The sequence below is a fragment of the Pseudonocardia sp. GCM10023141 genome (assembly GCF_042653605.1).
The window spans coordinates 109,453-220,498 of sequence record NZ_JBHSIR010000026.1; the positions used below are offsets into that span (position 1 = coordinate 109,453).

The window sequence follows — 111,046 nt, forward strand, 5'->3', positions numbered from 1 at the left end:
CGCTGGTGGTCGTGACGACCGACGGCCAATCGGTCTACGTGGACCCGGCCGCAGGCGTGGACGGTGCCGCGGCCCGGCACGCCGTGGAGACGGCCGTGACCGGGCGGCCCGGCGTGATCGTGCAGTACGCCGCGGACGTGCGTTCCGAGGTGGAGACGGCGATCCTGACGATGCGGCTGATCGGGCTCGCGCTCGTCGGGATGACGATGCTGGTGGCGGTGGTGGGGGTCGCGGTCACGCTGATGCTCTCGGTCACCGAGCGCACCCGCGAGACGGGGCTGCTGCGCGCCGTCGGGCTCTCCCGGCCGGGGGTGCGGGCGATGGTGGCGTGGGAGGCCGCGCTGAGCGGGCTGGGCGCCGCGGCGGTCGGCGCCGTGCTCGGCGCGGGGTACGGCGTCATGGGCACCCGGGTGCTCGGTGTCGGCGACGGCTTCGACGTCGCGGCATTGCCGTCGCTCGGCGGGCTGGTGCTGGGTGTCGTGCTGCTGGCGGTACTGGCGGCAGCGGTCCCGGCGGCACGGGCCGGCCGCGTCCCCCCGATCCGGGCACTGCAGGACTAGCCGGACCTGACGCACATCGTGAGGGGCCGGCGCACACCGTTGACGGTGTGCGCGAGCCCCTGGCGGTGTGCGTCAGCTGCCTTGACGGTCAGGCCCCACAGGGTTCGGTCTGGCCGGGCTTCGTGGACCGGCCGCAGTAGGTGTCGCCGTCGGACGGCGGCGTGCCGGGCGGGGGTTCAAGCCGGCCCAGCGGCGTCACCACCAGCCGGCCGCCGGCGTCGACGATGGCCGTGGCCTGCTCGCCCGCGAGCGGGAAGTACGGATCCAGCTGGGTGTGGTCGGCGGCGGAGAGCTGCATCACCGCGTCGTTGTCCCCGAGGTAGGAGACCCGGACGTAGGTGATCAGCACGGTGTCGGGTCCCGTGCCCGGCACCACCTTCAGATCCGACTGGAACGCGCAGTCCGGCGACGTGCCACACGGGGTGTAGGTGCGTTGCGTGGCGTGGCCCGTGCCGTCGGCCCTGATCACGAACGCCGTGACGTGCCGCGTCCAGTTGTCGACGAACGCCGCCGGGACACCCGCGGGCGCCTGCGCCTTCGAGGTGACCGGGGCGACGACCGTGGTCGACACCGCGGCACCGGTTGTCGGCACCGTCGTGGCGGTCGGATCGACCGGGCCGCCGTGCCCGGCGATGCCGCTGCCGCATCCGGCGACCGTTGCGGCGAGCACCACCGCACAGCACACCCGCATGACGGTTCGCACGGGGCGCCCTCAGATGTTGGTGCTGTTGGGGATGAGCGAGGGCTGCAGGTAGTTGTAGGACCGCGAGCGGCGCTTGTTGCGGGCCACGATCTCCTCCTCGACGGCGCCCAGCTCGGTACGGAACCGGCGCGCCGGGGCCGCCACCGCGCTGGACCGGAAGTCGTCACCGTAGTCACCGAGCACGGTGTGGTGCACCGATCCGAGGAAGTTCATCACGCAGGACTGCTGCACGGCGACGTCCAACGGTGGCAGGTTCGCCAGCCAGTCCCGCTCGGTGTGGCCCATGCCCTTGGGCTCCTCGGTGAACCCGGCGAGCGGGTTGGCCGGCAGGAACGCCATGTGGTCCTTCTGCGCGAAGTTGACCGCGGCGTGCTGCGGTCCGGCCGTCCAGACGACCATCGTGAGGATCTCGACGAGGTCCTGGCGATCGCCGATCTGGCCGGGGGTGGCACCGAAGTCGCGGATCTGCCCGCCGTCGGCCGCACCGACCTCCGCGGCCCATGACTGCAGCTCGTGGTCGGTGAGCACGTCGACGTCGGAGCGGTAGTAACCGCCGACGAAGTCGGTGACCCAGCTGTGGATGGCGTTCCAGATCAGCATGCCGTCATCGCGGTAGGGGTGGTGCGGCAGCAGGCTGACGCTGTCGGTGCGGGTGGCCGCGAGCCGCGTGGGCAGGTAGTTGTCGCGGAACGAGTGCTGGCTGCGGTGCTTGGCGAGCCAGGGGTAGGTGCTCTTCAGGTCGGAGCCGATCAGGTACTCCACCGCCCGGCCGGGCTGGATCAGCAGCTCCACCGCGAGCTTGTTGATCGACATCGTGCCTTCGAAGTGGCGCCGCAGCAGCACGGCGACCGGATGGTTGACCGCGAGGTTGCGCACGGCTGCGATGAGCACCGGCTCGCTCATCAGGTGCGTGAACCCCAGGTGGGTGAGCACCTCGTGGTAGGTGTTGTGGGCGGCGAGCACGCAGTTGCGCGCCAGCCGCCACGAGTAGCCGTCGGCGGGCGAGTAGATGTCGCGGCCTGCGGGGTCCTGCCCGCACTGGATGGCGAACGGCCGCAGCGGCCCGCCGCCGCGCGGCACGCAGAACGCGGCCATCGGGGCGTACATGAACTTCGGCGACTGCGGATGGGTGCCGTTGTCGAGCTCCGACATGTCGACGTAGTCGACCCAGTACACGCGCCCGGCCGCGAGGGCCTGGTCGAGATCCTCACCGAGGTGCCGGGACGTGATCGGGAACTTCGCGGGCACGTGATCCATCCGCACGAGTCGCGTGGGGTCGGGTCCGGCCACCATCATCTCGGCGAAGTACTCGTCGGACTCGAAGTCCGCCGTGGCCGGAGGCTGCTCGTGCAGGGCGAACACGTCCTGGAACGCCTTGATCGTCTTGTCCGGGTGATCACCGGTGACGCCGCCGGGCAGGGGCATGAAGTACTCGACGATGCCACCCATGTCGCCGTCCCGGACGAGCTTGGCCAGCCGGTGCGGTGCCAGCGGCTGCACGTCGTTGACGAAGTTCCACCTGCCATGGCGCTTGAGCCGCAGCAGGTTCAGCCGCGTCTCCTCCTGCTTGGCGAGCGCCTTGACCTGCCAGCCCAGCACCGGCTCATCGGCATCGCCCATGGCCGCGGACACCGGGAACCCGAAGTCCATGTTGTACCGGTACTCGCCGCGCAGTTCGGCGAGCTGCTCGCCGCGCTCACCGCGGGGATCGTTCTGGGAGATCAGGTATTCCGGCACGGCGGGCTCCCTCGGCTGGGCCGCCGGAGCGGCCGTTCAGGCACGAACGGCCGCTCCCCAGGGACCGCCCCGCCGGCCACCGTTCTCGATCAACTCTACGCAGCGGGATTGCCGCTTCACTACTTCTGCAGCGCCCAGATGTCGCACCCGTCATCGGTGGCGGAGCGCACCTGCTGCGCGTTGGTGTCGAGCCAGTCCGCGAGCTCGCTCCCGGCCGGCACGAGCAGCGGTGCGTAGACGACGAAGTACTTCGCACCCTGCTTCGTGTAGGACTCGAGGTAGGACGGCTGGTGCTGGTCGGCGGCCAGGCTCCAGCCCTTCCGGTCGGCCAGGTAGAAGATCGTCGGTTCCTGGAAGTTGTTGGCCGTGCCCCGGTCTACGGCGTTGCTGGTGGTGCTGATCACCACGAGGTCGGACGGTGTCGAGACCTGCGCCAGCTCCGCGGAGCACACCCCGTACACGCCGCTGTGGTCCTGGAACGACTGCACAAAAATGATCATGCTCTGGGCGAAGAGCAACGCGACGGTGACGACGGCGAGCCCGCCTCGGACCAGTCCGGGCACCCGACCGTGCAGCCACTGCGCGATGCCCGCGACCCCGATACCCACCAGTATCGCGGCGAACGGGAGCGAGAAGATGTGGTACTGCGGTCCCAGTTCCGAGCTGTAGCGGGCCACCGCGAAGTAGAAGACGATCAGCGCCGGGAACCCGGCAGCGAGGATCACCGGACCGCGACCGCGCCATGCCAGCCAGGCACCCACCGCGGCCAGCGGGACGCCAACGATGCCGTAGACGAGCGTGGCCTCGATGGACACGTTGCCGGTGTAGAACAGCGACGACGTCCAGATGGCGAGGTTGCCGAACTTGCTGTCGCCTCCGGAGATCACCCCGAACGTGTTGCCGTACTGCACGTAGAGCTCATGGGCATGCCACAGCCACAGAGCGGGCGCGATCAGGGCGACGGCCCCGGCGACGTAGAGCGACGGCCTGCGCAGCCGCGGTCGCGCGGAGATCAGCAGCCAGATCAGCAGGATCAGGAAGACGTGCAGCGACGTCGGCTTGGCCAGCGCCGCGATCGACGCGGCCACCGCGGTGGCCACCAGCCAGATCCCGCGGTCGTCGGTGAGCCACTTGTGGAAGAACAGCAGCGTCAGCAGGTAGAAGGCGAGCACCGTCGGGTCAGGCATGAAGGCGTTGCCGTACGTCATCACCATGGGCGAGACCACGAACGCGATGAGCGCCCAGCGGGCCGCCGCACCCGGCAGCAGCCGCCGTGCCAGCACCCAGAACGTGCCCGTCCCGATGGCCATGAACGCGAGTGACACCAGCCGGCCGACCCACGCGTGCTCCCCGAACACGTGGTACAGCACCGCGGACAGCCACGGCAGCAGTTGCAGCTCGGACTCGACGTAACCCGGACCCGCGCCACCCCAGTCGATCTGCGGGTCGAACAGGTGCATGCCGCCGACGAAGAAGTTGTGCGCGATCGACGCCGTGTCGGCTGGGCGCCAGATGTCGCCGAGGAACTCCATCGGGAGGAAGGCGCGCACCACCGAGAGCACCGCGACGATCCCGACGACGACCAGCGCGAAGCGGCCCAGCCGATCGCCACGCAGCGGCATCGAGGGCTCCATCGGTGGCGGACCCACCTTCTCCAGGGTGCCCGTTCCGGGGCCGTCCGAACTCAACATCAACAACACGCTCCAGCACAGAGGACGAAAGCGCTCCACACACGAGCGCTCACGCGTGACAGGGGACCTCGGGGCGGTGTGACCACCCACCAGCGAACCTCTCGACGATCGAGAGACCTCGTTCGGTCTACGTCCGCATCACGCAGAGGACGTGGGGGGCCGGCCCGATGTCGCTGATGACGGGCAACACCGGGAGGAGCACGACATCACCAGCAGCCGTGCGGTCCACGGAGGTGGCGATGTCCAGACCCGGCTCCGCAACGGGCGCAGGCGCGATGCCGATGTGCTGCGGGGGCGAGTCGCAGTCGGCGTCGCGGTCGGAGGTGCTGTCACCGGCGGCGCTCACCGCCACCCCGTCCGGGTGCTCGACGGTGGCGGTCGATGCGAGGTGGTGCCCACCGGACGCGGACCCCTCGAGGCAGCAGCAGACCGCGAAGACCGAGAACAGCAGCGCGGAGATCACGACGACCGCCCACGTCGCCCGACCCGGCAGCTGCCGGGTGCGGCGCAGTGCGGCTGTCATCCCGCCGGCTCCTTCGATCTCGTGTCCTCCCACGCTCGGCCGAAGCAATCGTCCGAGTACGGATCGACCATAGGACGGGCCCGCTGAACGGACGCTGAGGATCGGCCGCCCTGTGATCGAGGGGGCCCGTAGACTCCCGGTATGGGCGTCCCCGGACGCGACGCGGTGACGGCATCGGTCGCCGAGCTGGTCGGCATGCTCTCGCTCGCCGCCGATCTCGGGCTCGGCCAGCCGATGGAGCACCTCACCCGGTCCAGCCTGATCGCGGTCCGCCTCGCCGAGCGGATGCAGCTGACCGCGTCCGACCGGGAGACCGTGTACTACCTGGCACTGCTGGCGTGGATCGGCTGCACCGCCGACTCCCACGAGAGCGCCGAGCGCTTCGGCGACGACATCACACTGCGGGCCGGGATGTACGACGTGGAGATCGGCAGCCCACCGATGCTGCGCTACCTCGTGCGCCGGGCCGGCACCCACGGGTCGGTGCTGCACCGGGCCCGCACCGTCGCCGGACTGGTGGGCACGACCGGACGCACGGTGCAGGCGTCACTGGTGGCGCACTGCCAGGTCACGGGGTTGCTGGCCACGCGACTCGGCCTCGGCGCCCGGCTGCTGCACTGCCTGGCGCAGACGTTCACGCGGTGGGATGGACGCGGTACGCCCGCCGGGGTGCGGGGCACCGACATCGATGTCGCGACGCGGGTCGTGCACGTCGCCGACCTCGCAGAGGTGCACCACCGCCGCGGCGGGACGGCCGCCGCACTGGAGGTGATCCGGCGCCGCAGCGGCACCGCGCTGGACCCAGCGGTCGTCGCCGCGTTCGACCGCCACGGAGCCGCGGTGCTCGAGAGCCTGCCGGTGGAGTCCAGCTGGCCGGAGCTGATCGCCGCCGATCCCGCGGCGCAGACGTTGACCGGGCCGGCGCTCGATGCCGGGCTCGAGGCGCTGGCCGACTTCGTCGATCTCAAGTCACCCTGGTTCGCAGGCCACTCCCGCGGCGTCGCCGATCTGGCGGCTGCCGCCGCTGCGCACGTCGGGCTGCCGGCGGCCGAGGTGCTCGTGGTCCGCCGCGCCGGGCTGCTGCACGACCTCGGTCGCGCCGGTGTCCCCAACACGATCTGGGACAAGGCGGCTGCGCTGACGGCCGTGGAGCGGGAGCGGGTCGAGCTGCACGCCTACTACACCGACCGGATGCTGCGGCGCGTCCCGACACTGGGCGATGCGGCGTCGATCGCGGCGCTCGCGTACGAACGACTCGACGGCTCGGGGTACCACCGCGGGCTCGGCGCGGCCGCACTCCCGGCGACCGCCCGGCTGCTCGCCGCTGCCGACTGCTACCACGCGATGACCGAGCCGCGCCCGCACCGCGATGCCCATGCGCCCGCCGCGGCCGCGGCCGAGCTGCGGTCCCAGGCCAGGGCCGGGCGGCTGGAGCCGGCGGCCGTCGAGGCCGTGCTGGGCTGCGCGGGGCACCGGACGCGGCGCGCGGCAGGTGGACCGGCCGGTCTCACGGTCCGCGAGGTCGAGGTGCTGGTGCTGCTGGCCAGGGCCGCGTCCACCCGCCAGATCGCGACCCGGCTCGGCATCGCGCCGAAGACCGCAGGCAACCACATCGAGCGCATCTACCTCAAGATCGGCGCGAGCACGCGTGCCGCGGCGGCGCTGTTCGCGATGCAGCACGGCCTGCTCCGGAGCCTGGAGCCGCTCGAGACATGAGGAGAACTCCTCACGACACGGCCACCCGGCGTTCCTAGCGTGGGTTCACCCCGGCCACCAGGGCCGGTGGGTGCACCTGGAGGAACCGTGAACGGCAAAGCAGTCATCAACCTGGCGACCGGCCTGGAGGACCCCGAGCGCGTGACGGTGGCGTTCCTGACCGGCGTCGCCGCAGCCGAACAGGGCCGTCCGACGGTGATGTTCCTCAGCAAGGAGGCCGTGCGGCTGGTGGTGCCGGGCGCGGCGGTGGCCACGGCATGTGAGGGCTGCCCACCGCTGGCCGACCTGCTGGAGCGCTACCGGAAGGCGGGCGGGCGCTACTTCGCCTGCCCCATCTGCGTCAACGCCAAGAAGCTCGACGCCGGCGCGCTCGTCGACGGCGCCGAGGTGGCCGGCACGGTGCCGCTGTGGGAGTGGATCGGTGACGAGGGTGCCACCACCTTCAGCTTCTGACCGGGCCTCTGACACACCGAAATGCGCGCGACGGCCGTCCGGAACCGGGCTACCGTCTCGCACCATGCGAAACGCTGCGATCACGACGACGCCGGAGAACATCCCGGCCATGTGAGCGCGCGCCAGCGAAGCCCCGGGGTGACCGACCCCGGGGCTTTGTCATGGGTCGTTCCCCGGCACCACTGAAGGGAACACCGATGAACAGCAGCAACGACCTCGGCGCACCGATCGGGCACAGCAGCCTCGGTCGCGAGCTCGACCTCTTCGGCTCCGACCCGCTCATCGGCGCCGGACTGCCCTACTGGCTGCCCGCTGGAGCCGCGATCCGGTCGAGTGTCGAGGACTACGTGCGCGGACTCGAACACCGTGCCGGCTACTCCCGCGTCTACTCCCCCGTGCTGGCCAAGCGGGGCCTCTTCGAGATCTCCGGGCACCTGGAGCACTACCGCGAGGACATGTTCGCCCCCATCCCGGACGGCGAGGCCGAGCTCATCCTGCGCCCCAGCCTCTGCCCCGGGCACGCCCTGATCTACCGGTCCCGGTCCCGCAGCCATCGCGACCTGCCGTTGCGGCTGGCCGAGCTCGGACCGATGTTCCGCCACGAGCCGTCCGGCGTGCTGCTGGGGCTGAGCCGGGTGCGATCGCCCCAGCTCAACGACGCCCACATCTTCGCCCGGCCCGACCAGGTGGCCGCCGAGGTCGACGCCGTGCTCGACCTCATCGAGCGCGCCTACCGCGACCTGGGCATCAGCGGTCACCGCTACCGCCTCTCGCTGCGCGGCGAGTCCGACAAGTACGTCGACGACGCCGCCATGTGGGACCGGGGCGAGCAGGCGCTGGCCGCCGTGCTGGACCGGCGCGGCCTCGAGTACGAGTCCGCGTCGGGTGAGGGCGCCTTCTACGGACCCAAGATCGACGTGCAGATCGTGGACCCGGCCGGGCGCGAGTCCACCCTGTCGACCGTCCAGCTCGACTACTTCCAACCGCGCCGCTTCGACCTGGCCTACCTCGACGCCGAGCAGCACCGGAAGCAGCCGGTGATGATCCATCGCAGCATCGTCGGCAGCATGGAACGCCTCGTCGCCCACCTCATCGACATCCACCAGGGCGCCTTCCCGGCGTGGCTCGCACCGGTCCAGGTCGTGGTGATGCCGATCGGCGACGATCAGCTCCCGGCCGCCGGAGCCCTGCTCGACCGGCTGCTCGATGCCGACCTGCGCGCCGAGATCGCGGGACCGGACCGCGGCTCGCTCGGCGCCCGGATCCGATCCCATCGCCGCGTGCCGTACCTGGCCGTGATCGGCGGCAGGGAGGCCGCCGACGGGCTGGTCTCGCTGCGGTCACGCGGCAGCGGGGAGCACGAGCCACTTCCGGTGGCCGTCGCCGTCGACCGGGTCGTGCACACCGTCCGGTCCCGCGCCCGGATGTCTCCAGCATCCGGGTGATGTCGGTATCGTCGGGCACCGAGACGATGTGGGGAGTCGCCATGGTCCGGCTGAACCGGGCGCAGCAGCAGCAACGCACCCGGGCCGCGGTGCGCGCCGCGGCCCACGCGGAGTTCGCCGAGCACGGCTACACCGAGGCCCGGGTCGACCGGATCGCCGAGCGCGCCGAGCTGACCCGAGGTGCGGTCTACTCGAACTTCCCGAGCAAGCGGGCCCTCTACCTGGCCGTGCTGCTCGACATCGTGGAACGGGACGGACCCGAGCAGCGCGCAGCGGAACAGGCGCCGGCGGGGGTGACGGAGCCGGCGGCCGCACTGGGTGCGTTCGCGCGGGTCTGGCTGGAACGGCTGCCCCTGTTCGGCGACACCCCCGCACACGGGCACCTGCAACTGCGCTCGCTGACCGGCGTCCTCGACGACGAACCGGCCCGCACGGCGCTCGCGCAGCTCACCCGGCTGGAGTCGCTGCTGTTCGCGCTCGCGCTCGAGTCCTGCGCGCGCACGCGCAGCCGGGTGGAACGCCGGGTGCGGCTGGCCGAGCTCGTGCTGACGCTGCTCGACGGCGTGGGCCACCTCGCCGAGTCCGCAGCAGCCTTCGGCGATCCCTTCGACGTGGCGGCCGCGTGCGAGCACCTGGACGGTCTCGATCTCCCCGACATCTGGGACCCGCCGTACCTGCCGTTCGTCACGCCCGCCGAACCGTGCCGCGACGCCTGGACCCCGCCACCGGACGTGTCGGACCAGATCAGCGGGCGTCCGATCGGTCTCGGCAGCGACGGGGTGCTCGCCGTGCTCGGCACCCAGCGGCTGGCGGCCGCCGAGGAGGCCGTGCGGGCCGCGCGCCCCGGCGACCGCGTCACGGTGGTCGTGGTCACCGCCGATCACGCCGAGGTCGGACGGCTCGTGCGGCTGCGCCTCACCGACATCGCGGGCAGCCTGCGTCGGGTGTTCGCCCCGATCGACCAGCCGCGCCTGCGCGTCGTCGTCGATGACGGCGGGTTGATCGCCGCCGCCGCGGACGTCCCGGACCCCGACGACGCGACGGAGGCTGCGGTCCGCATCAAGGACGGTGCGATCATCGCCAGGGCCCAGGGCCGCGGTGCCGCCCACGCGGCGGCCACCGCAGCGGCGGGTGGCGGTACTCAGGCAGGAACCTGACCACCGGCTCGGCCGTCAGGCCGGCGCTGCGGCGAGCCGGCCCGGCCGCGGAACGCGGACAGCACGGCGGCAAGCGCCATCACGCCCATCATGGTGAAGAAGGCGGTGCTGAGACCGTCGGTGAACGCGACGGCGAGCGGCCCGTCCAGGGTGGTGCTGCCGACGAAGATGGCGAACGCCGTGCTGCGCGGAACGGAGTCGGCCGCCACCAGGATGGCGGTGGTGAACGAGAACACCATGCCGATGCTGGCGAACGTCCTGAGCACGCCGGACGCGATCCCGAGCCGGCCCGGCGGCGACGCCTTCATCACCGCGGAGCTGTTGGCCGGGTAGAAGAGGCTGCCGCCGATCATGATCACCACGTTGCCGATGGCGGGCAGCCACAGGCTGCTGGTGGTGGTCATCAGGGCGAAGACGACGAGCGCGACGGCCGAGACGGCCAGCCCGGCGGTGGCCGGGAGCACCGGCCCCCACCGGTCGGCGAGGCGCCCCGCGAACGGGCCCACCGCGGCACCGACCACGTAGCCGGGCAGCATCAGCAACGACGCGTCGATCGGACTGAGCCCGCGCGGCCCCTGCAGGTACATGATCACCAGGAACAGCACGGCGAAGCTGGCCAGGCCCTGCAGCAGCGAGGCCAGCAGCGAGGGTGTCACCGCGGGGATGCGGAACAGGGAGAGGTCGAGCGTCGGCTCGGCCTGGCGCCGCTCGATGAGCACGAACGCCACGAGCATTGCCGCGCCGCCGAGCAGGAAGGCGAGCTGGGTGCCACCCCACGGCTGCGCGGCCAGCCCCGTCATCGCCCACAGCACTCCGAACAGGCCCAGCCCCAACGTGATCATGCCGACCGGGTCGAGCCGCCTGCGGACCCGCTCGCCACGGTCGCGCAGCACCCGCACCGCGAGCACCAGCGCGAGCGCGCCGATCGGCAGGTTGATCCAGAAGATCCACCGCCACGAGACGTAGGTGACGATCACCCCGCCGAGCAGCACGCCGAGCACCGATCCCACCGACCAACCGAACGCGTTGAACCCGTACGCGCGGCCGCGCTCGGCAGGCGGGTACAGCTCGGAGATGATCGCGCCGCTGTTGGCGGCGATCAGGGCCGCACCGACCCCCTCGACGATGCGGAAGGCGATGATGGCCGCCGCGTTCCAGGCCAGCGCGCACAGCAGCGACCCGATCACGAAGACCAGGAACCCGGCCTGGTACATCCGGACCCTGCCGTACATGTCGCCGAGCCTGCCCACCTGGGTGGCGAGCACGGTCACGACCAGCAGGTAGCTCACGACCACCCAGGTGACGGACGACAGCGACATGGCCAGGTCGTCCTGGATCGCGGGGAGCGCGAGCACCACGATCGTGCCGTCGACCGCCGAGATGAGCACCCCGATCATCACGACGAACATGCCCAGACCGCGCCGCGCCGCGACTCCCGGCGCGGCGGCCCCCTCGAGCGCCATCGCGACGCTCAGTCCTTGCCGGGAGCCTGCAGGCTCCACAGCCGCCCGTCGGGATCGCGGACGGTCATCTCCCGCGTCCCGTAGTGGGTGTCCTCGAACGGCGTGACCACCTCGACGCCGGGACCGGCACGGAACGCGTCGGCGTCGGCGACCTTCAGGACGATCTGCGACTGCGGCTCCTGGGTCTCGGGGACCTCGGAGAGCACGAGGTAGGGGCCGCTGCCGTTGCGGAGCAGGCCCGAGCCGTCGTCGGTCGAGAACTCCACCTCGTATCCCATTGACTGGAAGAACTTCGCGGACCGGCCCCAGTTGTGGGTCGTCAGGAAGACGGCCTCGATCCCTGCTGTCGACATCTCAGTTCCCCTTCTCCAGCGATGACTCGTCCTGCCCGTGGGTGTCGTCGAGGTAGGCCCGCAGCGCCGCGGCGACCAGCGCCGAGAGGGACAGGCCCTCCTCGATGGCGTGGTGCTTGAGCTGCTTGATCAGCCCCACCGGCAGGTACACGTTGAACTGTTTGACGTCCTCGTCAGGCACTTTAGGATGCTAGCATTCTAATCAGCTAGCGTCGAGAAGGGCAGGCACGAGCCCCGCCACATCCGCGGGGATCGCTACGGAGCGAGCACCTCGCCGGCCTCGGCGATGTCGGCCACCGAGGGTGTCGCCCCACTCCGCAGGAGCTCGGCGGCCGCCGCCACGATCGCGGCGCGCGTGCGCCGTCGCTGGCGAAACCGGCCCGTCTCGTCCTCCGGTCTCATCCTTCGCTGCCGACGGCCTCGCTCGCCGCGTTCCGGGCCGCCCACCTGGGCGCGGAGTTCCGTCGCGTCGTCACCCTCCCCGGACTCGAGGAGTTCCCGAGCAGCCCTGACCTCTACGAGGTCGTGGTCAGCGCGATCCATGATCAGTCACGCACGATCAGGTCACGAGGCGCGCCCGCATCCGACGCGACGGCCTGCAACGCGTCGTGATCATCACCGGCGCTGGGCGAGGTTGTCGACGAGCAGGCCGAGGGTGAAGTCGAACCGCTCATGCCCCGTACCGGAGGTCAACTCGGCCGCATAGCGTCTGATCTGGGGGAACCGGTCGGCGGGCAGCGCGGTGAGCCGGCTGATCAACTCGTCGCGGCCGATGACTCGGTCGTCATCCTCCTGGCCCGGCCGCTGGGTGACCAGCGACCTCTCCAGCGCGTATGCGCTGACGTAGAGCCAGAGCGCGTCGATCGCCCAGGCCGCCGTCTGCGGTTCGATGCCACCGGCGAGGACGATGGCCAGCATGCCTTCGTTGACGCGCAGCACGTCGAGGTGGGTGGAGACCATGGCGAGCGCGGCGCGGGAGATGCCGGGATAGGCCAGGAACCGATCGCGGATCTGGGCGCACACGTCGACGATCTGCGCGCGCCATGTTGCGGGATCGGGCTCGGGCAGGACGAGCTGGGCGCAGAGCCATCCGACGATCAGCTCATCGATGTCGGCCTTGTTGACGACGTGCGCGTACAGCGAGGCAGGCCCGGTGTCGAGCGCACCGGCGACGCTGCGCATCGTCAGAGCGTCGTAGCCCGAGGAGGCCACGACCTCGAGCGCGGCGTCGATGATCCGGTCGACGGTGATCGGCGGCTTGCGGCGCGCCTGCCGCGGGGCAGCGGTGGCCGGCTGGGCGTGCCGGGCGGCGCGACGTTGCCTCGGATCAACAGCCATGCCGACGAGAGTACCCAGTGACGAACGACGTTCCAGAACGAGAACTTAGTTCGCGAACCGGATCCCGGATTCGTGGAGACTTCGCCGATGAGTTCCGCATCGGATCTCGGTCTCCCTGTCGACGGTTTCGACGAGCAGGCGAGGACGAGCGACATGACTACATCGACCAGGATCGGCGACACGGCGGGGACGGGCCAGTACGCCGAGGTCAACGGCCTGAACATGTACTTCGAGACGCACGGGAGCGGGCGGCCGATGATCCTGCTGCACGGCGGCCTGGGATCGGGTGAGATGTTCGGACCGAACCTGGACCTGTTCGCCAAGGACCACCAGGTGATCCTTCCCGACCTGCAGGGACACGGACGCACCGCCGACATCGACCGCCCCCTCGACGTCCGGCTGATGGCCGACGACATCGGCGCGCTGATCGAGCACCTCGGGCTGGACCGGCCCGACGTCGTGGGCTTCTCACTCGGCGGCGGCGTCGCCCTGCAGACCGCGGTGCGACACCCGGCGGCCGTCCGCAGGCTGGTCGCGGTGTCGGCCAACACCCGGTCGGACGCCATCTACCCGGAGATGCGCGCCCAGCAGGGCCAGGTGAACGCGGCAGCGGCCGAGTTCATGAAGCAGACCCCGATGTACGAGCTCTACCAGCGCGTGGCGCCGCACCCGGAGAACTTCGGGAAGCTGCTGGACAAGGCAGGCGAGTCGATGGCGCAGGACTTCGACTTCGACGACGACGTCCGCGGCCTCCAGGTCCCCACGCTGATCATGGCCGCCGATGCCGACATGGCACCGCCGAGCCACTACGTCGAGGTCTTCGGTCTGCTCGACGGCGGCCTCCGCGACGGTGGCTGGACCGGTGACGGCCGCCCGAAGGGTGGCCACGCGCTCTCGATCCTGCCCGGGACCACCCACTACGACATCGTGGACTCACCGCTGTTCCCCGCGACCGCGATCGCGTTCCTCGACGCCGAGTAGGTACCGGGTGCCGTCGCCCCCGAACGTCGAGCGGCCCGAAAACGGGTGGCGGGGCAGGGGGCCCGCGCTGATACCTTGCGGGCGATCGCGACCCGGCCGGTGGAGGTGAGACCCATGCTCGTTGAACGCACGTGGGTGCTCCCCTCTCCGTCACGATCGGGCGATTGACTCGAAGGTCGCCAGGAGCGCCTCCCACCAGGCACTCCTGAGAGGCGAAACCTATGGAATCCGTGCAGTTCAGCGCGGGCGCACCCCCCACCGTCGGCAGGCACGCGGTGATCACCCGGGTGGACGACCTGCGGTGGCGGGCGGCGGCGGACGGCGTGGCGATCGGCCACGGCGAGGCCGCCCGTCGGCCCGACGGGCGGGTCTTCCTCAGCATCGACACGTGGCACGGACCGGTCTTCGACCGGCTCGTGACCGCGATGCTGGCAGACCTGCCGAGCCCGCTGTACACGTTGGTCGACGAGGCCGACCACGATCTGACGGCCCGCTGGGCGCGGGCCGGGCTCACGGTCCGGCGCCGGGAACGCGAGTACCTCCTCGCCACCGACCCGACGGCCACCGGGCTCGACACCACCGCGGCGCCGCGGGGGGTGACGATCCTGGGCCTCGGAGCGGCGCGGGAGCCCGCGCTGCGCGAGGTGTACGAGGCGGTCCGCGCGGAGGTCGATGCTCGGGCAGGTTGGGACTCGATGCCCGCCGAGGTACTGGTTCGGCCGCACGGGGCTCCGCTGGACCCGTCGAAGTACGTGGTGGCCGAGGCCGCCGATCGGTACGTGGGGCTGGTCCGGGTCGTGGCGCGCCGCCGGCACGCGCGGATCGGATTGGTCGCGGTCCGAGAGGATCGACGCGGCCGCGGCATCGCCCGGGCGATGCTGGCCGAGGTGCTGGGTGCGCTGCACCGCGGCGGGGTCGAGACGGCGTCGGCAGAGGTGGACGAGCGCAACACCGCCGCGTCGGCGCTGTTCGAGGGCATCGGCGCGCAGCACGTGAGCAGCGCTGTGGAAATGATGCGTGGCGCATGACGAAGACAGCAGGAGCCATCGAGGTCGAGGGCACGGTCGTCGACTGCCTGCCCAACGCCACCTTCAGGGTGGAGCTCGAGAACGGGCACAAGGTGCTCGCGCACATCAGCGGGAAGATCCGGAAGCACTACATCAAGATCGTGCTTCTCGACCGGGTGCTCGTCGAGCTCAGCCCGTACGACCTGGACCGGGGCCGGATCCTGTTCCGGTACCGGACGTAGTGGCCTGACCGGGTGCGGTACCGGCGGCCGGGCGGCTGCCGGTACCGCTCGTTCCCCGGGCGCCCAGCACGGTGCCCCCCTGTGGCACCCTCCGGGAGCAGGCTTCGAAGCGCGTGACCGAAGGGATCGATGCAGGGATGACGGGATGACGGCAGGGCGACAGATACCCACCCAGGACGACGTGCGTGGGTACTTCGACACGCTGTCGAACTGGGGACGGTGGGGCGACGACGACGAGCTCGGCACGCTGAACCACATCACCGACGACGTTCGGCTGGCCGCGGCGCGGGTCGTGCGCCACGGCAGGAGCGTGTCGTGCGCGTGGGAGATCGCCGTGCCCGGCGACATGGAGCGGTCGACGACGACCTGCCCGTGCGCCGCCGACATGCCGGGCGCCGAGAACATGCCGGGGCCCTTCCACGCCGACCGGCAGTGGGGCTTCTCGTCCGAGAAGCTCGGCATCTCGTTCCACGGCAACACGATCACCCACGTCGACTCGCCGTGCCACATCTTCTGGGACGGCACGATGTACAACGGGCGCTCGCATTCCCTGGTCGACCCCGAAACGGGATCGGCGTGGGCGGCCGTCACGGCAGCGGCGAACGGGATCACCACCCGTGGTGTCCTGCTGGACATCGCGAAGGTCCGCGATGTGCCGTGGCTGGAACCAGGACAGGGCGTGTTTCCCGAGGATCTCGAGGAGGCCGAGCGTCGACAGGGCGTTCGGGTGCGCTCCGGTGATGCGGTACTCCTGCGCACCGGCTACGGCCGCTTCCGGCACGAGTCAGGTGCGGCGTACAGCGTCACGCAGGCCGGCTGGCACGCGTCCTGCCTGCCGTGGCTGCACGAGCGGGGGGTCGCCCTGATCGGCGCCGACACCCCCCAGGACGTCCAGCCGTCGGGGTTCGCGGACCTGTTGATGCCGGTTCACGCCGTGAGCCTCGTCGCGATGGGTCTGTGGCTGCTCGACAACTGCGATCTGGAGGCCTGCGCCGCGGCGGCTGCCGAGCTCGACCAGTGGGACTTCCACCTCACCGTTGCACCGATCCGCCTCGCCGGCACGTCCGGGAGCCCGGTCAACCCGATCGCCACCTTCTGAGCGCCGGACCCCGAGGCGCTATTCGTGCTCGGGACCCAGCAGCCCATCGAGCACGAGCCCGAACACGCGGACGAGCCGGTCGTCGGCGGACTCCTCCGGCGTGGCACCCGAGCTGGGCACTGGTCGACACCGGTTTCGTCGGCCACGCCGACCAGACCTGCGACTGGGCCCGAGCACAAGCGGGTGGGCGCATCGAGATGGTCGTCAACACCCACTGGCACGCCGACCACGTCGGCGGCAACGCCGCCCTGCAGGCCACCGTCGACCAGGCCCTCGACGACCAGCAGCGCCTGCAGCTGGGCGAGGCCGAGTGGCAGGTCGTGGCCACCCCCGGCCACACCCCTGGTCAGCTGTGCCTGTGGCAGCCCGACGAACGGCTCCTCGCCGTCGGGGACGCCCTGTCGGACTACGACGTCGGCCGGGTCGCCACCGCCACCGCCGTCGCCTCCCTGGAACGCCTCGACGCGCTGCATCCACGGGTGCTGATCCCCGCACACGGGCCGATCCCCGCCGACCACGTCGGCGCACTCGCCCAAGCCCGCCGCCGCGCCCAACGGCTGGTCGATGACCCCGACGGCGCCGTCTGGTACGGCGCCCGCCGCATCTTCGCCTACGCCCTGATGATCCGCGGCGGAATCCCTGTCGACGCCGTCGAGGACTACCTCCTCGACCGCGCGTGGCTCACCGACGCAGCCCGCCTGCTCCGCCGCTCCGCACCCGAACTGGTCGCCGAACTCGTCGACACCATGCGGCGCAGCGGCGCCGTCGTCGAGCCGGACCGGCGGCTGCACGCCGCCGCCGAGCACGCCCCGGTCGAGGCGGCCACGCTCGACCTGCCATGGCCCCGGGACCGGCCATCGACCGAAGGGAACTCGCCACGATGAGCTGGACCATCGACCGCCACGGCCGCACCGCCGTGGTCACCATGACCACCAACCCGGTCAACGCCCGGAACCGCACGTCTTCACCGACCTCCACGACGCCTTCGACAGGCTCGAGTCCGACCATCCCCGGCAGCCCCATCGTCCTGACGGGGCACCGCCGACGCTTCTCCGCGGGCCTCGACCTCGACGAACACTTCCGGCTGTTCGCAGGCCCGCGCGAGCCCGTCGCCGACTGGTTCAGCGACTACCGTCGCCGCGGTCAACGGGCACGCGTTCGCCGGCGGCCTGATCACCTCAGCGGTCTGCGACCGCCGCATCGCCGTCGCCACCAAACGCGCCGCACAGGCGCCGCGCTGCGCGACATCGCCGACCTGGCCGACCCGCTGGACCAGGAACTCCCCACCTGGATGACGTCCGCGGACGCCCAGCACGCCCACCGCCGCTACTGGAAGCAGCTAAAGGCACCGAGCCCGACTGGTAGCCGCCAAGAGCGCCCGCCCGACCTCCGGCGACGCACCCTCACCCGCCAACCGCAACGACGCCGGATGGGGTCCGAGGCGAAGCCCTCGGACGCACACACTCAGCCCCCGACCCCCGACCCCGGCGGATGGGGGTCCGGGGGGCACCCCGGCCGGGGTTGTGGGGGCTCGGCCCCCACAAAAGGACGATGACCGATGCCGGTCGATGCATTCCGTCGACACAGCTCGGCCATCGGTCGAGTGCGCCCGAAGGGATTCGAACCCCTAACCTTCTGATTCGTAGTCAGCAAGTTGGCACCCACATGGCCGGGTTGCTGGGTACTGCTGCGGACCCGGGGTACGGAAACGGGCATCACCGGCAGGCCCGCACAGCAGTTCGTGGATCAGTTCGTGGATCGAGATCGACTCTATCCAGGGAACGTGCCCAGCATCGACCGGCCAAAGCCGCGAGGCGTCTACGTCCGTGCCGGGCTGGCCCGGCAACGGCGTTCGTGTCCCGAGGCGTGTTCTACCGTGTCTACGCGGATGGATTTATGCGACGGCGGGGGCAGATCGTCAGCCGGCGTACCGACGGCCCCGGCGCCGATGACGTCGCCCGGCAGCAGAGTGGTGCCGCACGAGGCATAGGCGATGAGGTCAGGGAAGGGCCAATACAGCGACGACCAGTTGCCGCTGATGTATTGCGTGCCGTTCACGCTTGCGGTCATCGACAGGTCGAACCTGTCGCCTGGCGCGTGGGGTGCGAGCTCGTCCACCCGGTGCGCCGCCCGTCCGGGGCGAGTAGCCAGCCCATCGTTTACGGAGTCAGTTCTCCCTGCCGACGAGGCGAAGGACAGGTCGCTGGTCGGCGTCGCCGAGCAAGTCACGCACCTGCGCGGGGCTGAGCCTCAGCGCCTCGGCGAGAACGGGCACCCCGGCGCCGTGGTCACCCGCGAGGTCCGCTGCCTTCTTCAGCAACGACGGCATTTCCCCCGGAAACGCGCTTGTCGGGTCGGCCAGCGGGTCGTCGGTCATGGCCAGGCGCTGGTAGGCACGCCTGGCCGAAGACTCGGTAGTGCGCCCACGCTCGACCATCCGCCGGACAAGGGACTTCGGTGAGACGCCCCACGTCCGCCCGATCCGGTCCAGGGCCGCCAGGTCGAGCCGCTGCGGCAGTGCCGCATCCATGGCGGCTGCAGGCGTCAGGAACGCGGCGGCGAACTCGTCGGCCTCCTTCTCGACCGCGGCGCTGTGCTCACCGGAGTCGCCGTGCAACAACAGATGTCCGATCTCGTGCGCGGTCGAGAACCTGTGCCTGAAGACGTTCTCACTGCGGCGGGGCGTAGTGATGATGACCGGACGGTCGACGATCACGACAGAGAAGGCGTCGACAGCCTCGATCTCGCGAAGGGGGCGCACTGCGACAACGATGCCGCGGGACTCGGCCGTGGCCACCAGGTGCCTGACCGGACCGTCGGGCAGTCCCCAGTGCCTGCGGAGCGCGGCGGCGGCCTCGGGCGGCGTCGCGCCGGCGGGGAGGACAGGGAGATCCACCTCCGGCAGCTTGACGTACCGCTCGAGCGTGAAGGTCAGCTCCCACACCAGCGACGCCGTGGCCAGTGCCTTCTGGCGGTCGCTGACGCGGGCCGAGCGAAGGCTGCGGAAGTGCGCGTTCACCGTGTCGATGCGCGCGAGTGGCCGGCCGACGCCGAAGAATCCCGGGCGGACATTCAAGGCCGTCGCCAGCCGGTCCAGCACCTCGGGCCGCGGGGAGTTCACGCCCGCCTCGTACTGTCCGATCGCCGCGGCCGAGACACCGACCTCACCAGCCAGGTCGGTCTTGCTCATGCCGAGGCGAGCTCGGGCCTGGGTCAGCCGTGCCGGCTCGAACCGCCCGCTCCCACCGACCGGGAGCTCGAACAGACCTGGGCCGTCCTCAGGCATCCGGCCCGGGGCCTTCCTTCACGCGCGGCTCGACCTTCGGCGAGACAGGCACACCGCTGTCGAACGACGCGACACCCGATGTGTCGCCGTCGGCGACCGGCTCCGGCACCCAGATGGCCTCCCGCCCGCGCAGCTCGACCTTGCCTCCACCGTCGAGTACGGCGACGGCCCACTCGATCGACTGCAGCTGCCGCGGCACCGACTCGACCATGACGAGCACCAGAGGCATGTTGTCCCCGACCTCCTTCAGCACAGGGCCCAGCTCGCCCTCCCCCGGGGCGTCGTCAGTCGCCTCCTGCTCCTCCACCAGGCTCGGTTCCCACAGCACCGGGTCGAGCGGCGGGGTTGTGAACCCGTTCTTGCGGGTCGGGCTCGACGCGAACTCGCTCACCGCGTCCGGGTGGTTCGGGACTCGCCAGACATACACCATGCAGTCGTTGACGACCGGGATCTCATGGCCGCCGGGAGCCAACTTGCAGGACCGGAAGCCCCGTTCCCGCAGGGCGTCGCACATGTCGTCCAACAGGTCTCGCCATTGGGTACCGAAGCCCATCGCATACCGGGACGCGGAGAGCAGGTGCGCCTCAGCCGCACGATCGTGCCGCGCCCGTACGATCTTGACGATCAGGTCGCGGAGCACGGGGGCCTGAGCGCCGAGAGCGTCGGCGGGCGAATCCAGAACCACGGGTGAACCTCCTGAAGCCCGTCCGAGTCGCCTGCCGGCGTCACGTGACTTTAGTATGGCACGCGATTCGCGCGCCTCCGCTTCAGGCGTGCCCTTGCGGGCGGGACTCGTGCGCTACCGATCTTGCTTCACGGTCCGTGCGTTCCTGGAGTACTCGATCACCACGTAGCGCCACCTGGCGTACCGACCCTTGGGCGCCCTCACCCACGACTCGGCCCCGTTGGACTTCGCGCCGAACACGGGTGCTCGTTCAAAGGTCTTCGTCGGTGAACGCCTCGCGTAGTGCCAGGCCGAGGAGCTCGGTCACGGGCGGGGTGACGGCGTTGCCGCACTGGCGGGCCTGGATGCGTTTGTTGCCGAGCACGACGTAGTCGGGGCCGGTATGCCATCCCGAGTCCGATCTCGGCCGGCTCCGGCATCCGCAGGGTGCAGTCGTCGATGTCGAACCCGTCCGGCCCGCCCAGCAGCGCGTCACCGCGCCCGCGATCTGCGCCGACAACGGCGTGCCGAGCGAGCGGACCCGGCCGGTGTCATAGGCGAACAGCTGCTCATCGGTCCACTCGAGGACGGATTGGTGCCGGCGCAACCGAACGTCGAGTGCTGGTGTTCCGCATCGTGCGGGCTGAGTATCTCGACCGAGGGGCTGTGAGATGAGCGAGAACGACACGGGCATCACCGACTCGATGTTCGGAAAACGCGAGACGGGAGGACCGTTCACCTGTCACTGCCGCGTGGGAATTCGTCAACGCAACAACGGAATCAGCGTCTCACCGGTCCGACGCGGCGGCAGTCCCCGGGAAGCGTTGACTCATTTCATGCGTGCCTTTCAAACAGTAGAGCGGAGACTGGATCCGCTCGCACATCTTCATTGGCGGCTGAGTCTTCATCGCGACGCTCGTCTCTATCAATTATGCGACGATTCGAACACTTTCACCGATCGCGGCCAGTCGCGCGAGCGGGCGATCTCAGCGTCTCCCGTGTGGTCACGCCGATGAGCGGTAACCGTATGGAGTCCGGATGGTCAGATGACTTATTCGGCATGTCGAACCAACCCATACTCGAACAACTCGCCGAGTTGTCCGCCATTCCACCCATTCCCAATACGTCGTGGCGAGGCGCGACACTGGTCCTGTTTGCAGCCAACCCGATCGGAATCACGACGGGATACCTTCAGGTCGTCAAGGACATCTCCTGGCAGGTTCCCGACGCCGCAATGCTACGCCTGGCGATCGACCTGCTGCAGCACCGGCATGACGGCACGACTCCGCACTCCGGTCACCCTCTTTAAGTATCGAGAGTTCGCGCTGACCGGATCGGTTCCACCCCTAGGAGATTTAGAAGCCCTCACCGGAGCCGCACGACCACAATGTTGACGCAGCGTGGGGTCGGAACTCATCGACGGTGAGCCGTGACGTCAGTCGCCCCGAAGCCGTGTATGACCTCGAGGGCTGCGCGCGTCACGATGCCGATTCGGTCGAACCTGTGACCGTAGGCGACATAGGATACTATTTCGGCATCAATGAGGGCCCCGACTGGGCCGAGTAGAGGTAGCCGGGTTCTTGCGGCGGCGGCAAGTTCGCCGTCGGAGTGGAGGTCGTTGTCGAGGCGACTCCAACGCCGTGCGCGTAAGGGTGTTGGGTAGGGCGATATTGGCTGTGTGGGCAGTATGCGTGCGCCGGCGGGAAGAGTCATGATCTGCTCGACGACGCGCATGATCAGGCTGCTGAAATCCAGGTGCTCTTGAGGGCGGTCCAGCTGCTGAGAATCTCGTCGTGGACGAGATAGGCGATCGCTTCCGGGTAGGCCAGCATCACCCGATGTGCGGCTGCGAGTACGACCCGGTGGGCCGTCGTGGTGTCGAGTGTCCATCCCGGAAGGCGATCGATGTTCATCTGCTCCTCCAGGCCGCAGCTGTGCGTGGCTCGCATCGGTGAGGCGCGCCGCCGCGGTGACGATGTGAAGTTCGGGGCTCAAATGGCGTGTGGGAGCCGACGAGGTTGTCCACCGGCCGCCTCGAGGTCCAGCAGTGCCTGCTTGGCCGCCAGGCCGCCGGCGTAGCCGGTCAGCTTGCCGTTGGCGCCGAGCACCCGGTGGCAGGGCACGAGGATCAACACGGGGTTTCGTGCCATGGCGACGCCGACGCGGCGAGGCCCGTCGGCGGTGAGCCCGACCTGTTTCGCGAGTGCCCCGTAGGTGGTGGTCTCGCCGTACTCGATGGCGCGCACGGCGTCGAGGACGGTGCGATGTTCGGCGTCGAGACGGTTCAGGTCGACCGGGACCGTGAACCGGGTGAGAGTTCCCTCGAAGTAGGCGTCGAGCTCGAACTTGCCGTGGACGGTCTTCATCCACGCCGCCTGGAACGACATGTGATCGTCGGGGTTCGAGAGAGGGCGCCGTGACCGGAAGCGCAGGTGTGTGACGCCGTTCTCCGTCGCGGTGATGGTCACGGGGCCGATGGGGGTGGGGTGCGTGGTCGTCCAGCTCATCGTCGAGTGCATCGCTGGCAGCTCCTGTGAGCGTGGGTTGAGGACAGAGGTCGAACCCCGCCTGGAGGGCATCGGTTGCACGCGAGGCTGCAGCGATCGGTGCCGATCGGTGCCGGTGGGGTGGCGATGGGCTGTGGCGGTGGCCGGCTCAGCAGCGCTGTCCCGGTCATCGGGCTGTCGGGCGGGTTCCGCCCAGGCACAGAGGTGTATCGGCTGGGCGTACGGGGCAGCTCACGCGGATGAGCGACCCGGCCCAGCTCGTGCGGGTTCCGGGGAACACCCTGCCGAACAGCTCCGCCAGCGCGTGCGTCTGGGTGGTCAGCTCGGCACGCAGGTCGTCGAGGCCGTTCTCGGCCGCGACCGCGCCCAGCGCAGCCAGTAACGCTGCGCCGATCCCGTGGCGCTGCCAACGATCAACCACCGTGCCAGGACAGGCCCGAGTGGTTCATCGAACGCGAACGCGCGAATCCGAGACGGGATCTGATCCCCAGGTGCGCCGCGATTCGATAGAGCAGGCAGTGGTCGGGGAAGGTCCCCGCGTCGTTCTCGGGAAGCCCGGAGGTGGGGCACGTTGACTCCTGTCGCGCGCGTGATGGATGGGGACCGGCGCGAGACATCCGGGTCGCTGGACCGGCAAGCGCCCACAGAGAACACCGACCGGCCCAGTGCCGTTGCGCCTGGCTTTCCACCGAACGTTCGGACGGCCTCAGATCCACATCGCAACCGGTGCTGGCTTGTGGCGGCCTGTCGGTGTTCCATGCCGAGGCTTCTTGAAGCGGATCACGTAGCCACCCAGCAACGCAGCCACCAAGCCACCGCTGCGATGAGACGACGTGGCCTGTTGGTCATCGCTTCTGGCGTAGCGTGGCGCCCGGATGCAACCGCAGCCCACCGATCGGTGTTCTTACTGGCATGAACGACAGCCGCCCCGAGGGGCTCGTGACGGGGATCGTCTGTGACCCCACCGAGCAGCGGCTGCGCCACGCCTTGATCAACGATCTCGACGCGGGTTTCGCGGACATGATGCACCAGTACGGCGCCGTCCTGTACTCGGTGGCTCGCGGCCTCACGGTGAACCCTGCCGATGCCGAGGATCTGGTCGCGGAGTCGTTCTTGCGGGCCTATCGGGCGCTCGCCGGCTACGGAGAGGACCGGATCGCGGCGCTGACGCTGCGGCCGTGGCTGGTCACGATCCTGCGCAACATCGCCCGCAACGCCGCCCGCGACGCCAGCAGGCGGCCCGCTGGGCCACCTCGCCATGACCCGACCGAACGCGACCTCGCTCCGGGCGCAACAGCCCCCACCGATCCCGCCGGGCAAGCCGAACAGCGCGAGGTCCAACACAGCCTGGCGGCGCTACTGGCACAGCTGCCGGAGGTCGAACGGACTGCCGTGCTGTTGCGCCACGCCTTGGACATGCCGATAACCGAGATCGCACAGATCCTGAAAGTGAAGGATGGAACGGCGAAGTCCCATATTTCCCGAGGACTACAACACCTACGCGTCCTGGTCACCGACACGGCCTTCGTGAGCTCAACCCTGCTCCTCGTCAGCGATGACACCGCCAGGGCTGATGCCGATCACGAGGACATCCCTGGCGGGCATCAGGTGCTGACGGTGGGGAGGAGACGTCGATGACAACCGACAGCAGCAAGGGCACGACGAACGGCACACCGACCGACACCCTGCTCACGACCCTGCTCGGCGGGCTCGTCGCCGCGCCACCGGCAGGACTTACCGACTCGCTGATGGACGACGTGTTCGCCCGCTGGGTCACCGCATCGAGCGACATCGGCACGGTCTGCGTGGCGTTCACCCCAGCCGGGGTGCAGTTCCTCCGGCCGGGTGCCGACGAGGATCAGCGAGCGGAGTTCACCCGGACCTACCGATCACGATTCGGGCGACCGTTGATCGCCGCCGCGAAGCCACCAGCCGGAGTGCTCCCCGCGTTGCGGGGACGACCGACCCGCACGTTGCAGCTCGATCTCTCCGCGCTCAGCGCCTTCGAGCGGGCGGTCCTGACGGTGACGCGGCGGATCCCGGCCGGACAGGCGCGGCCCTACAGCTGGGTTGCCCGAGAGGCCGGCAATGCTGGTGCGGTCCGCGCCGTCGGATCGGTACTGGCGCGCAACCCGCTGCCATTGATCATCCCTTGCCATCGCGTCGTGCGCGCCGATGGCACCCTCGGTCAGTACCTCTTCGGTTCCGACTGCAAGGAGCAGCTGCTGCGGTTCGAAGGGGCCAACCTCGACGAGGTCAGCGACCTGGCCCAGCACGGTGTGCACTACCTGGCCAGCGCCACCACGAAAATCGTGTGCTTCCCCACCTGCCGCGACGCCCGCCGCATCAGCCTGCGTCACCGACACGGGTTCAGCACCCTGTCCGCAGCTCTCGCGGCCGGATACCGACCCTGCCAGCACTGCCGACCAGCTGCGGCAGCGTGAGCACGGCAGCACGGGGCGATGGTCGCCGAGCCACCGATGCCGAGCCGTCGGTGACGTCGGTGACGTCGAGGCGCCGATGACGCTGGAGCTGCGTCCCCACGACCGTCGCGTGGTCGCCGATGGTGTCGTCCACATCCCTGGCTGGCTCGGGATCGCCCAACAGCGCTTCCTCGCCTACTCCCCATACGAAGCCGTCATCAGCTACTACAGCGACAATGCGTGCCTCGGTTCGCGTCGCGACACCGGCCAGCGTGCGCCGGAACCTGTCGTGCATGTCTCGCTCGGTGCTCCCAGCGTGGTCCGCCTGCGCGACCCCTCGCCGACGTGGGCGGCCGGGGTTCGACCTCACGCTGCGCTCCGGTGACCTGATCGTCGTCAGTGACAGCTATCGCCACGCGCAGCTCGAAGTACGCACGATTCTCGTCGATGAACGCTGTCCACTCGTGAATGTCGGCCTCGGGCGGAGCCGCATCGACATCACCCTGTGGGTCACGAGGTTCGCCGAGTCAACCTTTGATACCTGCAGCGCCGACTGACGTTCGGACCGTTAACCGCGTGCACCTCGCGACACCTGCGCCGCGCACTGGTCGCAATCAACATCCATTGCTCCACGCGGACTCGCTGCCCAGCGCTGCAACCGCCGGCGCAAGGTTGGTGTTCTGATGTCGTGGATTCCACGACCGGCCGATCCATCGGGAGCTCCCCACCGCGGCGACGCCGTGGTCGAACGTTCGCCCCGACCCGAATCACCTGTCGATCCGCAGGAACAAATGCCCGCCCATTCGGCGGGCGGGCATCGGTACCGGAGCAACCACGACGGGTTGCCCACCACATTTGAGAGGAACTCTTCATGTCCACTGAAGACAACAAGACGATCGTGGGCCGCTGGTTCACCGAGTTCTGGGGCAAGGAGTTCAACCCGGCGATCATCGACGAGCTCGCCGCCCCCGACATCAGGTTCGAGTACTCGCTGCACGCACCCTGCCAGGGGCGCGAGCAGGTGCGGGCCTTCGCGACGACGTTCCGCGCCGCGTTCCCGGACCTGAACTTCTGGGGCACCGCGGATCTGATCGCCGAGGGCGACTATGTGGTCGGACAATGGGAAGGCGGCGGCACCCAGACCGGCGATGCCTTCGACGACATGCCGGTGGGCTCACTGCCCGCAGCAACCGGCAGGGAAATGCACTTCACCGGCATCACGATCCTGAAGGTCGAGAACGGCCTCATCACCGAAGAACGCGGACTCGACGACGGCGTCACAGTCCTCCAGCAGCTCGCTCTCATCAAGCCCGCCACCGACTGATCTCCCGCTGGCCTGACCACCAGGCCAGCACCCGCCTGTCCGGCATCAACGCTACCTGCATCAACCCCGTTCTGTCTCAACGCTGTCCGCCGCCCGACGAGCCGATATGGCTGCTCGGGCGGCGGGCCAGCCACCGGAGGACTGCATGAGCTCACTCGAGGACGTCTACGCCGGCCTGACCCGGGCTGCCGATGCGCTCGGCGTCACGAGCGTCGCGGCCGGGCCCGACGACGCCGACAGCCACAGCACGGAATTCGAGCGCACGGCCCTCCACCGGCTCGCTCTCGCCGGGGCTGTCTCCGGCGCAGCCGAAGCGTTGATCATGGTTCAGACGTCGGCGCTGATCAACCGCGACGACGCCACCCCGGCCACCGATCATGGATACGACGATGTCGAACTGGCAGCCCTCGTTGATCGCGTGGCCTTCCGCGCAGCCGGCATGACCGGCAGCGACGCCGCCACCACGCACGGCCTGTGGCTCCTCTGGTGGATCCGACGCCTGCAGATCCACAACGGTGAGTTGCGCCGCTGGAACACCGCCCACGACCTACGGGTCGTGGAAGGCCTTCTCTGCGCGCTGCACGACCTGCTGTCCGGATTCGTCCACGGCGATCAGGGGAACATCATCGGACAACGGAAATGTCGGACCACAGCCCACGGGCACCTCGCTTCCGCTTTGGAGACCTTCCGACAACGCACGTCAGAGACCAATCTCTGACCCATGCGCAACTTGAATACCAGTCTGACCTCGCGAGAAATCGAGCCGAACATGCGCGGTTCTCATGGCGAGCCTCACAGGCTGGACCCAGGACGCTTCGGTCCTGCCACGCGATGGCGACGTCGTTACGCGGCATACCGATACCTCAATCTAATCCCTGTTCGGGGACCTCGCCATGACGGAGCGCGAATGTCGAGCACACCGAGTCATCATTCGACGTGGACGAAATGCGGATATATCGCCGCACCGTTGCCGACAGTATGGCAGCTTCTCAAGGAGATCGACGCGTGGCCGAAATGGAATGGAGATGTCGTAGCGGTCGCCATCGATCAGCCAGTAGCGGCTCGCTCATTGTTCTCAGTCACGAGCTCAACCGGTAGTTGGCGCGGACGCATCCTCGCCGTGATCGACAATGAACAACTGTTCTGGGGCAATGTTACCGACGAGGGCGCCCGCTGGCTGCAGAACTGGGAACTCAACGAGACCATGACCGGTACTCAAATCACCGTCATCACCACCGTCCTCGGCCAGAGTCCTCCCAGCTGCTGCCAGCTCTCCGGCAACCTGCAGCGCACCAGTCTGCGCTGGCTCGAGCAGCTCAAGATCGCCGCCGAACGATCGACGCTCAACCGGTAACCCGCGCGCCGGTCAACGGAGTAGACGCCACGGTCGGCACAACACGCCGTCGCCTACGGGCACGACACGCAGCCAACCGCCGACGTGATACCAGGTGCCGGCGCCGTTGACCCCCACACCCCGAAGCCCCTCGGTAGCAGCGAATCCTGCCAAGCGAGGCAGGATCGGGTCATCCAGTCCAGGAAAGGCAACGGTTCGATCGGCCCGCCACCGGTCCCGCTCCGCCAAGCGCGGCCCGATCCCCGACCAGCCAGCCGCGAAGCCGGCCACCACCCATGTATCGGCACCGCTGCTGAGGCGCCGAGCCTGCCGCAGCCAGATGCGGCGACTTCCGGCCAGGACACCACCTCGCCAACGACGCCCCCACCATGAAGCCATGCCTGCACGAACCGTCTTGATCACAGGCATCAGTGCGCCGATTGTCGTGGCTGCCGCAGCGTCGGCTGACCCCACCCATGCCGCATAGTGGCGGAGCGTCGTCGCCGTGGCCGAGCCGGCCGGCAACGGTCCTGAGATCCAGGCCGGCTGTGAGCAGCTCGGTCGCCGAGTAGTGCCGGAGTTCCTTGAGGACGGTGCGGATCCCTAGCTTGGCCACCAGCCTCCCGTAACGGCGAGTCAGTGACGCGGGGTCACGCGGCCGGCTGAAGTCGGGTTCGGCGGATAAGAGCCACGTGTCGCCGGTCAACGGAACACCGAGCAGCGCAAGCTGCTGGATGCACGCCACCTGACGCTGCCGGAGCAGCTCGACGGTCGGGAGATCGATGGAAACCCGACGCACCTGGTGGGTCTTCGTGTCCTTGAGCACCATGCCGTCAGCCGTCCGCACGTAGTTGCGCCGCCTCCCGGACGAACAAACCGAGCGGGACACGTCACCGAACTTCGGGACGATGTAGAGGCGGATCTGAGCGTCGTAGGTCATCCGAGTCGTCTGGTCGATCTCGTGTTGCGCCATCCACCGCTCCAGCAGCGCTCCTACGGTCGCGCGAGTGCGGGCGACCTTCAGGTCGTTCGCGTCGGACAGGAGCTTCGTACGGAGCTTCTCCGCCGCCTTCATGGCGTCACGCTCAGCGCGTGCTTTTCCTGGGATCTCGATCGGCACGCTGTCAGTGAGGATGATCCGCTCGCCCGTGCTCGGGTCCTCGCCGGCCGACACCCGGACCTGCACGTCGTCACGCATACGGCGGATGTTGCCGCGCGATCGTGGCTTCGCCGGCTCCGACGGCGGTCATGAGGGCGGACGCTAGCAACGTTCGTGGATCGGACCGTGGATCGTGATCGACTACGCGGGCCTGAAAAAGATCTAGCCCTGACCGTTGTCGCTGGTCAGGGCTAGATCGATCTTGTGCGCCCGAAGGGATTCGAACCCCTAACCTTCTGATCCGTAGTCAGATGCTCTATCCGTTGAGCTACGGGCGCTTGCGGTGTTCAGTTGTCGTACTCCGGTGCAGCCGATCGTACCCGGCCACGCCAGCGCGGAGGCTCCGGGATTTGAACCCGGGATGGGGGGTAACCCCAAACCGCATTAGCAGTGCGGCGCCATAGACCAGACTAGGCGAAGCCTCCCGGGACCTCTCGGCCTCCAGCGACCCCAAGATTACACAACCCTGTCGAGGGCTTTCACCGCCCCCCACCGGTGAGGGTGATGAAGGGGTCGAGTGACTCCGGGTTCTGCAGCGCGTCGCGGCTCACGGCCTTGTCAGGGGCCACGCCCGCCAGGATCTTCTTGACGGGGACCTCGCACTTCTTGCCGCTCAGGGTGCGGGGCACGGCGTCGATCAGGATGAACCGGTCGGGCACGTGGCGGGGTGACAGCTCGGTGCGCAGCGCCCGGCGCAGTGCCGGTTCGAGCTCTTCGAGTGACGCGCCGGGGGCGAGCACCAGGAAGCACAGCAGCGCGCCCTCGTCCTTGGCTCCCAGCTCGGTGGTGTCGATCACGAGCGAGTCGGCGACGCCGTCGGCCGCCTCCACCACCGCGTAGAAGTCGGCGGTGCCCATGCGGACCCCGCCGCGGTTGAGGGTGGAGTCGCTGCGGCCGTAGATCACGTAGGAGTTGCGCGGGGTGCGGCGCACCCAGTCGCCGTGGCGCCACCGGCCGGGGAAGTCCTCGAAGTAGGCCGCCCGCAGCCGTGACCCGTCGGGGTCGTTCCAGAACGACACCGGCATCGACGGCATCGGCTGCGTGATCACGAGCTCGCCGACCTCGTCGACGACCTCCTTGCCCGACTCGTCGAACGCGACGACGGCAGCGCCCAGCGCCGCGCACGAGATCTCGCCCAGCCACACCGGCACGGTGGGGGCGGAGCCGACGAATCCCGCGCACACGTCGGTGCCGCCCGACATCGACGAGATCTGGATGGTCTCGCCGACGGCGTCGGCGACCCAGCGGAAGCCGTCCTCCGACAGCGGTGCACCGGTCGAGCCGATGACGCGCAGGCTGGACAGGTCGAACTCGTCGCGTGGGCGCAGCCCGGCCTTGAGGCTCGCCTGGATGAACGGCGCGGACACGCCGAAGGACCGGATCCGGTGCCGCTCGGCCAGCTTCCAGAGCGCGCCGAGGTCGGGGTGGCCGGGGTTGCCGTCGTACAGGGCGATGGTGGCGCCGACGAGCAGGCCGCCGATGAGGAAGTTCCACATCATCCAGCCGGTGGTGGTGAACCAGAAGAACCGCTCGCCGGGCTCCAGTTCCATCTGCAGCCGCAGCGCCTTGACGTGCTCCAGGACGATCCCGCCGTGCCCGTGCACGATGCCCTTGGGCAGCCCTGTCGTACCCGACGAGTACAGCACCCACAGCGGGTGGTCGAAGGGCACCGGCTCGAACGCCAACGGTTCGCGTACCTCGGTGAACTCGGCCCACGGCACGGTCCCTTCGAGGGTGGCCGCCTCGTCAAGGTACGGCACGAGCACGGTGGCCCGTAGCGTCGGCAGCTGGCCCTGCAGCGCGGTGATGGTGGGCCGGATGTCGTAGCGCTTGCCACCGTAGACGTAGCCGTCGACGGCGAGCAGCACCGTGGGCTCGATCTGGGCGAAGCGGTCGTGCACGGCGCGCGCACCGAAGTCCGGCGAGCAGGACGACCAGATCGCGCCGAGGCTGGCGGCCGCGAGGAACGTCACGAGCGTCTCGACGGAGTTCGGGGCGAGTGCGACGACCCGGTCACCGCGGCCGACGCCGGCCCGCACCAGTCCGGCGCGGGCGCGGCCGGCGAGATCACGCAGCTCGGCGTGGGTGACGATGCGCTCGAGCCCGTCCTCACGGTTGAACAGCACGGCGACGTCGTCGTCCTGGCGGCCCGGCGCGGCGGTGAGCGCGTGTTCGGCGTAGTTCAGCGTGGCGCCGGGGAACCACTCGGTGCCGGGCATCTCCCGCGATCCCAGCACCGCGCGGAACGGGGTGTGGAACCGCACGCCCGTGAACTCCGCGACGGCCGACCAGAACCCCTCGAGGTCGCTGACCGACCACGCGTGCAGCGCGTCGTAGTCGGGTGCGTCGACGCCGCGGTGCTCGCGCACCCACGCCGTGAAGTCGGCCAGCGGTCCGGTGCGACCGGGTGCGGGGGCCCAGAGGACCTCGGGAGCCGACTCATCGACGAGTGGTGACGCAGCCATGCGCGTCAGCATGCAAGCCGCCGCCGACGGGCGCCAGCGGTGAGGCGCAGCTCACGCGCGGGTGTCAGCGCAGGTGCGAGTCGAACCAGTTGAGGGTGCGCTGCCAGGCGTCGGCGGCGGAGTCGAGGTCGTCGTCGAAGCGGTGGCCCGAGTGCGGGTACACCACGACGTCCGATGCCACCTCCGACAGGGCGGCGGCCTCCCGCAGCTGCCCGATCTCCGGGCTGGTCTCGCCGTCGGCCGTCTCGCCGTAGACACCCAGCCACGGGCAGGTCAGCCCCGACGCGGCGGCGATGAGCGACGGGAGGCCCGATGACATCGGTGTGCCGCCGGTGCCGGCGACCGTGACCGCGGCGCCCAGCGTGCGTTTCGCCGCCACCAGCAGCGCCACCGAGCCGCCGAGGTCGAACCCGATGACGCCCATCCGGTCGGCTTCGATGTCGTGCCCGGCGAGCCACCCGAACGCCGTGTCCGTGTCGGCCATCACCTCGTCGCGATCGAGGCGGTCGACCTGGGCCTGCACCTGCTGCGCGTCGTCGCCGTCGAGCTCGTCGGCGCCGTCGCGGTGGTAGAGGTGGGGAGCGACGGCGAGCCAGCCGTCCCCGGCGAGACCGTGCACGAGACCGCGAACGGCGTCGGTGACGCCTCGCGCCTCGTGCAGCACCACGATCCCCCCGCGGATCGAGCCGACCGGTTCGGCGACGGTCAGTCGCAGCGCGCTGCCGTCGACCAGTGGGACGGTCTCCGTGCGGATGTCGGTCATGCGCAACAGACTCGCACGGGAACGTGGTCGGGACAGGATCGGCATGCATAGGGTGAGGCGCATGACGCTGATCCGCGCCGACCTCGACGCCCTGCCCGCGTACGCCCCCGGCCGCGTGGTCCCCGGAGCGATCAAGCTGGCCAGCAACGAGGTGGCGCTGCCGCCGCCCGCCGCCGTTCTCGCCGCCATCACCGAGGCCGCGCTCGGCAGCAACCGCTATCCCGACCAGGGCGTCGCCGACCTGGCCACCCGGCTGGGCCTGCAGCACGGCGTGGACCCGGCGCGCATCGTCACCGGCTGCGGATCGGTGAGCATCTGCCAGCAGCTCATCCAGGCCACCTGCTTCGAGCCCACCGACGAGGTGGTGTTCGCCTGGCGCTCCTTCGAGGCCTACCCCATCGTCACGCAGATCGCCGGGGCCACGGTCGTCAAGGTGCCGCTGGACGCCGAGTTCCGCCACGATCTCGACGCGATGGCCGCCGCTGTCACACCCAACACGCGGCTCGTCATCCTCTGCAGCCCGAACAACCCCATCGGCACCGCGCTGAGCCGCACCGAGGTGGAGCGCTTCCTCACCACCGTCGGCCCGGACGTGCTCGTGGCGCTCGACGAGGCCTACCACGAGTTCCTCACCGACCCCGACGCCGTCGACGGCATGGATCTCCTCGACGCCCACCCGAACCTCGTGGTGCTGCGCACCTTCTCCAAGGCGTGGCGGCTCGCCTCGCTGCGCGTCGGGTACGCGGTGGCGACGCCCGCGGTGGCCGAGGCGCTGCGCAAGGTCCGCACGCCCTTCAGCGTCAGCACGGTGGCGCAGGCCGCCGCCGTCGCCGCACTCGATTGCGCCGAGGAGCTGCTGGCCACCTGCGTCGAGGTGGCGAGCGAGCGGGTCCGGGTGCGCGACGCGCTGCTCGAGGCCGGCTACACCGTGCCGCCGACGCAGGCCAACTTCGTCTGGCTGGCACTCGGCGACCGCACCAATGCCTTCTCGGAGCACTGCCTCGACCACAAGGTGGTGGTGCGCCCGTTCCACCCGGAGGGCGCCCGGGTCACCGTCTCGACGCCGGAGGAGAACGACGCGTTCATCGCCGCGGCGCGCAGTTTCGCCCGGTAGGGGCGCGCCACGCACACCCCGGGGGCGGTTCAATGCCGTATGACCTATCCGTCACCGGGCTACAGCGGAGCTGTCATCCCACTGCCCGAAGAACGCAACTGGGCCGTCGCCGCCCACATCGGCAGCATCATCACGGCCTGGTTCGCGCTGGGGTTGATCGCACCCCTGATCGTCATGCTCGTGAAGGGCCCAGAGTCGGTCTACATCAGGCGGCACGCGGTGGAGTCGCTGAACTTCCAGATCAACGCGCTGGTCTGGACGGTGATCTTCAGCCTGCTGCTGTTCCTGCTCATCGGATTCGTCCTGCTGCCGCTCTACGGCGCGTTCTACCTGGTCTGCGTGATCCTCGGGACGATCCGGGCCGCGCAGGGGCAGGATTTCCGCTATCCGCTGACCGTGCGGGTCGTCACCTGAGCGTCGCGAACGACGAAGGCGATGCATGAACGAGGCCCGGCCCCGGAGATCCGGGACCGGGCCTTGTCGTCAGTGGCGACCGTCAGGTCAGCTTCTGACCCCGCGCCGACCCCAGATCCCGGCGACAGCGATCACGCCGATGACGGCGACGACCACCTGCAGGATGAGCTCGATCCAGTCGATGCCCGGCGTGTTGTTGACGTGGATCAGCTTCGCGATGAACGTGCCGATGAACGCAGCCACGATGCCGACGACGATCGTGAGCCAGATCGGGATGTTCTGCTTTCCGGGCGCCAGCAGCCTGCCGACGATGCCCAGGATCGCACCGATGACGATGGCCGAGATGATGCCGCCTACTGTCATTATCAACTCCCGACGTGTGTGGTCGCACCACAACGCGACCTTGTGGGGACTGAGTAGCACGCTGTGACCTGGGCCGCACGCCATGACAGGCCTTGACACCCGAAGAGTTATCGGACAGACGTCCCCCGTTCAGCCGAACGAGCGAAAACGGCCGAGAAACCTCAGGCCTCGAGGACGTAGCCCTCGCCGCGCACGGTGCGGATCCGCTCCGGACCGATCTTGCGGCGCAGGTAGGAGATGTAGACCTGCACGAGGTTGGCCGACGCCGGCTCGGACCACACGTCCTTGGCGAGGCGATCGGGAGCCACGACCTCGCCCGCGGTCGCGAGCAGCGCCAGCAGCAGCGCGTACTCGGTGGGCGAGAGCGACACCTGCCGGCCGTCGACGGAGACCTCGCCGAACTCCGTGTCGACCATCAACTCGCCCTGGCGCAGCACCGTGTTCTCCACGGGTGCACCGAGCCGCAGGCGCAGTCGGATGCGGGCCGCGAGCTCGTCGACGGCGAACGGGCGCAGGAGGTAGTCGTCGCGGTCGCCGCGCAACAGCCCCAGCAGGCCGGCCCGCCGTTCCCGCGGCGTGACGGCGATGACCGACACGTTCGGCGCCTCGGACTGGACGGCAGCGAGCACGGCGGACTGATCGGGCCCGGGCAGCTCGACGTCGAGCACCAGGAGGGCGGGACCTCGGGCGCGTACGGCGTCGAGGACACCGATGCCATCGCTCACGGGGCTCACGGAGACCCCCTCGGCGCGAAGGCTGCGCAGGACGGAAGCCGACGCGGCCGTAGGAGGCAGCGCCAGCAGGACATGATCATTCGGGGGCACGGACGCACGTGGGGCCGGAACGAGTTCCGGTGCGGACGAGGACGCACCCCCCGGGGGAGCAGCAGGGAGCATCGCGGGCAACCCTCTCGCATGCGCGATGCGATAACAATCCTCTAACGGGACGACTTCACCCGGTCGAGTGGTGTCGTTTCACAGAGAGCTGAGAGTCTCGCTGGGCCGAACGGAGTACAAAACGGGTCCTTCAGGGCCGATCGAGTGCGTTCTGGCGCGCGTGAGCGACCTGTGGGCGCCCACGAGCAACCTGAGTTCTCAGGTTCGGTGATCACGGGGTGTCACCTTCCCTAGTCTCTTGGCCTATGCGACGGAATTCCTCCGCTGCGATGGATCGCCCGGAATCCCCGACCGAGCTGATCGCACGTATCTCAGCGGAGCACGACTCCCAGTTCGAGGCCACGGGACGGCACCGGCTCCCCGCTGCCGTCGTCACCAGAGATGCTCCAACCAAGCAGCGCACGTCGGTCAGGCGGCTCGCACCGCTGGCCGTCGGAGCTGCCGTGATGCTGGTGGCCACCGTGGTGATCACGGTCGTGAAGCCCACCGACGACGTCGTCGCATCCCCCGAGCTCAGCACCGCGCTCGCGCACAACACCCCGGCGACGACGGAGCCGCCGACCACGTCCGCGACCCCGCCGCCGCCCACCAGCGCTCCCCCGGTCGCCACCAGCGCGCCCAAGCCGGTCGTGCCGCCGAAGGTCAACGCGAACGCCCCCGCCGCCCCACCCAAGCCCGCCGCACCACCTGTGGGCGGCAGCGGCGGCAACGGCACCCAGGCCGCCACCGCCAAGGGCTGGACGCTCGTCGACAGCGACGAGTTCAACGGCTCGTCCCTCAGCGGCAAGTGGGGTCCCTACGACGGCGCGGGCCACAACGGCAACGGCAGGCGCACCCGGGATTCGATCTCCGTCGGCGGCGGGCTGTTGACGATCAACGGCGACGCCGGCGGCAACACCGGCGGCATGGCCTGGAACGACAACCAGACCTACGGCAAGTGGGAGGTCCGCGCCAAGTTCCCGAAGGGCGACGGCAACTACCACCCCGTGCTCCTGCTGTGGCCGCAGGACGGGTGGCCGCCGGAGGTCGACTTCGCCGAGACCACCAGCGATTCGAGCGACGTCGGGTTCTACCTGCACTACAGCTCCAGCAACCAGCAGGTGAGCGCCTCGAAGCAGCTCGACCTCACCCAGTGGCACAACTACGCCGTGGAGTGGGTCGACGGCCGGGTCACCGGCTACATCGACGGGGTGCAGTGGTTCCAGAGCACCGACGGCAAGACCGTTCCGAGCCAGCCCATGCACCTCGCGATCCAGCTGGACAACTTCGGCGGGGTCAAGCAGCAGACGCAGATGCTGGTCGACTACGTCCGGATCTACAAGTAGGCCGGCACCCCCCAACGACTCCCCCTCCGGTAGTCCCCCGTCCCGCCCGGCGCTCCCCACCGGGCGGGACGGGTCGTTTCCGGGACGGCTCAGGCCAGCAGCGGCACCAGCCGGTCCGCGTGCTCACGCAGGAGCCGCACGAGCTCGTCGTTGGGCTCGGCGACCCGCGCCGCCGGTCCGCAGAGCGCCAGCCCGGCCACCAGCGTCCCGGAGGCCGGATCGCGCACCGCGACGGCGAGGCAACCCCGGTCGGGCCGCACCTCACCGCACTGGCGGGCCAGTCCCGTGCGCTCGACGACCAGCAGGTGCCCGTCGAGCGCGGCGGGATCGGTGACGGTGTGCTCGGTCAGTGGTCGCAGGTCCCTTGCGACCGCTCGCCATTCGGGCTGGTCGGCCAGCAGCAGCCGGCCCAGCGCCGACGCGTGCGGGTTGCGGGCGAGCAGCACGTCCTCGCTGGGCGGGTGGTCTGGATCGCGGTCGACGAGCATCACCTGGCCGGTGCGGAACGAGGCCAGGTGCACTCCCCAGCGCACCATCCCGCGCAGGTGCTCGACCACCGCTCGCGCGGCGGCGGGCGGGGTGGCGACCACGGGCAGGGCGAGCCGCGCGGCCCGGCGGCCGAGCGCGAACCCGCGCAGGTCCGGCAGCCGCACCAGGTACTCCTCGCCGACCAGCAGGTTCAGCAGCCGGTACGTGGTGGCCTGCGGGAGCTTCAGCGCCGCCGAGATCTCCTTCGCCGTGACGCCGGGCCCCGCCGCCACCACCTCCTCGATCACCGCCAGCGCGCTGCGCACGGCGCGTGGCTGGCGGCCCGACAGCGGGATCGGGTCGAGAGAGGTCACGACGCGCCGTCCAGGACGTCCGCCGCGACCGTCTCGTCGTAGACGCCGATGGCGGCCAGCCGCTCGGGCCTGCGGATGCGCAGCCACGTCCACCAGGCGAGGCCGGCCACGGCGATGACGCCCATCACGATCGGGATCACGCCACCCCACGCCGAGGCGACGAACGCGACGAGCGCCACCAGCAGCACCGGCACCAGCACGGCGGCGACGATCACCGGCAACGGGGTGAGCTCGCCGATGCGCCGCAGGAACAGCGGCGCGGCGAGGCTGACGAGCAGGTAGGCGACGAGGTAGCCGACGGTCGCCACGGTCAGGACCGTCGCGAGCACGTCCGCGCCGGGGATCCCGGCGGCGATGAGCGCGACCGGCACGGCCGTGATGATCGGGAGCACCGCGGCGATCGCGACGTGCGGGATGCGCCTCGTGCGGTGGGTGACGCCCAACGCGGCAGGCGCGATCCCATCGCGCGCCATCGAGAACACGACCCGCACCAGCGCGTTGAGCGTGGCCAGCGTGCAGGCCGTGAACGACATCGTGATGCCGATGTCGAGCACCACCGCCAGCCACGGCTGCCCGATGGCGATGGCCAGTGCCGGCACGGGCTCCGACCCCGCGGCCCACGCGTTGCTCACCTGCTGCGTGTAGGTGGCGAACAGCAGCAGCACGCCGGCGCCGGAGGCCGTCCACATCACGACGCGCGGGATCGTGCGGAACGGCCTGCGCGCCTCCACCCCGAGCGCGGTGGCGGCCTCGAACCCGATGAACGCGCTCAGCGCGGGAAGGACACCGGCGGCGATCCCGAGCAGGTGCGGCTCCGGCAGCGCGACCGGCTGGGCGGCGGGCGGCGCCTCCGTCACGGCACTGGCGCCCAGCAGCACGACGAACACCACCACCATCAGGCTGATCGAGAGCGCCTCGACGAGCAGCACCACGCGCGCCGAGAGCCGAACCCTGGCCAGCACCCCGGCCGTCGCGAGCAGGCCCAGCACGACCACTGCCACGAGCAGGGTCGGGCGCGAACCCGCCGCGGTCAGGCCGATCCGGGCGAGCAGGGCCCCCAGGTAGGTGGCGGCCCCGGTGAGTGCGCCCATCGCGAGCACGCCGTACCCCACCAGCAGGGCGACGCCGGAGGTGAAGGCGGCCGCCGGGCCCAACCCCTTCGCCGTGAGGCTGTAGAGCGAGCCCGCCACCGCCATCCGCCGCGTGAACTGGCCGACAGAGCTGCCGATCAGCAGCGACACGACGGTCGCGACCACGAACGACCACAGGGTGCCGCTGCCCGCGGTGCTGGCCGCGATCACCGGTGCCGCCGCCATCGCCGCGGCGGGCGCCGCACTGGAGACCGACTGGGCCAGTACCTCGGCCGGGCCGAGGTTGCGCCGGTCCAGGCCGTGCACCGGCGAGCGGTGCCGGAGCCCGGCGAGCCCGGTCTGCCGCATCAACGGGTCCTCTCCATCGCAGGTCAGCGAGCCTAAGCGGCGCACGCTAACGTGGCGATACGGCGGATGCCGAGCCGGTGCATCTCGAATGAGAAAACCCCGCCCGCCGATTCCCGCGTTGTGAGAGCCGTCACGTGCGCCTTCGCGCGCCGCCGCACCACGCGTTGACGCTGCCGCCGCAGGCGGGCGACCGTCGCCCCTGCTCACGCCCCATTCCCCCGTTACGGGAGGTCCGCATGACCGACCGCACGCACACGCTGAGCGGTTCGCTCGGCGTCGGTTCCATCGTCTTCATGGTGGTCGCGGCCGCGGCCCCGCTCACCGTCATCGCCGGCACCGTGCCGCTGGGCATCGCGATCGGCAACGGCGCCGCCTTCCCCGCCACGTTCGCCCTCTGCGCCGCCGTGCTGATGCTGTTCGCCGTCGGGTTCTGCGCGATGAGCCCACACGTCCCCAACGCCGGGGCGTTCTACACCTACGTCGAACGCGGGCTGGGCCGGATCGCGGGTCTCGGCACGGCGTTCCTCGCCCTGGCGACCTACACGGCCGTCCAGCTCGCCGTGTACGGCTACATCGGCGCCGTCATCGACGGGCTCGTGCAGCACTACGGCGGCCCGGCCCTGCCGTGGTGGCTGTGGTCGGTGCTCGTGCTGGCCGTCGTCGCGGTGCTCGGCTATCGCCGCATCGAGCTCTCGAGCCGCGTGCTCGGGGTGCTGCTGGTGTGCGAGGTCGCGATCGTCCTCGTCTTCGACGTCGTCGTCGCCGGGAGCGGCGGTGCCGAGGGTCCGTCGACGGCGCTGCTCGTGCCGTCCCAGATCGGGTCGGGCTCGCTCGGCATCGCGCTGATGTTCGCCGTGGCCAGCTTCATCGGGTTCGAGGCCACCGCGGTGTTCCGCGACGAGGCGCGCGACCCCGGCCGGACGATCCCGCGGGCCACCTACCTCGCGCTGCTGCTCATCGGTGCCTTCTACACGCTGTCGGGCTGGGCCGTCGTGACGGCGTGGGGCGACGCGGGCGCGGTCACGGCGGCCGGCGCCGACCCGGGCGGGATGCTGCTGACCACCATCGCCAACTACCTCGGCGCCGCCGGTGGTGACATCGCGCAGGTGCTGCTGGTGACCAGCATGTTCGCCGCGATCCTGTCGTTCCACAACGTGCTGTCGCGCTACATCTTCGCGCTCGGCGGCAGCGGTGCGCTTCCCGCGGCCTGCGGGCGCAGCCACGTGCGCCACGGCTCCCCGCACATCGGGTCGTTCGCGCAGTCGGTGAGCGCGCTGGTGCTCATCGCGGTGTTCGCGCTCGCCGGGATGGACCCCGTCGCGCAGGTCTTCGCCTGGATGGCCGGCACCGCGACGCTCGGGGTGCTGGCGCTGATGGCGCTGACCTGCCTGGCGGTCGTCGTGTTCTTCCGCCGCTCCCGGGTCGATGCGCGCCCGTGGCAGACGCAGATCGCGCCGGGACTCGGGCTCGTCGGGCTGCTGGTGTTCCTCTGGCTGACGATCACGAACTTCCCGACACTGATCGGTGGCTCCACCGGGCTCGCGATCGGCATCGGCGCCGTGCTCGTCGTCTTCTTCGTCGCCGGCGCGCTGTGGGCGCGCCTGCGCCGCGACGCCGTCGTCCCCGTGCCGCCCGCCGCCACTACCGCAGCCTGAGCTTCGAGGAGGAGCACCCATGACCATCGCCGAGGCCCGACCGGGCATCGCCGTCGAGCACCCGCTCGGCATGACCACCGCAGCCGAGGTCGACGCCGTGCGCGCCGCGCTCGTGACGGCCGGACTGCTCACCGAGACCGTCCGGTTCGCGTTCTTCGCCCCGGAGGAGCCCGTCAAGTCCGCGGTGCTCGAGCACCACGACGGTGACGCGGTCGACCGCCGCTTCCGGGCCGTGCTGCTGGACCTCGCGAGCGGCCGCTCGTGGGACACCGTCGTGTCCGCCACCAGCGGCGACGTCGTGTCGTCCCGCGAGCTGGACCCGCCGGTCGACGGCCAGCCGCCGATCATCGACACCGAGTTCGAGCTGATCGAGGACATCCTCAACGCCGAGCCGGCGTGGCTCGCGGCGCTGGAGAAGCGGGGTATCGCACCGGCGTCGGTGCGGGCCGTGCCGCTGTCGGCAGGTGTCTACGACTACCCCGGGGAGGCCGGCCGTCGCATCGTCCGCGCGTTCGGCTTCCAGCAGGACCACGAGCGCGACCACCCGTGGGCGCACCCGATCGACGGGCTCGTCGCCTACGTCGACCTGACGGCGCGCAGCGTCGACCGGGTGATCGACGAGGCCGTCCTGCCGGTGCCGTCGACCTCGGGCAACTTCGACGACCCGGAGTTCGTCGGGCCGGCGCGGGAGACGCTGCGCCCGATCGAGATCACGCAGCCGGAAGGCCCGTCGTTCTCCGTGGAGGGCAACCGGATCCGGTGGGAGAAGTGGGACCTGCGCGTCGGGTTCAACGAGCGTGAGGGCCTGACCCTGCACCAGATCAGCTTCGACGGGCGGCCGATCGTCTACCGGGCGTCGGTGGCGGAGATGGTGGTGCCCTACGCCGACCCGTCGCCGGTGCGGTTCTGGCAGAACTACTTCGACTGCGGCGAGTACATGTTCGCCCGCTACGCCGACTCGCTGCAGCTGGGCTGCGACTGCCTCGGTGAGATCCACTACCTCGACGCGGTGATCGCCGACGATCTGGGCAACCCGAAGACGATCACCAACGCGATCTGCATGCACGAGGAGGACCACGGCATCCTGTGGAAGCACTCGGACATGTTCACCGGCAGCGCCGAGACCCGGCGGCAGCGGCGGATGGTGTTCTCGTTCTTCACGCCGATCGGCAACTACGACTACGGCTTCTACTGGTACCTCTACCTCGACGGCACCATCCAACTCGAGGTCAAGGCCACCGGCATCGTGTTCACGGCGGCCTACCCCGCAGGCGGCAACGACTACTCCACCGAGGTCGCGCCCGGCCTGGGCGCGCCGTACCACCAGCACCTGTTCTCCGCGCGGCTGGACATGACCGTCGACGGCGTCCGCAACGCGGTGGAGGAGGTGGAGGCCGAGCGCGTGCCGATCGGCCCGGACAACCCGTACGGCAACGCGTTCCGCCAGCGCCGTACGCGCCTGACCAGCGAGTCACAGGCGCAACGCAGCGCCGACGGCTCCATCACGCGGGCCTGGCACATCGTCAACCCCGAGAAGCAGAACGCGATGGGCCAGAACGTGGGCTACGTCCTGCTGCCGGAGAACAAGGCCACGATGCTGGCCGACGACGCCTCGTCGATCCACGCGCGCGCCACGTTCGCCACCAAGCACCTGTGGGTCACGCGCTACGACGCCGCCGAGCGCTACCCGGCCGGTGACTTCGTCAACCAGAACGCCGGCGGGGCGGGCCTGCCCGCCTGGGTGGCGGCCGACCGTCCGCTCGACGGGGAGGACGTCGTCGTCTGGCACACGTTCGGCACCACGCACTTCCCGCGTCCGGAGGACTGGCCGGTGATGCCGGTGGACTACACGGGCTTCACCCTCAAGCCGGCGGGCTTCTTCGACCGCAACCCCGCGCTCGACGTGCCGGGGGCGGCGAAGAGCTGCCACTGAGCCGGTGACCGGACTTGCAGGAAAGCCACTTTGCCGCAACGTCGTTGCGGGAAAGTGGCTTTCCTGCAACCGGTGTGACGCGGCTCATATCCGGCGTACCGTGAGGGGTGCCCGGGCGGGCCGTGATCCGTACCGGGCACGGGGAGTTCGCCATGTTCACGGCCATCCTGGATATCGCACTCGGCCTGATCGGTGTCGGGGGCGTGTGGTTCGCCTCTGGGTTCAAGGTCGTCCGGCAGTACGAGCGCGGCGTCGTGTTCCGCTTCGGCAGGGTGCAGGAGGTCGTGCGCGAGCCGGGCCTCGTCCGCATCAACTCGGGCATCGACAAGATCCGCAAGGTCAACATGCAGATCGTGACGATGCCCGTGCCCGCGCAGGACGGCATCACGCGCGACAACGTCACCGTGCGGGTCGACGCGGTCGTCTACTTCAAGGTGATCGACCCGGTGCGGGCGATCGTCGACGTCGAGAACTACACGTCCGCGATCGGCCAGGTCGCCCAGACGTCGCTGCGCTCGATCATCGGCAAGAGCGACCTCGACGACCTGCTGTCCAACCGCGAGCGTCTCAACGAGGGCCTGGAGCTGCTGATCGACAGTCCCGCGCTGGGTTGGGGCGTGCACATCGACCGCGTCGAGATCAAGGACGTGGCGCTGCCGGAGTCGATGAAGCGGTCGATGTCACGGCAGGCCGAGGCCGAGCGGGAACGGCGGGCCCGCGTGATCAGCGCCGATGGCGAGCTGCAGGCGTCGGAGAAGCTCACGATGGCCGCCGCGGCCATGGAGCAGCACCCGGCCGCGATGCAGCTGCGGCTGCTGGAGACGGTGGTGCAGGTGGCGTCGGAGAAGAACTCCACGCTCATCCTGCCGTTCCCGGTGGAGCTGCTGCGGTTCCTGGAGGCAGCCACCGACCGGGCCAAGCAGGACACGGCCCCACCTGCTCCCGCGCCGGTACCGGTCCCGGCTCCCATGCCGTCGCCCGAGAACGGGCAGGCGCACCCGTTTCCCCAGGTCGGCTGACCCAGAACCGGAAGTAGATCGTCCGCAATCGGCTCTAGCGTGGCGCCATGGCTATCGCACGCTTCCCGAGCATCGTCCTCGACTGCCCCGACGCCGGCGCCCTCGCGGAGTTCTACGGAACCCTGCTGGACTGGAAGGTCGACGCCTCCGCCGACTGGGCCGACATCCGCGCCGACAACGGCCAGTGCTTCTCCTTCCAGCAGGTGGAGCACTTCAACCGGCCCGTGTGGCCGGGCCAGGACGTGCCCCAGCAGATGCACATCGACGTGATCGTCGATGACCTGGATGCGGGCGAGGCCGCGGTACTGGAGCTCGGCGCCACCAAGCACGAGCACCAGCCCGGCACCTCGTTCCGGGTGTTCCTCGACCCGGCAGGGCACCCGTTCTGCCTGTGCGTGAGCTGATCCGTCCCGGCGCTCAGGGCCGCGGTTCTGCCGGGAACCCCGACCAGCGCAGGTCCGGCGGCAGGTGGCCCATGTCGTTGAACATCACGATCATCGGCGACAGGCCGTCGCGGTAGTCGATCACGGTCAGACCGGTGTTGGCGCTGTTGAGGCCCATCCACCGCGACGCAGGCGCGTCGAGGGCGTGACGCACCAGCCACGCCACCTGGAACGCGTGCGTCACGAGGACCTCGTGCCGGCACCCCGGATCGGCGGCACGGGCGAACCGGGCGACCAGCGCTTCGGCGAGCTGCTCGCCGGACGCCAGTTCGGCATCGGCGTAGCCGTCGAACAAGCCGGCCCAGGCCGGGGGGATCTCGGCCGGGACGTGGGGCACGTGGTCGACCAGCTCGGCGGCCTCTGCCACCGGGACGTCAGGGAGATGGCGGGCGAGTTCCCGGGCGCTCGCCGCGGCGCGCGGGAGCGGCGAGTGCCACACGGCGTCGACATGCAGCCCGGCCAGCCGCGCTCCCAGCAGGCTCGCCTGCCGGCGCCCGTGCTCGGTGAGCTCCCCGAACTCGTCGGCGTCGCCGTGGCGCACCACGTAGAGCCGTCGCGTCGCCATCGGAGCAACCTAGCCGGGTTGCCGCTCCGCGCCGCGCGCGATGCCCAGCGTCGCGAGCAGATCCTCGTGGAGCTCCATCCAGACGGTGTGGCACGACGCGATGCCGACGCCCGTCACCCACCGCGTCTCGCCCGACCGGGCACGTGCCAGTGCACCGGAGAACCGCTGGTCGTAGCCGCCGAACCGCGCCAGTCCAGCGGCCAGGGCGGCAACCAACCGCTCGAGTTCGGCGGCGAGCGCCGCGAGCTCGTGGAGCACGCGCGCATCCCACGCCGCGTCGCCGTGGTCGTTGGCCGCGAGCCGGTCGCGTTCGTCGGGCCGCAGCTGCCAGTCGGTGCAGGCCCGCACCAGGCGCGCGTTCAACGGCACGAACGCCGCGTGCGCGGCGGCGACGGCGGCCCGGACCCCGGCCCCGTCCAGCTCCTCGGCGAGCCGCCTCGTGTCCTCCACCCGGCCCCGCTCGGTGAGCGTCCACCCGCTGGTACCGGCGAACGCGACGCGGCTGACCCAGCCGAACGCCTCACCGTCCTGCAGCAGTTCGGAAGCCTCGGCCAGGCCGATCCCGGTCCGCCGGGCCACCGCGCCGTCGTCGGCCACGCCGCTCACGCGCACGGCGTGCAGCACCAGCAGATCCGGGGTCGAGTACCGCCCCGGCGGCGCGGACGGCGTCATGCGCTCGAGTCTCGGCCGCGGGTCCACCCACGTCAACGGGCCAGGTCAGCGCACCAGCTCGGCCACGGTCACCCCGGCCGCCGCCGGGACCGGGTCGTTCATCGCCATCAGTGCGGCGGGCACGCCGTCGAGCGCGATCGTGGCGCCCACCATGCGGTCGAGGTCCAGGCCCGCACCTGCGACGAACCGCAGCATCGCGGGGTACTCGTGCGCCTGCAGGCCGTGGGTGCCCACGATGCGCAGCTCGTTGCCGATCACCCGGTGCATCGGGATCGGGGGCACACCCTGGACGGGTGGCATCAGCCCGACCTGCACGTGGGTGCCGCGCTTGCGCAGCGACGACACCGACGCGGCGCAGGTGGCAGGCAACCCGACGCAGTCGAGCGACAGGTGCGCTCCCCCACCGGTGATCGCGGTGACGGCAGCGGCGGTGTCGGCCGTCACACGGCCGTCGACCGTGGCCACCGCGCCCAGCTCCCGGGCCAGCACCAGCGCCGCGGGAGCGAGGTCCACGGCCACCACCTGGGCGCCTGCCGCGGCCGCGAGCATCACGGCGGAGATCCCGGCCCCGCCGCAGCCGTGCACCGCCACCCACTGCCCGGGGCGCACGTCGCCCTGGCGCAGCACCGCACGGAACGCCGTGGCGAACCGGCAGCCCAGCGCCGCAGCCGTGACGGAGCTCAGCGCGTCCGGGATGCGCACGAGGTTGACCTCGGCGTTGTCGATCGCCACGTGCTCCGCGAACGAGCCCCAGTGCGTGGCACCGGGCTGGAACTGCCGGTCACAGATCTGCTGGTTGCCCGATGCGCATTGCTCGCAGCGGCCGCACGCGCAGACGAAGGGCACCGTGACGCGTTCACCGACGCGCCATCCCCGCACGTCCGGGCCCATCGCGGCGATCCGGCCCGCCAGCTCGTGCCCGGCCACGTGCGGCAGCCGGACGTCCGCGTCGTGCCCCTGCAGGGTGTGCCAGTCGCTGCGGCAGACGCCGGTGGCCTCGACGGTGATCACCACTCCGCCCGCGGCCGGGGCCGGGTCGGGCACCACCTGGACCGTCGGCAGCTCTCCGAACGTCTCGATCACCACAGCGCGCACGGGAGCGAGTCTCGCCTATGCGAGCAGGCGTGCCAGCCGCGCGTCCGACTCCCACAGCGCGGCGCGGTCGAACGTGGACGTGGACGCCAGCAGCTCGTCGGCTCCGGTGCGGGCGAACAGGTCGTCCAGCTGCGCCGACACCGTGGCCGCCGAGCCGGCGACCGTACGGCCGACCGCGTCCTCGACCAGGGTGCGCTGCCGGGACGAGAGCGGACGCTCGAGATCCACCGGTTCGAGCGCCGGGAACTGCCCGGTGGTGCGCGCCGCCGCGAGCGCCCAGGCCTCCGGGAGCGCGAGCTCGCGGGCCGCCGCGTCGGAGTCGGCCACGAGCACGTCCAGCGAGACGATCACGTACGGCCGCGCACCCGCGGCGAGGGCCCGGGCGCGGTAGTCGGCGAGCGCCTCGACGATCCCGGCGCCGTCGAGCACCGGCCCGCCGACGACGACGGGCAGGCCCGCAGCACCGGCCACCGCGAGGCCGCGGCCGGTGGCCAGCACGTACACCGGCACCGCGTGGTCGAGCTGCGGGCGGGCGGTGACCGCGGCCCGGCCGTCGAGGTAGGCGCGCAGCTCGGCGAGGTCGGCGGCGAACGTGTCGGGTGCATCGACGTCGCGGCGCAGCGCCGCACGCACCGGCGACGTGAAACCCAGCGAGCGCCCGACCCCGAGATCGATCCGGCCCGGGTACAGGGCCTCCAGCATCGCGAACTGCTCGGCGACGACCAGCGGCTGGTGGTTGGGCAGCATCACGCCGCCCGAGCCCACCCGGATCCGGCCGGTGCGCCCGGCGACCGCCGCGATCAGGACGGCGGGACTGCCGCTCGCGATACCCGGGACGCCATGGTGCTCGGCCACCCAGAACCGGTGGTGGCCGAGTTCCTCCGCATGGATCGCCCGCTCGACGGTGTGCTGCAGCGCGGCCGCATCCGGTTCACCGAGCCGGGTGCGGGAGCGGTCGAGCAGCGACAGTCGGACGGGCGGGATCATCGCCTGTGCAACGCGGCCCCGCCGGGCCGAATTCCGATCAGATCGGACGCTTGCTGTGGCTGCGCGGACCGCGCCCACCCGGCTTGATGTTGGCGCCGCGCGGCCCGACGTGCGACGGGTCGTTGAGCTTCGCCTTCGCGCGGCGGTCGGCGCGGTTGAGCGGCGCCTCCTCCTCGACCTCGGCGTCGTCGGCGACGGGCTGGGCCTCCAGCTCGGCGGACTCGGGCTGATCGGGTGCGGACGGAACGGGCTGGGACACGGAGACCTCCGAGATGTGGTGGCGAGCGGACGAGGGGGAACTCAGAGGTTCATCCGGTCAGCGTATCCGGGGGCCCGCGGACCCGGCTCGGCAGTTTCCCCTGTTCGGGGCGAGCGGATCAGGAGGCTCGCCGCCACGTCGCCCTCCGGGGTCGCGGCGTAGAGGTGGGGAACGTCAGCGGGCCACGCGATGTGCTCCCCCGGCCCGGCCCGCAGCGGCGCGTCCACGGGACCGGCCAGCAGCGCGCCGGAGAACACCGTGATGTGCTCGGTGACCCCCGGATGGTGCGCGGGCGAGCGCTGCGTGGCTCCGGCGGGGATCCGGATCCGGCACAGCTCGTAGGTGACCGGTCCGTCGTCGAAGACGTGCAGCACCACGGTCTCGGTCGCGGATCCGCGCACCGTCGACGGCCCGCCGCCCGCGGGGGTCCCGACGATCGCGGTGATCGGCACCCCGAGTGCGGCCGCCACCGAGTACAGGGTGTCGAGCGTGGGATTGCGGGATCCGTTCTCGAGCCCCGACAGCGTGGCCTTGCCGATCGATGCGCGCCGGGCCAGTGCCGAGAGCGAGAGGCCGCGCTCGCCGCGCAGTGCCGTGACGCGCGCCCCGACGTCGGCCGCGCCGTCGAGCATCGCCGGTCTTTCGCTCGCGCCTGCCGCCGTCATGTTGCTATCGTCGCTCCCAGATCGTTCCGTTTGCGGAACGATACGTGATGTGAGGGGACCCCTGTCGTGGGACGTGTTCTTCAGCCTGTCCTCGCCGGGGTCGTCACGGCGGTCATCGGCTTCGGCGGCGCCTTCCCGGTGGTCCTCTCCGGCCTGCGCGCCGTGGGCGCCGACGAGCACCAGGCCGCATCCGGGCTGCTGGTGGTCAGCGTCGCCTCGGGACTGGTGGCGATCGTGCTGGGCCTGCGGACGAGGATGCCGATCAGCATCGCCTGGTCGACGCCCGGCGCCGCGCTGCTGCTGTCGGCGGGTGCGCAGCCCGGCGGCTTCCCGGCAGCGGTCGGGGCGTTCCTGCTGTGCGGGGTCCTGATCGTCGTCTCCGGGCTGGTGCCGGCGCTGGCCCGGCTGGTGGCCGCGATCCCGGCCCACCTCGCGGGCGCGATGCTGGCCGGAGTGCTGCTGCCGCTGTGCATCGCGCCGGTGCATGCCGTGGCCGAGATCCCGCTGCTGGCCGCGCCCGTCGTGATCGTCTGGGCGGTGCTGGCCAGGTTCGCGCGCCGGTGGGCGGTGCCCGCCGCGCTCGTGGTGGCGGTGGTCCTGATCGCCGTCACCGGGCCGGGCCTGTCCGGCATCGACCTGGCTCCGGTGCTGGTCTGGACACCGCCGAGCTTCGACGTGGCCACGCTGGTCGGCGTCGGGCTGCCGCTGTTCCTCGTGACGATGGCGTCCCAGAACGTCACCGGCATGGCGGTGCTGGCGCAGTTCGGCTACCGGCCGAAACTCGGCCCGATCCTCGGCGCGACGGGGGTCGGCACGCTGCTCGGTGCCCCGTTCGGCGGGCACGCGGTCAACCTGGCAGCGATCAGCGCCGCGCTGGCGGCAGGCCCCGACGCCGGTCCTCCCGAGCGGCGCTGGATCGCGTCGGTCACCGCAGGCGCCGGCATGATCGTGCTCGGGCTCGGCGCCGGTGCCGCCACGGCGGTGATCCTGCTGTCGCCGCCGGTGCTGGTGTCGGCCGTCGCGGGCCTCGCGCTGCTCGGCGCGCTCACCTCATCGGTCGCTGCGGCGCTCGCCGACGAGCAGGGCCGGGAAGCCGCGATCGTCACCTTCGTCGTGACGGCGGCGGGCGTCGGGTTCCTCGGGATCGGCGGCGCGTTCTGGGGCCTGCTCGCCGGCGGCGCGATGGCGCTGCTGCACCGCAGGCGAGCACGCCCCGATGCGGATCAGCCGGCCAGCCCCCGCCTCGCGAGCAGCGGCGCGATCTCCGGGTCGCGGCCGCGGAAGGCCCGGTAGGCCGCCATCGGATCCACCGCGCCACCACGGGAGAGCAGCTCGCGGCGGAACGTGTCGCCGTTCTCCCGGCGTAGCCCGCCGTTCTCCTCGAACCACTCCACGGTGTCGGCGTCGAGCACCTCGCTCCAGATGTAGGAGTAGTAGGCGGCGCTGTAGCCGCCGCCGAAGACGTGGTTGAAGTAGGTGCTGCGGTACCGCGTGGGCGCCGAGGGCACCACCAGCCCGGCGGCGGCCAGCGCGTCGGCCTCGAACTGGAGCACGTCGTCGACGGCAGCGCCCGGCGCGAGCCGGTGCCATGCCTGGTCCAGCAACGCGGCGGCCAGGTACGACGTGGTGGCGTAGCCCTCGCCGAACGTCCGGGACTCCGCGAGGCGCTCCACGAGCTCGGCGGGCAACGGCTCGCCGGTGACGTGGTGCCTCGCGTAGTTGCGCAGGATCTCCGGGTGGTCCAGCCACATCTCGTTGACCTGCGACGGGTACTCGACGAAGTCACGCGGCACGCTCGTGCCGGAGAACCGCGGATAGGTCACATCGGAGAACAGGCCGTGCAGGGCATGGCCGAACTCGTGGAACATCGTGCGGACGTTGTCGATCGTGAGCAGCGTCGGCTCGCCGTCGGCGGGCTTGGGGATGTTGAGCGTGTTGGTGACCACGGCCTGCGTGCCGTGCAGCCGCGACTGCTCCACGAAGGACGTCATCCACGCGCCGCCGCGCTTGGAGTCGCGGGCGTAGAAGTCGGCCACGAACAGGCCGAGCTGCCCCGAATCGTCGTGAACATCGAAGATCCGCACGTCGGGGTGGTGGCGCGGGAGGTCGTGGCGCTCGGCGAACCGCAGCCCGTAGAGCAGCCCGGCGGCGTGGAAGACACCGTCGTGCAGCACGCGGTCCAGCTCGAAGTACGGGCGCAGCGCGTCGGCGTCGATCGCGAAGCGCTCGCGGCGCACCCGCTCCTCGTGGAACGCGCGGTCCCAGGCCTCGATGGTGTGCCCGGCGTCGGTGCCCAGGTCCGCAGCCTCGGCGCGGGCGTTGACGGCGGCGATCGGCGCCAGCTTGCCCAGCATCGCGTCGATCGCCTCGACGGTGCCCGCGGTGGCGTTGTCCACCACCCACGACGCGTGGTGCGGGTGGCCGAGCAGCTGGGCGCGCTCGGCGCGCAGCGTGGTGATCCGGGCGACGATGGCGCGCGTGTCGTGCTCGTTGCCGCGCGAGCCGCGGGCGACGGACGCGGCGTGCACGCGCTCGCGCAGCCCGCGATCGGTGAGGGAGGCGAGCACGGGCTGGTCCGTGGGCAGCACGAGCGTGATCAGGTGGCCACCCAGCCCGCGGGACTCGGCGGCCCGCGCCGCGGCCGACACCGCATCGGGCGCCAGGCCGTCCAACTGCGCCGGGTCGGAGACGTGCACCGCGGAGTCGTTGGCCTCCGCGAGCAGCTTGGCGCCGAAGTCGGTGGCCAGCGCCGACAGCTCGGCGTTGATGACCCGCAGCCGATCCTGCTCGACGGCGCCGAGGCGGGCGCCCGCCCGGACCGCGTCGCGGTGGTAGCGCTCCAGCAGCCGCAGCGACTCGGCGTCGAGGCCCAGCTCGGCGCGAATCGTGAAGAGCTCGTCGATGCGGGCGAACAGTGCCGGGTCGAGCGTGATCGCGTCGGCGTGCGCGGCGAGCTGCGGCGCCAGCTCCGCCTCGATCGCGCGGATGCCGGGCGTGCTGCAGGACGACACCAGCGAGTAGAAGACCGTCGCGACCCGGTTCAGCGTCTGACCGGAACGCTCGAGCGCGACGATCGTGTTCTCGAACGTCGCGGGCTGCGGGTCGGCCGTGATCGCGGCGACCTCGGCGCGCTCCTGCTCCATCCCCGCGGTGAACGCCGGCGTGAAGTGCTCCTCGGAGATCGCGTCGAAATCCGGGAACTGGAACGGCAACGGGCTCGGGGCGAGGAACGGGTTCACTGTCACCCCGGCGAGGATAGGCCGGTGACACAGGTTCGGGTGGGAGTCGGGGCGGTCGTGCGGGACGGCGATCGGCTGCTCGTGCTGCGCCGCGCCGGAGCGCACGGCGCCGGCACCTGGGGGCTGCCCGGCGGGCACCAGGAGTTCGGCGAGTCCCCCGAGCAGACGGCCGTGCGCGAGGTGGCCGAGGAGACCGGGCTGACGGTCGTCGCCACCGCCCGTCTCGGTTTCACCGACGACCCGATGCTCGCCATCGGCCGCCACTACGTGACGTTGTTCGTCGCGTGCGCGCGTCGGGGCGGGGAGGCGCGGATCATGGAACCGGAGAAGGCGACGGACCTCGCCTGGCTCACCCCCGACGAGCTGCGCGCACGGCGCGGGGAGCTGTTCGGGCCGCTGGCGCAGTACCTCGACCAGCTCGAACCGCACGTCAGCCGCTGATTTCGCCGATCCAACACGCCGATGTCGCCGTTTCAGCACGGTGATTCGCCGTCTCAGCACGTGTCGGGCCGCGAAGGTGTGTCGAGATCGCCCACTCGGCGTGTCGGAACGGCCGAATCAGCGTGTTCGAATGGCGACATCGGCGTGTCAGGATGGCGAAATCGGCGGTCTGGGCAGCGGGGTTGACCTGCACCCGGGTTCAGCAGGCAGGCTCACCGGCATGGACGTCGACGCCTACCTCGCCCGGATCGGCGCATCCCGGACCGCCACGCTCGCCGAGCTCCACGAGGCGCACGTGCGCAACGTCCCGTTCGAGGACTACGACATCCACCTGCGGGTTCCGCTGTCGCTGGACGTCGACGACCTGTACGCCAAGATCGTGCAGCGCCGTCGCGGCGGTTTCTGCTACGAGCTCAACGGGCTGTTCGCGGCGCTCCTGCGCGAGCTGGGCCACGAGGTCACGCTGGTCTCGGCCTTCACGGTCGGCGCGGACGGGGTCCGGGGCGCCGACTTCGATCACCTGCGGCTGCTGGTCGGCACGCCGTCGGGGCGGGTGCTCGTCGACGTCGGCAACGGGTCGGGGCAGTTGCGTCCCGTGCCGCTGATTCCGGGCGAGCACGGCGACGTCCAGGTCCATCGCGACGGCGAGCTGTGGTGGACGGCCGAGCGGCACTCCGACGGCCGCTGGGAGCGTGGCTGGAGCTGGACGGCGCAGCCGCGCGAGCTGGTCGACTTCACCGGCAGGTGCCACTACCAGCAGCACGACCCGGATTCGCACTTCGTCGCCCGCCGCCTCGCCTCCCTGCCCACCCCCGGCGGCCGGATCTCCCTGCTCAACGGCGCGTTCGCCGAGGTCGACGACGCCGGCCGCACGGAACGGACGCTCGACGCCGAGCAGGAGCGCGCCGTGCTGGCGCAGCGGTTCGGGATCGTGGTGGCCGGCACCTGGGAGGAACCGGCGCCGCTGCCGTCCTGAGCGGGAGCCTCAGACTCCCCGCGCGCGCAGCACGAAGCGCTGCACCTTGCCGCTCGGCGTCCTGGGCAGTGCGTCCACCACATGGACCGCGCGTGGATAGGCGTGGGCGGCGAACCGGGTCTTGACCAGCTCCGTCAGCTCGTCGACCAGCCGGACGCCCGGCTGGGCGCCCGGGCGCAGCACCACGAACGCCTCCAGCACCTCGCCGCGCAGCGCGTCCGGCATCCCGACGACCGCCGCCTCGGCGACCGCGTCGTGCTGCACCAGCACGCTCTCGACCTCGAACGGGCCGATCCGGTAGCCGGCCATGATGATCACGTCGTCGTCGCGGGAGGAGAAGTAGTACCGGCCCTCGTCGTCGACGGTGCCGGCATCCCCGGTGAGGTACCAGCGCGCGTCGTCGGTGAAGCGCTGCGCGGTGCGCCCCGGGTCGTCGACGTAGCCGGTGAACCAGCCCAGCGGGCTCCCGCCCACGTCGATCGCCACCCGGCCCGGCGTCCCCGGCGGTGCCGGTTCGGCCGTGTCGTCGCGCAGCACGGCACAGCTCCAGCCCGGCAGTGGTCGGCCCATCGACCCCGGCTGCGGCGTCTCGCGCACCGAGTCGGCCCACCCGTTGACGATCACCATGCCGTGCTCGGTCTGGCCGTAGTGATCGCGCACCTCGACGCCCAGCGCGCCCGTGGACCACGCGACGACGTCCGGGGTCAGCGGCTCCCCCGCACTCGACGCGCGCCGCAGCGCGAGGCCGGGGGGTGCCGGGGTGCCCGCGAGCGCCCGGTAGACGGTGGGCGCCGCGGCGAGGTTGGTGACGCCGTGGTGCTGCAGCAACTGCCAGGTCAGCGGCGCGGAGAAGCCCGCATGCAGCAACAGGCTGCGCCGCCCGGCGGCCAGCGGGGCGAGGATCGCGTAGTAGAGCCCGTAGGCCCAGCCGGGATCTGCCGCGTTCCAGTAGACGTCGTCCTCGGTGACGTCGAGCCCCAGTTCCAGGTAGGCGACGAACGACGCCAGCGCGCGCAGCGGCACGGGCACGCCCTTGGGGGTACCCGTGGTGCCGGAGGTGAACAGCTGCACGAGCACGCCGTCGCCGCCGACGACCGCGGCGGTCTCCCCGTCCCGTGGCGTCGAGACGGCCATCAGCGCGTCGAAGGAGTACTCGCCGCGACCCGGCTCGGCACCCACGACGACCACGCGCCACGGCGGGCTGGCCGGCATGTCCTCGCCGGGTGCGAGCTTCGCTCGCTGGTCGGAGTCGGTGATCACCAGGCGGGCGTTCGCCGCGGTCAGCCGCAGCGCCACCGCCGGGCGCGCGAACGCGGTGAAGAGCGGGACATGGACGGCGCCGCGCCGCCAGATCCCCATCAGCGCGACGACCAGCGCCACCGACTTGCCCATCAGCACGCCCACGGCGTCGCCGGGCCCGATGCCGAGGTCGGCCAGCGCCGCGGCGAAGCGCGCGGACTCGCGGCTCAGCTCGCCGTAGGTGACGTCGCGGGCGCTCATGTCGGCCTCGACGACCGTGAACGCGATCGCGTGCGCCGGGTGGCCGTCGCACAGCAGCTCGGCCGCCGAGGCATCGGACGCACCGAACCGGGCGAGCAGTTCAGCAATCCGGTCGCTCATGGGCCCATCCTGCCGTCGAGAACGCACTTATGAAGATCAACGGGGCTTTTGGATCACCACAACTTCGTTCTCGACGGTGGTGGCGGCCTTCTCGCCGATCGCCACGGCCGTTGCCGCGGGGCCACGCCGGGGGACGGTCGGCAGCACCGACACGTCGACGACGCGCAGGCCGTCGAGCCCCCGCACGCGCAGGTCCGGGTCCACGACCGGGCCCATCGCGGCGCTCCCGCACAGGTGCGCCGCCGTGGTGAGGTGGGCGGCGATCCAGCCGTCGAGCCGGCGGTCGTTGCCCAGCACGTCGCCGGGCGGGTCGACGCGCGAGCCCAACCCGGCGCGCAGCAGCTCGGCAGCAGTGCGGATGGCGTGCCGCAGCCGACGCCGGTCGTGCTCGGTGCGCAGGTAGTGGTGCTCGATCACCGGCTCTCCGGCGGCGTCCAGGGTGATGGTGCCCCGGCTGTCGGGCTGTTGCAGCAGGCACATCGCGTGCAGCGGTCCGCCCACCACGAACGGGCGGACGAACAGCAGCACCTCGGCGTCACCGGGCGGGTCGGCACCGGTGTCGAAGTTGAGCGCGGCCTGCGTGGCGGGGGCGCCGTCGTGCACGGGCGGGTCGGTGTCGGCGAACGGCACGAAGACGGCGGGGTGGTCGGAGAAGCCCTGCCCCACGCCGGGCAGCTCGTGGCGCACCGCGACGCCGGCGGCGCGCAGCCCGTCGCCGGGTCCGATCCCGGAGCGCAGCAGCAGCTCCGGCGTGCCGATCCCCCCCGCGGCGAGCACCACCTCCCCCGCCTCGACGATCTCGCCGCCCACCAGCTCGACGCCGACCGCGCGGGTCCCGTCGAGCACGATCCGGAGCACGGATGCGCCCGTCCGTACGGTCAGGCCCGGACGCTCGCCGGCGCGGTAGGCCGCGAGGTAGGCCATGGCCGCGTTCACCCGCACGCCGTCGACGCTGTTGCTCGGCACCAGCCCGGCACCGGGGGCTCCGCCCGCGTTCAGGTCCGGCTCGGCCGGGTACCCGAGCCGGGCCGCCGCCGCCAGGAAGCGCTCCGCGGCGGGGTGCAGCAGCGCACCCGAGGGTCGCTGCACCGGCACCGGACCCCCACGGCCGTGCAGCGGTCCGCACAGGTCACGGTCGTCCTCGCTGCGGATGTAGTGCGGCAGCAGGTCGGCCCATCCCCACCCGGGCATCCCCCAGCCGTCGGCGTCGGCGGGCGTGACCCGCACCCACGCCGCGCCATTGATCGCGCTCGACCCGCCCAGGCCCCGCCCGCGGGGCACGAGCTCCCAGCGGCGCGCCCGCAGCCGAGCCGGGTGTGCCCAGTTCCACGGGTGGCGCGGGTCGGTGGCGGCCAACGAGGTGACGTCGCGGATCTCCGGCGGCCAGCTCGCCCCACCGGCCTCCAGCAGCAGCACGGTGCGACCGGGAGCCTCGCTCAGCCGGCCCGCGAACGCCGAACCCGCCGTGCCGGCCCCGACCACCACCACGTCGACTGCACGCACGGCCACTGAGGCAGGATGGCAGCCGATGGACGATCTCGCGCAGGATCTCGCCGAATTCATCACCGCCGCCCCGTCGCCGTACCACGCGGTGGGCGAGGCCGTCCGCCGGCTGGAGGCGGCAGGCTTCACCGAGCAGGCCGAGGCCGGGCCCTGGACGGGCGGCTCGGGCGGGCGCTACCTCGTGCGCGACGGCACGGTGCTGGCCTGGTACGTGCCGGCGACGGCACCGACCGGCACGCCGCTGCGGGTCTTCGCCGCGCACACCGACTCACCCACGCTGCGCGTCAAGCCCGTGCCCGACGTCGGCCGCGGCGGCTGGCGGCAGGTGGCCGTCGAGGTCTACGGCGGGGCGATCTGGAACTCGTGGCTCGACCGCGACCTGGGCCTCGCCGGGCGGCTCGCGCTCTACGACGGCTCCACGGTGCTGGTCGACGTCCACCGCCCGCTGCTGCGCGTGCCGCAGCTCGCCATCCACCTCGACCGCAGCGTCAACCAGGGCCTCAAGCTCGACGCGCAGCAGCACCTCCTGCCGATCTGGGGTCTCGGCTCCCCCGCCGAGGGCGACCTGATCGAGTTCCTGGCCAGCGAGGTCGACATCGACCCCGCCGACGTGGCCGCCCACGACCTCGTCGTCCACGACGTCACCCCGCCCGCGCGGATCGGTGAGGAGCTCGAACTGCTCGCGGCGCCCCGGCTGGACAACCTCGCGTCCGTGCACGCCGGCATCTCGGCGCTGCTCGCCGCGGCGGCCACCGCCGAACTGGCGGTGATCCCCGTGTTCGTCGGGTTCGACCACGAGGAGATCGGCAGCGGCTCGGCGACGGGAGCGGCGGGCCCGCTGCTGGAGAACCTGCTGACCAGGCTCGCCGGCGGCTTCGACGCTCGAGGTGAGGCCTTCGCCGCGTCGCGCTGCCTGTCGGTGGACGTCACCCACGCGGCCCATCCGAACTACCTGGAGCTGCACGACCCGACGCACCAGTCGCTGCCCAACGGCGGCCCGGCGCTCAAGGTCAACGCCAACCAGCGCTACGCCACCGACGCCCCGGGCGCGGCGGCCTGGCAGCGCGCCTGCCGTGACGCGGGCGTGCCGACGCAGGTGTTCGTCGGCAAGAACACCGTGCCGTGCGGCACCACCGTCGGGCCGATCATGGCCACGCGGCTGGGCATCCGCACCGTCGACGTCGGGATCCCGGTGCTGTCGATGCACTCGGCCCGCGAGCTGTGCGGGGTGGCCGATCCCGGGATGCTGATGGCGGCGGCCACGGCGTTCCTGACCGACCCGGTCTGAGGGAGCGCCCCGCCACCCGCGTTGCAGGAAAGCCACTTTCCCGCAACGTCGTTGCGGGAAAGTGGCTTTCCTGCAATCTCGACGCGGGGGCCTGCAGCACGCCGGCGGCTGCGAGGGATCCACGGCGGGAGAACCGGTCGGCCAGCTGGACACGGCGCCGCGCACGGTGACCGTGCCGGACGACCTCGCCGCGGCGCTGGCCGCCGACCCGCGGGCGAAGGCGGCGTTCGACGCGCTGACCTACAGCAACCAGCGAGCGCATGTGCTCGCGGTGGAGGGTGCGAAGGCTGCGGCGACCCGCGCCCGTCGCGTCGAGAAGGTGATCGCCACGGTGCTGCCGGGCTCCTGACGCCACCGGCGTCCAGGTCGTGGCGGGTTCAGGTTCCGGCTCGCAGCAGTTGCCGCACGCAGTGCGCCACGAGCCGTTCCCGGGGCACGACGAGCGTGCCGTCGAGGTGGGCGATGAACAGGTGCGTGAGCGCCCCGACCTGCCCGATGGCCGCCATCGCCCGTTCGGGCTCGTCGACCCCGGCCGGCAGTTGCGCCTTGACCAGCGCGGCGAACCCGGGCACCAGCTCGATCCCGCGGCCGAACAACGAGGCGTCGGTCATCGGGGCGAGCAGCAGCACCCGGCCCTTGCGCGGATCGTCGAGGATGAGGTCGACGAACGCCGTGACGGCGGCTTCCGCCAGCGCGCGCCGGTCGGGGGCGGCGGTGACCGCATCGACGAGCACCTGATGGGCCTGCGCCGCCACGTCGTCGTAGACGGCCATCACGAGCGCGTCCCGGTCGGCGAAGCTCTCGTAGAAGTAGCGCTCGGTGAGCTTGGCCCGCCGGCACACGGAGCGGACGCCGATGACCTCGCCATCGGCGCCCCCGAGCAGGTCGATCCCGGCGTCGAGCAGCCTGCGACGGCGCTCGTCCCGGCGATCGCTCAGGGTCCGGCCGGCCCAGGTGCGAGGTTCCGCCGTCACGTCTCGGGCCACCTCCAGCTGACAACGATCGTGGTCAGCTTACCGGCGCGGGTCCGATGGCGCGGAGAGCCGGCACCGATCGATGCGTCCCCCGACGCACTCACCCAGCAGCGCCGGCCCGCCGCCCGTCGGGTTCCTGCCTAACAGAACCCGCGCGTTCGCGCCGGACGTGGGACCGGGCCAGGTTGACCACGACCGTTGTCACTCCTAAACTGACAACGGTCGTGGTCAGCACAGCAACAGAATGGGGCCGAGAGTGACCCAGGCGCAGTCGACCCATGTCGAGACGGATCCCCAACCCTTGGGCCCCGACTCGCTGACCTGGAAGTACTTCGGCGACTGGCGTGGACTGCTGATCGCGCTGTGGGCCGGGTCCATGCAGAACATGCATCCCGAGCTCGGCGCCGGCGTCGAGGAGCACTCGAAGTTCTTCACCGAGCGGTGGCAGCGGCTGTTCCGCTCGCTCTACCCGATCGGCGGCGTGCTCTACGACGGCCCGCGCGCCCGGCAGACCGCGCTCGAGATCCGTGGCTACCACGACCGGATCAAGGGCGTCGACAAGCAGGGTCGCCGCTACCACGCGCTCAACCCCGACACGTTCTACTGGGCGCACGCCACGTTCTTCGTCAGCACGCTGCTGATCGCCGAGAACTTCATGGGCGGTCTCACCGAGTACCAGCGACGTCGGCTGTTCGACGAGCACGTCCAGTGGTACCGGATGTACGGGATGAGCATGCGGCCGGTCCCGGCGACCTGGGAGGACTTCCAGGCCTACTGGGCCCGCATGTGCTCCGACGTGCTCGAGGACAACAAGGCCACCCGCGACGTCCTCGACGTGAGTGACCTGCCCAAGCCCGTCGCCGTGCCGTGGCTGCCCGACCCGGTCTGGAACCTCGTGCGCGGTGCGATCGGCCGCAACTTCGTGTGGCTGACAGTCGGGATGTACGACCAGGCGATCCGCGACAAGCTCGGCTACCGCTGGACGGCCCGCGACGCGCGCCTGCACCGGATCGTCGGGCGCACCGTCAACGCCGCGTTCTCACTCGTCCCGCACGACCGGCGCTACCACCCCCGGGCCCGCGCGGGCTGGAAGCGGGTGCGCGGTGACGTCCCCGCTGATGCCCCGCTCGTGCACACCCCGAACCGGAACCTGCCGCCGCTCGAGGAGCGCGCGAACCCTGCGCACTACGTGCCCTGACCTCGCCGAGCGTCTCAAAGTGTCACCTCGACGCCGCCGGAAACGTGCTGTGATCCGGCGAGCAGCGAGAGAGGCGACTGATGATCCACGAAGCGGACCTGTTCGTCATGGCGGAGGACACGCTGGTCGAAGTGCTCAGCCGGGTCCGCACCGAGCAGCAGTGGGACATCGTGATCCCGGCGATGTTCGACGTTCCCGACGCCGACCGGCCGCGCACGATCCGCCAGTTGGTGGCGCACTACGCGTTCGACGACTCCTGGGTGCCGGACATGCTCGCGGGCGCCACGATGGACGACATCGGCCGCGACTTCTTCGACGGCGACCTGCTGGGCTCCGACCCCCAGATGGCGATCGTGCGGATCTCCGACGCCGCCTGCGCCGCGGCCCGCAAGGTCACCGATCCCGACGCCGTGGTGCACTGCAGCTTCGGCGACGTCACCACCAGCGAGTACTTCATGCAGATCAACATCGTGCGCTGCTTCCTCGCCCACGACGTGGCGTTCCACCTCGGTTCGACGGCCTGCCCGTTGCCCGAGGAGCTGGCCCGGCCGATGTGGGAGGCCACGGCACCGGTTGCCGACCGATGGCGCTCGTTGGGGATCTTCCGCGAACCGCTGCCGATCCCGGACGACGCGTCGTGGCGCGACCGGTTCCTGCGTGCGGCAGGGCGAGACCCGCACCCCGTCTTCCACTGAGCACGCCCAACCCGGGGGCGGGAACGCTCAGGAACGCGGCAGGCGGATGCGCGTCAGCACGCCGCGGTGGTCGGTGCCGGGAACCTCGAGGATCTCGAAGCGGGTGGTGACGGCTCCGGCCGGCACCAGTACATGATCGATCTGGATGCCGAACCGCCTCGGGAACGCGACGGGGAACGTGCCGTCGAGCCCGCGGCCGGTACCGGCGGCGGCGCTGCGCGTCGGACCCATGGCCTCGCGCATCAGCGCGTGGTCGAGGGTGGCGTTGAAGTCTCCCGCCACGATCGGAGCGTCCGGTTCGTGGCACCAGTGGGCGAGCTGTTCCATGTCGGCACGCCATTGGCGCGTGTGGTTCGGCCCGACCGGCGCCTCCGGATGCACCGCGATGAAGCTGCGACTGCCGAGGATCCCACCGGTGGCGCGCACGTAGCGCCGCCGCATCTCCGGCCCGGTCCGGACGTCGAGGTCGCCTGCGCTCTCCGCCGCCAGCATCGTGACCGACGCGACGTCGGAGGTACCCGGTTCCGTCGACACCCACGCCCGGTACCCCATGCCCGCCACCAGCGGCAACAGCTTGTCGCGGTAGTCCGGCCCGGCCTCGGGCAGCGCGACGAGGTCGGGACGCTCCCGCTCCAGCAGCGTGGCCACCGCACCGGTGTCGGCACGTCCGACGAGCACGTTGAGGGCGAGCACGGTGATCTCCCGGCCGGGCCCGTCGGAATCCGCAGGCGCGACGGCGCGACGCGGCAGCACCCGTCCGATGACCGACGGCGCAGCCGCGAGCGCCACCGCACCGAGCGCGGCCGCGACGGGCCGGGCTCCCCGTCGGGTGGCGAGCAGCGCGGCGCCCGCCCCGAGCGCCAGCGTGGCGTGCGGACGCCAGGCCACGACGTCGACGAACGGGAAGCGGTGGTCGATGCGGAGCCGGTCGGGCAGCACGACCGCCGCAGCGGCAGCGGTCAGCGCGAGACCGGAAACCGTGTGCCGGAACGTCACGTTGCGAGCCTTCCTCTGCGAGCGGGTGGCCGGAGCGTCCACCGGGCAACGGGCAGCGGCGCGCCAGGGTTCCGACGGGTGGCGCCGCGCGATCAGGTGTGCGGCAGGTCACCGAACGGACCGTCGCGCATCCGTTGATGGATGGACCGCGCCCGATTTGGGGCAGAAGTGTGGATCGTCCGACACGACGGCAGTCCGGCGTGGCACGATCTCCCCCGTGACCAGCCGACCCCCCGAGGCGGACCGCCTGCGCGACCTCGCGCGGCTGCGACGGGTCCGCGACCGGATCGATCGCGAGTACGCGCAGCCGCTGGACGTCGAGGCGCTCGCGCGCGGCGCGCACATGTCGGCAGGGCACCTCAGCCGCGAGTTCCGGCTCGCCTACGGCGAATCCCCGTACAGCTACCTGATGACGCGGCGCATCGAGCGCGCGATGGCGCTGCTGCGCCGCGGCGACCTGAGCGTCACGGAGGTCTGCTTCGCCGTCGGCTGCTCCTCGCTGGGCACGTTCAGCACCCGCTTCACCGAGCTCGTGGGGGTGCCGCCGAGCACGTACCGGCGCAACGCGGCGGAGGGCACGCCGGGAATCCCCTCGTGCGTCGAGAAGCAGGTGACCAGACCGATCAGGAATCGAGAAGCACCCGCCATCGCACCGCCCCTAGCGTGACCGCCATGGACATCACCGTCGAAGCGACGTTCCTCCCGCACCTCGACCCGGAGGCCTCGCTGGCGTTCTACCGCGACGTGCTCGGCTTCGAGGTCCGGCTCGACGTCGGCTACGACGGCATGCGCTGGATCACGGTCGGCCCCACCGACAAGCCGAGCACCGCCATCGTCCTGCACCCGCCCGCCGCCGACCCCGGCATCACCGATGACGAGCGCCGCATCATCACCGAGATGATGGCCAAGGGCACTTACGCGTCCCTGCTGCTGTCCACCCGGGATCTCGACGACACGTTCGACCGGATCCAGTCCGGGGATGCCGAGGTCGTCCAGGAGCCCACCGAGCAACCGTACGGGGTGCGGGACTGCGCCTTCCGGGATCCCGCCGGCAACCTGATCCGCATCCAGGAACTGCGCTGAGCCTGCGGCGATCGCCACCCTGACCTGCACGGCGCCCGCGCCCGACCCGGGGAGACACTATGAGCATGGTCACGAGCACGGACTCCCGCACAGCGGTGCCGCACGACGCCGACAGCCACGACCTGATCCGCGTCCACGGCGCGCGGGTGAACAACCTCAAGGACGTGAGCGTCGAGATCCCGAAGCGCCGGCTGACGGTGTTCACCGGCGTCTCGGGCTCGGGCAAGAGCTCGCTGGTGTTCCACACGATCGCCGCGGAGTCGCAGCGGATGATCAACGAGACCTACAGCGCCTTCGTGCAGGGCTTCATGCCCACGCTCGCGCGGCCCGACGTCGACGTGCTCGACGGGCTCACCACCGCGATCATCGTCGACCAGCAGCGGATGGGCGCCGACCCGCGTTCCACCGTCGGCACCGCCACCGACGCCAACGCGATGCTGCGCATCCTGTTCAGCCGGCTCGGGCAGCCCCACATCGGCTCGGCACAGGCGTTCTCGTTCAACGTCGCCTCGATCAGCGGCGCCGGCGCCGTCACGATCGAACGTGCGGGACAGAAGGTGAAGGAGCGGCGCAGCTTCAGCATCACCGGCGGCATGTGTCCGCGGTGCGAGGGGCGCGGCTCGGTCAACGACCTCAACCTCGCCGCGATCTACGACGGGACGAAGTCGCTCAACGAGGGGGCGATCACGATCCCCGGCATCAGCATGGAGGGCTGGTACGGGCGCATCTTCCGGGGCAGCGGGTTCTTCGACCCGGACAAGCCGATCAACAAGTACACGAAGAGGGAACTGAACGACCTCCTCCACAAGGAGGCCACGAAGATCAAGGTCGAGGGCATCAACCTGACCTACCTCGGGCTGATCCCGCAGATCCAGAAGTCCTTCCTGTCCAAGGACATCGACTCGCTGCAGCCGCACATCCGGGCGTTCGTCGAGCGCGCGGCCACCTTCACCACCTGCCCCGAGTGCGACGGCACGCGGCTGTCCGCGGAGGCCCGCTCGTCCAAGATCGAGGGCATCAACATCGCCGACGCCTGCGCGATGCAGATCAGCGACCTCGCCACCTGGGTGCGCGGCCTCGACGAGCCGTCGGTGACACCGCTGCTCACCACGCTGCGCCACACCCTCGACTCGTTCGTCGAGATCGGACTGGGCTACCTCTCCCTCGACCGGCCGTCCGGCACGCTGTCGGGCGGCGAGGCGCAGCGCACCAAGATGATCCGCCACCTCGGATCGTCACTCACCGACGTCACGTACGTCTTCGACGAGCCGACCGTCGGCCTGCACCCCCACGACATCGCGCGGATGAACAACCTGCTGCTGCAACTGCGCGACAAGGGCAACACCGTGCTGGTCGTCGAGCACAAGCCGGAGGCGATCGCCATCGCCGACCACATCGTCGACCTCGGCCCCGGCGCCGGCTCGGCGGGCGGCACGATCTGCTTCGAGGGCACCGTCGAGGACCTGCGGTCCAGCGACACGCTGACCGGCCAACACCTCGACGACCGCGCCGCGGTCAAGCCGTCGGTGCGCACACCGTCGGGGGCCATCGAGGTGCGCGGCGCCGACTCCCACAACCTGCAGGGCGTCGACGTCGACATCCCGCTCGGCGTGCTCGTCGTGGTGACCGGCGTGGCCGGGTCGGGCAAGAGCTCGCTGATCCACGGCTCCGTCGCAGGCCGCGAGGGGGTGGTCGCGATCGACCAGGGCGCGATCCGCGGCTCGCGCCGGAGCAACCCGGCCACCTACACCGGGCTGCTCGAGCCGATCCGCAAGGCGTTCGCGAAGGCCAACGGCGTCAAGCCGGCACTGTTCAGCGCCAACTCCGAGGGCGCCTGCCCCAACTGCAACGGCAACGGGGTCATCTACACCGACCTCGCGATGATGGCGGGCGTCGCCACCACCTGCGAGGTGTGCGAGGGCAAGCGGTTCGACGCGGCGGTACTGGAGTACCACTTCGGCGGCCGCGACATCAGCGAGGTGCTCCGGCTGTCGGTGGCCGAGGCCGAGGCGTTCTTCGGCGACGGCGACGCGAAGACACCGGCTGCCCACAAGATCCTCGACCGGCTCGTCGACGTCGGCCTGGGCTACCTCACCATCGGGCAGCCGCTCACCACGCTGTCGGGCGGCGAGCGCCAGCGGCTCAAGCTGGCCACGCACATGGGCGAGAAGGGCGACGTCCTCGTCCTCGACGAGCCCACCAGCGGGTTGCACCTCGCCGACGTGGAACAGCTGCTCGGGCTGCTCGACCGGCTCGTCGACTCCGGCAAGTCGGTGATCGTGATCGAGCACCACCAGGCCGTCATGGCGCACGCCGACTGGATCATCGACCTCGGCCCCGGTGCGGGGCACGACGGCGGCCGGATCGTCTTCGAGGGCACCCCGGCCGACCTCGTCGCCGCACGCTCCACCCTCACCGGGGAGCACCTGGCGGCCTACGTCGGGAGCTGAGGGTCCGGACCACATCAGCACGGGCCCGTCCCGGGATCGCCGTGGGCGGCTCGCCGAGCGCGAACGCGAACGAGTGGCGTTCGACGCCGGCGAGGTGCACGGTCATGTCGCGCGGCGTCCATCCGCTCGGCACCACGCTGGTGCGTGCGTGGGAGTCGGACAGGCCGTCGAGCACGGCGAGCACCGACTCCCGCTGGGCAGCCAGGAAGCGCAGCAATGCGGCCGCGTCCCGCACTCAGCGGTTGCCCGCTTCGGCCGGGTCGCTCGTGCAGTGCAGCCGGACCATGTACTGGGCCTTGTCCAGCGACCAGTTGGTCGCGCTGGAGTCCAGCGGCCCGCTCTTCGTGCCCCTGATCAGGTTCGTGTGCACGCCGGTCGGATCCGGCGTCAGATCCCACCCGGTGATCGAGACGCCGATCCTCCACATCCGGTCGGGGTAGTAGGGGCTCTCGAAGATCTCGAGGCCAGGGGGAAGCGTCGTGAAGTCGGGGGCGTACTTCTCCTTGGTCAGGTAGGGGTGGTCCGCCGGGCACGTGTAGCTGGGCACGGTCTCGCTGGCCCACGGGGCCAGGGTGCGCCACGCGCCGTCGACGGTGATCGTGGAATCGCTGCTCGTCGAGGCCGGGCTCGCTTGCGCCGCGGTCGCACCGACCACGCCGGCGACGGCGACACCGACGGCGACGAGTGCGCTGCGGCGGATCCAGCGGCGGCTGCTGCCGGTGCGGGGCTGGTTGTCGTTGGTCATGGCTTCTCCTGATGTCCGGTCCGGTGACCCCCGCCCCGGGTGGGACGGGCTTCCGGTGTGGGACAAATCTCGCGGATTACGGGCCCCGGAGCCGTCGGTCGATCGGGCCCCGGCCTGGACGACAGGAGCTCGTCGATCGGCCGACACCCGGGGTCCACCGATCGGTCGGGTCGCGAGCGAGCGCTCCGCAGCCACGGCCCGGCCGGCTCCGCGTCAGTGAGCGGCCCCGGGCCCGCGGCGCCAACGCAGCAGCCACGGCGCCGATGCCGTGACGTTGGCGCGGTGGCGAACAGGTTGGCGCGGTGCCGGGTCGAGGGGCAGGAGGGCGTCCCTACTGACGTTGAACGTCAGCAGGGCGTCCCTCCAGAGATGTGGGCCGTCGCACGGCCGGCCGAACTCATGCAGAGATGCGGATCTCGATCGGCGTCACGAGGGGATGGACGAAGGAGGCGGGCACCTCGTCGTCCTCGAAGAAGAGCTCGAGGGCCTCGCGCAAGTTCGCCAGAGCCTCGTCAACGGTCTCACCCTGGCTGGCCACCTCGACCTCCAGGCAGCGCGCGACGTACCACTCACCGTCCTTCACCACGGCGGCAGTCAGTGTGCGGGCTGTGTCCACGGGACCAAACTACGTCGGTCGGTCTCTGCTTGGGCCTGTTCTACATGACCTGTGGCCCGCCGCAGTGACACTGCTACTCGCTCTGGGTGCCCGTAGCCGTCCCGCCTCCCGATCAGCGTGCCGCAGTGGAACGCTTGGGCGACGATGGATGACGACTACGACATCCGGTGCCACAGCTGCCCGGACGGCTGCACGACTGCCCTCGTCGAAGGGGGCGATTCCGATCTGGTTGACGAACTCGCCGTCGATCATGGTGATGCCGACGCCGTTCACTCCGCGAAACGGGGTCGGACCGTGGAACAGCCGGTCCGCGACGCGACGGTTGGTTTCCGAGATGTCCGCCCATGTCCGCCTCGATCTGCGGACCGTGAGCAGGTCAGCGTCCTCGACACGACCGACCAGGATCCGGCGATGCCGATCGATGTCGGCAGTGAACCGCACGACGAGCTGGGCACCTTCGAAGTGGACGCCGCCGTAGTCGGGCTGGCCCTCGCCGTAGGCGACGACGATCCCAAGGTCGCCCACATGCTGCTGCACACGCTCACTATGGCAAAGGTGAGCAGCAGTTCCGGTCCGAACCTCGATGCGCCCCGCCTAGGGTCGAGCCATGGGGCCGGACTGGTACTGCAACGAGGCCATTCCCGGCACGGTGAAGGTGGAGGTGGAGGTGCTCGCCCAGACCGAGAACACGCTTGCGTTCCGCCCACCTCTGCTCGGCTTCGGAACCGATCACATCATCGTGATCCCCACCCAGCACGTCCCGTCGTTGCTCGACCTACCCGACGACCTGGCCGGTGAGCTCTTGACCACCCTCAAGAAGGTCGCCGCATGGGCCGTTGATCAGTACGGCGGTTGCCAGGTACTCACCACGTTGGGGAACGAGCAACACAACAAGCACCTGCACTGGCATGTCGCGGTTGGTGACGGGGTCGCTCGGTTCGTCCCCGGCGGCTGACGTGGAGCAGGTCAGCGCGTGCCCCGACCGGCAGCACTGGGAGCGCGTGCCCGTTCGCCCGGCGTTCTGCCTGGTCAGATAGCGGAAGCGGAGGGATTTGAACCCCCGGACCGTTTCGGGTCTCTCGCTTTCAAGGCGAGTGCATTAGGCCGCTCTGCCACGCTTCCGCGTCGAAGAATAGTCGCTGCTCCCCCGCTCGCGGCGAGGCGGTTGGGCGGCCCGTCACCGGTACGGGTGACGGGCCCGCCCGGCCCGGTCGACCTGCGCCGACGGCATGTGGTGGGATCACGCCGAGCTCGCAGCAGGAGGCACCATGCGTTTCGACGAGAACGCCGATCTCGACACCTCGCACATCGACGATCAGCGCGGTGGCGGGGGCGGCGGTGGGGGCGGTGCCTTCGGCGGGCGGGTCGCCGTCGGCGGGGGTGGGCTCGGCATCGTCGGGCTGATCCTCTACTTCCTGCTCAGCCAGCTGGGTGGGGGCGGCGACGGCGGGGGTGGGCTGTCCCTGCCGGGCGGGCTAGCCGGGCTGAGCAGTGGCAGCACGGCCGACACGTCGGCGATCGCGTCCAGCTGCAAGACGGGTGCGCAGGCCAACACGCAGCTCGACTGCGAGGTCGTGGCCGACATCAACTCGATCGACGGCTACTGGACCGACGCGTTCGCCCGCTCCGGGCAGACCTACGTCGCGCCGCGCACCAACTTCTTCAACGGGTCGGTCAACACCGCCTGCGGTGCGGCGACGTCCGACACCGGACCGTTCTACTGCCCGGGCGACAACGAGGTCTACATCGACCTCAGCTTCTTCCAGGAGCTGCAGACCCGGTTCGGCGCCAAGGGCGGGCCGTTCGCGCGCGCCTACGTCATCGCGCACGAGTACGGGCACAACGTGCAGTTCCTGCTCAAGACGTCCAACCGGGTGCAGGCCGGCGACACCGGTCCGACGTCGGGCTCGGTGCGGCTGGAGCTGCAGGCCGACTGCTACGCGGGCGTGTGGGGCAACCACGCGACCACCACCCCCACCGCCTCGGGCCGCCCGCTCATCACCGGCGTCACCCAGGACGACGTGAAGGCCGCCCTCGACACCGCCTCGCGCATCGGCGACGACTTCATCCAGACCAACCTCGGCGGCGGCCGCGTCGACCAGAGCCAGTTCACGCACGGCACCTCGGCCCAGCGCGAGAAGTGGTTCACCACCGGCTACACCACCGGTGACCCGTCGAAGTGCGACACCTTCGCCCGCAACGTGAACCTCGGCTAGCCGCCCACCCCGGCTCCCAGCAGCCCCCGGCACCCCGCCAGGCTCGCCACCTGCAACGTCCACTCCGGACGGACCAGGTCGGCGGACTCCAGCAGCAGCCGCACCAGGTCTGCGGGCTCGCCGCGGCGCACCACGGTCTGCGTACCGTCGGGGCGGTAGCCCAGCCGTCGCGACACCGCGAGCGACGCCGGGTTGTCCGCGAAGGCGTCCGACCGGGCGCGCCGGGCGCCCAGGTGGTCGAACGCGAGCTGGAGCACCGCCGCCCGCATCTCGGTGCCGAACCCGCGCCGCTGGTGCGCCAGGCCCAACCACGAGCCGCTGCCGACCTCGCGCGTGACGGCGAAGTCCTTCGCCATCAGCTCCTGCATCCCGATCACCCGTCCCTCGAAGCGGACGAGGAAGTGCACGCCCCAGTCCTCCGGCGCCAGCGCGGCCCGCCTGGACCAGAAGTACTGCAGGATGCCGCGACCCAGGTACGCCGGATCGGCGTCGGTCCACGAGACGGTGAACGGCATCAGTCCCGGCTCGTGCACGCCCCCGTAGGCCACCTCGACGAGTTCGCGCAGGCCCTCGTCGTCGTCGGGGCGCAGTTCGAGACGCGGGGTGCGCAGCACGAGATCACGCAGCGGCCACTGCTCCGGATGGGTCATGGCAGGCAAGGGTGCCGCATCGCGCCAGCGCCTTCGAGCGAATAGCGTCCACCCCATGTACGCGATCACGGTGCGCGAGCCCGGAGGCCCCGACGTCCTGCAGTGGACCGAGGTCCCGGACCCCGTCGCAGGCCAGGGCCAGGTTGTCATCGACATCGCCGCGAGCGCGGTGAACCGCGCGGATCTCCTGCAGCGCCAGGGTTTCTACCCGCCGCCGCCGGGTGCATCGGAGATCATCGGGCTGGAGTGCTCGGGCCGGATCGCCGAGATCGGCGAGGGTGTCACCGGCTGGAGCGTCGGCGACGAGGTGTGCGCACTGCTCGCAGGGGGCGGGTACGCCGAGAAGGTGGCGGTGCCGGCGGCACAGGTGCTGCCGCTGCCGCCGGGCGTCGATCTCGTCAGCGCGGGCGGGCTGCCCGAGGTGGTCTGCACGGTGTGGTCCAACGTCGTGCAGGGCGGCCGGCTCACCGCGGGCGAGACGTTCCTCGTGCAGGGCGGCACCAGCGGCATCGGCACGCACGCCATCCAGCTCGCCAAGGCGCTCGGAGCACGGGTCGCCGCCACGGCCGGGGCCCCCGACCGGCTGGAGCGCTGCCGCGAGCTGGGCGCCGACATCGTCATCGACTACCACGACGACATCGCGGCCGAGCTGCACAAGGCCACCGACGGGCACGGCGCCGACGTCATCCTCGACAACATGGGCGCCGCCGGGTTCGCCGCCAACGTCGCGGCCATGGCGATGGACGGCCGGCTGATGATCATCGGCATGCAGGGCGGGGTGAAGACCGAGCTGAACCTCGGCGCGCTGATGGGCAAGCGCGGCTCCGTCACGGCGATGGGCCTGCGGGCCCGTCCCGTCGAGGGCCCCAACGGCAAGGGTGTGGTGATCGCAGGCGTTCGTGAGCACGTCTGGCCGCTGTTCGCCGACGGCAGCATCCGGCCGGTCGTGCACGACCGGATCCCGATGGAGGAGGCTGCGCGCGCCCACACGCAGCTCGACGGCGGCGGTGTCGTCGGGAAGCTGCTGCTGGTGGCGCCCGGCGGGCGCGGCTGACCCTCGCAGCGCCCCCGCAGAGCCGCTTCAGCCGAGCTCGGCGAGCGCCGCGACGAGCGCCCGGGTCTCGGCGCGAGTGGTGTAGGGCGCGAGCCCGATCCGCACGGCGCCGCCGACCTCCGCGGTGCCGAGGTGGGCGAGCACGCCCTGGTCACCGGGATCGGCGATCGCGCAGATGCCCCGGTGTGCCAGGTGCTCGACGACGTCGTGCGCCTTCACCGGGTGCGTCAGCGACAGCAGCGGGATGCGCTGCTCGGGCGAACCGAGCACCGTGACCTCGGTGCCACCGAGTCCGACGAGCAGGTCGTGGAGCAGGTCCGACTGGTAGGACTGGCACTCCGCCAGCGATGTGCGCAGCCGCTCGCGACGGGACGGCGCCTGCCCCGGGTCCGGCTCGACGAGGTCGGAGAGGTGCTCGATCGACGCCACCAGCGCGGCGAGCTGGGGTGCGGACTGCGGGCCGAGCTCCAGCCGGAGCGGCCCCCGGGCCAACGGGTCCAGCGAGCAGGACGGCAGCCGGTCCAGCAGCGCAGGCGTCCGGAAGACGAGCGCACCGACCTCGGGGCCGCCCCAGGCAGCGGCGTCGAGCGCGACGACGTCGGCGCCCAGCTCGTCGAGGTCGATCGGCTCGAACGCCGCGGCGGCGGTGAGGTCGACCACCAGCAGCGTGCCGTTCGCCTGCGTCCGATCGGCGATCGCGGGGATCTCCGGGCACGTTCCCACCTGCGCCGACGCGGCCGTCAGCGCGACGACCCTCGTCGTGCGCGTGAGCAGCCGGTCGAACTGCCACAGCGGCATCTCGCACGACTCGATGTCGATCTCGGCCCAGCGCAGGCCGACGCCGTGGCGATGGGCGTTGCGCACCCAAGGCGTGACGTTGGCGTCGTCATCGAGCCGGGAGACGACGATCTCGTCGCCGAGCATCCACGTCTCGCCCAGCGCGTCGGCCAGCCGGCGCAGCAGGACCGCTGAGCCCGGGCCGAGGACGACACCGCGCGGATCGGCCCCGACGAGGTCGGCGATCGCCTCCCGCGCGCCGTCCTCGACCAGCGCCGCGTGCCGGGAGGCCGCGAACGGTGCCCCCGGCACGGCCCTGGGCAATCGGAACGCACAGCTGAAGGCCGAGACCACCTGTTCGGAGGGCTGCATCCCGGAGGCCGGGTCGAGGTGCACCCAACCGTCACCAAGAGCTGGAATGAGCCCGCGTACCCGCGCGACGTCGTACGCCATCCCGATACGGTAACGATGCCACCTAATCGATCAGTGACGAGGCGGCCACGCAGCGTGGTCACCAGGGATATGAGGATCATGACCCAGCCATCGGATCAGGACAACGGAGACCAGCACGTCATGGTCATCGGGCCGGACGGTCAGCCGGTCGGCATGACCTCGGTGCCGCGTTCGGACGACCACGACGGGGAGGGGCAGGGCATCGGATCGATGGTCGAGCAACCCGCCAAGGTCATGCGGATCGGCACGATGATCAAGCAGCTGCTCGAGGAGGTGCGCGCCGCACCTCTCGACGAGGCCAGCCGCGCGCGGCTCAAGGAGATCCACGAGAACTCGATCAAGGAGCTGGAGGAGGGCCTCGCGCCGGAGCTGCGCGACGAGCTCAACCGGCTCAGCCTGCCCTTCACCGAGGACGCCATCCCGTCCGACGCGGAGCTGCGGATCGCGCAGGCGCAGCTCGTCGGCTGGCTCGAGGGGCTCTTCCACGGCATCCAGACCGCCCTGTTCGCCCAGCAGATGGCGGCGCGCGCCCAGCTGGAGCAGATGCGCAAGGGTCTGCCGCCCGGCATGTCGGCCCAGCCGGGTGCCGAGGGCGGAATCGGGCGCGGCACCGGGCAGTACCTGTAGTGGCAGCAGCGGTGCAGGGTGGCTGCCGCGGCATCCGCCCTGCACCGCCCACAGCCGCGGATCGGCCCGCCGGTACCCTCGCCGAGTGGCCCCGACGATGACCACCGGCGACGACCGGGCCGAGGACGTGACCCCAGCGCGTCCTGTCATCGCCGACGACGGCGACTCACGAAGCTGGCGTCGCGCGTTCGGCGATCTCTCCCAGGGCTGGAAGCAACGGCCGCTGTGGGGCTATCTCGGCTGGCAGGACATCAAGCAGCGCTACCGCCGCTCGGTGCTCGGCCCGCTGTGGATCAGCATCAGCATGGGTGTCATCGCCACGGCGATGGGCATCCTCTACGGCGCCCTGTTCAACGAGGACATCAAGACCTTCCTGCCCTACGTCGCCACCGGGCTGCTGATCTGGAAGTTCATCGAGGGCAGCATCCTCGAGGGCAGCGAGGTCTTCATCGCCAACGAGGGGCTCATCAAGTTCCTCCCGGCGCCGCTGAGCCTGCACGTCTACCGGCTGGCCTGGCGCCAGACACTGTTCTTCCTGCACAACATGGTCATCTGGGTCGCCCTGGTGATCATCTTCCCGCAGCCACTGAGCTGGACGGTCCTGCTGGCCATCCCCGCCTTCCTGCTGCTGGTGCTCAACGGCGCCTGGATCTCGGTGCTGGCCGGCATCATCGCCACCCGGTTCCGCGACATCCCGCCGATCATCGCGAGCCTCACCCAGCTGCTGTTCTTCATGACGCCGATCGTCTGGCAGTACGACACGCTGCTGAAGAACCCGGCCATCGCCGAGCGGGCGCGGCTCGCCGAGCTCAACCCGGTGCTGCACTACGTCGAGCTCCTGCGCCAGCCGCTGCTGGGCAAGCCGATCGTCTGGCACCACTGGATCGTCGTCGGCGCCATCACGATCGTCGGCTGTGCGGTGGCGCTGGTCGCACTGCGCAACTACCGCTCCCGCGTCGCGTACTGGGTCTGAGGCAGCCATGGTCAGCATCGACATCGACCGCGCCGCGGTGGATTTCCCCATCTTCGACGCCAAGACGCGTTCGCTGAAGAAGGCCGTGCTCGGCCGCGCGGGCGGCCGCATCGGCACCGACTCCAAGGTGCCGATCATCGAGGCACTGCACGACATCACGCTGTCGCTGCGCAAGGGCGATCGCGTCGCGCTCGTCGGTCACAACGGGGCCGGCAAGTCCACACTGCTGCGGCTGATGTCGGGCATCTACGAGCCCACCCGGGGCCGGGCGTCGATCATCGGCAAGGTCGCGCCGGTGTTCGACCTCGCCGTCGGGATGGATCCGGAGATCTCCGGGCTGGAGAACATCCTCATCCGCGGCCTGTTCCTCGGCATGACCCGCAAGCAGATGGACGCCCGGGTCGACGACATCGCGGCGTTCACCGAGCTCGGCGACTACCTGTCGATGCCGCTGCGCACCTACTCCACCGGCATGCGGGTGCGCCTCGCACTCGGTGTCGTCACGAGCGTCGACCCCGAGATCCTGCTGCTCGACGAGGGCATCGGCGCCGTCGACGCGGAGTTCCTCGCCAAGGCCCGCGACCGCCTCAAGGAACTCGTGGAGCGCTCCGGCATCCTCGTGTTCGCTTCGCACTCCGACGAGTTCCTCGCCGACCTGTGCGACACCGCGATCTGGATGGAGCACGGCCAGATCCGCGAGCACGGGCCGCTGCGCGAGGTCCTGCACCACTACAAGGGACGAGACGTGCTGGCCGAGATCGAAGCCCGGTGAACGATCACCGGGAACCGCTTGCTCCGGATTCGGTCGTCGCGGTGGTCGTCACGCGCCACCGCACGGAGATGCTCGTGGACTCGCTGGCCGCGCTGGCCAAGCAGACCCACCCCATCGCGCACCTGATCGTCGTCGACAACGGGCCGGATCAGTCGGCCCGCGAGGTGGTGGAGTCCTGCGGGCTCCCGGCCACCTGGCTGCCGTCGTGGACGAACCTCGGTGGCGCGGGCGGCTTCGCGCTGGGCATGCTGCACGCGCTCGCCATGGGGGCCGACTGGATCTGGCTCGGCGACGACGACGGCCACGCCGCCGACGACACGGTGCTGGCCACGCTCGTCGACGTGGCGCAGCGGCGCGGCCTGGCCGCGGTGTCGCCCACCGTCGCCGACCGCGACGACCCCGACCGCCTCGCGTTCCCCGTCCGGCGCGGGCTCACGTGGCACCGCTCCCGGGCGGCGCTGGCCGCCGACATCGAGCACGGTGCCGACGACGAGCTGCTGCCCGGCATCGCGGCGCTGTTCAACGGCGCGCTGTTCCGGGCCACCACCCTCAACGTGGTCGGCGTGCCGGACCTGCGGCTGTTCGTGCGCGGTGACGAGGTCGAGATGCACCGCAGGCTGGTGCGGTCCGGGCTGACGTTCGGCACGTCCCTGCGCGCGGCCTACCTGCACCCGGCAGGCGGCGACGACGACAAGCCGATGCTCGGTGGCCGGCTGCACGCGCAGGATCCCGACGACCCGATCAAGCGCTACTACACCTACCGCAACCGCGGCTACCTCGTGTCCCAGCCGGGCATGCGCCGCGTCGGGATGCTCGAGCTGCCCCGGTTCGCGTGGTACTTCCTGATCACCAAGCGCAGCCCGCGGGAGTTCCTGCGGTGGCTGCACCTGCTGCGTGAGGGGCGCCGGGAGCACTTCAACCGGCCGGGCGGGGCGAGCTAGCTCGGGCTGGTGTCCCGGAAGACCACGGTGCGCAGCATCACGAAGTTGATGACGGTGGCGGTGCCCTGCGCGATCAGCCAGGCCAGGCTGGTGCGCAGGGACATCTCCGGCAGCACGGCCAGCATCAGCGCATTCATGCCGACGTTGATGGCGAACGTGGTGCCGTAGAGGAGCACGAAACCGGCGAACCGGCTGTTGCCGCTCGCGTTGGCGAACGTGAAGCGGCGGTTGAGCAGGTACGCCGTGGTGGTGCCGAGGATGAAGCTGACGGCCTTGGCCGCGGTCGGCCAGAGGCCCAGCGCCAGCAGGCCGTGGTAGACGCCGAAGTCGACCAGCGCCGACAGCGCACCGATCGCCACGAACCGGCTCAGCTGAGCGACGAGGCCCATCTCAGCAGGGGCCGTGCTGGTGTCGGACACGGCTGCAGCGTATCGGGGTCGCGTCCGGGCCCGGCACACCGGCAGGATCGGGGCGGTGACCACCGTCGACGCCAGTCCTGGAGTGCGCACGCTCGCCGACGACTTCGTGCAGCGCCTCACCGACCTCGACCCGTTCCTCGCGACCGTGCTGGGCACCCATCCCGGCGATGATCGCCTGCCCGATCTGTCTCCCGACGGCCAGCAGGCCGTCGACGAACTCCAGCGATCCGTGCTCGTCGAGCTCGACACCACACCCGTCCGCGACGACGACGACCGGCGCTGCGCCCGGCTGCTGCGCGAGCGCTGCGACGCGGAGCTCGCCTGGTCCGGCGCGGGCGAGCACCTGCAGCTGGTCCGCAACATCTTCTCGCCGCCGCACCGGGTGCGGCAGATGTTCCAGCTGATGCCGACCGCCACCGTCGAGGACTGGGCGGTGCTGGCGCGCCGGCTCGCGCGCTCCCCGGAAGCGTTCGACGGTTACCGCGCCTCGCTCGCCGAAGGTTCCCGCCGCGGCCTGCACGCCGCGCCGCGACAGGCCGAGTCGATGGTGGGTCAGCTCCGGGCGTGGCTGGACGGCTCGGGCAGCTGGTTCCACTCGCTCGTCGCGGGTGCCGATGTGCCCGACACCCTGCGCGTCGAGCTCGGGTCGGCCGCGGACGCGGCCGCCGCCTCCGTCGCGCGGCTGTGCGACTGGCTGGGCACCGACTACCTCGCCGCAGCGCAGGGCACCCCGGACGGCGTCGGCATCGACCGCTACCGGATCGGGGCCCGCGTCTACACCGGCTCGAACGTCGACACGGCCGAGGCCTACGCCTGGGCGTGGGAGGAGCTGCGCGGCATCGAGGCCGAGATCCGGCGCGAGGCCGACGTCGTGCTGCCCGGATCCGGCCCGGCTGCGGCCATGCGCCACCTCGACGAGCACGGGCCGGCCGTCGAGGGCGTGGAACAGGTGCGCCGGTGGCTGCAGGAGATGATGGACACGGCCATCAGCGACCTGTCCGGCACGCACTTCGACATCGAGGGCCCGGTGCGCAGGGTCGAGGCGATGATCGCGCCGCCCGGCAGCGCCGCGGCGCCGTACTACACGGAGCCTTCGCTGGACTTCTCCCGGCCGGGCCGCACCTGGCTGCCGACCATGGGCGCGGAGCGGTTCCCGCTGTGGGACCTGATCAGCACCTGGTACCACGAGGGTGTCCCCGGCCACCACCTGCAGATCGCGCAGTGGACGTACCTGGCGAGCAGGCTCTCGACCTACCAGATGACGGTCGGCGGGGTGGCGGCCAACGCGGAGGGCTGGGCGCTCTACGCCGAGCGGTTGATGGACGAGCTGGGGTACCTGACGCTGCCCGGGGCGCGGATCGGCTACCTCGACGCGCAGCGGATGCGCGCCGTGCGGGTGGTGATCGACATCGGCATGCACCTGGGGCTGAAGGTGCCCGCCGACTCGCCGCTGCACGCCGGGGAGACCTGGACGCCGGCGGTGGCGCGGGCGTTCTTCGGCGCGCACTCCGGGCGGTCCGCGGCGTTCCTGGACAGCGAGATCGTGCGCTACCTCGGCTGGCCGGGCCAGGCCATCAGCTACAAGCTCGGCGAACGGGCCTGGCTCGCGGGGCGGGCCGCCGCGCAGAAGGCCCGCGGGGCCGCGTTCGACCTGAAGGCCTGGCACGCCGCGGCACTGTCGCAGGGCAGCCTCGGGCTCGACGACCTGGAGGACGAGCTGGGGAAGCTGTAGGGCCCCTCCCCGCTCCTCCACATCGCAGCATGGTGGCCATCCTGCGATCCAACGCTGGGAAAGCCACCATGCTGCGATCCGGCGGCTACAGCGAACCGTGCAGGAGGCGGGGCGCCGTCAGAAGTGCCGGCTCCCGAACCGGTAGCGCCGCCGCACCGTCACCGAGCCCATGCCCGCGCGGCCGTGCACGACGAAGTGGGGTGCGCCCGGTACCGGCCCGGCCGGAACCTTGCACCGGACCGTGCCCATGACCGCCGCCATGCCGTCGACGTCGGCGGTGGCGTTGTCGGGCAGGATCAGCCGCACCGAGCCGGCACCGACCTCCAGCTCGAGCTCGACGACGGGGTGCGGGTTGTCGGCGTCGCAGAAGTCGAGCACCACCGACCCGACCCCGCTCAGCACCCGCAACCGGGGCGGCACCTTCCACGCCCCCGACCGCCGCAGGCTCGACATCCCCGCTCGCAGCACCACGGGCGGGCCCGAGGGCGTGGACGCCACCGGCGCCTGGGCCTGGTCCTGCGGCAGGTCGGCCAGTGGCGGCACCAGGTCGGACTCGAAGCGCGCCGCGTAGACGACGGTGATTCGTTCCTCCAGCTCCGACACCGTGATCCGGCCTTCCGACAGTGCCGTGTGGAGTCGCTGCGCAGCCCGCTCCCGGTCGGCGTCGGAGATCCGGATGGCGGGTCGTTCCGGGTGCTGCGCAGTCACGCGTCCGAGGATAGTGATGGGGCGTGCAAGCAGCACTTTTCAGTCCGGAACGGCCACCCCCATCGAACGCGCGGTTCCGGCGATCTGACGCATCGCGGCCTCGACATCGGCCGTGTTGAGGTCGGGCAGCTTGCGCACGGCGATGGCCCGCAGCTGCTCGCGGGTGAGCGTGCCGGCGCTCTCGTGGCCCGGGCGCGACGAGCCCTTCCCGGCCAGCTCCCGCCGGATCAGGAACGACGTCGGCGGCGTCCGGAGCTCCAGGGTGAACGAGCGGTCCTCGAACACGGTGATGACGACCGGCACGATCTCGCCGCGCTGCGCAGCGCTCATCTCGTCGTAGCGGCGCTTGACGTCCATGAGGTTCACACCGGTCTGGCCGAGCATCTTGCCCAGCTCCATGACGGGCGCGGCACCGGCTGTGAGCTGCAGCGTCGCCTGGTGGGTTCGTCTCTTCGGAGGCATGGTCACCACCGTGGGCGTTCCAGCGGGTGGAGGCTCAAACCGGTTTTCGCGTGAGCGGTAGCCTGGCTCGCGATGTCACCTTCCGCGTCAAGTTCCAGCCTGCGGGGGTTCGGCCGCACCGCCCCCACCCGGGCCAGCGTGCTGCTCCCCCGCTCCGCCGACGACGTCGTGGCCGCGATCGCGGCCGCCGGGCCGCGCGGGGTGATCGCCCGCGGCCTGGGCAGCTCCTACGGCGACCCCGCCCAGAACGCAGGCGGCACCGTGCTCGACATGACGGGCCTCGCCACCATCCACGGCATCGACCCGGGCACGGGGATCGTCGTGCTGGACGGTGGCGTCAGCCTGGACACGTTGATGCGTGCCGCGCTGCCGCACGGGCTCTGGGTCCCGGTGCTGCCGGGCACGCGGCAGGTCACGATCGGTGGCGCGATCGGCGCCGACGTCCACGGCAAGAACCACCACACCAACGGCAGCTTCGGCAACCACGTGCTCGCGATGGACGTGGCGCTCGCCGACGGCACGGTCCGGACGCTGACGCCGGATGGTCCCGACGCGGAGCTGTTCTGGGCCACCGTCGGCGGTATGGGCCTGACCGGCATCATCCTGCGCGCGAGCGTGCAGCTGCAGCGCACCGAGTCGGCGTACTTCGTGGTCGACACCGACCGCACCGCCGACCTCGACGAGCTGCTCGTGCACCTCACCGACGGCTCCGACGACACGTACGGGTACTCCGCCGCCTGGTTCGACACCACGTCCACGGGCGCGGCGCTGGGCCGGGCCGTGCTCACGCGGGGCTCGCTCGCCAAGGCCGACGAGCTGCCGCCGAAGCTGCGTGCGGAGCCGCTGAAGTTCGACGCACCGCAGCTACTGACGTTCCCGGACGTCTTCCCCAACGGTCTGGCCAACCGGTTCACGCTGCGCGCTTTCAGCGAGCTCTGGTACCGCAAGGCACCGAAGCGCCAGCGCGGTTCCGTGCAGAACATCACGGCCTTCTACCAGGTGCTCGACGTGTTCGGCGGCTGGAACCGGATCTACGGATCGCGCGGGTTCCTGCAGTACCAGTTCGTGGTGCCGATGGGCGAGGAAGCGGCGCTGCGGCGGATCGTCGAGAAGATCGCGCGCTCGCCGTTCGCGTCCGGGCTCAACGTCTTCAAGCGGTTCGGGGCCGGCAACGCCGCCCCGCTGTCGTTCCCGATGCCCGGCTGGACGATCACCGTCGACTTCCCGATCACGGCCGGGCTGAGCCGCTTCTGCATCGAGCTCGACGAGCTGGTGCTCGGCGCGGGCGGCCGGCTGTACCTGGCGAAGGAGTCCCGGGCCACCGGCGAGACCTTCCGCCGCGGCTACCCGCGCTACGACGAGTGGCGCAAGGTGCGCGACTCCGTCGACCCCACCGGGGTCTTCACATCCGACATGGCCAGAAGGCTGGAGCTGAACTCGTGATTGACGCCGTGGGCAACCCCCAGAGCATCCTGCTGCTCGGGGGCACGTCCGAGATCGGCCTGGCCGTCGTCGAGGCGTTCGCGTCCGACCGTCCGCTGCGCGTGGTGCTGGGCGGCCGTGCCTCCGAGCGCTTCGACGCGGCGAAGGCCCAGCTGGAGCAGCACGGCTGCGCCGTCGAGACGTTCGAGTTCGACGCCCAGGCCTTCGACACGCATGGCGAGGCGCTGCGCAAGGCGTTCGCAGGCGGTGACATCGACGTCGCGCTCGTGGCGTTCGGGCTGCTCGGCGACAACGAGAAGGCATGGACCGACGTCGCCACGGCCGTCGAGCTGGCCCAGGTGAACTACACGGCCACCGTGTCGGTCGGGGTGATCCTCGGCGAGCTGCTGCGCGAGCAGGGCCACGGCTCGATCGTGGCGTTCTCCTCGGTGGCCGGGGAGCGCGCCCGGCGCTCCAACTTCGTCTACGGCTCCACCAAGGCCGGTATGGACGCCTTCTACTCGGGGCTCACCGAGGCGCTCCGCCCCGAGGGCGTGCACGTCACCGTCGTGCGCCCGGGCTTCGTGCACTCCCGGATGACCGAGGGCCTCAAGCCTGCTCCGCTGTCCACCACGCCGGCCGTCGTCGCCGCCATCGTGGTGGACGCCGTGCGCAACCGCCGCGAGCTCGTCTGGGCACCAGGACCGCTGCGGTACCTGTTCAGCGTGCTGCGCCACATCCCGCGCCCGATCTTCCGGAAGCTGCCGATCTGACACGCGTTCAGGCCTCGGCGACCACCGTGTCGGCGCCCGCCGCCCGCAACAGCTGTTCCAGCGAGTCCGTCGAGGCATTCCAGTCGTCGGTCTCGAGCTCGATGCGCAGCTGATCGGGTGCTGTCGTGCGGCCGTTCCACCACGTCCACGGCCGCTCGGCGGCCGCGAACCCGGCGATCCAGCTCTCGAGGCCCCGGCTCGCCGACGCCACGAACCAGTCGGGCAGCAGGCTTCGCCACTGCTCGGCGCCGGGCCGGGGCTCCGCGGGTTGGGCCAGCACGATCGCCAGCACCTCGCGGGTTCGACGCAGGATGTCCGCAGCGCCATCACCCCGCACGTCCAGGACGTGGACGGCGAAGCTCTCGGACTGCTCACCTGGCCACGGACCGGCCAGCAGCCTGCGGAGTTCGGCGTTCGAGCTCACGCCACGCAGTGTCTCGCACCGGAGGCCCCACCGTCCTCCCCCAGTGGCGGGTCGCGCCACGGGGGGAGGGCAGGGCTGTGCTCCCCAGCTCAGCTTCCTGCGTGCAGGTATCCGGCACGCACGTACTCGGCACGTTCGAGGTCGGCCATCAGGTCGGCGCGGTGCGTCGGGCGTCGGCGCTGCGCGTTGACCAGCACCGAGGCGAGGGTGGATCGGCGCTGTGCTGACACGGCGTGGCGGGGCTCGGTGAGGAGCTCCGCACGATGCGCGTGCACGGCTGCCACCGGGTCGGCTGCCGACGCGGCAGCAGTCATCGCGGCGGGGGTCATCGCGTCGGCAGCGCTGCGCGGCTCCGGCGGCGACACGGTGACCGGCGCGGAGCGGTGGAAGCGCGGCAGGTGGACCTGCCGCAGTGCGGTCTGCGCGGGCTCCTCGACCATGCGGTGGAGCACTGCGGCCACACCGATCGTCGAGAGGAGCACGGCCAGGCCGAGCAGGTGGGCCATCATCGTGTGCGTGCCGAACCAGGCGAAGCGGCGCAGTGCCCACCAGTACATCTCGAACATCGGGATGTGGACGAGGTAGAGGCTGTAGGACAGCCGGCCACCGGCCACGGCCCAGGGCATCGAGAGCAGCATCGCCGGCCCGCGGTCGGCGAGGGCGAGAGCGCCCACGAGCAGCGGGAACAGCAGGATGACGACCCCGCCACGCCCCTCTCCCGCGAACTCACCGAGCACGAGCCCGGCAGCGATCAGCAGCGGGATCGCCACGGCGGCAACGGAGGCGCGTCTGCGCAGGTCCGACGTCCACCGCAGCTTGCGGACGGCCAGCTGGACCAGCACGCCGGCCCCGAACCCGCACAGGATGCGGATCAGCCAGCTCCACTCGTAGTACGGGTTGCCGGTGCTCAGGTACGACCAGGCGATCGGCGCCATGAGCGCAACGGCACCCAGCAGCAGCACGCCGACCGGCAGCCTGCGGAGCCGGAAGAACAGCAGCGCCGCAACCGGGAACAGCAGGTACGCCAGCCATTCGGCGCTGATCGACCAGGTGGCGCCGACCCAGGACGCGCCGTCGAAGAACGGCTTGTCCCACAGCTGCACCATGAACAACTGCTCGACCCAGGCCTTGACGCTGAACTCGGGCTGGACGGACTGGAAGGCCACGTTCTTCTCGGAACCCAGCAGCAGCCGGGCGACCAGCCACATCCCGAACAGGTTGAAGACCACTGCGTAGGCGGGCCAGATGCGCGCGGCCCGGGCCCAGACGAAGCGGGCGGCGGCGCGTACCCGCAGCGCCGGGCCGAGCCGGTCGAGATAGGTGTGGGCGATGACGAACCCGCTCAGCACGAAGAACAGGTCGACACCGAGGGCACCGGAGGTGACCAGCGGCCCCAGAGCGCTGGTCACCTCGGCAACCCACGGCAACGGCGTGAAGTGGAAGTGGAACAGCACCACCCACGCCGCAGCGACGATCCGCAACCCGGTGAGACCCCGGAACTCGCCGGAGGTGGCGGCTTGAGTGCCGGAAGGAGTGGTCTGCGGGCGTGCGATCGTCACGATGGAGGCAACGACCGGCTCTTCACCAGCGGTGCGAGTGACACTCGGAACGTACCGGTTCGCCATGATCCGTCACGTTCTGCTCACTCGATCTTCGGCCGATCGGGGTCGAAACGGCCGTGGACCCGCCGAATGCCGCTACCGATTGGACACGGGGGGCAACTACATGCTTGTCGTTACCAGCGGTCGAGATGCAGCACGGTGTCGATCGGCTCGCGGGGCGCGGGCTTGAACGTCTCACCGGTGAAGTAGGCGGTGGGCAGCAGCACGCCCTGGCGCACGTGCGGCGGGATCCCGAGCAGCTCGGAGATCTCCTTCTCGTACTTCAGGTGCAGTGTGGTCCACGCCGAACCGAGTCCACGGGCGCGCGCGGCGAGCTGGAAGCTCCACGCCGCCGGGAGCAGTGATCCCCACAGCCCGGCCTGGTTGCTCGCCGGCAGCTCCTCCGCGGCCGTGATGCAGGCGATGACGTGCACCGGCACCCGGCCCATGTTCTCCGAGAGGTAGAGCGACGACGCACCGATGCGCGCCTGCGTCGCCTGGCGCTCCGCGGTGCCCTCGGCGTTGCGGGCCTGCCGGGTCTCCGAGTAGTAGTAGGCGTCGAACGACTCCTTGTAGTACTCGCCGATCTTCGCGCGCAGCTCGGCGTCGGTGATCACGAGCCACTGCCAGCCCTGCTGGTTGCTCCCGGTCGGGGCCTGCAGGGCCACCTCGAGCGTCTCGCGGATCAGCTCGATCGGCACCTCGCGGTCGAGGTCGAGGCGCTTGCGTACCGAGCGGGTGGTGCTGAGCAGTTCATCGGGGCTGAGCGGCAGCGTCGTCATACCTCGATCATGCCCCGCGCCCGGTGGCCGCCGGAATCGCCGCCCGTGGATCGCGCGCGGCGCGCAGGGGGCCACTCGCCCCGCCCAACCCACCGCGCCAACCGGTTGGCCACCGCGCCGACGTCCCGACATCGGCGCCGAGGCCACTGGGTTGGCGCGGTGCCGAGGGCCGGTCACCGGACGTCAGGGGGCCACCCTGCTGACGTCGCGGGAGGCCCGGCAGGTCCCCCGATCCGGTTCACTATGGTGGCGCGGTGCTCTCCCCTGCGCGGTCGGTCCCCCCGCCCGAGCCGGACGCACCGCAGGAGCCCGCCGGTCCTGGTCCGATCCGGCCCACCGCCCGCGATCCCCGCCGCTGGGTGTGGGTGCTCGGCCTGATCGCCGTGGTCGCCGCCGTGCTGTTCCCGTTCGCACCGGTGGAGCAGCCGATCGTCCGCTACAACTGGACGGCCGCGCAGGGCCCCGCCGCCATCCCCCTGATGCCGTACCAGCCGGTGGAGCTGACGGCCACGGTCGGCTGCGCGGTCGCGCTCGCGGGTGATGAGCCCGGCGGCCCGCCGAGCAGTGCCGAACGCGTCCTGCTGACCACCGTTCCACCGCGCCCGGACCCGGCCGCGCAGCCGCTGGCCGGGCTGCGGATCACCACCACGGGCACGCACCTGCACATCGCGAGCGCCGGCCTGGACCTCGGCACCGTCACGCTGCCGAACGACAGTTGCGTGGTCACGGTCCAGTCCGATCCGGCCCGCACCACCGTGCTCGTGGACGGCGCGGAGGTGCTGCACCATGACGGCGACATGCGCCCCGACGTCGCGGGCGCGTTCACCGACGAGACGGGCGGGGTGTCGCTCGCCCTCACCACCGACACGCGCTTCCAGACCACGATCTCGCCGCTCAAGCTCGCGATCGCCGCCGTCGGGGTGCTCGCGCTGCTCGGCATGCTCGTCGCGCTGCGCCGCGTCGACCGCAGGGTGACGGCCCCGGTCCGGCTGCTGCCCCGCCGCTGGTGGCGGCCCCGCCCGGTCGACGGTGCTGTCGCGCTCGTGCTCCTCGGCTGGTGGGTGATCGGCGCCGTCACGGTGGACGACGGCTACATCGCGGGCATCGTCCGCAGCCGCGGCAGCAACGGCTTCGTCGGCAACGTCTACCGATGGCTCAATGCCCCGGAAGCCCCGTTCAGCTGGTTCGACGAGCTGTACTACCTGTGGTCGCTCATCTCGCCGTCGACGCTCTGGATGCGGCTGCCGTCCACCCTGCTCGGGCTGCTGTGCTGGGGAATGCTCGCCCGGCTCGTGCTGCCCCGGCTCGGCCGCTTCACCGCAGGCCGGGCCCGGCGCGCGGCCCCGTGGCTGCTCGCCATGGCGTTCGCCACCTGGTGGGTGCCGCTGAACCTCGGGTTGCGGCCGGAGCCCTGGGTCACCGTGGGTGCGCTGGCCGTCTTCGTCGCCGTCGAGCGGGCGCTGGCCACCCGCCGGGTGGTGCCGCTGATCGTCGGGCTCCTGCTCGCGGGCGTCACGACGGCCGTGACGCCCGGCGGGCTGATGGCGTTCGTGCCGGTGTTCGCCGCGGCGCTGCCGCTGCTGCGCATGCTGCGGGCCCGCACCGACCTGAACCTCGCGGCGCTGATCGCCGCGCTGGTCGCCGCCCCCGCCGCCGCCGTGTTCCTCATGGTGTCCGACCAGAGCCTGGCCTCGATGCTGGAGGCCACCCGGGTGCGCGCGCTGATCGGCGGCGGCGCCGAGTGGTACCAGGAGTACCTGCGCTACTCGACGTTGCTGGAGTCCTCCTTCCAGGGCGCGATCGGCAGGCGGGCTGCGGTCCTGCTGACGCTGCTCGCGGCGGCAGGCGTCCTGTGGACGCTGCGCAAGGTCCGGGCCGGCATCGCCACCGGGCCGGCGCGGCGGCTCGTGCTCGGCCTGCTGCTGATGGTCGCCGTCATGACCGCGACCCCGACGAAGTGGACGCAGCACTTCGGCGACCTCGCCGGGTACGGCGCCGCCGTCCTCGCACTCGGGATGATCACCTTCGCCGCCACGCCACTGCGGGACCGGCCGCGGCGCCACGTCGCGGGGCTCGCCGCCGTCACCGGCGTCGGCGCGCTCGTGCTCGCCGGGCAGAACACCTGGCCGTATGTCTCCAACTGGTTCACCCCGACGTTCAGCACCGGGGTCGCGCGGCTCGCCGGCACGCCGGTGGCCACCATCGCCGTGGTCGCCGGCCTCGCGGTGGTGCTGGTGCTGCTCGGCCGGGCCGCCTGGCTGCGCTCCGGTGGTGCCACGGCGGTCCCCGTGCCACGGGTGGTGCCCGCTCCGGGCCCGCTCGTCGCGCTGCTGCTGATACTGGTGCTGGCGCTGCAGCTGGGCACGTTCGCCCGCATCGCGATCACCCACCGCAACACCTACACGCTGGCCTCGGACGCGGTCGCGACGCTGGGCGGCAACCCCTGCGGGCTGCAGCGAGAGCTGTCGGTCGAGACCGACCCGGCCGCGGGCCTGCTCCCGTCCCGGCCCGGTACCGGCACGCGCCTGCTGGAGCGGCCCGTCGACATCGGGAGTCGGACCCTGCCGGGAATCGCGGTGGCCGGCACGTCGGACACCGCGTGGTTCGAGCTCGATCCCGCCCAGCGCGACGGCACGCTCCCGGTGGTCGTCACCACCTCGGGCGCCACCCGCTCCGGCGATGTCCTCGCCGTCGAGTTCGGCACCGGCGACAGGGTGCTGGCGCGCACGCCGGTGACCGTGGCGGCCGCGGACCCGCGCGACGTCCGACTGATGGCGCCCGCGGGAGCCGACAGCGTCCGCCTGGCGGTGGACGCGCCGACGGCCGGACCCGGCTCGCCCGCACTGGTGTCGCTGCCCCGCGTGCCCCGGCTCACCCCGATGACCGACGTGCTGCCGCCCGGCACGCCCGCGATCCTGGACTGGCCCGTGGCGTTCGCCTTCCCGTGCCTGCAGCCGGAGCCGATCACGCTGGGCACGGCCGGGCTCGCGCAGTGGCGCGTCGCCCCTCCCCAGGAGGACCCCAGCGCCGGCATCACCTACGCGCCGGGCTTCGGGGGTCCCTTCGCCGCACCACGGCTACTGGTCACCGAGCAGCGCATGGCCACGTACCTCAGCGGTGACCCGGTGCGCGACGCCGCGCAGCTCATCCGGTGGGTGCCGGTCACGGACATGACCGAGCTGCAGCCCGTCGTCACAGTTCACAGCGTCGCCGGCACGCACGCCGACGGCCACGCCCGGGTACCCGGTCTTGATCCGCCAGGCTGACCCCGTGGCCCGCTGGTGAGCACCGTGCCCGCAGAATGGACGCAGCTCCACGAACCCGACCGGAGGACGGCCGCCTCGATGCTCCGCACACCCGACAGCACGGAAACGCCGGCCGGCCCGCCCCCTGCGGCGGAGCACGCCGGCCTGCCGACGGCGAACGGCACCGGCCCCACTCCGCTGCTCGCCCAGCGCGGCCTGTTCTTCGGACCGTCCCCGGTCGTCCCGGAGAACCTGTACTCGCGCGTCGAGATGGGTGGCGCTCGCCGCGAGCGCACCCGCGTCGAGCTGATGCCGAACTCGCGCGTCAGCACCAACAGCTACTTCGGCCGGTTCCACGCCACCTACTGGCAGCGCTGGACCACCGTCGACGAGGTGGAGGTCGAGGCGGTCGCCACCGGCACCGGCCGCATCCGGCTGATGGCTTCGGACACCAACAAGGTGTGGCGCATCGTGGCCGCGCAGGACATCCGCGACGGTGCCGGCGAGACCGTCCGGCTCCGGGGCCGCATCGACCGCTTCCTCGACGGCGGGGGGATGTGGCTGGAGATCTCCACCGAGGTCGGTGAGCTCGCCGTCGCCGACGTCCGCTGGAACGTCGTGGCGCCGCGCGCGCTGCCGCGCACCGAGGTGGTCATCTGCACCTTCAACCGCGTGGACGACTGCCTCAACACGATGCAGGCGCTCGCCGACGACCCCGAGGCGCTGCAGACCGTCGCGCGCGTGCACGTCGTCGACCAGGGCACCGAGGCGGTCGAGTCGCGCCCCTGGTTCGCAGCGACGGCCGAGGCGCTCGGATCCCGGCTGCGCTACCTGCGCCAGCCCAACCTCGGCGGGGCGGGCGGCTTCACCCGCGGGATCTTCGACGCCACCGCGGGCGATGCCGCGGGGCACGCCGACGTGCTGTTGATGGACGACGACGTGCTGCTGGAGCCGGAGATCCTCATCCGGCTCACCGCCTTCGCCGCGTGCACCACGCACCCGACGATCGTCGGTGGGCAGATGCTCAACCTGCTGCACCCCGGCCAGCTGCACATCTCCGCCGAGTACGCCGACATCGAACTGCTCAAGGTCGGCCTGCCCGTGCCGGGCGCGCTGCACGACGCCAACCTGCTGGGCGTCGACGAGCGGGAGCTGCCGATCAACCAGGAGCGGCGCGTCGACACCGAGTACAACGGCTGGTGGTCGTGCCTGATCCCGGCCGAGATCGTCCGGCGGATCGGCTACCCGCTGCCGCTGTTCTTCCAGTGGGACGACGTCGAGTTCTCCTACCGGGCCCGCGCCCACGGCTTCCCGACGGTCGCGCTGCCCGGCGCCGGTGTCTGGCACGCCGACTTCGGGTGGAAGGACTGGGACGAGTGGCACCGGTACTTCAACATGCGCAATGGGCTGATCACCGCGGCGCTGCACACCGAGTTCTCGGTCCGGCGCATCACCAAGCGGCTCGGGAAGCTGCTCGGACGGTACGTCGTCGCGATGCACTACGGCCTGGCCGTCACGCTGCTCACGGCGGTGGAGGACTTCCTCGACGGCCCCGGGATCCTCGAGGACGGCTCGGCCGACGCGGCCGCGACGATCCGCCGGATCCGCGCCGACTACCCCGAGACCGTGATGCACCCGATGGCGTCGTCGACGGAGGACTTCCGCGAGCTGCAGGTGGTGCGCGCGGCCAACAAGCCCGGCAACGAGGGCCTGACCTGGCTCAAGCGGGCCGCCTACCTGGCCACCAACCGCGCTCCGCACCGCACCGGGTTCGTCCCCGCCGGTGATGCCCATTGGTGGCACGTCTCCACGTTCGAGCGCGCCGTGGTCGCCGACATGTCCGAGCAGGGCTACCGGGTGCGCACCCGCGACCGGGCACTCGCGCTGGAGCTCACCAAGCGCGGGATGCGCACGCTGCGCCGGTTCGTGAACGAGGGCCCGGGTGTGGCCCAGCAGTACCGCGACGAGATGGGCCGCCTCACCAGCCGCGCCAACTGGGCACGGCTCTACGGCGTGGACGAGCAGCCGAAGTGAAGGTGGTCGTGCTGGGCGCGGGCGGGCAGGTCGGTGCGAGCCTGGCCGCGCTGCTGCCCGACGCCCGTGCGCTGACGCGCGCCGAGCTCGATGTCACCGATCCCGCTGCCGTCGCCGCGGCCGACTTCGGCGGCGCCGACGTGATCGTCAATGCCGCCGCGTACACGGCCGTCGACCGTGCCGAGACCCCGGCAGGCCGTGCCGAAGCCTGGCGGGCCAACGCGATCGCGCCCGGCCTGCTGGCCCGCGCTGCCGATGCCGCCGGGGCCACGCTGGTCCACTTCTCCACCGAGTACGTCCACGACGGCGCGTCGGTGGCCGCGTGGACCGAGGACGACCCGATCGCTCCGCTGAGCGCGTACGGCGCCACGAAGGCCGCCGGTGACCTGGCCGTCTCGATGGTCGAGCGGCACTACGTCGTGCGCACCACCTGGGTGGTCGGCAGCGGCGCCAACTTCGTGGCCACGATGCTGGGGCTCGCGGCGAAGGGCGTGTCGCCCACCGTGGTCGCCGACCAGATCGGGCGGCCCACGTTCGCCGACGACCTCGCGCGCGGGGTCGTCGCCCTGGTGGGCAGCGGTGCGCCGTTCGGCACCTACAACGTCACCAACACCGGCGAGCCGGCGTCCTGGGCCGACGTCGCCCGCGCCACGTTCGCACTCGCCGGCCGCTCCCCCGCCGACGTCTCCGACACCACCACGGCCGAGTACTTCGCGGGCAGGCCGGAGGCCGCGCGCCGCCCGCTCAACAGCGTGCTGAACGTGGGGAAGGCCGCCGCGGCGGGCGTCGCGCTGCCGGACTGGCACGAGAGCCTCGCCGCGTACGTCGCGTCCCGCTGACCCGCGCCGATCGCGACGGCGCCAACCCCGTGGCCACGGCGCCGATGTCGAGACGTCGGCGCGGTGGCCAACCGGTTGGCGCGGTCAGATGCCGATGACGCGGGCCCCGAGAGCGGGGTCGTCGAGGCGCAACCGCAGCGGCCCGACCTCCTCGGACCGCAGCGCGACGAACGTGTCCGGCCGCGCCGCCAGTATCCCGCGCACCGCGTTCGTCAACGTCTCTGGCGTGGGATCGGTGAGCTGGTAGCGGCCGGCGAGCGTGTTGTCCTCGTAGGTCCACGAGTCGGTCAGCGCGAAGTACCACTGCGTCGTGACCAGCGGGTCGACGTGGCGGTCCGAGGGCACGTCGAGGAAGAAGACGTGCTCGGCCGGGGTGCCTGCCGGGCGGTGCACCACCCGCTCGACGAGGTCGGCGGGTGCCTGCGGCTGGTCGAGCACCCGGAGCTGCGCTGCCCGGTTGCTGGCTCCCGGGGCCTCCGACGGCAGCCCGATGGCGGTGCGATCGGGCGCGGCGAGCCCGAAGATCTGGGTGGCGGCCAGCGCGAGGCAGGCCGCCCCGACGAACCGGCGCCCGCCCGCGACGAACCCGGACGCCGAGCGGCCCCGCAGGCGTTCGGCCACGGCGACCGCGACCGGCACCATGAGCAGCGGCAGGAGCACGACCACGAGCCCGGTCATGAACTTCACGCCGTAGTAGGTGATCGTGCCGCTGGCCCGCACCTGCATGAGCGCGAGCACCACGGCCGTGGCCGCGCCGACAAGCGGCACGAGACCCAGCGCCGCGATCCGCGCGGCGCTGCCGGAGCCGCGCCGGATCATCAGCACGCACGCGCCGAGCGTGGCCAGCACGGACACCGCGACCCAGCCGATGCCGGGCCGGACGATGCCACCGGTGAGCAGCAACGGATCGGCGGCCTGCACCCGCAGCACCACCGCGGCGATCCGCAGCAGGCCGCCGAGCACGGCCGCGACGACCAGCACCGAACCGACCGTCCGTGGCCACGACGCGCGCCACCGCGACCGCCGCAGCGGCAGCAGCACCACCAGCACCGCGGGACCGGCCAGCGCGAGCAGCAGCACCCACCCGCTGGCGACGCCGATGACGGCGCCACCCATCGCGGCGAGGTGCAACGGCGTGCAGATCCTGGCGAGCGGGACGGCGATCAGCGCCAGCACCACCACCAGCACGCAGGCGAACACGAAGTTGCCGAACCCGCCCTGGATCGCGGGCGCGCCCGGCCCGAGGTAGATGACGGCGGCGGCGAACGCCGCGACCGGCGCCACGATCGCCGGCCGTGAACGCAGCGCCGGCAGCGCGCAGAACCCGGACACCAGCACGGCGACCAGCACGATCAGCAGGAGCGCGATGGCCTGCGTGTACCCGACGAGCTCGGCCTCGATCGAGCCGACCCGCGGCCCGGCGAGCAGCTCCATGATCGACGCGACGACGGTGTGGTAGCCCTGGGGATAGGTGGCGAACTGCCACGTTCCACCGGGCGGCGGCGGCAGCGCGTCGACCGTGACGCCGTAGGTGCGGATCATGTGGACCATGCTGAAGTGGGCCGAGTGGTCCCAGCCGGTCATCAGCAGCCCGAGCGTCGGCATGGCCGAACGGCCCTGCAGCCACGGCAGGAGCACCACCGCACCGAATCCGGCGCTCCCGGGCACCAGCAGGTCAACCAGGCGCACCCGGGGCAGGAGCAGGCGCGCCCGCCCGGCCGGTCGGGCACCGGCACCCACCCAGGCGCCCAACGCCGCGGCGAGCACGGTCAGCGCGAGCGTGACCCGTCCGAGCGAGCCGACGGGCAGCGCCCACCACCAGCCGACCTGGGTCCAGCCCAGTACCAGCGCACCCCCGAGCAGTACCCGCCGCGACAGCTCGCGCGACATCGGCACGAGCAGTACCAGCAGCACGGCGACGGCCAGCCCGGCGAAACCGTCGAGCACCCCGGACAGCCGTCCGACGAACACCAGCCCACCGGCGAGCACCCCGAACAGGGCGCCGCGCACGACCCGCTCCGCGATCCGGGACGGCGGCGGCACGCGGATGCCCGGCGCCGGCCGCACCCGCACGGGCGCCGCCACTACCGCGCTCCGCCGGTCATCGTGGCTCGCAGGTCATCGTGGCTCGCAGATCATCGCGACAGCAACGCCGCGTAGTGCTCGGTGCAGTCCGACCAGGTGGGCAGCAGCCCCGCCGCCCCGGCGGCGGCCAGCGTCGGCGCCTGGGCGTCCTTCTCCGAGAGGATCGGCTCGATGCCGGCAGGCCACGGCAGCGCGAGCGCCGGGTCGAGGGGCGAGACACCCCGCTCGGCCACCGGGTTGTACGGGGTGGAGCACAGGTAGGAGACCACCGAGTCGTCCTCCAGCGCGACGAACCCGTGACCCAGCCCCTCTGCCACGTACACCGCGCGGCAGGACGCGGCGTCGAGCGCGACCACGACGTGCTCCCCGAACGTCGGCGACCCCACCCGGATGTCGACGATCACGTCGAGCACCCCGCCGCGCGGGCAGTACACGTACTTGGCCTGGCCCGGCGGGACGTCGGAGTAGTGGATGCCGCGGATCACCCCGCGCGCCGAGATGCTCTGGTTCGTCTGCGCGACGGTGAGGTCGAACCCCAGTGCCTCGCGGAACGGGGCGCCCTGGAACGGGGCGGCGAACGCGCCGCGGCTGTCGGGGAAGACGGCGGGCTCGAACGTCCAGGCCCCGGCGATGCCGAGCTCGACGGCCTTCATCGTCGTCACACCCTGCTCCCGTGCTTGAGCGGCTCCCACCACGACCGGTGCTCCGTGTACCACTCCACGGTGGCCGCCAGCCCGTCGTCGAAGCCGACCTGCGGGGCGTAGCCGAGCTCGCCGGCGATCTTGCTCCAGTCGACGCAGTAGCGCCGGTCGTGACCGAGGCGGTCGGCGACCGGTTCGATCATCGACTCGTCGGCGCCGACGGCAGCGATCAGCCGGTGCGTGAGCTCCAGGTTGGACAGCTCGGTGCCACCACCGATGTTGTAGACCTCGCCGGCGCGGCCGTTCTCGGCCACCAGTTGGATGCCCCGGCAGTGGTCGTCGACGTGCAGCCAGTCGCGGACGTTGCGCCCGTCGCCGTAGAGCGGCACCTTCTTCCCGTCGAGCAGGTTGCTGACGAACAGCGGGATGACCTTCTCGGGGAACTGGTAGGGCCCGTAGTTGTTCGAGCAGCGCGTGATGCTCACCGGGAGGCCGTGGGTGCGGTGGTAGGAGCGGGCCAGCAGGTCCGACCCCGCCTTCGACGCCGAGTAGGGCGAGTTGGGCGCGAGCGGCTCCTCCTCGGTCCAGGCCCCGCTGTCGATGGAGCCGTACACCTCGTCGGTGGACACGTGCACGAACCGGCCGACACCCGCCTCCAGCGCCGCCTGCAGCAGCACCTGCGTGCCCACGACGTTGGTGGTGACGAAGTCGCTCGCCCCCGCGATGGAGCGGTCGACGTGCGACTCGGCCGCGAAGTGCACCACCGAGTCGACGCCGGCCATCACGGCGGTGACGGCCGCGGCGTCGCGGATGTCGCCGTGGACGAAGCGCAGGCGCTCCGACTCCGCGACCGGCGCCAGGTTCGTCATCGAACCCGCGTAGGTGAGCAGGTCGAACACCACGACCTCGGCGTCGGCGAAGGCCGGGTACTTCCCCGAGAGCACCGACCGGACGTAGGCCGAGCCGATGAACCCGGCACCGCCGGTGACCAGAACCCGCACCGGGCTCTCCTTCCGATTCGGACGAGACCTAGGACGGCCGGTCGAAGACCTGCTTGTTCCAGGCCTCCCGGCTGGTGAGCTCCGGAGCGGCTTCCCGATAACGACGCCGCAGCTCGGGCCACTGCCTGCCGATCTCGCGCAGCTGCGACAGCGAGCGCCCGAACATCGCCCGGAACAGTGCCGGGTCGCGGCGGCGGAACGTGACGCCGCGACCGTCCGGTGTGGAGACGGTGGCGGAGTCCAGTCGGGACAGGATGAACCACTGCGCCTGGCGCGACGGGACGTTGCGCTGCGGCACGTCGTGGTGGGCCGGGTTCGGCGCCCGCAGGTTGTGCACGATGCTCTGCGCGAGCCCCTTGACGATCGCGACCTTGCCGGTGGGCGGATCCGGGAACGCCTGCGCCGCCAGCGCGTCGAGCTCGGAGAGCGGCACCTGCGTCGCCGAGTCCAGCGGCCGCCCGTCGTCGTACTCCGCACGCTTCTTGCGGACCTCGCCGAGCACGGTGGGCAGGTTGGCGAACAGCGCGTCGGGACCTGCGAGGAAGTCGCGCAGCGCCATCTCCTGCAGCGCGACGGCCGAGTACTCCATCAGCATGAGGTGGCGCATCGTGCGCTTGATGGTGTCGAGCAGCAGCGCCCGGGGGTTGTCGGGGCCGTGCAGGGCCGCGGCGATGTACCGGTTGCGGTAGTGGAAGTAGGCCTGCCAGTCGCTCGTGTCGTCCTTCTCCATGAACGACATGTGCCAGATCGCGATGCCCGGCACGGTGGCCGTGCGGTAGCCCTTGGCCCTGGCGCGCAGGCCGTACTCGGCGTCGTCCCACTTGATGAACAGCGGCAGCGGCATGCCGATGTCCTCGGCGACCACCCGCGGGATCATGCACATCCACCACGCGTTGTAGTCGACGTCGGTGCGGCGGTGCAGCCACGGCGTCTGGCGCAGCGTGCGGTCGGCCAGGTCGTGGTGCGGCTCGGTGCCCGGGGCGTTGCGCCACAGGAAGGCGTTGCGGTCGACGACCTCGCCCATCGTGGACAGCTGCGAGCGCGCCTGCAGCGACAGCATCTGCCCGCCGACGAGCATCGGCGTGCGGGAGAAGCGGGAGAACGCCGTGGCACGCAGGATCGAGTCGGGCTCGATCAGGATGTCGTCGTCCATGTAGAGGATCTGCTCGCACTCGGTGTTCTCGAGCGCCTCGTACATGATCCGCGCGTAGCCACCGGAGCCACCGAGGTTGGGCTGGTCGATGATGCGCAGCTTGCTGCCGAGCCGGGCCGCCGCGGCCTCGTAGCCCGGCTCGTCGCGCACCTTCTTCGTACCCTGGTCCGGCACGATCACGGCGACGACGGAGTCGAGCACCATCGGGTCGGACCCGATGGCCGTCAGCGTGGCCACGGCGTCGGACGGCCGGTTGAACGTGGGCATGCCGATCGCGACGGCCGCGCGGCCGGGAGCCGGGACCGGCGCGTACCAGCCGCCGCCGTGCAGCGTCAGCGACTCGGTGTCGGTGGTGAGGTCGAACCAGTACCAGCCACCGTCCTCGAACGGGCGCAGGTCGAGCACGACCTCCACCTGACGGCGGCCCGGACCGCTGACGACCTCGCCGTACTCGAAGATGTGCGAGCCGTCGGCCTTGGTGCGGTAGACGTCGACCCGACCGGCGCCCTCGACGTCGAGGCGCAGGCGCACCTCGACCAGCGTGCTCCAGCGACGCCAGTAGCTCGCCGCGAACGCGTTGAAGTACGCGCCGAACGAGACCTCGCTCTGCTCGCTGACCACTGCCGACGTGCGGGAGGTGGTCTGCAGCCTGCGCGCGCCGATCGCCGAGCCCGCCAGGTTGAGGACCTTCTTCACGGCCTCGCCGGGAGCCGACGGCATCGTGGTGAGCCGGATCCCGGTGCGCTCGTCCATGTAGAGGGAACGCACCGACATCGGATCGCCGGAACGCGGCAGGATCACGCGCTGCAGCAGGCTGTCGGTCCCGAGCTCGGACGGCTGCACGGGCGCCGGCTGCGACGCCGGTGCGGGAGCAGGGGTCGGGTCAGCTGTGGTGGTCAAGCGTTGTCCCTGTTTCCTCGAGGTCGCGGGCATCGCAGGCTCGGCCGAGCCCGTCACGCACGGGTGTCGAGGGTAGCCGCGCGTACCCCCCGGGTTGCCCAGTGGGTCATGACGAGGATGTTGCGCCAGGAACGAGTCGGTCGCCACAGGAGGACCGCGGTGCCGCCCGCAGCACCGCATCGGCCGCGAGCGACTGCTGCGCCCATTCGCGCAGCTTGGCCAGCGTCGCCTCGTCGTGGACGAGGTCGGTGCGCACCCAGTTGCCGCCCTCGTTGGGCGTCGGGCCGATGTAGGTGTACGCGGCGACGAAGCGCGGATCGGTCTCGAAGGCCATCTGCGGGCGGAAGCTGCCGTGGGCCTTGATGAACGTGGGCTTGATCTCGTCGAGCGTGTAGTCGCGCACCCCCGCCCAGTCCTTGGCCGCCCAGTACTGCGCGATGCGCGGCTCGGCGAGCCCGGCCCCGTCGACGAGCAGCGAGGTGCCGGTGAGCGCGGCGCCCCCGATCTCGGGTGCGAACAGCGTGCCGGAACGCAGCCCGAGTATCTGCAGGTAGCCGTTGAACTCGAAGCCCGTGTTCTGCGCGATCATGCACATCGGCGCCGTGGGCGCGGCGCGGAAGACCTTGGCGTCGACCACGAAGAGGTTCAACGAGATCGCCGCGGCCGCCACCGTCAGGAGGCCGACGACCACGCGTCCCCGCAGCCGCAGCCCGCCCAGCACCTCGATGGCCGACACGCCCACCACCAGCGCACCGAGCGCCCACGCGGGCGTCGCGAAGCGGTACTGCTCCATCCAGTCCGGCACGAGCACGCCGAACGCGGTGAGCGCCAGTCCCAGCGGCACCAGCAGGAGCAGCACGCCGTCACGCACCGGGGAGTTGCGCACCACAGCGGCCCCGACGAGCACGGCGCCGGCCAGCACGGCCAGCCAGCCCGCGTACGAGACGAGCTCGCTGACCTTCGCGAAACCCGCCACCGTCGGCAGGCCCTGTGACTTCGCGACGGCCGTGGTGGGCAGCAACTGGTGGAACGTCTCCCAGCGGAACAGGAGGTAGCAGCCGAACGGCACGGCGAACGCGACGACCGAGACCACGGCGGGCCCGATCAGAGCGAACCACCGCCGCCGCTGCACGAAGATCAGCAGGGCGATCGGGAACGCCCCCGCGTAGATGAGACCCTCCGGGCGCGTCAGGGCGGCCAGCGCGGCGAGCAGCCCGCACCAGATCGCGGGCCAGGCGGTGGCGAGCGCGCCGCGGGCGTTCGCCCGGACCAGCACCGCGGCGAGCGTCACGACGGCGAACACCAGCAGCGAGTTCTCCAGGCCCGACACGCACCAGATCACGAACGACGGGATCGCCGCGGCGATGCTGCCGGCGACCACCGTGACGATCGCGGGACGGCGCGAGATCGCCGCGGCGATGGCGTGGAAGCCGGTGAAGGCCCCCGCGACGAGCACCAGCGCGAGCGTCTTGGGGAAGGCCACGTAATCGGGCATCCCGAACCAGGCGCCGTGGTCGAACAGCCCCAGCCAGCGGCCGAGCACCAGCAGGCCTAGCCACGCCGGGTTGGAGTAGCCCTCCACGTGCGGCAGGCCGGGCATGAGCGACGGACCGGCGCCGATGGCCACCGAGCGCGCGTAGGCGAACGTGATGGCGGAGTCGTCGACGAGCCAGCGACCGTAGGCGAGCGCGTGCAGGCCGAACAGCGCGGTGGGGATCAGCACGGCCGGGATCGCCCACAGCCACCGCAGGTTCCGCCGCGGCGGCGCGGGGATCACGTCCGGAGCCGTCACGGGGGCGTCGAGGGTGTCCTGCATGGCTCGGAAGTCTGGCAGGCGGGCATCCCGCGCCCGACAGCCCACCGCGCCGGGGTCAGTCCTCCGCGCTCTCGGTGCCCGCGAGTGCCTTGCCCTCGGTGAAGTAGGGCGTGATGCGGTTGTCGAACATCGTCAGCGCGGAGCCGATGGCCATGTGCATGTCGAGGTACTTGTAGGTGCCCAGCCTGCCGCCGAACAGCACGTTGGCGTTGGCGGCCTCCTTGCGGGCCAGCTCGCGGTAGCGGGTGAGCTTGGTGCGGTTCTCGGGGGTGTTGACCGGGTAGTACGGCTCGTCGCCCGGCCCGGCGAAGCGCGAGAACTCGCGCACGATGACCGTCTTGTCCTTGGGGTAGTAGTCCCGCTCGGGGTGGAAGTGCCGGAACTCGTGGATCCGGGTGTAGGGCACGTCGGCGTCGTTGTAGTTCATGACCGAGGTGCCCTGGAAGTCACCGGTGTCGGTGAGCACTTCCTGCTCGAAGTCCAGGGTGCGCCAGGACAGGGCGCCCTCGGAGTTGTCGAAGTAGCGGTCCAGCGGACCGGTGTACACCGTGGGGGTGCCGGCCGGGATCTCCGCGCGCATGTCGAAGTAGTCGGTGTCGAGCCGCACCTCGATGTTGGGGTGATCGGCCATCTTCTCGAGCCACGCGGTGTACCCGTCGACGGGCAGGCCCTCGTACGTGTCGTTGAAGTAGCGGTTGTCGAACGTGTAGCGGACCGGCAGCCGGGTGATGATCGACGGGTCGAGCTCGGTGGGATCGGTCTGCCACTGCTTGACGTTGTAGCCGCGGATGAAGGCCTCGTAGAGCGGGCGCCCGATCAGCGAGATCGCCTTCTCTTCGAGGTTCTTCGCGTCCTTGGTGTCGAACTCGGCCGACTGCTCGGCGATCAGCGCGCGCGCCTCGTCGGGGGTGTGGGACCTGCCGAAGAACTGGTTGATCAGCGCCAGGTTCATCGGGAACGCGTAGACCTGCTCGCCTGCGCGCGCGAACACGCGGTGCTGGTAGCCGGTGAACGCGGTGAAGCGGTTGACGTACTCCCAGACCCGCTTGTTCGACGTGTGGAAGAGGTGGGCGCCGTACCGGTGGATCTCGATGCCGGTCTCCGGCTCGGCCTCGGAGTAGGCGTTGCCGCCGATGTGGGAGCGCCGCTCGACCACCAGCACGCGCTTGTCCAGCTCGGTGGCTGCGCGCTCGGCGATGGTGAGGCCGAAGAAGCCCGAGCCGACGACGACGAGGTCGAATGCGGTATCACTCACGGGCACCGAGGGTAGCGGCGCGGCTTCACGAGGCCGAAAGCCCCCGCTGGATATGCTCGCAAGCGAGTTTCCGTCGGACGACGGGACGCCCACGACTGATGCGCCACAGCAGCGCCGGGGGACGCACGACATGAGACTGCCCGACGTATCGCTCACCGATGTCACGGTGATCGGTACGTACGCAGCGGCGATCTGGGTGCCCGGTGCGGCGCTGGCCGCCGCGGCCGGCCTGCGCCGGTGGCGGCTGGCCACCACGGCCCCGCTGTTCACCTACGCGCTGGTCGGGCTCGCCGGGCCGCTGTACGCCAAGGTCGGGCTGCGCTGGTCGGCGCTGTCGTTCGCGGTCGGCGCGCTGCTGGTCACGGCCGTGGTGCTGGGGGTGCGGCTGCTCCTGCTGCGCCGCCGCCCGACCGCCGTCGAGCCCGACGACCCGGACGAGGTACCGGCGGGCGCCCGCTGGAGCAGCTACGCCTCCACCGGCGTCGGGATCGCGTTGCTGGCCGCCTTCGGGATCGGCATCGTGGCCATACTGGGCGGCATCACGTCGCTGTCAGCGCTGCCCCAGGACTGGGACGCCGTCTTCCACGCCAACGGCATCCGGCTGATCATGGACACCGGTGACGGTGGCCTGTTCGCCATGGCCAAGGTCAACTGGTACGAGAACGGCATCTCCGTCTTCTACCCCAACGCCTACCACCTGCTGGCCGCCGCAGTGGGCGAGGTCACGGGTGCCGACATCCCCACCATCCTCAACGCCCACACCGTGCTGATCCCCGGCCTGATCGGCTTCTCGCTGGCCGGGATGATCCACCGCTTCGGCGGGTCGCCCGTGCTGGCCGGTGCGGCCGCCGTGTCCGTCGCGGCCACCAGTTCCTTCTACGACCTGCTGTGGCGCGGGCCGCTGCTGCCCTTCGCCACCGGCGTGGCGCTCATCCCGATCGCCGTGATCCTGCTGCGCGACGTCTTCGACGCGCGCGGTCTGCGCACGCTGCTGCGCCCCACGCTGCTGCTGGCGCTGGGTGCCGCGGGACTGCTCTGCATCCACCCCGCCGTGCTGATCAGCGCCGTCCTGCTCGCGCTGCCCTACGTCGGGTGGCGCTGGTGCACGCAGCCGCGGACGCTCCTGCACGACCTCCCGGTGCTGGTGGTGGCGGGCGTGGCGGCGATCGTCATGGCGGTGCTCGAGATCGCCGGCACGCTGACCAGCGCGAGCAGCCTCGAGACGATCAGCTGGCCGGCCGATCTGACCGTCACCGACGCGTTCGGCACGCTGCTGCTCTACGGGCACGCCGGACCACCGCAGTGGGGGCTGGCCCTCGCACTGCTGATCGGCCTCGTCTTCTTCCGCAAGCTGGGTGCGCTGCGCTGGGTCGCGATCTCCGCCGCGATCTTCGGCTTCCTGTTCGTGATCACCGCCGCGTCGGACGCGCCGTGGGTCAAGGCGGTGACCGGGTTGTGGTGGAACGACCGGTGGCGCCTCGTCGCGCTCGCCGCGCTGCCGATGGCCGTGATCGTCGGTCACGGCGTCGACCAGTCCTACCGCGTGCTGCGCGCCGCCGGGAGCGCACTGCTGACCCGCATCCGGCTCCCCCGGTCGGCCCCCACCATGTCCGCCGTGGCGGCGGCGCTGGTGGTGCTCGCCTTCTTCGGGCTGGCGACCCGCGCGTTCTACATCGGCCAGGACCAGTTCCGGATGACGAGCAACGTCGGTGACGGCCCCGCGGTGTCGCACACGGAGCTGGCCGGAATGCGCGCCGCGGCGGCATTCGTCCCCGCGGGCGCGCGCGTGCTCAACGACCGCGGTGACGGGTCGGCGTGGATGTACGCGCTCACCGGGCTGCGACCTGTCGCCGGCCACTACGACGCTGCACGCATCGGCCCGGACGCGGTGCTGCTCGCCCAGCGGTTCCGCGACTACGACACCGATCCGGCCGTGCGCAACGCCGTCCGCGCGCTTGGCATCCAGTACGTGATGATCAACCAGGGCTTCCTGCGGATGGGCACGCACCGCCAGCCCGGACTCACCGGGCTGGACCGGGCCGACTTCCTGCACGTCGTCTACCACAACCCGGACGTCATCCTGTACGCGATCCAGGGCACCCCGGCCGACCCCGCTGGGGCGCCGCAGCGGCAGAACCCGAACGACGACCAGTCAGGTGCGGCCGGATGAATCGGATGACCAAGGTGCGCACTGCCGGAGTCGCCGCGCAGGTGGCGAGCAGCCAGATCGCCGTCGCCGCCTCCAACTACCTGGTCCTCGCACTCGCCGCCCGCGAGCTGGGCACCGGCATCGCCGCCGTCAGCTCCTACTACCTGCTCATCAACACCGTGGGCCGCGGCCTGTTCGCCGCCGTAGAGCTGGAGACCACCCGTGCCGTCGCGTCGGCCGCCGCCACCGGCGGGGACGTGCGGCAGGCCAGGGTCGACGCGCTGCGCCACACCGGGATCCTGCTCGCGGGTGCCATCGTGCTGGTCGGGGCGTCGGCGCCGCTGCTGGCCGCCGTCGTGGGCTCCAGCGGTTCGGCGATCGCGTTGCTGGCCGTCGGGTCGGTCACGATGGCGGCGTCCTACCTGGTGCGCGGGCCGCTGGCCGGCACGCAGCAGTACGGGCGCTACGCCGCCACGTTCTGGCTCGAGGCCGTGGTCGGGATCGGCACGGCGGCCGTGCTGACGCTGACCGACGTCCGGTCGGCCACGGCGTGGATCGCGGTCTTCGCACTGTCGCCGGTCGTGGGCACGCTCGTGCTCCTCCTGCGCTCCCCCCGCGTCACCGCTGCGCTGCCCACCGATGTGGGCCCGATCGCTCCGCGCAACAGCCTGCCCGAGCTGCTCTGGTCGGCGGCGCTGCTGATGGCCGGGCAGGGGGCCTGGAACCTCGCCCCGGTCATCGTCAACGCCCGGCTCGGGGAGGCCTCCGCCGCGGCAACGGGCTTCTTCGCCGTGGCGGTGATCCTGCGGGCACCCGTGCTGCTCTTCCCGTCCGTCCAGGCCCTGCTGCTGCCGGCCATCACCGCCATGGTCGACACCGGCGACACCGCCGCGGTCCGGCGCACCACCCGCAGGCTCGGGCTGTTGCTGCTGGCCGGCGGCGCGGTGTGGCTGGTGCTCGCCGTCGTGCTCGTGCCGACGCTGGCGCGCGTCGTCCTCGCCGCCACCGTCATCCCGGATCCGTGGGTGCTGCTGGCGCTCGCCGCGTCCACCGTGATCGGCGCGGCCGCCCAGATCGGGCAGACCCACCTGGTGGCCGCGCGCCGCCAGTCCGGCGTCGCACTGGCCTGGATCAGCGGCCTGCTGGTGCTGCTCGCGGTGGGGCTGGCGCTCGCCCCGCCGATGACGGCCGCCACACTGGGACAGCTCGTGGGGGCCGCCGTCGTACTCGTCGTGCTCGACCTCGCCCGCCGCCGCATCCCGACGACCGGAGCCCGCTCGTGACCCCTCCCCCCGCCACCCCCCGGCCCACCGTCGGTGTCGTCGTACTCGCGTGGAAGGACGAGCCCTACCTCGTCGAGTGCGTGAAGTCCGTGCTCACCGCGGCCGACGTCGACGTCCGGCTGGTGCTGATCGACAACGGCTGCACCCCCGACGACATCGCCGCGGTGCCCGCCGACGACCGCATCACGCTGCTGCGGCCCGGCACGAACACCGGCTTCGCCGGCGGCTGCAACCTCGGTGTGGCGGAGCTGGACACCGAGTTCGTGGCGCTCGTCAACTCCGACTGCGTGCTGCAGTCCGACACGCTGGCCCAGCTGGTGGCCGAGGCCCGGCGCCCCGAGGTCGGGCCCGTCATGGCCAGCATCCGGCTCGCCGAGCCGCCCTACCTGCTCAACAGCGCAGGCAACCCGGTGCACCTGGTCGGCCTGTCGTGGGCGGGCGAGATGAACCAGCCCGAGACTCGCACGGAGCCGTTCGACGTCACCGGCGCCAGCGGCGCGTGCGTGCTGATGCGCCGCGCGGTGTGGACCGAGCTGGGCGGCTTCGACGAGGAGTACTTCGCCTACCTCGAGGACACCGAGATGAGCCTGCGCGCGTGGGGCCGCGGCCTCGCCGCACGCTGCGTGCCCACGGCGCTGGCGCTGCACCACTACGAGTTCTCGCGCAACGCGCACAAGATGTACCTGCTGGAGCGCAACCGGCTGATGCTCGTCAGCACGCTGTGGAGCACCCGTGCGCTGGTGGTGCTGGCCCCGATGCTGCTGCTCATCGAGCTGATGCTGGCGGCCTACGCGCTGGTCAGCGGGTGGGGCCCGCAGAAGGCCAGGGGCTGGGTGTGGTTCTGGCGCAACCTGGGCCACATCCGGCAGCGGCGCCACCAGTTGCAGGCGGAGCGGACCGAGCCCGACGCCGTCTGGATGAGCCGGCTCACCACGTCGTTCGACCGGCAGGCCTTCGGACCGCTGACGCCCGTGGCGAACCTGGCGTTCCGGATCTACTGGGCCGTGGGTCGCCGGCTGATCTGACCTCCCACCCCAACCGATCACGGGCCGCCGGGGTCGTCCCGGACATGAACAGGGATGTGCGGCGGCTCGCGATCGGGTCCGGGGTCGCGGTGGCGGCGTTCGTGGCCTTCATGATCGTCGGAGCGCGGAACAGCTCGACGTCGCCCGATCGCGTCATCACGTGCGGGATCGTGCACGAGAGTGTGTCCGACGGTGACACCTGGACGACGTGGAGCACCGACCGGTGCGGGGTGCTGTACGCGCCGGAGGGGGTCGGCACGCTCTTCGACGGCGCCTACCGGAAGGCCATCGACACCCTCGACGAGGGGAAGACCTACCGGATCCGGGTGCACGACGTGCACAAGCTGCTCAGCGAGCGGACCCACGTGGTGGAGGTGGAGGCCGAGGTGCCGGTGGGGGGATGAGTGGTCGTCGGTCGCGGCGGGGTCACTGGTGTCACATGGAACCATGTGGCTGAACGACCGGGCACCCACGACCCGGCATCCAACCAGGTCAGCGCGCTACTCGGTGTCGGGCACCGTGACCGGAGCCGGCTTCGCCACACCGTCCAGCTCGGCCGGGTGCGGCTCCCCGGAGCCCACGGCCCCGGTGCGGGAGCGGCCCTCCTCCAGCGCGTCGACGCGCAACCGCAGCGAGCCGACCTCCTCGGCCAGCCGACGCGACTGCTCCTCGAGCAGCCCCACCTCACGGGAGAGTTGCAGCGACACCGCGAACAGGATGATCAGGGACGAGAAGAACAGCAGGTTGCTGGGTGTCTGGATGCCGACCACCGACGAGACCCAGCCCAGCAGCGGCGGGAAGAGCGCGACGACGAGGGTGCCGAGTGAGATGACGACCCAGATGACCGCGTACTTCTCCCGCAACCGCCGCCTGCGCAGCAGTTCGAAGACGAGTACCAGCGCCGCGATGGCGACGATCACCGAGAAGATGGTGAGGCGGGTGCTGGGCATCAGTGATCACGCCCGTCCCTGGGGAGCCGGCGGATGAGCGCCAGACCCACGGCCACGATGACCCGCAGCAGGTAGACGGCCGAGCGCAGCGGGTTGGTGCTGGCCGTGCCCGTCTCGCGGGGACGCATCACGGCGGGCACCTGCTGGATGCGCAGGCCGGCGCGGTGCGCGATGACGAGTGCCTCGACGGTGTCGCCGAGGTACTCCTCCGGGTAGTGCTCGGCGAACAGCGCCAGCGCGCGCTCGTTGACCAGCCGGAACCCTGACGTCGGATCCTTGATGGTGGTGCCGATGATGCGGCTGAGCGCTGCCGAGAGCAGGCGCATGGCCCATTTCCGCGGCCCGCGCACCGAGTAGTCGCCGCGGCCGGCGAACCGCGCCCCGATGACGACGTCGGCGTCGGTGACGGCCTGCAGGTTGGCGATCTCGCTCGGGTCGTGCTGGCCGTCGGCGTCGACCTGCACGACGTAGGAGAACCCGGAGTCACGTGCGTAGCGGTACGCGGCGCGCATCGCGCCGCCCACCCCGAGGTTGAACGGCAGCCGCATGACCTCGGCGCCGGCGCGGGCGGCCCGCTCGGCCGTGGCGTCGGTGGAGCCGTCGTCGACCACGAGGATGGTGGCCTGTGGCTGCGCCCGCCGCACCTCGTTGACGACGCGGGCGATGCTGTCCTGCTCGTTGAGGGCGGGGAGCGCGACGAGCAGGCGTCCCGAACCCGGTGCCGGCACGACGGGCTGCGTCACCGGTGCCACCCGTTGCAGGTCCTCTGTGGTCATCGGACCGGCGGCACCGTGGCGACGGTGACGAACTCGTTGTAGGTGAAGGCGCGCCCGGTGAACCGCGGGAGCGGGAACGAGAACTGCTTGACCACCTTCAGGTTCATCTCCCCGGACAGCTTCGCCAGCCGCGCCTGATCGGTGAACACCGTGTGCGTGGCGTCGGAGGCGAATCCGCGTTCCTGCGGGCAGATCAGCACGACCGTGGCACCCGGTTCCAGATAGGGCAGGTACGGCCCCATCACATCGAGCACCCCGTCTTCCGGGAGATGTTCGATGAGGTGCGCGGCCAGCATTGCGGGAAACCGTCCGCGAACATCCGGTGTTTCCGCGAGGAATTCGCCGGATGTCATCGCGGTGAGGCCGTGATCGCGGCAGGCCTGCACGGAATGTTCGTTGTGGTCGACCCCGACGCTGCCGGCAGGCAGGTTGACCAGGTTGCGGCCGATCCCGCAGCCCACGTCGAGCGTGCGACGGGTGCCGAGCAGCCTCCGGAGGTTCCACCGGTACGGGGCCTGCACGTCGAGAACGCGCTTCCAACGGGCACCGGAGAGCTGTGTGAGCCGCTCGGCGTACGCGGTGGACGCCGTCGACGGCATGTCGCCCTGGGGTTCAGCCACGTGCGGCACCCTACCGTCGGAGCCCTCGGTCACCGCGTCACCCCGCTCGGCACGTCCGGTCACTCCCTTACTCCAATTCGGTGGGAATCGGCCACGCTCATCACGTACTCGCCGTAACCGGACTTGCCCTGCGCGGCGCCGAGCGCGTGGCAGGCATCGGCGTCGATCCAGCCTTGCTGCAATGCCACCTCCTCGATGCACGCGATCCGCACGCCCTGGCGGTGCTCGAGCACCTGGACGTACTGGCCCGCCTCGAGCAGGGAGTCGTGGGTGCCGGTGTCGAGCCAGGCGAAGCCGCGGCCGAGGTCGACGAGGCGGGCCTGCCCCTTGTCGAGGTAGGCCCGGTTGACGTCGGTGATCTCCAGCTCGCCCCGGGCCGACGGCGCGAGCGAGCCTGCGATGTCGACGACCTGGTCGTCATAGAGGTAGAGCCCGGTGATCGCGCGGTTGGAGAGCGGCTTGGCCGGCTTCTCCTCGATGTCGACGAGCCGACCCGCCGCGTCGGCGACCCCGACGCCGTACCGCTCCGGATCGCGCACCGGGTAACCGAACAGCACGGCACCGTCGTCGCCGCGCGCCAGCCCGTCGATGGCCTCGCGCAACACCGCGGCGAAGCCGGGGCCGTGGAAGATGTTGTCGCCCAGCACGAGCGCGCTGTGCTCGCCCGCGATGTGCTCGGCGCCGATCAGGAACGCCTGCGCGATGCCGTTGGGCTCGGCCTGCGCCGCGTAGGACAGGGAGATGCCCAGCTCGCCGCCGTCGCCGAGCAGCCTGCGGAACATCGGCTGTTCCTCCGGCGTCGTGATGACGAGGATGTCGCGGATCCCGGCCAGCATCAGCACCGACAGCGGGTAGTAGATCATCGGCTTGTCGTAGACGGGCAGCAGCTGCTTGGAGACGGCGCGCGTGATCGGGTGCAGCCGGGTACCGGCGCCCCCGGCGAGGATGATGCCCTTCACGTCACGTGTAGACGGCGAAGGTGAGCGTGCCGATCCAGGCCAGTGCGAGCACCTGGAGCACGCGATCGCCGAGTGCGATGTCCTCCGGGGCGCCGCCACGGCCGCCGTCGACGTCGACGGAGTAGCGCAGCACCGCCACGACGAACGGCACGATCGAGATCACCGACCACACGGAGTTGTGGTGCGCGTCGCGGATCTCGAACGCCCACAGGCAGTACGTCATGATCAGCACGGTGGCCGAGAGGGCCCAGACGAACCGCAGGTAGGACGCCGAGTAGCTCTCCAGCGACTTGCGGATCTTGGCGCCGGTGCGCTCCGCGAGCATCATCTCCGCGTAGCGCTTGCCCGCCACCATGAACAGCGACCCGAACCCGGCCGAGAGCAGGAACCACTGCGAGAGCGGGATGCCGGTGGCCGCGCCACCGGCGATGGCCCGCAGCAGGAAGCCGGACGCGACCACGCAGATGTCGAGCACGGGCTGGTGCTTGAGCCCGAAGCAGTACGCGAGCTGCACCGCGATGTAGACGGCCAGCACGACGAGCAGGTTGACGCTGGCCAGCAGGCACAGCGCTAGCGAGCCGAGCAGCAGCACTGCCGCGACGACCACCGCGAGCCGGGCCGGCACGATCCCGGCCGCGATGGGCCGGTTGCGCTTCTTGGGGTGTGCGCGGTCGGCCTCGACGTCGTTGGCGTCGTTGATCAGGTAGATGCCCGACGCCGCCAGCGAGAACGCGATGAACGCGATGGCCAGGTGCAGCCCGATGGAGCCGCCGAACAGATCGCCCTTGGCGAACGGTGCGGCGAGTACGAGCACGTTCTTGACCCACTGGCGCGGGCGCATCGTCTTGAGGACGCCACGGGCGACCTTGAGCGGGCCGAGGTGCGGAGGCTGCTCCGCCTGCTGCGCGGGCACGTCGGTGCTCGTCATCGGGTTGCCTTCCGGGAGCGCCCGAACCGGCGCACGGTGAGCGCGACCGCCGCGCCGAGCGCGGAGCCGGCCAGGACATCAGTGGGGTAGTGCACGCCGAGCACGAGCCGCGACAGCGCCATCGGGGGCACGAGCGCCACCCACAGCGGCTTGCGGACCAGCCCGCCGTAGAGCACCGCCGCGGCGGTGGTGGACGTGGCGTGTGCCGACGGGAAGCTCAGCTTGCTGGGCGTGCCCACCAGCACCTCGACGCGCGGATCGGCCGGACGCGGGCGGCGCACGACGCGCTTGACGCCGATCGAGGCGCCGTGGGCCAGCGCCACCCCGGCGGTGGCGACGAGCCACTCCCGACGGCGATCACGGTCGGTCAGAGCCCCGAGCGCGCCCAGCGCGAGCCAGCCGCCTGCGTGCTCGCCGAACAGCGACATGCCGCGCGCCACGCGGACGGTGGCGGGACGGGCGACAGCGCGCTGCACGGACTGCAGCGCGCGGATCTCGGCCGTTGCCGGTGCGAGCGGCGTCGAGGTGGGGGCGGCCGTCGAGGTGCGGGTCGGGCCGGGGCGGTCGAGGAGCTCGGCCACGGTGCGGGGGCCTCCAGTGCGGCGCGGCCGGGCACGGGCCATGGCCGATCGATTGCGCTGACGGGGGTCGATGCTACGCGCGGGCACCTGTGGGCCCCCTGAGCGGTGTCCTCCGGGGCGGTGTTGCGCTAGCGCAGGAACCGCTCCAGCACCACGGCGATCCCGTCGTCGCCGTTGCTGGGCGCCACCTCGTCGGCCACCGCCAGCAGCGCCGGGTGAGCGTTGCCCATCGCGACCCCGCGCCCCGCCCAGCGCAGCATCTCGATGTCGTTGGGCATGTCGCCGAACGCGATGACGTCGGCCGCCGCCACGTCGAGCCTGCGGGCCACCTCGGCCAGCCCGGTGGCCTTGGTGACGCCGTTCGGGGAGATCTCGATGAGCCCCTTCGACGTCGAGAACGTCAGGTCGGCGGTCGTGCCGATCACCGGCGCGAGCTGGGCGAGCATCTCCTCGCTGCGCAGCCGCGGGCACCGGACCAGTAGCTTGACAGCGGGTTCCGCCAGCAGCGCGGCGCGGTCGAAGCGCTCCAGGTGGACCTGCAGCCCGGTGTCCCAGGCGTGCAGGTACTCGGCGTCGGCGATGAAGGACGGCATCGAGCCGTCGCCTGCCGGACCCGACCGCTCGACGGCGAGCCCGCAGTCGGGCAGCGTCGCCATCGCCGCTTCGGCGAGTACGGCGAGCGTGTCGGGATCCATCGTGCGGGCCCACAGCACCTCGTCGGCGACGGCGTCGTAGATCAGGGCACCGTTGGCGCACACCGCGAGCCGCACGACGCCCACCTGCTCACGGATCGGCTGGATCCAGCGCGGCGGCCGCCCCGTGACGAGCACGAAACCGGATCCGGCTGCGACGAGCCGCTCGATGGCGGCCACCGTGCGGGCGGTGACGCGGTCGGTGGGGTCGAGCAGCGTGCCGTCGACGTCGGAGGCGATCAATCGCGGTGGCTGCACGCCGCCCAGCCTACGGACGGGGTGCGCTCATCCCGGCCCCAGTTCGGCGCGCAGCCGCGCGACCCCGCCGCGGATCATGGCGCCGTAGCCGTCGTCGTGCAGCGCGGACACCGCTGCCTCCGCTCGGTCGAGGTGCCCGAGTGCCGCGGCCCTGTCACCGAGCCGCTGGTGATCGGCCGCGAGGTTCAGGTGCAGCGACGGCAGGAAGCCGCGGACCGCGAGCGTCGCGTGGTAGCGCTGCGCCCGCTCGTCGGTGAGCCCGTCGACGGCCGCGAGCGCCCGCTGGTCCCAGCGCAGCTCCTCGACCGGGTCGTCCTGGACGTCGGCCATGAAGTGGGCCAGCGACACGACGTGCAGCGGGTCGCCCGCGTCTCCGCCGATCTGCTCCCACACCTCGGCGAAGACGGCGGCGGCGCCTGCCGGGTCGCCCGCGGTCGCGCGTTCCTGCCCCTCGGCGATGCGGGCCATGACGGGATCCGGCACCGCATCGGGCGCCGTCACAGCCGCACCGGCATCAGCAGCGACACCGACCGCGCGGAGCGGATCGCGAGCGGCGCCAGCGGGCCGTCGAGCTCCAGCACCAGCTGACCGTCACCACCCGCGTCGACGGCCTCCAGCAGGAACTCCCGGTTGACACCGACGCCGTCCTCGGCGACGCCGATCCCGCCGTCGGCGTCGAGGCCCAGCACGGTGACCGCGAACTCGACGGCGTCGGGCTCGCGCGTCATGGTGCGCGCCGGTCCGGCGGCGACCGCAGCGCGCAGCGCGACCGCGTCGACGGGCACGCCGGTACGCCCGCTGGGCAGCAGCCTGCGGTAGTCGGGGAACGCGTCGGGCAGCGGCTCGCCGTCGATCCGGGCCGTTCCGACCCGCACCGAGATCGCACCGCCGTCGATGACGAGCTCGGCGGGACCGCCCGCTCCCAGCACCGCCACCACGGCGTCCACCAGCGACAACGGCACGACGGCGCGCACCGCGGGACCGTCGACGGTGATCGCGGCATCGGCAACGGCGAGCCGGTACCGGTCGGTGGCGACGACGGTGAGGATCCCGGCGCCGGGATCGACGTCGAACAGCACGGCGCCGAGCACCGGCGGATCGGCGGCGGAGCCGGCGGCGGCGAACCGGACGGCGCGCACGGCGGCGGCCAGCTCGGCGGCATCGACGGCGCAGGTGGTGGGCAGGTCGGTGGGCACGGGGTGCTCCCTCGGCTCGATCAGTGATGCGACCGTGGAGAGAGCGCGCCGGGCGTCGTCGAGACCGTGCTCGAGCCGGCGCAGGTGCGCCGCCAGCAGGGCGTCGACGGCAGCGGCGTCATGGCGGTGCGCCAGCACCTCCCGGATGCCGGCCAGCGCCATCCCGGCGCGGCGCAGCACCACCACCAGCTTGGCGACGGCCAGCTGGTCGGGCGCGTACCAGCGGTACCCGCTGTCCGGATCCACGAAGGCCGGGCTGAGCAGCCCCGCGCCGTCGTAGAAGCGCAGCGCGCTGACCGTCAGGCCGGACTCCCGCGACATCGTGCCGATCCCGCGCAGTTCCCTCTCCACGCCACCAACCTCGGGCCTCGACATGGTCGAGAGTCAACCCGTCAGACCCGCACGACTTCCAGCCCACCGACCCCGGCGAGTGGTCCGAAGTCGTCGTCCTGCGTCACGACAGCCATTCCACGGGATGCGGCCGTGGCAGCGATCCACAGATCGTTGAGGTTCACCCTGCGCCCGGTCTCCGCCAGATGCACTCGCATCCGGGCCCACATCAGCGCAGCCGCTTCGTCCACACCGATGAGTTGCACACCGGCCGTCGCACCGAGCGTCGCCATTCGCTGCGCTCGGGTATCGACATCAGCGGCGGCCAGCACACCTGCGTGCAGTTCTGCGAGGGTGACGACGGAGATCGCGACCTGCGCCGGAACGCGCGCCTCATCGAGCGGGCGCCCGCTCTCGGCAGCGATGAACACACTGGTATCGACGAGACTCGTCATGAGATCGGACCCAGATCGTCCGTCGTCTCGCCTGCCAGCCGGGCGAGGTCATGTCGAAGTCCGGCATCCGCCTGGGCGGTGCGCAGCCGTGTGAACAGCTCCGCGCCACCGACAGGCCCTTGCCCGTGGCGCTGCACCGGCACGAGTTCCGCGACCGGACGGCCGTTCACCGTGACCGTGACGCTCTCCCCGGCCTCCACCCGCCGCAATACGCCCGCGGTGTCGTTCCGCAACTCGCGAGATGCGATCTCTTGACCCATGCTACGAGTGTAGGCCAGCGGCCTACACTCGTAGCACTCGCAGGTCAGGCGATCGCGACCGCAACCACCAGCCCCAGTGCCACGTGCACCGCCGACACGACGAACGCGGCCGGGTGGACCTTCTCCGCGGTGAGCACGCCGCCGACGTCGATGCCGGCGACCCACTCCACCAGCCGGGCACCGACGACCTGGCCGATGATCCCGACCACGCCGAAGATCAGGGCGGCGAGCAGGCCCTCCAGCAGCGCACCGGACGCGGAGTAGATCGCGACCACGACGATGAACGCGGTGCTGATCATGCCGGCGGCGGTGATGATCACGGCGTTGGGCAGGCCCTGGCGCACCATCTTGTTCAGCGGCCCCGGCGTCGTGATGTCAACGGCCCAGAAGCCCAGCAGCAGGAGCAGCACGCCGAGCACGGCGTACAGCAGGATCGCGCCGACACCACGTCCGATCACGGAGAAGAAGCCCGGGTCGATCTGGGCCAGTGTCACGACAACCTCCACGGGGAGCAAAGGATCTGGGTGGTTCAGGTCTGGGGAATGCGGTGCGGCACGAACGCTGCGCCGTCGTCGGTCACGAGACCGGCGGTCTCGCGGATCCCGAGCCCGGCCGCGGTGTCACCGACGACCCAGGCGCCCAGCGCGGGACGGTATCCGTCGAACTCGGGAAGCGGGGCGAAGAGCTGGTAGACGTACCCCTCCTCGCCGTACACACCACCCGTCTGGTGCTCCATGCCGGGCGCGACGATCGAGACGTTGGCGCCTTCCCGGCCGAGCCGCGGCTTGCGGACGTACTCGGTGAGCATCCCCGGCTGGTCCAGGTAGGCGGGCAGCAGGTTGGGGTGGCCGGGGTACATCTCCCACAGCACCGCGAGGATCGCCTTGTTGGACAGGATCGACTTCCAGAGCGGTTCCAGCCACAGCG

116 protein-coding genes and 3 tRNA genes (2 of these 119 running past the window's edge) are annotated in these 111,046 nt (G+C 71.2%); 51 read left to right on the forward strand and 68 right to left on the reverse strand.

The window, feature by feature from the left end; all coding sequences use genetic code 11:
- Positions 1-560, forward strand: the 3' end of a protein-coding gene (locus tag ACFPFQ_RS14615; protein WP_379618888.1) for an FtsX-like permease family protein. Its footprint begins 1,627 nt before the window's first position; only the last 560 of its 2,187 coding nucleotides appear in the window; its start codon lies beyond the left edge, outside the window; its stop codon occupies positions 558-560.
- Between the two features lie 88 nt (positions 561-648).
- Here the strand turns inward: ACFPFQ_RS14615 and ACFPFQ_RS14620 are convergent, their stop codons facing one another.
- The 4 genes from ACFPFQ_RS14620 to ACFPFQ_RS14635 form a co-directional block, all read right to left on the reverse strand.
- Positions 649-1,263 (reverse strand): hypothetical protein, encoded by a 615-nt coding sequence (locus tag ACFPFQ_RS14620; protein ID WP_379618890.1) that lies wholly within the window; start codon positions 1,261-1,263, stop codon positions 649-651.
- A 9-nt stretch (positions 1,264-1,272) separates the two neighbouring features.
- Positions 1,273-3,000, reverse strand: coding sequence for a lipoxygenase family protein (locus ACFPFQ_RS14625; protein WP_379618892.1), 1,728 nt, complete (start codon positions 2,998-3,000; stop codon positions 1,273-1,275).
- Positions 3,001-3,119: 119 nt separating this feature from the next.
- The gene (locus ACFPFQ_RS14630; RefSeq protein ID WP_379618894.1) at positions 3,120-4,691 is read right to left on the reverse strand and encodes an ArnT family glycosyltransferase; all 1,572 of its coding nucleotides are present in this window, start codon (positions 4,689-4,691) and stop codon (positions 3,120-3,122) included.
- Positions 4,692-4,818: 127 nt separating this feature from the next.
- On the reverse strand, positions 4,819-5,214 hold the full coding sequence (locus tag ACFPFQ_RS14635; protein ID WP_379618896.1) for a hypothetical protein: 396 nt from the start codon (positions 5,212-5,214) through the stop codon (positions 4,819-4,821).
- Between the two features lie 141 nt (positions 5,215-5,355).
- On the opposite strand from ACFPFQ_RS14635, the gene ACFPFQ_RS14640 reads away from it, so the two are divergent.
- From ACFPFQ_RS14640 to ACFPFQ_RS14655, 4 genes are all read left to right on the forward strand, one after another.
- A complete protein-coding gene (locus tag ACFPFQ_RS14640) occupies positions 5,356-6,930 on the forward strand; it encodes an HD domain-containing phosphohydrolase (protein WP_379618898.1) in 1,575 nt (524 codons plus the stop codon).
- 87 nt (positions 6,931-7,017) lie between these two features.
- The gene (locus ACFPFQ_RS14645; RefSeq protein WP_379618900.1) at positions 7,018-7,383 is read left to right on the forward strand and encodes a DsrE family protein; all 366 of its coding nucleotides are present in this window, start codon (positions 7,018-7,020) and stop codon (positions 7,381-7,383) included.
- A gap of 197 nt (positions 7,384-7,580) precedes the next feature.
- Complete coding sequence (gene thrS / locus ACFPFQ_RS14650; protein ID WP_379618902.1) at positions 7,581-8,828, forward strand: threonine--tRNA ligase; 1,248 nt, start codon at positions 7,581-7,583, stop codon at positions 8,826-8,828.
- On the forward strand, positions 8,828-9,985 hold the full coding sequence (locus ACFPFQ_RS14655) for a TetR/AcrR family transcriptional regulator (protein WP_379618904.1): 1,158 nt from the start codon (positions 8,828-8,830) through the stop codon (positions 9,983-9,985). The genes thrS and ACFPFQ_RS14655 overlap by 1 nt, the downstream gene beginning before the upstream one ends.
- Here ACFPFQ_RS14655 and ACFPFQ_RS14660 read toward each other — a convergent pair.
- The 5 genes from ACFPFQ_RS14660 to ACFPFQ_RS14680 form a co-directional block, all read right to left on the reverse strand.
- Entirely contained in the window at positions 9,970-11,448 is a 1,479-nt protein-coding gene (locus ACFPFQ_RS14660; RefSeq protein ID WP_379618906.1) for an MFS transporter, read from the reverse strand. The two genes, ACFPFQ_RS14655 and ACFPFQ_RS14660, sit on opposite strands and share 16 nt — an antisense overlap.
- 8 nt (positions 11,449-11,456) lie before the next feature.
- Positions 11,457-11,801, reverse strand: a complete 345-nt coding sequence (locus ACFPFQ_RS14665; protein ID WP_379618908.1) for a VOC family protein — start codon at positions 11,799-11,801, stop codon at positions 11,457-11,459.
- A gap of 1 nt (position 11,802) precedes the next feature.
- Positions 11,803-11,982 carry a ribbon-helix-helix domain-containing protein gene (locus ACFPFQ_RS14670; RefSeq protein WP_379618910.1) on the reverse strand — a complete coding sequence of 60 codons (180 nt, stop codon included), beginning with the start codon at positions 11,980-11,982 and terminating at the stop codon, positions 11,803-11,805.
- 74 nt (positions 11,983-12,056) lie between these two features.
- Entirely contained in the window at positions 12,057-12,203 is a 147-nt protein-coding gene (locus ACFPFQ_RS14675) for a hypothetical protein (protein WP_379618912.1), read from the reverse strand.
- Positions 12,204-12,416: 213 nt separating this feature from the next.
- Positions 12,417-13,139, reverse strand: a complete 723-nt coding sequence (locus ACFPFQ_RS14680; protein WP_379618914.1) for a TetR/AcrR family transcriptional regulator — start codon at positions 13,137-13,139, stop codon at positions 12,417-12,419.
- 87 nt (positions 13,140-13,226) lie between these two features.
- Here ACFPFQ_RS14680 and ACFPFQ_RS14685 point away from each other — a divergent pair, with 87 nt between their 5' ends.
- The 5 genes from ACFPFQ_RS14685 to ACFPFQ_RS14705 all read left to right on the forward strand — a co-directional run bounded on the left by ACFPFQ_RS14685 (position 13,227) and on the right by ACFPFQ_RS14705 (position 17,352).
- Positions 13,227-14,120 carry an alpha/beta fold hydrolase gene (locus ACFPFQ_RS14685; protein ID WP_379618915.1) on the forward strand — a complete coding sequence of 298 codons (894 nt, stop codon included), beginning with the start codon at positions 13,227-13,229 and terminating at the stop codon, positions 14,118-14,120.
- A 221-nt stretch (positions 14,121-14,341) separates the two neighbouring features.
- A complete protein-coding gene (locus ACFPFQ_RS14690) occupies positions 14,342-15,148 on the forward strand; it encodes a GNAT family N-acetyltransferase (RefSeq protein ID WP_379618917.1) in 807 nt (268 codons plus the stop codon).
- Complete coding sequence (infA, locus tag ACFPFQ_RS14695; RefSeq protein ID WP_379618919.1) at positions 15,145-15,369, forward strand: translation initiation factor IF-1; 225 nt, start codon at positions 15,145-15,147, stop codon at positions 15,367-15,369. Before ACFPFQ_RS14690 ends, infA begins: the two co-directional genes overlap by 4 nt.
- 145 nt (positions 15,370-15,514) lie before the next feature.
- Positions 15,515-16,468: a cyclase family protein gene (locus tag ACFPFQ_RS14700; RefSeq protein WP_379618921.1), complete on the forward strand. Its 954-nt coding sequence runs from the start codon at positions 15,515-15,517 to the stop codon at positions 16,466-16,468.
- A gap of 119 nt (positions 16,469-16,587) precedes the next feature.
- The gene (locus tag ACFPFQ_RS14705) at positions 16,588-17,352 is read left to right on the forward strand and encodes an MBL fold metallo-hydrolase (protein WP_379619264.1); all 765 of its coding nucleotides are present in this window, start codon (positions 16,588-16,590) and stop codon (positions 17,350-17,352) included.
- A 934-nt stretch (positions 17,353-18,286) separates the two neighbouring features.
- Here the strand turns inward: ACFPFQ_RS14705 and ACFPFQ_RS14710 are convergent.
- The 4 genes from ACFPFQ_RS14710 to ACFPFQ_RS14725 form a co-directional block, all read right to left on the reverse strand.
- Positions 18,287-18,586, reverse strand: a complete 300-nt coding sequence (locus ACFPFQ_RS14710) for a fumarylacetoacetate hydrolase family protein (protein ID WP_379618923.1) — start codon at positions 18,584-18,586, stop codon at positions 18,287-18,289.
- A gap of 49 nt (positions 18,587-18,635) precedes the next feature.
- Positions 18,636-19,754, reverse strand: a complete 1,119-nt coding sequence (locus tag ACFPFQ_RS14715; protein ID WP_379618925.1) for an XRE family transcriptional regulator — start codon at positions 19,752-19,754, stop codon at positions 18,636-18,638.
- On the reverse strand, positions 19,747-20,439 hold the full coding sequence (locus ACFPFQ_RS14720) for a hypothetical protein (RefSeq protein WP_379618927.1): 693 nt from the start codon (positions 20,437-20,439) through the stop codon (positions 19,747-19,749). The genes ACFPFQ_RS14715 and ACFPFQ_RS14720 overlap by 8 nt, the downstream gene beginning before the upstream one ends.
- Positions 20,440-20,689: 250 nt before the next feature.
- Entirely contained in the window at positions 20,690-21,157 is a 468-nt protein-coding gene (locus tag ACFPFQ_RS14725) for a hypothetical protein (protein ID WP_379618929.1), read from the reverse strand.
- 261 nt (positions 21,158-21,418) lie between these two features.
- On the opposite strand from ACFPFQ_RS14725, the gene ACFPFQ_RS14730 reads away from it, so the two are divergent.
- A complete protein-coding gene (locus ACFPFQ_RS14730; RefSeq protein ID WP_379618931.1) occupies positions 21,419-21,727 on the forward strand; it encodes a hypothetical protein in 309 nt (102 codons plus the stop codon).
- 427 nt (positions 21,728-22,154) lie between these two features.
- Here ACFPFQ_RS14730 and ACFPFQ_RS14735 read toward each other — a convergent pair whose 3' ends face one another.
- From ACFPFQ_RS14735 to ACFPFQ_RS14745, 3 genes are all read right to left on the reverse strand, one after another.
- A complete protein-coding gene (locus ACFPFQ_RS14735) occupies positions 22,155-22,331 on the reverse strand; it encodes a hypothetical protein (protein ID WP_379618933.1) in 177 nt (58 codons plus the stop codon).
- Between the two features lie 78 nt (positions 22,332-22,409).
- Complete coding sequence (locus ACFPFQ_RS14740) at positions 22,410-22,925, reverse strand: methylated-DNA--[protein]-cysteine S-methyltransferase (RefSeq protein WP_379618935.1); 516 nt, start codon at positions 22,923-22,925, stop codon at positions 22,410-22,412.
- A 166-nt stretch (positions 22,926-23,091) separates the two neighbouring features.
- Positions 23,092-23,346, reverse strand: a complete 255-nt coding sequence (locus tag ACFPFQ_RS14745; RefSeq protein WP_379618937.1) for a hypothetical protein — start codon at positions 23,344-23,346, stop codon at positions 23,092-23,094.
- Between the two features lie 491 nt (positions 23,347-23,837).
- On the opposite strand from ACFPFQ_RS14745, the gene ACFPFQ_RS14750 reads away from it, so the two are divergent.
- From ACFPFQ_RS14750 to ACFPFQ_RS14775, 6 genes are all read left to right on the forward strand, one after another.
- Positions 23,838-24,563 carry an RNA polymerase sigma factor gene (locus ACFPFQ_RS14750; protein ID WP_379618939.1) on the forward strand — a complete coding sequence of 242 codons (726 nt, stop codon included), beginning with the start codon at positions 23,838-23,840 and terminating at the stop codon, positions 24,561-24,563.
- Positions 24,560-25,369: a methylated-DNA--[protein]-cysteine S-methyltransferase gene (locus tag ACFPFQ_RS14755; RefSeq protein WP_379618940.1), complete on the forward strand. Its 810-nt coding sequence runs from the start codon at positions 24,560-24,562 to the stop codon at positions 25,367-25,369. The genes ACFPFQ_RS14750 and ACFPFQ_RS14755 overlap by 4 nt, the downstream gene beginning before the upstream one ends.
- Positions 25,370-25,445: 76 nt before the next feature.
- Positions 25,446-25,733, forward strand: coding sequence for a hypothetical protein (locus tag ACFPFQ_RS14760; protein WP_379618941.1), 288 nt, complete (start codon positions 25,446-25,448; stop codon positions 25,731-25,733).
- 486 nt (positions 25,734-26,219) lie between these two features.
- Positions 26,220-26,672: an ester cyclase gene (locus tag ACFPFQ_RS14765; RefSeq protein ID WP_379618943.1), complete on the forward strand. Its 453-nt coding sequence runs from the start codon at positions 26,220-26,222 to the stop codon at positions 26,670-26,672.
- A gap of 145 nt (positions 26,673-26,817) precedes the next feature.
- Positions 26,818-27,390 carry a hypothetical protein gene (locus ACFPFQ_RS14770; protein ID WP_379618945.1) on the forward strand — a complete coding sequence of 191 codons (573 nt, stop codon included), beginning with the start codon at positions 26,818-26,820 and terminating at the stop codon, positions 27,388-27,390.
- Between the two features lie 189 nt (positions 27,391-27,579).
- Positions 27,580-28,026, forward strand: a complete 447-nt coding sequence (locus ACFPFQ_RS14775; protein ID WP_379618947.1) for a hypothetical protein — start codon at positions 27,580-27,582, stop codon at positions 28,024-28,026.
- Positions 28,027-28,195: 169 nt separating this feature from the next.
- On the opposite strand, the gene ACFPFQ_RS14780 is transcribed toward ACFPFQ_RS14775, so the two are convergent.
- The 5 genes from ACFPFQ_RS14780 to ACFPFQ_RS14800 all read right to left on the reverse strand — a co-directional run bounded on the left by ACFPFQ_RS14780 (position 28,196) and on the right by ACFPFQ_RS14800 (position 32,392).
- Entirely contained in the window at positions 28,196-29,203 is a 1,008-nt protein-coding gene (locus ACFPFQ_RS14780) for a hypothetical protein (protein ID WP_379618949.1), read from the reverse strand.
- A gap of 166 nt (positions 29,204-29,369) precedes the next feature.
- Positions 29,370-29,442 (reverse strand) — tRNA-Arg (locus tag ACFPFQ_RS14785).
- A 57-nt stretch (positions 29,443-29,499) separates the two neighbouring features.
- Positions 29,500-29,589, reverse strand: a tRNA-Ser gene (locus ACFPFQ_RS14790).
- A gap of 54 nt (positions 29,590-29,643) precedes the next feature.
- Positions 29,644-31,629, reverse strand: a complete 1,986-nt coding sequence (locus tag ACFPFQ_RS14795) for an acetoacetate--CoA ligase (RefSeq protein WP_379618951.1) — start codon at positions 31,627-31,629, stop codon at positions 29,644-29,646.
- A 64-nt stretch (positions 31,630-31,693) separates the two neighbouring features.
- Entirely contained in the window at positions 31,694-32,392 is a 699-nt protein-coding gene (locus tag ACFPFQ_RS14800; protein ID WP_379618953.1) for a dienelactone hydrolase family protein, read from the reverse strand.
- A 61-nt stretch (positions 32,393-32,453) separates the two neighbouring features.
- On the opposite strand from ACFPFQ_RS14800, the gene hisC reads away from it, so the two are divergent.
- Together hisC and ACFPFQ_RS14810 are read left to right on the forward strand one after the other, a co-directional pair.
- Entirely contained in the window at positions 32,454-33,506 is a 1,053-nt protein-coding gene (hisC, locus tag ACFPFQ_RS14805) for a histidinol-phosphate transaminase (protein WP_379618955.1), read from the forward strand.
- 39 nt (positions 33,507-33,545) lie between these two features.
- A complete protein-coding gene (locus ACFPFQ_RS14810) occupies positions 33,546-33,920 on the forward strand; it encodes a DUF4870 domain-containing protein (protein WP_379618957.1) in 375 nt (124 codons plus the stop codon).
- A gap of 87 nt (positions 33,921-34,007) precedes the next feature.
- Here ACFPFQ_RS14810 and ACFPFQ_RS14815 read toward each other — a convergent pair whose 3' ends face one another.
- Complete coding sequence (locus ACFPFQ_RS14815) at positions 34,008-34,283, reverse strand: GlsB/YeaQ/YmgE family stress response membrane protein (protein WP_379618959.1); 276 nt, start codon at positions 34,281-34,283, stop codon at positions 34,008-34,010.
- Between the two features lie 161 nt (positions 34,284-34,444).
- Positions 34,445-35,179: a response regulator transcription factor gene (locus ACFPFQ_RS14820; RefSeq protein WP_379618961.1), complete on the reverse strand. Its 735-nt coding sequence runs from the start codon at positions 35,177-35,179 to the stop codon at positions 34,445-34,447.
- A gap of 269 nt (positions 35,180-35,448) precedes the next feature.
- Here ACFPFQ_RS14820 and ACFPFQ_RS14825 point away from each other — a divergent pair, with 269 nt between their 5' ends.
- Positions 35,449-36,504 (forward strand): glycoside hydrolase family 16 protein, encoded by a 1,056-nt coding sequence (locus tag ACFPFQ_RS14825; RefSeq protein ID WP_379618963.1) that lies wholly within the window; start codon positions 35,449-35,451, stop codon positions 36,502-36,504.
- Positions 36,505-36,593: 89 nt separating this feature from the next.
- On the opposite strand, the gene ACFPFQ_RS14830 is transcribed toward ACFPFQ_RS14825, so the two are convergent.
- Complete coding sequence (locus ACFPFQ_RS14830; RefSeq protein WP_379618965.1) at positions 36,594-37,346, reverse strand: IclR family transcriptional regulator; 753 nt, start codon at positions 37,344-37,346, stop codon at positions 36,594-36,596.
- Positions 37,343-38,785: an APC family permease gene (locus ACFPFQ_RS14835; protein WP_379618967.1), complete on the reverse strand. Its 1,443-nt coding sequence runs from the start codon at positions 38,783-38,785 to the stop codon at positions 37,343-37,345. The genes ACFPFQ_RS14830 and ACFPFQ_RS14835 overlap by 4 nt, the downstream gene beginning before the upstream one ends.
- Positions 38,786-39,021: 236 nt before the next feature.
- On the opposite strand from ACFPFQ_RS14835, the gene ACFPFQ_RS14840 reads away from it, so the two are divergent.
- From ACFPFQ_RS14840 to ACFPFQ_RS14855, 4 genes are all read left to right on the forward strand, one after another.
- The gene (locus tag ACFPFQ_RS14840; protein ID WP_379618969.1) at positions 39,022-40,440 is read left to right on the forward strand and encodes an APC family permease; all 1,419 of its coding nucleotides are present in this window, start codon (positions 39,022-39,024) and stop codon (positions 40,438-40,440) included.
- Between the two features lie 19 nt (positions 40,441-40,459).
- Positions 40,460-42,373, forward strand: coding sequence for a primary-amine oxidase (locus tag ACFPFQ_RS14845; RefSeq protein ID WP_379618971.1), 1,914 nt, complete (start codon positions 40,460-40,462; stop codon positions 42,371-42,373).
- A gap of 152 nt (positions 42,374-42,525) precedes the next feature.
- Positions 42,526-43,392 carry a slipin family protein gene (locus ACFPFQ_RS14850; RefSeq protein WP_379618973.1) on the forward strand — a complete coding sequence of 289 codons (867 nt, stop codon included), beginning with the start codon at positions 42,526-42,528 and terminating at the stop codon, positions 43,390-43,392.
- A gap of 47 nt (positions 43,393-43,439) precedes the next feature.
- The gene (locus tag ACFPFQ_RS14855) at positions 43,440-43,796 is read left to right on the forward strand and encodes a VOC family protein (RefSeq protein ID WP_379618976.1); all 357 of its coding nucleotides are present in this window, start codon (positions 43,440-43,442) and stop codon (positions 43,794-43,796) included.
- Positions 43,797-43,809: 13 nt separating this feature from the next.
- On the opposite strand, the gene ACFPFQ_RS14860 is transcribed toward ACFPFQ_RS14855, so the two are convergent.
- Genes ACFPFQ_RS14860 through ACFPFQ_RS14885 form a run of 6 tightly spaced genes read right to left on the reverse strand, consistent with a single transcriptional unit; the run spans position 43,810 to position 48,078 of the window.
- The gene (locus ACFPFQ_RS14860; protein ID WP_379618978.1) at positions 43,810-44,400 is read right to left on the reverse strand and encodes a histidine phosphatase family protein; all 591 of its coding nucleotides are present in this window, start codon (positions 44,398-44,400) and stop codon (positions 43,810-43,812) included.
- Between the two features lie 9 nt (positions 44,401-44,409).
- Positions 44,410-45,072: a transcriptional regulator gene (locus tag ACFPFQ_RS14865; protein WP_379618980.1), complete on the reverse strand. Its 663-nt coding sequence runs from the start codon at positions 45,070-45,072 to the stop codon at positions 44,410-44,412.
- 45 nt (positions 45,073-45,117) lie between these two features.
- The gene (locus tag ACFPFQ_RS14870; RefSeq protein ID WP_379618982.1) at positions 45,118-46,167 is read right to left on the reverse strand and encodes a zinc-binding dehydrogenase; all 1,050 of its coding nucleotides are present in this window, start codon (positions 46,165-46,167) and stop codon (positions 45,118-45,120) included.
- A 15-nt stretch (positions 46,168-46,182) separates the two neighbouring features.
- The gene (locus ACFPFQ_RS14875; RefSeq protein WP_379618984.1) at positions 46,183-47,154 is read right to left on the reverse strand and encodes an MsnO8 family LLM class oxidoreductase; all 972 of its coding nucleotides are present in this window, start codon (positions 47,152-47,154) and stop codon (positions 46,183-46,185) included.
- 37 nt (positions 47,155-47,191) lie between these two features.
- The gene (locus tag ACFPFQ_RS14880; RefSeq protein WP_379618985.1) at positions 47,192-47,413 is read right to left on the reverse strand and encodes a hypothetical protein; all 222 of its coding nucleotides are present in this window, start codon (positions 47,411-47,413) and stop codon (positions 47,192-47,194) included.
- 41 nt (positions 47,414-47,454) lie between these two features.
- A complete protein-coding gene (locus tag ACFPFQ_RS14885) occupies positions 47,455-48,078 on the reverse strand; it encodes a helix-turn-helix domain-containing protein (RefSeq protein ID WP_379618987.1) in 624 nt (207 codons plus the stop codon).
- Between the two features lie 66 nt (positions 48,079-48,144).
- Here ACFPFQ_RS14885 and ACFPFQ_RS14890 point away from each other — a divergent pair, with 66 nt between their 5' ends.
- Complete coding sequence (locus ACFPFQ_RS14890) at positions 48,145-49,371, forward strand: benzoate/H(+) symporter BenE family transporter (protein ID WP_379618989.1); 1,227 nt, start codon at positions 48,145-48,147, stop codon at positions 49,369-49,371.
- Here ACFPFQ_RS14890 and ACFPFQ_RS14895 read toward each other — a convergent pair.
- Positions 49,302-51,323 carry a M3 family metallopeptidase gene (locus ACFPFQ_RS14895; RefSeq protein ID WP_379618991.1) on the reverse strand — a complete coding sequence of 674 codons (2,022 nt, stop codon included), beginning with the start codon at positions 51,321-51,323 and terminating at the stop codon, positions 49,302-49,304. The two genes, ACFPFQ_RS14890 and ACFPFQ_RS14895, sit on opposite strands and share 70 nt — an antisense overlap.
- 18 nt (positions 51,324-51,341) lie before the next feature.
- On the opposite strand from ACFPFQ_RS14895, the gene ACFPFQ_RS14900 reads away from it, so the two are divergent.
- Positions 51,342-51,758: a nucleotide triphosphate diphosphatase NUDT15 gene (locus ACFPFQ_RS14900; protein ID WP_379618993.1), complete on the forward strand. Its 417-nt coding sequence runs from the start codon at positions 51,342-51,344 to the stop codon at positions 51,756-51,758.
- Positions 51,759-51,978: 220 nt separating this feature from the next.
- The gene (locus ACFPFQ_RS14905; protein ID WP_379618995.1) at positions 51,979-52,734 is read left to right on the forward strand and encodes an arylamine N-acetyltransferase family protein; all 756 of its coding nucleotides are present in this window, start codon (positions 51,979-51,981) and stop codon (positions 52,732-52,734) included.
- Positions 52,735-52,743: 9 nt separating this feature from the next.
- Here the strand turns inward: ACFPFQ_RS14905 and ACFPFQ_RS14910 are convergent, their stop codons facing one another.
- Together ACFPFQ_RS14910 and ACFPFQ_RS14915 are read right to left on the reverse strand one after the other, a co-directional pair.
- On the reverse strand, positions 52,744-54,354 hold the full coding sequence (locus ACFPFQ_RS14910) for an AMP-binding protein (protein ID WP_379618997.1): 1,611 nt from the start codon (positions 54,352-54,354) through the stop codon (positions 52,744-52,746).
- A 36-nt stretch (positions 54,355-54,390) separates the two neighbouring features.
- On the reverse strand, positions 54,391-55,863 hold the full coding sequence (locus ACFPFQ_RS14915) for a GMC family oxidoreductase (protein ID WP_379618999.1): 1,473 nt from the start codon (positions 55,861-55,863) through the stop codon (positions 54,391-54,393).
- Positions 55,864-55,882: 19 nt separating this feature from the next.
- Between ACFPFQ_RS14915 and ACFPFQ_RS14920 the strand changes: the two genes are divergently transcribed.
- A complete protein-coding gene (locus tag ACFPFQ_RS14920; RefSeq protein ID WP_379619001.1) occupies positions 55,883-57,145 on the forward strand; it encodes a M18 family aminopeptidase in 1,263 nt (420 codons plus the stop codon).
- Positions 57,146-57,311: 166 nt separating this feature from the next.
- Positions 57,312-57,494, forward strand: a complete 183-nt coding sequence (locus ACFPFQ_RS14925) for a YdeI/OmpD-associated family protein (RefSeq protein ID WP_379619002.1) — start codon at positions 57,312-57,314, stop codon at positions 57,492-57,494.
- 28 nt (positions 57,495-57,522) lie between these two features.
- On the opposite strand, the gene ACFPFQ_RS14930 is transcribed toward ACFPFQ_RS14925, so the two are convergent.
- On the reverse strand, positions 57,523-58,119 hold the full coding sequence (locus ACFPFQ_RS14930; protein ID WP_379619004.1) for a TetR/AcrR family transcriptional regulator: 597 nt from the start codon (positions 58,117-58,119) through the stop codon (positions 57,523-57,525).
- A gap of 256 nt (positions 58,120-58,375) precedes the next feature.
- On the opposite strand from ACFPFQ_RS14930, the gene ACFPFQ_RS14935 reads away from it, so the two are divergent.
- Both ACFPFQ_RS14935 and ACFPFQ_RS14940 read left to right on the forward strand, forming a co-directional pair.
- Positions 58,376-59,317 carry an oxygenase MpaB family protein gene (locus tag ACFPFQ_RS14935; protein ID WP_379619006.1) on the forward strand — a complete coding sequence of 314 codons (942 nt, stop codon included), beginning with the start codon at positions 58,376-58,378 and terminating at the stop codon, positions 59,315-59,317.
- An 80-nt stretch (positions 59,318-59,397) separates the two neighbouring features.
- Positions 59,398-60,012 (forward strand): hypothetical protein, encoded by a 615-nt coding sequence (locus ACFPFQ_RS14940; protein ID WP_379619008.1) that lies wholly within the window; start codon positions 59,398-59,400, stop codon positions 60,010-60,012.
- A 27-nt stretch (positions 60,013-60,039) separates the two neighbouring features.
- Here ACFPFQ_RS14940 and ACFPFQ_RS14945 read toward each other — a convergent pair whose 3' ends face one another.
- On the reverse strand, positions 60,040-61,008 hold the full coding sequence (locus ACFPFQ_RS14945; protein ID WP_379619010.1) for an endonuclease/exonuclease/phosphatase family protein: 969 nt from the start codon (positions 61,006-61,008) through the stop codon (positions 60,040-60,042).
- A gap of 217 nt (positions 61,009-61,225) precedes the next feature.
- Here ACFPFQ_RS14945 and ACFPFQ_RS14950 point away from each other — a divergent pair, with 217 nt between their 5' ends.
- From ACFPFQ_RS14950 to ACFPFQ_RS14960, 3 genes are read left to right on the forward strand one after another with little or no spacing between them, the layout of a single operon-like run.
- The gene (locus tag ACFPFQ_RS14950) at positions 61,226-61,675 is read left to right on the forward strand and encodes a helix-turn-helix transcriptional regulator (protein ID WP_379619012.1); all 450 of its coding nucleotides are present in this window, start codon (positions 61,226-61,228) and stop codon (positions 61,673-61,675) included.
- 5 nt (positions 61,676-61,680) lie between these two features.
- Positions 61,681-62,091: a VOC family protein gene (locus tag ACFPFQ_RS14955; protein WP_379619014.1), complete on the forward strand. Its 411-nt coding sequence runs from the start codon at positions 61,681-61,683 to the stop codon at positions 62,089-62,091.
- A gap of 59 nt (positions 62,092-62,150) precedes the next feature.
- Positions 62,151-64,541 carry an ATP-binding cassette domain-containing protein gene (locus ACFPFQ_RS14960; RefSeq protein ID WP_379619016.1) on the forward strand — a complete coding sequence of 797 codons (2,391 nt, stop codon included), beginning with the start codon at positions 62,151-62,153 and terminating at the stop codon, positions 64,539-64,541.
- On the opposite strand, the gene ACFPFQ_RS14965 is transcribed toward ACFPFQ_RS14960, so the two are convergent.
- From ACFPFQ_RS14965 to ACFPFQ_RS14980, 4 genes are all read right to left on the reverse strand, one after another.
- Positions 64,504-64,776 carry a DUF664 domain-containing protein gene (locus tag ACFPFQ_RS14965; protein WP_379619018.1) on the reverse strand — a complete coding sequence of 91 codons (273 nt, stop codon included), beginning with the start codon at positions 64,774-64,776 and terminating at the stop codon, positions 64,504-64,506. The genes ACFPFQ_RS14960 and ACFPFQ_RS14965 overlap by 38 nt on opposite strands.
- Positions 64,777-65,286 (reverse strand): hypothetical protein, encoded by a 510-nt coding sequence (locus tag ACFPFQ_RS14970; protein ID WP_379619020.1) that lies wholly within the window; start codon positions 65,284-65,286, stop codon positions 64,777-64,779.
- A gap of 397 nt (positions 65,287-65,683) precedes the next feature.
- Positions 65,684-65,902, reverse strand: coding sequence for a type II toxin-antitoxin system HicB family antitoxin (locus ACFPFQ_RS14975; protein WP_379619022.1), 219 nt, complete (start codon positions 65,900-65,902; stop codon positions 65,684-65,686).
- Between the two features lie 9 nt (positions 65,903-65,911).
- Positions 65,912-66,439 (reverse strand): hypothetical protein, encoded by a 528-nt coding sequence (locus ACFPFQ_RS14980; protein WP_379619024.1) that lies wholly within the window; start codon positions 66,437-66,439, stop codon positions 65,912-65,914.
- Between the two features lie 70 nt (positions 66,440-66,509).
- On the opposite strand from ACFPFQ_RS14980, the gene ACFPFQ_RS14985 reads away from it, so the two are divergent.
- Positions 66,510-66,857: an HIT family protein gene (locus tag ACFPFQ_RS14985; RefSeq protein WP_379619026.1), complete on the forward strand. Its 348-nt coding sequence runs from the start codon at positions 66,510-66,512 to the stop codon at positions 66,855-66,857.
- A gap of 82 nt (positions 66,858-66,939) precedes the next feature.
- Here the strand turns inward: ACFPFQ_RS14985 and ACFPFQ_RS14990 are convergent.
- Positions 66,940-67,024 (reverse strand) — tRNA-Ser (locus ACFPFQ_RS14990).
- Positions 67,025-67,170: 146 nt separating this feature from the next.
- Between ACFPFQ_RS14990 and ACFPFQ_RS14995 the strand changes: the two genes are divergently transcribed.
- Positions 67,171-68,118 (forward strand): neutral zinc metallopeptidase, encoded by a 948-nt coding sequence (locus tag ACFPFQ_RS14995; protein WP_379619028.1) that lies wholly within the window; start codon positions 67,171-67,173, stop codon positions 68,116-68,118.
- Here the strand turns inward: ACFPFQ_RS14995 and ACFPFQ_RS15000 are convergent.
- Positions 68,115-68,768 carry a GNAT family N-acetyltransferase gene (locus ACFPFQ_RS15000; RefSeq protein WP_379619030.1) on the reverse strand — a complete coding sequence of 218 codons (654 nt, stop codon included), beginning with the start codon at positions 68,766-68,768 and terminating at the stop codon, positions 68,115-68,117. The genes ACFPFQ_RS14995 and ACFPFQ_RS15000 overlap by 4 nt on opposite strands.
- Before the next feature lie 55 nt (positions 68,769-68,823).
- Between ACFPFQ_RS15000 and ACFPFQ_RS15005 the strand changes: the two genes are divergently transcribed.
- Entirely contained in the window at positions 68,824-69,822 is a 999-nt protein-coding gene (locus tag ACFPFQ_RS15005) for an NAD(P)H-quinone oxidoreductase (RefSeq protein WP_379619032.1), read from the forward strand.
- A 27-nt stretch (positions 69,823-69,849) separates the two neighbouring features.
- Here the strand turns inward: ACFPFQ_RS15005 and ACFPFQ_RS15010 are convergent, their stop codons facing one another.
- Positions 69,850-71,052, reverse strand: coding sequence for an aminotransferase class V-fold PLP-dependent enzyme (locus ACFPFQ_RS15010; protein WP_379619034.1), 1,203 nt, complete (start codon positions 71,050-71,052; stop codon positions 69,850-69,852).
- 78 nt (positions 71,053-71,130) lie between these two features.
- Here ACFPFQ_RS15010 and ACFPFQ_RS15015 point away from each other — a divergent pair, with 78 nt between their 5' ends.
- The 4 genes from ACFPFQ_RS15015 to ACFPFQ_RS15030 all read left to right on the forward strand — a co-directional run bounded on the left by ACFPFQ_RS15015 (position 71,131) and on the right by ACFPFQ_RS15030 (position 74,365).
- Positions 71,131-71,679, forward strand: coding sequence for a bacterial proteasome activator family protein (locus tag ACFPFQ_RS15015; protein WP_379619036.1), 549 nt, complete (start codon positions 71,131-71,133; stop codon positions 71,677-71,679).
- Positions 71,680-71,764: 85 nt separating this feature from the next.
- Positions 71,765-72,652, forward strand: a complete 888-nt coding sequence (locus tag ACFPFQ_RS15020) for an ABC transporter permease (RefSeq protein ID WP_379619038.1) — start codon at positions 71,765-71,767, stop codon at positions 72,650-72,652.
- Between the two features lie 7 nt (positions 72,653-72,659).
- Positions 72,660-73,424 carry an ABC transporter ATP-binding protein gene (locus ACFPFQ_RS15025; protein ID WP_379619040.1) on the forward strand — a complete coding sequence of 255 codons (765 nt, stop codon included), beginning with the start codon at positions 72,660-72,662 and terminating at the stop codon, positions 73,422-73,424.
- Positions 73,421-74,365: a glycosyltransferase gene (locus ACFPFQ_RS15030; protein WP_379619042.1), complete on the forward strand. Its 945-nt coding sequence runs from the start codon at positions 73,421-73,423 to the stop codon at positions 74,363-74,365. The genes ACFPFQ_RS15025 and ACFPFQ_RS15030 overlap by 4 nt, the downstream gene beginning before the upstream one ends.
- Here the strand turns inward: ACFPFQ_RS15030 and ACFPFQ_RS15035 are convergent.
- The gene (locus ACFPFQ_RS15035; RefSeq protein ID WP_379619266.1) at positions 74,362-74,754 is read right to left on the reverse strand and encodes a GtrA family protein; all 393 of its coding nucleotides are present in this window, start codon (positions 74,752-74,754) and stop codon (positions 74,362-74,364) included. The genes ACFPFQ_RS15030 and ACFPFQ_RS15035 overlap by 4 nt on opposite strands.
- 85 nt (positions 74,755-74,839) lie before the next feature.
- Here ACFPFQ_RS15035 and ACFPFQ_RS15040 point away from each other — a divergent pair, with 85 nt between their 5' ends.
- Positions 74,840-76,516: a DUF885 domain-containing protein gene (locus ACFPFQ_RS15040; protein ID WP_379619044.1), complete on the forward strand. Its 1,677-nt coding sequence runs from the start codon at positions 74,840-74,842 to the stop codon at positions 76,514-76,516.
- A gap of 117 nt (positions 76,517-76,633) precedes the next feature.
- Here the strand turns inward: ACFPFQ_RS15040 and ACFPFQ_RS15045 are convergent, their stop codons facing one another.
- Complete coding sequence (locus ACFPFQ_RS15045) at positions 76,634-77,224, reverse strand: DUF1707 domain-containing protein (RefSeq protein ID WP_379619046.1); 591 nt, start codon at positions 77,222-77,224, stop codon at positions 76,634-76,636.
- A 39-nt stretch (positions 77,225-77,263) separates the two neighbouring features.
- The gene (locus ACFPFQ_RS15050; protein WP_379619048.1) at positions 77,264-77,686 is read right to left on the reverse strand and encodes an uL11 family ribosomal protein; all 423 of its coding nucleotides are present in this window, start codon (positions 77,684-77,686) and stop codon (positions 77,264-77,266) included.
- Between the two features lie 72 nt (positions 77,687-77,758).
- On the opposite strand from ACFPFQ_RS15050, the gene ACFPFQ_RS15055 reads away from it, so the two are divergent.
- On the forward strand, positions 77,759-79,129 hold the full coding sequence (locus ACFPFQ_RS15055; RefSeq protein ID WP_379619050.1) for an FAD-binding protein: 1,371 nt from the start codon (positions 77,759-77,761) through the stop codon (positions 79,127-79,129).
- On the forward strand, positions 79,126-79,881 hold the full coding sequence (locus tag ACFPFQ_RS15060; protein ID WP_379619052.1) for a decaprenylphospho-beta-D-erythro-pentofuranosid-2-ulose 2-reductase: 756 nt from the start codon (positions 79,126-79,128) through the stop codon (positions 79,879-79,881). Before ACFPFQ_RS15055 ends, ACFPFQ_RS15060 begins: the two co-directional genes overlap by 4 nt.
- 7 nt (positions 79,882-79,888) lie before the next feature.
- Here ACFPFQ_RS15060 and ACFPFQ_RS15065 read toward each other — a convergent pair whose 3' ends face one another.
- The 3 genes from ACFPFQ_RS15065 to ACFPFQ_RS15075 all read right to left on the reverse strand — a co-directional run bounded on the left by ACFPFQ_RS15065 (position 79,889) and on the right by ACFPFQ_RS15075 (position 82,688).
- Positions 79,889-80,305, reverse strand: coding sequence for a hypothetical protein (locus ACFPFQ_RS15065; protein ID WP_379619054.1), 417 nt, complete (start codon positions 80,303-80,305; stop codon positions 79,889-79,891).
- Between the two features lie 89 nt (positions 80,306-80,394).
- Positions 80,395-81,864 carry an acyltransferase family protein gene (locus ACFPFQ_RS15070; protein WP_379619055.1) on the reverse strand — a complete coding sequence of 490 codons (1,470 nt, stop codon included), beginning with the start codon at positions 81,862-81,864 and terminating at the stop codon, positions 80,395-80,397.
- A gap of 176 nt (positions 81,865-82,040) precedes the next feature.
- Entirely contained in the window at positions 82,041-82,688 is a 648-nt protein-coding gene (locus ACFPFQ_RS15075) for a nitroreductase family protein (RefSeq protein ID WP_379619057.1), read from the reverse strand.
- Positions 82,689-82,942: 254 nt separating this feature from the next.
- Here ACFPFQ_RS15075 and ACFPFQ_RS15080 point away from each other — a divergent pair, with 254 nt between their 5' ends.
- The 3 genes from ACFPFQ_RS15080 to ACFPFQ_RS15090 all read left to right on the forward strand — a co-directional run bounded on the left by ACFPFQ_RS15080 (position 82,943) and on the right by ACFPFQ_RS15090 (position 88,806).
- Positions 82,943-85,954 (forward strand): arabinosyltransferase domain-containing protein, encoded by a 3,012-nt coding sequence (locus tag ACFPFQ_RS15080; RefSeq protein ID WP_379619059.1) that lies wholly within the window; start codon positions 82,943-82,945, stop codon positions 85,952-85,954.
- A 78-nt stretch (positions 85,955-86,032) separates the two neighbouring features.
- The gene (locus tag ACFPFQ_RS15085; RefSeq protein WP_379619061.1) at positions 86,033-87,967 is read left to right on the forward strand and encodes a glycosyltransferase; all 1,935 of its coding nucleotides are present in this window, start codon (positions 86,033-86,035) and stop codon (positions 87,965-87,967) included.
- A complete protein-coding gene (locus tag ACFPFQ_RS15090) occupies positions 87,964-88,806 on the forward strand; it encodes an SDR family oxidoreductase (protein WP_379619063.1) in 843 nt (280 codons plus the stop codon). Before ACFPFQ_RS15085 ends, ACFPFQ_RS15090 begins: the two co-directional genes overlap by 4 nt.
- Positions 88,807-88,890: 84 nt before the next feature.
- On the opposite strand, the gene ACFPFQ_RS15095 is transcribed toward ACFPFQ_RS15090, so the two are convergent.
- The 6 genes from ACFPFQ_RS15095 to glf all read right to left on the reverse strand — a co-directional run bounded on the left by ACFPFQ_RS15095 (position 88,891) and on the right by glf (position 97,657).
- A complete protein-coding gene (locus tag ACFPFQ_RS15095; protein ID WP_379619065.1) occupies positions 88,891-90,891 on the reverse strand; it encodes a hypothetical protein in 2,001 nt (666 codons plus the stop codon).
- 50 nt (positions 90,892-90,941) lie between these two features.
- Positions 90,942-91,544 (reverse strand): dTDP-4-dehydrorhamnose 3,5-epimerase family protein, encoded by a 603-nt coding sequence (locus ACFPFQ_RS15100; protein WP_379619268.1) that lies wholly within the window; start codon positions 91,542-91,544, stop codon positions 90,942-90,944.
- A gap of 5 nt (positions 91,545-91,549) precedes the next feature.
- Positions 91,550-92,533, reverse strand: a complete 984-nt coding sequence (gene rfbB / locus ACFPFQ_RS15105) for a dTDP-glucose 4,6-dehydratase (RefSeq protein WP_379619067.1) — start codon at positions 92,531-92,533, stop codon at positions 91,550-91,552.
- A 28-nt stretch (positions 92,534-92,561) separates the two neighbouring features.
- A complete protein-coding gene (locus tag ACFPFQ_RS15110) occupies positions 92,562-94,586 on the reverse strand; it encodes a glycosyltransferase (protein WP_379619069.1) in 2,025 nt (674 codons plus the stop codon).
- 106 nt (positions 94,587-94,692) lie between these two features.
- A complete protein-coding gene (locus ACFPFQ_RS15115; protein WP_379619071.1) occupies positions 94,693-96,402 on the reverse strand; it encodes a hypothetical protein in 1,710 nt (569 codons plus the stop codon).
- Between the two features lie 55 nt (positions 96,403-96,457).
- Entirely contained in the window at positions 96,458-97,657 is a 1,200-nt protein-coding gene (gene glf / locus ACFPFQ_RS15120; RefSeq protein ID WP_379619073.1) for a UDP-galactopyranose mutase, read from the reverse strand.
- Between the two features lie 130 nt (positions 97,658-97,787).
- Here glf and ACFPFQ_RS15125 point away from each other — a divergent pair, with 130 nt between their 5' ends.
- From ACFPFQ_RS15125 to ACFPFQ_RS15140, 4 genes are read left to right on the forward strand one after another with little or no spacing between them, the layout of a single operon-like run.
- Entirely contained in the window at positions 97,788-99,827 is a 2,040-nt protein-coding gene (locus tag ACFPFQ_RS15125) for a DUF6541 family protein (RefSeq protein ID WP_379619075.1), read from the forward strand.
- Positions 99,824-101,089, forward strand: coding sequence for a hypothetical protein (locus ACFPFQ_RS15130; protein ID WP_379619077.1), 1,266 nt, complete (start codon positions 99,824-99,826; stop codon positions 101,087-101,089). Before ACFPFQ_RS15125 ends, ACFPFQ_RS15130 begins: the two co-directional genes overlap by 4 nt.
- Positions 101,086-102,114: a glycosyltransferase family 2 protein gene (locus tag ACFPFQ_RS15135; protein ID WP_379619079.1), complete on the forward strand. Its 1,029-nt coding sequence runs from the start codon at positions 101,086-101,088 to the stop codon at positions 102,112-102,114. The genes ACFPFQ_RS15130 and ACFPFQ_RS15135 overlap by 4 nt, the downstream gene beginning before the upstream one ends.
- Before the next feature lie 44 nt (positions 102,115-102,158).
- A complete protein-coding gene (locus ACFPFQ_RS15140; RefSeq protein ID WP_379619081.1) occupies positions 102,159-102,518 on the forward strand; it encodes a hypothetical protein in 360 nt (119 codons plus the stop codon).
- A 96-nt stretch (positions 102,519-102,614) separates the two neighbouring features.
- On the opposite strand, the gene ACFPFQ_RS15145 is transcribed toward ACFPFQ_RS15140, so the two are convergent.
- The 13 genes from ACFPFQ_RS15145 to ACFPFQ_RS15205 form a co-directional block, all read right to left on the reverse strand.
- Complete coding sequence (locus ACFPFQ_RS15145) at positions 102,615-103,064, reverse strand: DUF2304 domain-containing protein (RefSeq protein ID WP_379619083.1); 450 nt, start codon at positions 103,062-103,064, stop codon at positions 102,615-102,617.
- Positions 103,064-103,840, reverse strand: a complete 777-nt coding sequence (locus ACFPFQ_RS15150; RefSeq protein ID WP_379619085.1) for a glycosyltransferase family 2 protein — start codon at positions 103,838-103,840, stop codon at positions 103,064-103,066. The genes ACFPFQ_RS15145 and ACFPFQ_RS15150 overlap by 1 nt, the downstream gene beginning before the upstream one ends.
- Entirely contained in the window at positions 103,837-104,460 is a 624-nt protein-coding gene (locus ACFPFQ_RS15155; RefSeq protein ID WP_379619087.1) for a class I SAM-dependent methyltransferase, read from the reverse strand. The genes ACFPFQ_RS15150 and ACFPFQ_RS15155 overlap by 4 nt, the downstream gene beginning before the upstream one ends.
- Positions 104,461-104,519: 59 nt before the next feature.
- Positions 104,520-105,419, reverse strand: coding sequence for a glucose-1-phosphate thymidylyltransferase RfbA (gene rfbA / locus ACFPFQ_RS15160; protein ID WP_379619089.1), 900 nt, complete (start codon positions 105,417-105,419; stop codon positions 104,520-104,522).
- A gap of 1 nt (position 105,420) precedes the next feature.
- Positions 105,421-106,347 (reverse strand): decaprenyl-phosphate phosphoribosyltransferase, encoded by a 927-nt coding sequence (locus ACFPFQ_RS15165; protein WP_379619091.1) that lies wholly within the window; start codon positions 106,345-106,347, stop codon positions 105,421-105,423.
- Positions 106,344-106,928 carry a phosphatase PAP2 family protein gene (locus tag ACFPFQ_RS15170; RefSeq protein WP_379619093.1) on the reverse strand — a complete coding sequence of 195 codons (585 nt, stop codon included), beginning with the start codon at positions 106,926-106,928 and terminating at the stop codon, positions 106,344-106,346. Before ACFPFQ_RS15170 ends, ACFPFQ_RS15165 begins: the two co-directional genes overlap by 4 nt.
- 128 nt (positions 106,929-107,056) lie before the next feature.
- Positions 107,057-107,878 carry an HAD family hydrolase gene (locus ACFPFQ_RS15175; protein WP_379619095.1) on the reverse strand — a complete coding sequence of 274 codons (822 nt, stop codon included), beginning with the start codon at positions 107,876-107,878 and terminating at the stop codon, positions 107,057-107,059.
- A gap of 27 nt (positions 107,879-107,905) precedes the next feature.
- A complete protein-coding gene (locus ACFPFQ_RS15180; RefSeq protein ID WP_379619097.1) occupies positions 107,906-108,379 on the reverse strand; it encodes a hypothetical protein in 474 nt (157 codons plus the stop codon).
- Positions 108,376-109,425, reverse strand: coding sequence for a MerR family transcriptional regulator (locus ACFPFQ_RS15185; protein ID WP_379619099.1), 1,050 nt, complete (start codon positions 109,423-109,425; stop codon positions 108,376-108,378). Before ACFPFQ_RS15185 ends, ACFPFQ_RS15180 begins: the two co-directional genes overlap by 4 nt.
- A gap of 41 nt (positions 109,426-109,466) precedes the next feature.
- Positions 109,467-109,859 (reverse strand): type II toxin-antitoxin system VapC family toxin, encoded by a 393-nt coding sequence (locus tag ACFPFQ_RS15190; protein ID WP_379619101.1) that lies wholly within the window; start codon positions 109,857-109,859, stop codon positions 109,467-109,469.
- Positions 109,856-110,119, reverse strand: a complete 264-nt coding sequence (locus tag ACFPFQ_RS15195) for a type II toxin-antitoxin system Phd/YefM family antitoxin (RefSeq protein WP_379619103.1) — start codon at positions 110,117-110,119, stop codon at positions 109,856-109,858. The genes ACFPFQ_RS15190 and ACFPFQ_RS15195 overlap by 4 nt, the downstream gene beginning before the upstream one ends.
- Positions 110,120-110,163: 44 nt before the next feature.
- A complete protein-coding gene (locus ACFPFQ_RS15200; protein ID WP_379619105.1) occupies positions 110,164-110,613 on the reverse strand; it encodes a DUF350 domain-containing protein in 450 nt (149 codons plus the stop codon).
- Positions 110,614-110,648: 35 nt separating this feature from the next.
- Positions 110,649-111,046, reverse strand: partial view of a glutathionylspermidine synthase family protein gene (locus ACFPFQ_RS15205; protein WP_379619107.1) — the final stretch only. Its footprint extends 769 nt past the window's final position; the window shows 398 of its 1,167 coding nt (coding positions 770-1,167); its start codon lies beyond the right edge, outside the window; the stop codon is at positions 110,649-110,651.

Coding starts and splice junctions, on each gene's coding strand:
- ACFPFQ_RS15165 (WP_379619091.1), bottom strand. CDS start 106,347: ATGACGAGCACCGACGTGCCCGCGCAGCAGGCGGAGCAGCCTCCGCAC.
- ACFPFQ_RS14910 (WP_379618997.1), bottom strand. CDS start 54,354: ATGAGCGACCGGATTGCTGAACTGCTCGCCCGGTTCGGTGCGTCCGAT.
- ACFPFQ_RS14885 (WP_379618987.1), bottom strand. CDS start 48,078: ATGACGGCGGCAGGCGCGAGCGAAAGACCGGCGATGCTCGACGGCGCG.
- ACFPFQ_RS15145 (WP_379619083.1), bottom strand. CDS start 103,064: ATGCCCAGCACCCGCCTCACCATCTTCTCGGTGATCGTCGCCATCGCG.
- ACFPFQ_RS14850 (WP_379618973.1), top strand. CDS start 42,526: ATGTTCACGGCCATCCTGGATATCGCACTCGGCCTGATCGGTGTCGGG.
- ACFPFQ_RS14875 (WP_379618984.1), bottom strand. CDS start 47,154: ATGATCCCGCCCGTCCGACTGTCGCTGCTCGACCGCTCCCGCACCCGG.
- ACFPFQ_RS14825 (WP_379618963.1), top strand. CDS start 35,449: ATGGATCGCCCGGAATCCCCGACCGAGCTGATCGCACGTATCTCAGCG.
- ACFPFQ_RS14780 (WP_379618949.1), bottom strand. CDS start 29,203: ATGCGTGACGACGTGCAGGTCCGGGTGTCGGCCGGCGAGGACCCGAGC.
- ACFPFQ_RS15000 (WP_379619030.1), bottom strand. CDS start 68,768: ATGACCCATCCGGAGCAGTGGCCGCTGCGTGATCTCGTGCTGCGCACC.
- ACFPFQ_RS15050 (WP_379619048.1), bottom strand. CDS start 77,686: ATGCCTCCGAAGAGACGAACCCACCAGGCGACGCTGCAGCTCACAGCC.
- ACFPFQ_RS14760 (WP_379618941.1), top strand. CDS start 25,446: ATGACGCTGGAGCTGCGTCCCCACGACCGTCGCGTGGTCGCCGATGGT.
- ACFPFQ_RS14765 (WP_379618943.1), top strand. CDS start 26,220: ATGTCCACTGAAGACAACAAGACGATCGTGGGCCGCTGGTTCACCGAG.
- ACFPFQ_RS14995 (WP_379619028.1), top strand. CDS start 67,171: ATGCGTTTCGACGAGAACGCCGATCTCGACACCTCGCACATCGACGAT.
- ACFPFQ_RS14955 (WP_379619014.1), top strand. CDS start 61,681: ATGGACATCACCGTCGAAGCGACGTTCCTCCCGCACCTCGACCCGGAG.
- ACFPFQ_RS15140 (WP_379619081.1), top strand. CDS start 102,159: ATGAACAGGGATGTGCGGCGGCTCGCGATCGGGTCCGGGGTCGCGGTG.
- ACFPFQ_RS14665 (WP_379618908.1), bottom strand. CDS start 11,801: ATGTCGACAGCAGGGATCGAGGCCGTCTTCCTGACGACCCACAACTGG.
- ACFPFQ_RS14700 (WP_379618921.1), top strand. CDS start 15,515: ATGACGGCAGGGCGACAGATACCCACCCAGGACGACGTGCGTGGGTAC.
- ACFPFQ_RS15195 (WP_379619103.1), bottom strand. CDS start 110,119: ATGGGTCAAGAGATCGCATCTCGCGAGTTGCGGAACGACACCGCGGGC.
- ACFPFQ_RS14680 (WP_379618914.1), bottom strand. CDS start 13,139: ATGGCTGTTGATCCGAGGCAACGTCGCGCCGCCCGGCACGCCCAGCCG.
- ACFPFQ_RS14750 (WP_379618939.1), top strand. CDS start 23,838: ATGAACGACAGCCGCCCCGAGGGGCTCGTGACGGGGATCGTCTGTGAC.
- thrS (WP_379618902.1), top strand. CDS start 7,581: ATGAACAGCAGCAACGACCTCGGCGCACCGATCGGGCACAGCAGCCTC.
- ACFPFQ_RS14835 (WP_379618967.1), bottom strand. CDS start 38,785: ATGCGGCAGACCGGGCTCGCCGGGCTCCGGCACCGCTCGCCGGTGCAC.
- hisC (WP_379618955.1), top strand. CDS start 32,454: ATGACGCTGATCCGCGCCGACCTCGACGCCCTGCCCGCGTACGCCCCC.
- ACFPFQ_RS15125 (WP_379619075.1), top strand. CDS start 97,788: ATGAGACTGCCCGACGTATCGCTCACCGATGTCACGGTGATCGGTACG.
- ACFPFQ_RS14685 (WP_379618915.1), top strand. CDS start 13,227: ATGAGTTCCGCATCGGATCTCGGTCTCCCTGTCGACGGTTTCGACGAG.
- ACFPFQ_RS15015 (WP_379619036.1), top strand. CDS start 71,131: ATGACCCAGCCATCGGATCAGGACAACGGAGACCAGCACGTCATGGTC.
- ACFPFQ_RS15190 (WP_379619101.1), bottom strand. CDS start 109,859: ATGACGAGTCTCGTCGATACCAGTGTGTTCATCGCTGCCGAGAGCGGG.
- ACFPFQ_RS14800 (WP_379618953.1), bottom strand. CDS start 32,392: ATGACCGACATCCGCACGGAGACCGTCCCACTGGTCGACGGCAGCGCG.
- ACFPFQ_RS14635 (WP_379618896.1), bottom strand. CDS start 5,214: ATGACAGCCGCACTGCGCCGCACCCGGCAGCTGCCGGGTCGGGCGACG.
- ACFPFQ_RS15025 (WP_379619040.1), top strand. CDS start 72,660: ATGGTCAGCATCGACATCGACCGCGCCGCGGTGGATTTCCCCATCTTC.
- ACFPFQ_RS14905 (WP_379618995.1), top strand. CDS start 51,979: ATGGACGTCGACGCCTACCTCGCCCGGATCGGCGCATCCCGGACCGCC.
- ACFPFQ_RS14640 (WP_379618898.1), top strand. CDS start 5,356: ATGGGCGTCCCCGGACGCGACGCGGTGACGGCATCGGTCGCCGAGCTG.
- ACFPFQ_RS14810 (WP_379618957.1), top strand. CDS start 33,546: ATGACCTATCCGTCACCGGGCTACAGCGGAGCTGTCATCCCACTGCCC.
- ACFPFQ_RS14775 (WP_379618947.1), top strand. CDS start 27,580: ATGTCGAGCACACCGAGTCATCATTCGACGTGGACGAAATGCGGATAT.
- ACFPFQ_RS14985 (WP_379619026.1), top strand. CDS start 66,510: ATGGGGCCGGACTGGTACTGCAACGAGGCCATTCCCGGCACGGTGAAG.
- ACFPFQ_RS14840 (WP_379618969.1), top strand. CDS start 39,022: ATGACCGACCGCACGCACACGCTGAGCGGTTCGCTCGGCGTCGGTTCC.
- ACFPFQ_RS14660 (WP_379618906.1), bottom strand. CDS start 11,448: ATGGCGCTCGAGGGGGCCGCCGCGCCGGGAGTCGCGGCGCGGCGCGGT.
- ACFPFQ_RS14970 (WP_379619020.1), bottom strand. CDS start 65,286: ATGACCAACGACAACCAGCCCCGCACCGGCAGCAGCCGCCGCTGGATC.
- ACFPFQ_RS14770 (WP_379618945.1), top strand. CDS start 26,818: ATGAGCTCACTCGAGGACGTCTACGCCGGCCTGACCCGGGCTGCCGAT.
- ACFPFQ_RS14655 (WP_379618904.1), top strand. CDS start 8,828: ATGTCGGTATCGTCGGGCACCGAGACGATGTGGGGAGTCGCCATGGTC.
- ACFPFQ_RS14960 (WP_379619016.1), top strand. CDS start 62,151: ATGAGCATGGTCACGAGCACGGACTCCCGCACAGCGGTGCCGCACGAC.
- ACFPFQ_RS14940 (WP_379619008.1), top strand. CDS start 59,398: ATGATCCACGAAGCGGACCTGTTCGTCATGGCGGAGGACACGCTGGTC.
- ACFPFQ_RS15005 (WP_379619032.1), top strand. CDS start 68,824: ATGTACGCGATCACGGTGCGCGAGCCCGGAGGCCCCGACGTCCTGCAG.
- ACFPFQ_RS14630 (WP_379618894.1), bottom strand. CDS start 4,691: ATGTTGAGTTCGGACGGCCCCGGAACGGGCACCCTGGAGAAGGTGGGT.
- ACFPFQ_RS15085 (WP_379619061.1), top strand. CDS start 86,033: ATGCTCCGCACACCCGACAGCACGGAAACGCCGGCCGGCCCGCCCCCT.
- ACFPFQ_RS14690 (WP_379618917.1), top strand. CDS start 14,342: ATGGAATCCGTGCAGTTCAGCGCGGGCGCACCCCCCACCGTCGGCAGG.
- ACFPFQ_RS14740 (WP_379618935.1), bottom strand. CDS start 22,925: ATGAGCTGGACGACCACGCACCCCACCCCCATCGGCCCCGTGACCATC.
- ACFPFQ_RS15150 (WP_379619085.1), bottom strand. CDS start 103,840: ATGACCACAGAGGACCTGCAACGGGTGGCACCGGTGACGCAGCCCGTC.
- ACFPFQ_RS15115 (WP_379619071.1), bottom strand. CDS start 96,402: ATGCAGGACACCCTCGACGCCCCCGTGACGGCTCCGGACGTGATCCCC.
- ACFPFQ_RS14795 (WP_379618951.1), bottom strand. CDS start 31,629: ATGGCTGCGTCACCACTCGTCGATGAGTCGGCTCCCGAGGTCCTCTGG.
- ACFPFQ_RS14675 (WP_379618912.1), bottom strand. CDS start 12,203: ATGAGACCGGAGGACGAGACGGGCCGGTTTCGCCAGCGACGGCGCACG.
- ACFPFQ_RS14855 (WP_379618976.1), top strand. CDS start 43,440: ATGGCTATCGCACGCTTCCCGAGCATCGTCCTCGACTGCCCCGACGCC.
- ACFPFQ_RS15010 (WP_379619034.1), bottom strand. CDS start 71,052: ATGGCGTACGACGTCGCGCGGGTACGCGGGCTCATTCCAGCTCTTGGT.
- ACFPFQ_RS15055 (WP_379619050.1), top strand. CDS start 77,759: ATGTCACCTTCCGCGTCAAGTTCCAGCCTGCGGGGGTTCGGCCGCACC.
- ACFPFQ_RS15130 (WP_379619077.1), top strand. CDS start 99,824: ATGAATCGGATGACCAAGGTGCGCACTGCCGGAGTCGCCGCGCAGGTG.
- ACFPFQ_RS15075 (WP_379619057.1), bottom strand. CDS start 82,688: ATGACGACGCTGCCGCTCAGCCCCGATGAACTGCTCAGCACCACCCGC.
- ACFPFQ_RS14715 (WP_379618925.1), bottom strand. CDS start 19,754: ATGCCTGAGGACGGCCCAGGTCTGTTCGAGCTCCCGGTCGGTGGGAGC.
- ACFPFQ_RS14815 (WP_379618959.1), bottom strand. CDS start 34,283: ATGACAGTAGGCGGCATCATCTCGGCCATCGTCATCGGTGCGATCCTG.
- ACFPFQ_RS15100 (WP_379619268.1), bottom strand. CDS start 91,544: ATGAAGGCCGTCGAGCTCGGCATCGCCGGGGCCTGGACGTTCGAGCCC.
- ACFPFQ_RS14845 (WP_379618971.1), top strand. CDS start 40,460: ATGACCATCGCCGAGGCCCGACCGGGCATCGCCGTCGAGCACCCGCTC.
- ACFPFQ_RS14860 (WP_379618978.1), bottom strand. CDS start 44,400: ATGGCGACGCGACGGCTCTACGTGGTGCGCCACGGCGACGCCGACGAG.
- ACFPFQ_RS14920 (WP_379619001.1), top strand. CDS start 55,883: ATGGACGATCTCGCGCAGGATCTCGCCGAATTCATCACCGCCGCCCCG.
- ACFPFQ_RS15035 (WP_379619266.1), bottom strand. CDS start 74,754: ATGGGCCTCGTCGCTCAGCTGAGCCGGTTCGTGGCGATCGGTGCGCTG.
- ACFPFQ_RS14820 (WP_379618961.1), bottom strand. CDS start 35,179: ATGCTCCCTGCTGCTCCCCCGGGGGGTGCGTCCTCGTCCGCACCGGAA.
- ACFPFQ_RS14865 (WP_379618980.1), bottom strand. CDS start 45,072: ATGACGCCGTCCGCGCCGCCGGGGCGGTACTCGACCCCGGATCTGCTG.
- infA (WP_379618919.1), top strand. CDS start 15,145: ATGACGAAGACAGCAGGAGCCATCGAGGTCGAGGGCACGGTCGTCGAC.
- ACFPFQ_RS14735 (WP_379618933.1), bottom strand. CDS start 22,331: ATGAACATCGATCGCCTTCCGGGATGGACACTCGACACCACGACGGCC.
- ACFPFQ_RS14755 (WP_379618940.1), top strand. CDS start 24,560: ATGACAACCGACAGCAGCAAGGGCACGACGAACGGCACACCGACCGAC.